The organism is Sinorhizobium sp. CB7, assembly GCF_041357635.1.
Classification (GTDB): domain Bacteria; phylum Pseudomonadota; class Alphaproteobacteria; order Rhizobiales; family Rhizobiaceae; genus Rhizobium.
Map to the genome: position 1 here is coordinate 54,415 of NZ_JAULLL010000006.1, position 112,606 is coordinate 167,020.

Consider the following 112,606-nt stretch of genomic DNA (forward strand, 5'->3'; position numbering starts at 1 on the left):
CTGGGCCAACACCTTTTTTATGAGCGGCGCGGCGGCACTGAGCGGCTGCAGGGACTTGTCACCCGGCACCGCATCGCCCTCGTCCTTGATCTTTCCCGGCAACAGGTTCTCGGTATAGACAAATCGTCGACACGCCTGCCGGAAGCTCTCTGGAGTCTTCTGCTCTCCGAAGCCGAAGACATCGATGCCCTGCTCACGTATACGAGCCGCAAGCCGCGTGAAATCGCTATCCGACGAAACCAGGCAGAATCCGTCGAAACGCCCGCTGTGCAGCAAATCCATCGCGTCGATGACCAGGGTAATGTCGGAAGCGTTTTTACCTGTCGTATAAGCGAATTGCTGCTGGGGAATGATCGCATGCTTGGCCAGGATGTCTGCCCATCCCTTGGAGCGCGTCCCGGAAAAGTCGCCATAGATGCGGCGCACGCTCGCTTCGCCGATCTTGGCGACTTCCTCGAAAAGCCCGTCGGCGATTTTGGCCGAGGTATTGTCCGCGTCGATCAAGACGGCCAGACGCGGTGACCGTGGTTCAGATGGCATGATGCTGATGCTCGCAGTTCAAGAATTGTCGCAGTTCGCCATGGCGTTTCGCCCGCGCCGAATCCTGAGGATCTGTCGCAACCCGTATGATGCAGCGTCGAGCATATCTTGGCAAAATTTGGTCCGGGCGGCTATCTGTAGGCATGGCGCTCCAAGAACCACGTCGGCGACCGCAGCTCCGATTCCCGGGCGAGAAGGGTGCCAAGCGCGTCGGTTTCCATTGCAGACGCTTCCTCCGACCTCTTCAGTCCAACAAAAATCATCTTGGTCAGGTCGTGTATCCGCCCTTCTTCGGGGAGGTTGAAGCGGCCTTGCGAGCTTGCGTGAAGCAAGTCGGCGAAAACATAGAAGAATTCGGGTTGGAAACTCGGCGCGGTCTTGCTGCAGATATCCTCGGCGACCTTGGCAACCGGCTTTTCCGGGCCGTCATAGGCGCCGATGACGGCATTTTGTGCGAAGCCTGAGGTAAGCAGATTGAGCATGCTGGGAGAGAGTTGCCGGATATTCCCGCTTTTGCGATCGACCGTTCTCGCCGTGAAATTCCTGTATATTCCGTCAAGAGCACCACGGAAAAAATAGCTGGAGCATCCCCTTGTTATATAAACGGCGCGCCATTGGAATATCGAATATTCCTCGCATGGAAGTTTGCCAAGCCGTTTCATACATGCCGCAAATTCATCTCGATAATCGACAAGGCTCACCTTGACTCCAAGATCTTGCACAAGGCACCCGGAACCAGGAGTCATGTTCGGTGGCAGACAATCGCTGTTCGCGTTCCTTCCTGCTATTTCGGCCGAAAACCACAAAGATCAATAGCAGCCTTGCCCTGATTGCGTTTCAAGCCTATGCTGCCTGCATCGATCTTGCTTGACGATCTTTGTTCCGCGCGGAAGCGCTCCACGAATTTCCCTTTCAACTTCGGTCAGAATGCTGCTGCGCACGCTGCGTGGCAGAATGCAAACTTATGTTCGATTGAAGGAAAATCGTCATGAATACAGGTACGGTAAAGTGGTTCAACGCGTCCAAGGGCTTCGGTTTCATCGAGTCCGATAACGGCTCGGCGGATGTGTTCGTTCACATCTCTGCTGTCGAGCGCGCAGGCATAAGCAGCCTCTCCGACGGTCAGAAGATCAGCTTCGACATCGTTCAGGACAAGCGGTCCGGAAAGTCCTCTGCGGACAACCTGCGCGTCGCCTAATGAATTTCATCGCCCTTGACCACGGATGTACTGGCAAGGTGACGATGGACTGAAGGCCGGCTCTGACCGGCCTTTTATTTTCCGATCAGAGAGACGGCATCCTTTTGATCCGCCTGTTCGCGCGAGCAAGCGGAATGATTCCTATTTCACGAAGGAGTTCCTTTGCAGGTTTTAGTGAGAGACAACAATATCGACCAAGCCCTTCGGGTTCTGAAAAAGAGAATGCAGCGTGAAGGCGTATTTCGCGAGATGAAGATGCGCTCGGCTTATGAGAAGCCCTCGGAAAAACGTGCCAGAGAAAAGTCCGAGGCCATCCGCCGTCACCGTAAGCTCGCTCGAAAGAAACTGCAGCGCGAAGGTCTGTTGCCCGGTCCGAAAAAGAAGGAGGTGCGTTTCGGCGCACGTCCAAGTGCCTGAACATTCACCATTTCCTGGCTCCGCTGTGGCGGAGGTCGACCGGTTCCAGTGCGAGGATGTGGAGAGCAAGCTCTTCATGGTCGTGGAATTCCGGGCCGCCGCCACCGGTGGTACAGGTGCGCCCGCAGTGACGAACTATAGGACCTCCGATGGCTGGCCGGTGAGAGCGCTGAAGGATGGCACCTTTCAGATCGCTAAAACAGGAGAAATCCTGCATCGCCTCTAATGCATGTCGCGCAAAAGTGTGCAGCAGTTTTTCGGCGACGACATGCATGAAAGACAACGAGCTAAAGCCCGTCGCGTGAATCTCTTTTCACGAGACTGGCTTTGGCTCACGATGATTTGCGTCGAATCGACTCAGATCGGCAAAGTTGTCCGCGGTGTCCTCAGTCCCCAGGAAGGCAGTAATGGCGTTGGCAGCGCACATTTGTCCGATCCCTTTGAGCATTTCGCATGAAGGATCAGGCAATGCCAAACCTGATAATTCACCTTGCCATATCAGGGTTAAGAGAGAGGGAAGAAATGCAGGGCGGCAAATCAAAGAAACACGATCCGCGTCTCGTCGCAGGCGGAGCGGAATATGATATCGGCTACTTCATGAAGAAGCACGGCCTTTCGATCGCGGATGCCGCGCGTATCATCAAACAGCATGGCGCAGATCTCGATGCCGCCGACAAAGCCGCAAGAAGGCTTACGGCGTGAAGCCTCCCGCTGCCTGAGAACCACGCGAGAGCCGTCCACCGGAAGGGGACAGGAGGTTGCGACAGCCTGACTCCTGTTTGCCGGTCGGCACTCTTTGCGAAAATCAGTCCCCGATGCTCGGACCTTTCCGCTACGCCATGGATGCGCGTATGGCCTCGGGGTCATCCCCGGACCGGAACAGCACCTGGATAAACTCGGGGCGCAGACCGTCGGCACGCCGTGCAGCTATTGCATGCAGTCCGGCAAGAAGAGGTACGGTCTCGCCGGACCGCGATTCCGGACGCGCCGGGCGCACATGCGAGAGATAGCCGTCCGGGCGCACGAGGAGCGCGTCGAAGCCGGCAAATGGCCCGTCATGGGCGGGTGCCAGATCGACGACGGTGACCTCGCCGGCAACGCTGACCGCCGCCCCGTCCCGTGCATATTGCAGTTGCACCCAGCGACCACCTTCCAGAAGCCGGTAGAGCGTCGTGTCAAGGCCGTTTCTGAGGATAAGGTCGGCGTCGCAAAGATGACGCCCGCTCACCCCCTGCCGATGCTCCCACAATCGGGCTGCCGCGAAAAGTGGCTCCGGATAGGCATTGCCGAAACCGGACACCGCGTCAGCAAATTGGCGGTTGACATTGGGAGCCTGCGGAGGCTCCTCCATGCCGCTCCTGAGCGCAAGTCCCTCGGGATCGAACGCGGCGAAGCGGCCAATCTGGGCGAGCGCATTGTTGCGGAATGTCTCGCCAACTGGCCAGCGCTCGCGTTCGTAGGTGTCGAGCAGCGCTTCGGCCGCATGCCCCTTGATGACGCTTGCGAGTTTCCAGCCGAGGTTCATCGCGTCCTGAATGCCGACATTCAGGCCCTGCCCGCCCATCGGTGCATGGATGTCGGCGGCATCGCCGGCAATGAAAATCCGGCCCTTGCGATAATGGGTGGCAAGCCGTGTCTCACCGGTGAAGCGCGAGAGCCATATCGGGTCGCGTGGGCGGAAATCCGTGCCCGCAATACGGCTTGCAGCAGCCGCAAGCTCATTGAGCGACAGCGGGATCGAAGGCACGGCATCGGCTGTCTGTCGATCGACCATGGCGAGGCGGTGATGAACGCCGTCTCCGAGTGGCGCGACAAGCAGAGCCCCGGCCTTATTGACGATGGTGACGATCGGCTGTTCTGGCGGCTGTTCTGGCGGCTGTTCCGGCGGCGCGTCCAGAATGACATCTCCCAGTACCACCGTATGCTGGGCCGGGTCGCCCGGGAACGCGATGCCGGCGGCTTCCCGCACGACGCTGCGGGCGCCGTCGGCGCCGACGACGTAGCGCGCGGCAAGGCGGAAGGACGCCTCGCCGTTATGGCCGTCGATGATGACGCCGTCGGTATGCTGGGTCACCTTCTGGACGCGGTGGCCGCGCCTGATGTCGGCGCCAAGCTCCAGCGCACGGTCCTCGAGCAGTTCCTCGGTAACCGCCTGCTGCAGGAGGAACATCTCCGGAAAACGCGGCTCCGACTCCGAGAAGTTCAGGCGCGTATCGAGCGCGCCGAATTGCCCCGCCGATGTCGGCTGGCCGCGGGAAAGGAACCGTTCGGCGAGGCCGCGAAGCGCGAAAACCTCCATTGTGCGGCTATGGATGGAGAGCTCGTGTGATTGGGTAGCGCGCTCCACGCGCCGCTCCAGCACAGCCACCTTCACCTTTGCCAAGGCCAGTTCCGAGGCGAGCCACAATCCAACCGGCCCGCCGCCGATGATGACAACGTCGAATTCGTTACGCATGATTCAGAATCTCACCTGCTGTATCTGGTTCTCGAGAGGGAGCGCTCCGATTTTCCGGAAGCCGCAAAATCGGGTTCTGCGCGCAGGAGCGCGATGTCATCAGGGCTCAACCCGAATTCCAGAAGCCGCTCATCCTCGATGGCTCTCATCCAGTCGCGCACGCGCTGCTTTCCGGGATCGTCCTTGGCGTGCACGATACGGCGTACCAAGCTGGATCCGCCTTTGACGCGCTCAACCAGACGGACCGCAAGACCTTGCTTGTTCATCGTCCTTCTCCTCAATCGGACATCGACTGCCTGGAACGGACAGCCTGGTCCGTTCCTCGCGAACGGAGCCTCTGCCGGCATGGTTGCGTTACGGTTTCGAAGCGGAGGATTTGCAGTTTCATCTGAAATCGGGGGAGCCCGGCAGCGCGAAGTTCCCGGAAGCGGCATTACCGAATTGGCGAAGTTTGCTCCTTTGCTGTCCGGGTAGCGCGATGCCATACGAGACGTCCGCGTGCTTCAAAAGGTTTCCGCCGTAACCGTCCGAAGCGGAAATGAAATGAAGCTGCAATCCCCACCCCCAACGCTCCATGCCGCAATCAACCGCAGATCAGGAGTGTCTTGCCATGCATACAGCGTCAGCCGAAGGAAGAGAGAGGATGGCCGCAAAGACGGACTCGGTCTCCGACAAACCCGACGTCCTGAAGCGCATTGAGGCCTATAAGCGGCGCGAGATCGACGAGGCGATCGAGAGAATATCCCGGCTGGAGATGCGCAGGCTCGCCTTCGAAGCGCCTCCCCCACGGGATTTTGTGGCCGCGATCGATGCGCATCTGGCAGAGGGCCGGCCGGCCCTGATCGCCGAGATCAAGAAGGCAAGCCCATCCAAGGGGCTGATCTGCTCGGATTTCGATCCACCTGCCCTTGCCCGCGCCTATCGCCAGGGTGGCGCCACCTGCCTCTCGGTGCTGACGGACGCGCCCTCATTCCAGGGGCATCCGGATTACTTGTCGCAGGCGCGCGAGGCGAGCGGCCTGCCGGTTCTGCGCAAGGATTTCATCTTCGATATCTATCAGGTCTATCAGGCGCGAGCCTGGGGTGCCGACTGCATCCTCGTGATCATGGCAAGCGTCAGCGACATGGTCGCACGGGACCTCGTCGATTGCGCCTATGATTTCGGCATGGACGTGCTGGTCGAGGTACATGACGAAGACGAGCTAGGGCGCGCCCTGCCGCTGAAGACCCGGCTTGTCGGCATCAACAATCGAAATCTCAGGACCTTCGACGTATCGCTCGCCACTACCGAAACGCTAGCCCCCCTCGTGCCAGCCAACCGGGTCATCGTCGCCGAGAGCGGCATTTCCGGTCACGCCGACATTGAGCGGCTCGCCAAGGCAGGAGTCAGTACCTTCCTAGTCGGGGAAAGCCTGATGCGGCAGAAAGATGTGACCGAGGCTACCCGCACCCTGCTCTTCGGCTGACTGACCCGGCGCAGCAACGACCTCGTTGACAAGGAGCCATGTTCAAAACCAGCAGTGTTGCCCCACGTCAACTATCTCAGTGTCGACGAGGACGATCTATCGATGGCGACGATCCTATCCTTGAGCTGTTAGAGTTCCGTCTGGCTTTTGAACTTATCGACGCCGTTATCCTTGGCTGCACTGTGCAGCCTCGGACTTAACAGAGCTTTCCTGACGCTCTCCGTCACAGTTCGAAAGGATCGGTCGCATTTCTTACATCTGGGGTTGCCTGGAACGGACCCTTTGGGACCTCCGGCGGCTTCTGGGCAGAAAGAGCCTTATCGACTGCTTTCTGACAGTTGATCATTTCATCAATAGCGCGAGCCGAGCCCTTCAGTCTGAGAGCTGCCACTTGTTTGCCATTGAAAGTGGCCCGCATCGCGAGCTTTCTACTGAATTCGTCAGCAAAGTTAGGATCACTGGTAACGACAGACAGGAAATTCGTGCCGCTGAAAGTGAGGGCTCTTGCTGTGGCGTCCCAAAGTGGATTTCCGTCGAATTGGATTTTAAGCGGGTAGTCTTTCCCTGGCTCGAGCGATTTCCAATTTGGATTTCCCAGGGCCAGGTAAATGCTTCGTTGAGCATTGGAAAAGTCGAAGCCCAGGCGCAGGGTTGTGCCTCCTTCATATACCGTCGACACGAAGCAGGCGTTCCCAAGGGACGGATCCAATAGCACGCTCCATCCGCCAACGTCTTTCCAGGGAATGGTCTCTACTGCATGGGCCGGTGCCGCGCAAAGAATACTCATAATTACGAACGCTGATACTCGCTTCATTCACGCCCCCGAGCTTACAGAGACAACGATACTTAAACGGGCAGAAAATACAATCTATGGAAGATAATAATGTACCTCGTCGAACTAACTTGCCCTTTGATGCCACGAGCAACTTGCCCGCTTCGACCGGACCCTACTCCCAAGCGTTCAGTTTTTAATGGAATCGCCGGTCCGCTCTAGTCATTTGTTTTGGCGCAATTCCGAACGGAAAACCGTTTTTCGCTTTTCCTGGAATTTGCTTAGCGAACGAGGAGCGCAGTCGCGTAAAGACCGAAACCGAAGACCGTGTGGGCAAGCAGGTTGAGCATGCGAACCTTGGTCGGATTGGGTGTTTTTGAGGCGGCCCAGCCGAGGCCGAGACCGGGTTGCAGGAGGAACCAGCCGGCGGCGACCGTTACGATGGCAAAAATCCAGGCCGGCAGGAAGGTGGGCGCGGCAAGCCAGTCCGCTCCGACAAGAAGCACGAGCAGGATGCCGTAGAGAATGCCGACTGCATAATGCCCGATCCAGCCAAGCGCCAGTTCATGGGAATAGGGCTCGGCGGCGTTGATGTCCTCATGGAACACCTGCCCTTTTCCCAGATGCCAGAACCAACGGCCGGCGGGCGCCCAGTTCGGCCAGCCCGTCACTGATGCCTTGGCAAGCACGATCGCCCAGATATCCATCAGGATGGTTGCGCCGATGCCGATAGCGATGGAGCGCCAGAAAATATCGAACATGTCATATCTCGTAAAATAGGGGACCAAGAGCATCCCGCTGCAATTTTGATGGAGTGCCGCATTCGAATGAACTCTTTCATTTCAGAGCATTTTTTCGCGTCCAAGTGAACCCGCTGGAAAGCGCTGCGCCCCGGAAATTATTCAGGCCCCGGCGCAGCTGCATGGACGGCAGCCCGAATGCTGACCATTGCGTAAACGACGCCGTCGGCCTGTTTCATCGGTAACTGCTTTCACGAAATCGGAAATATCGCAAAAGCGCGTATCCACCATCCTTGGCAGCCTCGATCGTATGAACTGGAGCAATTCCGTGACACCGATAGAAGATCTGCGCTCGAAGGCCGCGCTGCATCCGAACAGAATCGCGTTCATCGCCGGCGAGTCCATCTGGACCTATCGCCGCCTGCTGTCCGACGTCGAGCACATTGCCCTTGCCTTCTCAACGAAAGGCATTCGCAGCCGCGACCGCATCGTCCTGCACATGACCAATACGCCGCAGTTCGCGATCGCTCTCCTGGCATGCTTACGCATGGGCGCGATCGCCGTACCGCTCAACAACCGCTTCAAGGCGAAGGAGCTCACCTCGGTGTTGCAGCGCCTGGCGCCGACGCTCTACATCGGCAGCGCCCGTTTCAAGAGCGAAATGGCGATGGTGAGCCGGGACATCCTTCCCTACTCGGCCCGCTGGATCCTTTCCGACACCGAGGACGACGAGGGCTGCGAATGGCCCTGGCATGCGGACGGAGACGCCGAAATGCCCGACGTCCCGATCGACATCAACGCCCCATCCCTTCTCTTGACGACCTCAGGGACCACGGGAGAGCCGAAAATCGTCGTCCATACGCTTTCGACGCTGACGGCAATCTCAAAGACTTACCACAATTATGGACTTGAGGATTCCGACATCATGTTGAATGCCAGCCCGATGGTCCATGCCGGCGGCCTATTTGCCTTCCTGGCAAGCCTTTATCGCGCCTGCCCCATGGTGATTATCGAACGCTTCGACGCGGATGCGGTACTCGATGCGATCGAGGAGCATCGCTGCAGCTGGGTAAAGGGTCTGCCCTTCATGTTTGCCGCGATGATGGAGTGCCAACGCCTGCGGCCGCGCGACGTTCGCTCGCTGCGCTTCTGCGTCAGCGGAGGCGATGTCTGTCCGGCCGAGCTGCAGACGGCGTTCCCCTTCGTCTTCGGGCGTCCGCTGCACTCGATCTGGGCATCGACGGAGGCCTCCGGCTCGCTCGCTTTCGGCCGGCATGCCGGTGCGGTAAGCACGATCCCGTCAGATGGTGAAGTTCGGCTGGTGGACGATGCAGGCCGACCCGTAGCGATGGGCGAAACGGGCGAGCTGCTGGTTCGCGGGCCGAATGTCTCGCCGGGCTATTGGACGGGCGGCACCGGTCCCGACACGAGGACCGACGGATGGCTCGCCACCGGCGACATGATGCGTTTCGGCGAAGATGGCGACATCTGGTTTTCCGGGCGGAAGAAGAACCTCATCATCCGCGGCGGCTCGAACATCTCGCCGGTCGAGGTCGAACAAGCGCTTTTGACCCACCCAGACATTCGCGAAGCCGCTGTCTTCGGCATTCCCGATCACAACCTTGGTGAACGGGTGGCGGCATTCCTTGAAATAGAGCGTCCGGCGGGCAAGGAAACGCTCAACGCCATCATCGCCCATGCGCGACTGCAGCTCGCAGATTACAAAGTTCCCGAGCATATCGAAGTCACCGAGACCATTCCGAGGACCGCGACGGGAAAGATCGACCGCGGCGCGCTGCTCGCGCTGTTCGAGGAAATCCATCCGCTTCCCGCCGTACCCGGTCATTCCCGTATTGCAGATCAGCCGATCCCCGATCGCCGCTGACAAGAGCGGGATGCCCAAAAAGTGTGTGCGGTTTTCGGATCAACGCGATTCAAAAAGGAATAAATCGATGATTACTACAGCGTTCCGCATTGCCGCCATCATCCTCGGCGGCGGTCTGGCGGCTTGCGTGCTTTCCACCCCTGTCTTTGCCATCGGCAATGACAGCGAGATGACCCCGATCTGCAAGAAGGGGCAGATCTACGACAGGAAGACGAAGAAATGCGTCCGGCAGCAGGGTGCCAATATCTCCGACGACAACAAGGCGGACTATGCCTATTCGCTGACAAAGGCACACCGCTATGACGAAGCGCTCGCCGTACTGGATACGTTGCAGAACCCGAATACCGCCGAAGCGCTCAACTATCGCGGCTACGCCACCCGCAAGCTCGGGCGGACGGACGAAGGCATCACCTACTATCTCAAATCCATCGAGCTCGACCCGCACTATGCCAGGGTCCGTGAATATCTCGGCGAAGCCTACGTCATCAAGGGCCGCCTGGATCTCGCACGGGAGCAGCTGAAGGCGATCGGCGGGATCTGTGGCACCGGTTGCGAGGAATATCACGTCCTCAACGCGGCAATCCTGGATCCCTCCAGGATCTAGGACCAATATCTGGGATCGGGCGAGCCGGCAGGTCTTGTGCCGCCCGGCATCGAATGACAGATTTGCATCCGGCGACTCGGCCGCCTGGGCCTGGCTCCAGGTCTTCCCACCCTCGTTCGATCGTCAATCAGGGTCCATGCATGCTGGATAATTTCAATGGCTCCCTGGCCGCAAGAGCGACGCCCGCCACATGGGCAGGCTTCGTTGCCATGTGCGTCGGCATGTTCATGGCGATCCTGGATATCCAGGTCGTGGCGACCTCGCTGCCGACGATCCAATCGGCTCTCGATATCAATCCCGATGACATGAGCTGGATCCAGACCGCCTATCTCATCGCGGAAGTCATCGCCATTCCGCTCACCGGCGTGCTTACGCGCCTGCTCACCATGCGATGGCTGTATGTAAGCGCGATCAGCGTCTTCGTCCTTTCTTCGATCGGCTGTGCGCTGAGCGCGAGTTTCGGCGAGCTGGTCCTGTGGCGCGTCTTTCAGGGTTTCTCCGGCGGCACCCTCATTCCGGCCGTCTTCTCAGCGGTCTTCATTCTTTTTCCCGTGGACCGTCAAGTCACCGCCACAACGATTGGCGGCGTGCTGGCCGTGCTTGCGCCGACGATAGGCCCGACGGTCGGCGGCTGGATCACCGCGACCTATTCATGGCACTGGCTGTTTCTGATCAATGCCGTCCCGGGCATTGTTTCCGCGCTTTTCGCCGCCCGACTCCTGCCAAGGGAGGCCCCTCGTCTGGGAGAAATCGGCAACATCGATTTCCTTTCATTGCTCATGATGGCGGGCGCGCTGACCTGCCTCGAACTGTCGCTGACGGAGGCTCCTACCCTCGGCTGGCTCTCCGGCATCGTAACGGCGCTTCTGACGCTTTTTCTGATCCTGGGCATCGCCTTCGTCACGCGAACCCTGCGGGCTCGCAACAGGATCGTGCAGCTCGAAAATTTCTCCGACCGGAATTTCCTGATCGGCTCCGTCCTGAGCTTCGTACTCGGCATCGGCCTTTTCGGCTCCGTCTATCTCATGCCCGTCTTTCTGGCCTTCGTGCGCGGCCATGACTCCCTTGACATCGGTCGCACCATGCTGGTGACCGGCGTGGCACAGCTGATCACAGCACCAATCGCGGTCCAGCTCGAAAAACGCATCGATCCGCGCCTGCTCTCTTTCATCGGCTTTGCGGTTTTCATGGTCGGGCTCGCCATGAGCTCCTTCCAGGATCCGCGCACGGATTTCGACGCAATGTTCTGGCCGCAGGTCGTGCGTGGCGCAGCCATCATGTTCTGCCTGTTGCCGCCGACGCGCCTTGCGCTTGGCGCCTTGTCGAAAGATCGCGTACCGGACGCGAGCGGCCTCTTCAATCTCATGCGCAATCTTGGCGGCGCCATCGGCATTGCGCTCATCGACACGGTGATCTATACGCGCTCGCCGGTGCTCGGCGACACCATGATGGCCGAGCTCGCGCAAGGGAACGCCGAGACAGCCCGGTTCGTCGGTGTTTCCCTGGATACCCTGTCAAAGCAGGCCTCCGGCACCTTTACCGACGACACGATGGCTTTGCTCGACCCGATCGTCCAGAACGCTGCCGCAGCCCAGGCGATCAACGAAGCCTGGGGAATGATCGCGCTCCTGACGCTCTGTGCCCTGCTGCTCGTTCCGTTCGCCCGCAAGCCGGCGGCCGCGGCGGATATTAGGACTCATTGATGAGCGATCCGATCTAAGCTATTGGATTTGCTGAAAATTCTGCCCCTGCCGAGCGCGATGGATCCGGATAAGCAGCAACAGCAAAAGCCGTGTTACCGGCCAGACTTTCCGGATGCCGAGCAGCTCGCGTATTTTCGGATCCATGGAATAGCGCATCATTGCTCCGAAAAGCCGCCGCGTGCCGAAGGGGAGCGCGAGAGCGGTCACCTCCTCCAGGCAGCGCTGCGCCAGACGTTGACCGAAGGGTGTGGCCCGCAATTTGCGATCCTCGTAGCGCGCATGGAACTGCTCCCAATCCTCACGGGACGGCGAAAACTGGTTGCTGCCGTCGAGGGGATAGCCCAGTAGCGCACCGACGTTCTGCCAGAATGCGGAAAGGCAGTCGAATTCCTCATCGCTGATCGAGACGCCGCCGAAACGAGCGGCCCATTGCACAGGCTCCAGGACGAGAACGCTCAACACATAGCGATAATCGTCCGGCTCGGCTTGCGGGAGATAACGATGTGCTCTGATGAACCGGTCGACCGCGGCCGCACCCTGCGGCGAGGTAAAGCCGTATAGGATCATGTCCCGGATCGTCTCGCGCGTGCGGGCTAGCCGCCGATGGGTCTCGGCCGCCAGCTCGCTGCGGCCGTAGAATTGTCCGACAAGGTCTCCAATTGCCATGATGCGCACGAGGGCAAGATAGGATCCGACGCGAAAGGCCATCCGGTGCCTGCCGTAATAGACCTCACGTATGGACTGCGTTTTCAAACTCTTGCCTTTCAGCGCACGTGCACTGAGGAAAGCTCTGCGGCGGAAATGGCTCCGCACCGCCGCCTCCCTGCTGCCAAGTCTGGCCTCGGAAAACCTGGAGCGGGATGCCGAAAAGCTGGGCGGTTTTCGGCATCCCGCTGTGACTCTTTGATTAGAGCCGGGTACAGATTTCAGGTCGCTTCGATCTGAAATCATCCGGCTCTAGCACTCGTATGCGAAGCTCTTGTTGCCATGAAGCTTCGGCCCCGCCGGCAGCCGATGCGGCCGGGACAGGTGATCGAGCGTTTCGTTGAGAAGATAGGTGGCTTCCTCTTCGGTCGTCGCCCGTCCAAGGGCGGCATTGCGATGCGGAAACCGCCCGAAACGTGCAATCACATCACGCATAGCCTCGACATGACGGATCGAACAATCGTAGATCGGCCGGATCCGCAGCGGAACGTCAGCGACCATCGACTGAAGGATCCTGAGAGCGCGATCGATCCGTTCGATATGATCGGGGCCTTCCGTCTCAGCAAGCGGCAGAAGGAAAAACAGCTTTTCCCATGGCTTGTGCAGTTCGGCGAACTGTCCCCTGTCGAGCCCGGAGAGCGTTAGCCGCAGCGCTGCCGGATCGGAAGCGTAGGCTTCCGCGCTGTCGGCAAAGAGATTGCGTGGAAACTGGGCCAGCGCGAGGATGAGCGCCAACCTGCCAGCGGCCTCTCGCGCCCAGTGGTCGCACTGGCCGGCTCGTGCCGCAGCGACGGTGGCACTGAAACGCTGCACGGACCTGCCCGCGCCGTCCGGCATGACCCACCAGGCGAGCATCCGCCGGTGTCCCTCAAGGTCGGCTTTGTCGAGACTGGACGGAAACCAGAAATGGTAGGCCGCCTCCCAGGAACCATTGTCAACTTCGAACATCTTCATAACTCAGTACCTGCTTTCTTTTCACTCTGCCCGGCGCATCCTGAAGAAAATCGTTCCGGTTCCGGAGGTTGCGCGCTGACCTTATTCTTCCAATGAAAACGGATCATGCCGTCGGAGACCGTCTAATTCCCCGTGATGACGTTGTTCGTTCCCGCCTCCACCTGATCGATGACGAGCAGTTTCACGGGATCGCGGCCGATATTCACGCCACTATGCCGTTGCCCGACCGATTCAACGATGAAATCCCCCGGGCGGTACGCGGTCGTCACGCCCGATACCTGGTTTCTGGCCGCGAAGGTTCCTGAAAGCACATAACCATAACGCTGGTAGGGATGCTGATGGACAGGCAGCACCGCACCGGGGGCTATCTCGCAAATGGTGACGATAAGCTGCACGTCCCTTCGCGGCAGTACGATCGGCTGTCCCGAAATCGTCGACATGGTTTTCAGTATGGGGGTTATGACAACTGGGTCTTTCCGTTCTTCGGCATAGGCCGGACAGGCGACGGTGAGCAGGGCCAGGAGCACGGGCATCTTCGTCATCGAAATGTTCCTTTTCTCTTACAAGATGTCGCGCAAAATCGCATGCGCGCCGGGATGCATTTTCGGCCGGACAACATTGCAGATCGATGTTGCTGCAGGGCGGTTTCGTTATGATTGAAACGGCCTTCGCCTCCCGCGATGAACCCGCGTCGCGCTATCCGCTGAACCCTCCGCGCTTCAGGAATAACTCCTCTTCATCAGTCATCGTACGCTGCAATATGTGATTGCGATGAGGGAAGCGCCCGAACCGCTCGACGATGTCATGGTGTCCCTTGGCGCGACCGGCGTGCGGCTCGCCAAGACGCCTGCACAAGGCGACTGATCTTTCCTGATCCGCCATATCTTCGGAATGGGCAAAGGGAAGATAATAAAAGAGCCGCAGGGGCGGATCGAATACCTGGTCGTGGCCAGCCGTGATCCCAATGTCCGCGACCTTGCGCGCCATCGGGTCGGTCGCATACATGCGCGGCGATCCTCGGAAGGCGTTGCGAGGAAATTGATCCAGCAGAATGAGCAACGCCAGGGAGCCAACCGGCGAGGCGAGCCACCCGGAAAACCCGTCGCACGCTGCCGCCTCATGCAGGTCGATGAACTGTTCCCGAAACCGGCGGTCGAAGGCTTCGTCCTTGGCAAACCAGAGTTCGAATCCGGCGGCACGCCAGAACTCGACCACTGCCACCGCATCGGGAGGCGAGTCAGCGCTATTAGAAGGTATGGAAACCGGATCGTGCCCGTGAGCGCCTGCAGATGCTGGCGGATTCATTCCGAGGGCAGAAAGTTTGTCGCCCATCAGTGAGGCCAATCGCAAGACTTCGTCCAGACTGTTCACCCGGTTCAGCCGGGAATCCCATTCGTCCATCCAAGACATGTGAAGCTCCAATAGCTGCGTCTATCGAATGCTTCCATTTCGATGGGTGAACGTTTCAAGTCGATGTTGCGGCACGACAGTATCGTTAGGATTGAAACCGTCCTCGCCGTTCCTCGGCCGCGCATGATCGACGCGGGCACAGTCGGTTGCGAGCTCTATCCACCCTTATTTGGGTCGATGTTGTCTCTCTACGGTTCGGGCTCTTGGGCGCAAGGCGGAAATTGTGGCCGCCATGCACCCAGACCCTCCTCGAAATTTCGCTGCTTGCGTGATCTTACGCGCCTCAGCCGACAAGCGTCCTGGCTCGGGATGCAATGCGCTCGTAGGCGTCGCGGACAGGATCGCGCACCGGTATGAAGCGCGGTGCGGCAAGCCGCAGAAGTGCGCCCAGGTGCTCACGGCCGCCTTCATAGCCGGCGACCGGCGCAAACGGCGCCATCGCGGGAGCCGCTTCGACTGGGCGGAGGCGCTCGAATTCGGCGAAGTTGGTGAAGTTCTCGTGGTTGTTCGCCCTCAGAAGGAAGGTTTCGGCCGGCGCACCCTCGGCCAGAATCACCTCATGACTCTCAAGCGCTATGTTGAAATACTCGATCGTCTCCCCCTCGGCCGGGAGCGCAGGTGCGATCGAGGTGCCGTTGACAAGCTCCTTCACGCGGATCAGGACGCCGTCGATATAGAGCGCGTGGCTGGGCGAAAGATAGAGATCCCTCTGCGGCATGCACGCGTCGAGCGCGTGGCGCGCGATACGGATCGGCATCACGCCGTTCTGCCAGCACGGGCCGCTCTTCCGGTAGAGCCGACGACCGATCCATTTGATCGCCATGGCCTTGCCGCTCACGGTCTCGACCCGATCGCCGATGCGAAGGTCCTCGATGCGGACCTCGCCCGCTGGCGTCATGATTGCCGTGCCTCGGAGGAAACAGTTGGGATCGCGATCCTTGGGACCACGGGGCTTATCCTTGGGGCCTTTGTCTTTCGGCTTGTCCTTGGCCTGCGCCGACAGGGAAGAAATCGTCACGGCCGCAGAGCTTGCTGCCGCAACTCTGGCGCCGACAGCAACCATCACGCCCAGAAAATGGCGTCTCGCACGGTTGCCCGGCGAGTGTTGCTCTGCACCTGATGACATGGTCCCCTCCTCGTCTTCTTTCAGCTCTCAGGATTGCCATCGATCATCCTAAGACGACTTTGGCCGTCGGGCTCTTTGGCTTTGTGCATGATCGACGCCGAAATAGGCGTAGTCATACCTGCAAAAGGTGTAGGAACGCCGAGGACTTACGCTTTTGGAGTAGGGTCCGGTGTCGCAAGATGCGCTCACGCCGCCTAACGACATGCTCCGAATATTTCATGTTGCTTAAATGCGCAAAAGGTAGAAACTGCATCGATGGGGCTTTGGTGAGCATATCCTCAAGACGGCGGAAGCGTTACGTCTGCAATTGCTGTCGTGACTTTTGCAACCATTCCCCCAAAAATCTCTGTTGCCCGAACAGGTAAAAGGTGCAGATTCAAAATCCCGGATGCCCGTCCAGAGCATCCTCTGAAGATCGTGGGGGTGGATAATGACACTTGCAATCAACGATATCGCTCCGGATTTCACGGCACAGACAACCGAAGGCGAAATTCGGTTTCATGATTGGATCGGTGATTCCTGGGCCGTGCTTTTCTCGCATCCGAAGGATTTCACGCCGGTGTGCACCACCGAACTCGGCTATATGGCCAGGATCAAGCCCGAATTCGACAAGCGCGGCGTCAAGATCATCGGACTGTCGGTGGATCCGCTCGACCGCCATGCCGGCTGGGCGAGCGACATCGAGGAGACACAGGGCTTCGCACCGAACTACCCAATGATCGCCGACGTCGATTACACCGTGTCGAAGCTCTACGGCATGCTGCCGGCGGCCGTGTCGGGCGATCCGACCCAGCGCACGCCGGCCGACAATCAGACGGTGCGTAATGTCTTCGTCGTCGGCCCGGACAAGAAGATCAAGCTGGTCCTGGTCTATCCGATGACCACTGGCCGCAACTTCGACGAAGTGCTGCGGGTGATCGACTCGCTGCAGCTCACCGCCAAGCATAAGGTCGCGACACCCGTGAACTGGAAGAATGGCGAGGACGTGATCATCGCCGGCTCCGTCAGCGACGACGATGCGAAGAAGCAATATCCGGACGGTTGGAAGGCCCCCAAGCCTTACATCCGGATCGTCCCGCAGCCGAAGGGATGAAGGCAAGGCTCTGCTCTCGCCCATCATGCCTGTAAGGCAAAGGTGCAGCCAATGATCTTCCGTCAGCTCTTCGACAGCGTTTCCGGCACCTACACCTATCTCATCGCCAGCAGAAGGGGCGGTGAGGCGCTGATCATCGATCCGGTTCTGGAAAAAGTCGAACGCTACCTGCAGCTGGTGCGGGAGCTCGATCTCAAGCTGGTCAAGGCCGTCGATACGCATCTGCATGCCGATCACATTACCGGGCTCGGCGCGCTGCGCGACCACACGCACTGCATCACGGTGATGGGCGAGCAGACGGCTGCCGACGTCGTCTCGATGCGCGTTGCCGAAGGTGACCGCGTGACCATCGAGGGGCTGAAGCTCGATGTGCTTTATACGCCCGGCCACACGGACGATTCCTACTCCTTCCTGATGGACGGGCGCGTCTTCACCGGCGATACGCTGCTCATCCGTGGCACGGGACGTACGGATTTCCAGAATGGCGACCCGCGCCAGCAATATGATTCCATCTTCAACAAACTGCTCAAATTGCCCGACGAGACGCTGGTCTATCCGGCGCATGACTACAAGGGCGACACCGTTTCGACCATCGGCGAGGAACGTTTGTTCAATCCGCGGCTGCGCGTTAAGTCGGTCGACGAATATGTCGACCTCATGAACAATCTGAACCTGCCCAATCCAAAGATGATGGACGTAGCCGTGCCCGCCAACATGCATGTCGGCTTCCATCAGGACGAGATCGCGCGCAAGGGCTGGGTCATGTCGGCGGTCGAGGCAATGGCGCTTCGCGGCCGACCCGATATCGCGATCGTCGATCTGCGCGAGAGGAGCGAACGCGAAAAGCACGGCATCATTCCGGGCTCGCTTCATGCACCCTATCCCGACCTCCAGGAAAACATAGGCGCCGGCGGCATGCTGCACGAACTGGCGACCTCGACCGGCAAGCGCATCCTGTTCTACTGCGCCTTTGGCGAGCGTTCGGCAATGGCTGTCCAGGCCGCCCAGGACGCCGGCCTGACAGGCGCCTGCCACATCGCTGGCGGCATTGACGCCTGGAAGAAGGCGGACGGGCCGCTGGTTCGATAGCGGGTGTGCCGACGGATTCGAGGCATTGACCCTCACGCTAACCCTCTTCCCCGCAAGCGGGGCCGATCGTGCAAGAAACACCTCTTATCCGACTGATCAAAAAAGAAAAATTGGCACTTCATGACAGTTTCATGACGCGCTGCTCTTGCAAAATTGACAACGCGGCTAAAACATAAGCGACAAAAGTCGAGACATCTTTCGCTACCTACGACACCTGAATGTCGCCTCGCGATGTCATCTGCCGTTCAGGAGGTACTCCATGGATCTTGTCTTTGGTCTTATCGCTCTCGCCGGCCACATCGCGCTTTTGCTGTGGGGGACACGGATGGTCCAGACCGGCATTCAGCGCGCGTTCGGGCCACATCTGAGGGCGTTTCTCGGTCAAGCCCTCAGCAACCGTTTCAAGGCCTTCCTCGCGGGCATGGGCGTGACTGCGATCCTGCAAAGCAGCACGGCGACGGGTCTGATGGCCTCGGGATTTGCGGCCGGCGGTTTCGTCGACCTCGTTCCCGCGCTCGCGGTCATGTTGGGCGCCAATGTTGGCTCGACGCTGATCGTCCAAGTACTCTCCTTCAATATCGCAGCCGTCTCTCCGGCCTTGATCCTGATCGGCGTGCTGATGTTCAGGCGCGTCTCCAACCCGCAGATCCACGACCTCGGCCGCGTCTTCATCGGCCTCGGTTTCATGCTGCTCGCGCTCCGTCAGTTGCTGGAGCTGATGACGGAATATGAGGGCACTAGGGCACTGTCGCTTATCCTCCACGGCATTTCGGCGGCACCGATCCTGAGCCTGCTGTTGGCGGCGCTCCTGACCTGGGCCGCCCATTCGAGTGTGGCAGTGGTGCTTCTGATCATGTCGTTTGCGGCCAAGGGACTGGTCGATCCCTACCAGGCCTTCGCGCTGGTTCTCGGTGCGAACCTTGGGACTGCGATCAACCCGGTAATCGAAGGACATCATGGATCGGATCTCGCAGCCAAGCGCCTACCGATCGGCAATCTCACCACTCGGGTCGTCGGCGTTGTCGCTGCACTCGCGCTGCTCGATCCGATCACCCATTTGGCAGGATTGGTCGGCAATGCTGACGCGCGCGCGATCGCCAATTTTCATACCGCGTTCAACCTCCTCGTTGCGGCGATCTTTCTGCCGTTCCTGAGGCCCTATTCCCATCTTTTGACGAAGCTGCTGCCGGAACGGATCGATGAAGCCGATCCGGCTAGACCCCGGTATCTCAATCCCGCCGCAAGAGAAATGCCTGCCGTCGCATTGGGGGCGGCAGCTCGCGAAGCGCTGCGGCTGGTGGATGTCCTCGGCGAAATGCTGTCGGGCGCCAAGGAATCGATTACAAACACCGATCGCAAGGCGCTTGCGGTGCTGAGGCAAAAGGACAATGTCCTCGACAGTCTCAACAGTGCCGTCAAGACGTACCTGACCTCCATCGATGCGGAGGAATTGGGCGATGCGGACCGGCGTCGTCTTAACGAGATCCTCCTCTTCGCAATGAACATGGAGCAGGCTGGTGACGTCGTCGATCAAAATCTCCTTCCTCATCTTGCCAAGCGGTTGCGGCGAGGACTGACCTTCTCCGAGGAAGGCCAGAGGGAGCTTCACGAGCTGTTCGAGCGATTGACGAACAATCTGCAGACGGCGGCAGCACTGTTCATGACGCAGGATGAGCCAACGGCTCGCATGCTTGCGGATGAGAAAGTGGTGTTCCGCAAGGCCGAGCGGGAATGCACGGACGCCCACTTCGAACGGCTGCGACAGGGCAACATTCAGTCGATAGAAACGAGTTCTCTCCATCTCGACCTGCTCAGGGATCTGAAGCAGATCAATTCTCATCTTGTGGCCGCCGCGGCCTATCCTGTCCTGGAGCAGCGCGGAGAGTTGCTCCAGAGTCGCATTACCGGTCCGGAACAGAGCTCGAGCGTCGAAGCGAATGCCTGAAAGGCGCAAGTCCTGTCTTCGTCGCGGTTCCTCTTTCATGTCCCGAACCCGGACGGCCGCGTGCGGGGCTGGTCAGAACTGCGAGAGGCCTCCGTCAGCCACGAGTTCCGCTCCAGTCATGAAGGAGGAGTCGCTGCTGGCCAGGAATAGGGCTGCAGCCGCAATCTCATCGGCTTCCCCAAAGCGGCGAAGGGGAACCTGAGCCTCGATGGCTGCGGCCGTCTCCTTCAACTGCACCTCGCTCAAGCCGAGTTTTTCGTGGAAGGGTGTGCTGATCGGCCCCGGACTGACCGCATTCACGCGAATGTTGCGCGGTGCCAGCTCTGCCCCGAACGAACGCGCAAGCGAGCGAACGGCGGCCTTCGTCGCGGACAGGATGGAAAGGCCGGGCGTCCCCTTCGCATTGAGGAAGGACGTCGTCAGGACGATGCTTCCGCCGTCGGAAAGAAGTGAGGCCGCACTTTGGACGGCGAAGAAGACGCCTTTGACGTTGACGGAAAATTGCTCGTCGATCTGCTCTTCCGTTACCGCCTCCAGTGGAGCAGCAAGGCCGATGCCGGCATTCGCAACGAGAATATCGAGGCGCCCGTAGCGCTCCTTTATGGTCTCGATGAGCCCGATGGCTTCCTCCCGGTGCCTCAGATCCGCGGACAGGACGAGGACCCCCGGTCCCAGTTCGCGCGTTGCATCGGCAAGGCGTTGCGGATTGATGCCGGTTGCGATCACACGGGCGCCCTCGTCGCGGAAAAGTTTTGCGGTCGCAAGACCGATACCTGTTGTGCCGCCGGTAACAAGCGCAATCCTGTTTGCGAGTTTCATGACACATCTCCTGATGTTCGAAGTTGGGAGCAATCGGATCGCGCGTTCCGTGAGAGGAGTTATGCCCGTTGACGCTGCCGCGGCCAACTGAGATGATCTGAAGCGGCGAGATAGAAAAAGTTTATCGGGCAATGAAGGCACCCCAGCATCTGAATGCCCTGCGTGCATTCGAAGCGGCCGCGCGTCATCTGAGCTTTGTTGCAGCGGCGGACGAACTCAACGTGACGCCCGCAGCCGTCGGTCAGCTGGTGCGCGGTCTCGAGGAGGTTTTGGGCGTCGAGCTTTTCCACAGGTCGCGATCTGGACCCGCCCGGCTGGTGCTCACCGACATCGCGCGCAATGCCTTGCCGGAGCTCGAGGCCGGTTTCTGCCAGCTTGCCAGTGCGATGGAGCTTTTGCGAGCGGGGCGACCGACGGTGATTGCGCTGACGGTTCCCCCTGCCTTTGCCGACAAATGGCTGCTTGGCAGGGTCGACCGGTTTCAGGCACTCCATCCCGAGTTCGACCTCCGGATCGACACGAATGGGCGGGTGATCGATCTGGCGGCCGAAGGCATCGATGTCGGCATCCGCTATGGAGCCGGCCGCTGGCCCGGCGTGCAGGCAACTTTCCTGCTGAGCGACGACTTCTTTCCGGTCTGCAGTCCCATATTGCTGTCAGGCCGGTATCCGCTGCGTTCGCCCGAGGATTTAGCCTATCACGCGCTGATCCACGACCGGTCGATGGCATTCGAAAAGAGCTTTCCTACCTGGGGCGCCTGGCTCGAGAAGGCCGGCGTTCCCGAAATCAGCGCGGACAAGGGCCTGCAGATCAACGATTCCGCCGCCGTCATCCAGGCGGCCATTGCCGGCAACGGCGTGGCGCTCGGACGCAGTTCGCTGGTGGCCCGAGATCTGGCGGAAGGGCGCTTGGTGCGCCCATTCGGCGACAGTCTGCCCTATGAGTTCGCTTATTACATCGTTCGCAAGCCCGGGCCCGCGAATGAGGGCGTTCGAGCCTTCGAGAAATGGCTTCTGTCCGAAGCGCGGGCATTTGATCCACAAATGCAGTCATAGCCGTCAAAGGTGCGGTCATAGTCTCGAAGCATCAGCATCACCGACTCTTCGAAACAGTCCTCCCTGCTCTACCGTCTGATCAGCATCTCCGCGATCTGCACAGCGTTCAGCGCGGCGCCTTTCAGCAGCTGGTCGCCCGCGACAAACAGCGCCAGCGTCCGGCCGGAAGGATCGCCGAGATCGGTGCGGATGCGGCCGACCAGAACGTCGTCCTGGCCGGAAGCCTCCGACGGCATCGGGAAGTGGTTTGCAGCACGGTCATCGACCAGCCGCAACCCGGGCGCCGCGGCGAAGATGCTGCGCGCCTCCTCGGGCGTCACCGCCGCATCCAACTCGGCGCTGATGGCCATGGCGTGGGCGCGCAGCACCGGCACGCGTATGCAGGTAACCCCGATCGGCAGCTCAGCCGCATCGAGAATACGGCGGGTTTCGGCAATGACCTTCAGTTCCTCGCCATTATAACCGCTTTCCTGGTCCATTTCGGCATTGTGGCTGAAGAGGTTGAAAGCATAGGAGTGCGGCAGCACCTTTGGTTCATAGGTCTCGCCGCTGAGATAAGCGGCCGTGGAGAGGCGTAGCTCCTCCATGGCCGCCGCACCGGCGCCGGAGGCCGCCTGATAGGTTGCAATGTGAGGCGGCGGATCGGATGCGCGCGGTGGAGCGGCGCCAGCGCAACAGTCGCGATCGCGGCCACGCAATTGGGATTGGCGATGACGCCGCGATGCTTCGCCAGCGTACCCGCATTGACCTCCGGCACCACGAGCGGTACCGCCGGATCCATGCGGAAGGCGGAAGAATTGTCCACCACGACGGCGCCGGCCGCGAGCGCCGCTGCGGCGTAACGCTTAGAAATGCCGCTGCCAGCCGAAAACAGCGCGATGTCGACACCCGCAAAGCTTGCTTCGGTCAGCTCTTCGACGAGGATGCTTCGCTCTTTGAAAGAAAGGCTCTCGCCGGCGGAGCGCGCCGAAGCAAGGAGCCGCAGCCCACCGAGCGGAAAGCTACGCGCCTCCAGGCAACGCAGAAGTTCGATGCCGACGGCGCCGGTGGCGCCGACAATGGCAACGACGGGGGCCGAATTGTCGACCCGGTATTGAAGAGATGCGGCGGGATCTTCGATTGTGGTCGTCATGATGTCTCTCATCCATTGGTGTGAGAGAGACGGGACCAATCCTGGATGCGCCCCGTTCGTCTCGGGCGGGGCTTCGGGTTTATGCTGCGGCGATCACCACAAACGCACCGAAGAAGGCCCCGCCGAAGCGGTCGTTTTCGTCGTGCATTTGCTGGTCATCGTTGCGAACATGGCTTCATCCTTACCAGCAGCACCGGCCGGCGGCAATGACGATTGCCGCCGGATTGCTCACATCTTCATGACTGCGGGCCATAACCGGTTGCGCCGAGTTCAAAGTACAAGCCTTTGATTAAATTTACCTTTTTCATTTCGAAAACCTTGCTTGCAGATACCGCTGACTCGATCCTGCCTTTCTACCCCCTTGCCTCAGCACCGGGATTGTGCCGGTATTGGCCGGGTTGGCAGCGTAACGATCGGGCGATTTCGAACGGGCTCAGCGGGAGATGATACGCGGCAGAGAGCGATCCGGCGTCCATAAAGCCATGGTGAGGGCCGCAATCCTCCTCGGCCTCTTCCTTTCGCTCGTTTTCCCGGCAAGATCCCAGCCCGAAACAAACGCCGCCTCACCGGTCTGTCTTTCCTCCGGGCCGACGGCGACCGGATCGGGTGAGACACTCTGCATCCGCAAGGAGAGTTACAACCGCGATCTTTGCGTCGCGATCGACCATTTTGCCCATGCCCATGATCTGCCGCCGGACTATTTCGCTCGGCTGATCTGGCGCGAAAGCACCTTCCGTCTCGATGCGCTGAGCCCCAAGGGCGCGGAGGGTATAGCGCAGTTCATGCCGGCGACGGCGAAACTGCGTGGGCTTGCAAACAGTTACGACGCGCTGCAGGCCCTGCAGAAATCGGCCGAGTATCTCGATGAGCTGCGCGACCGTTTCGGCAACCTGGGATTGGCCGCGGCCGCCTATAATGCCGGCGAAAATGGGCTGGCGATCTTTCTGGACTCCGGCCGCCTGCCCTACGAGACGCGCAGCTATGTGGTCGCCATCACGGGCCATACGGTCGAGGACTGGAAAGACAATCCTCCGGACGTCGCAGCGGCCAAGCTCGACGAGAAAAAGTCCTTTCTGGATGGCTGCATCGCTCTTGCTGAAAGCCGTCGGCTGCGTGAGCCCATCTGGCAGCCGGAGGGTGTCTGGGCGCCCTGGGGAGCCCAGATCGCGGCACATTTCCAGGTCGCCGTGGCGCGCCGCCTCTTCATCGAGGCCATGCGCAAGCTACCCTCGCCGCTCAATACCGAGCAGCCGCTGATCCAGCGCCAGCGCGACCGTAGCTTCGGTTTCCGCCCGCGCTACACGGCCCGCATTTCGAGGCAAACGCGCGCGGAGGCGGATGATGTCTGCGACGAGGTCCGCAAATATGGCGGCGCGTGCACCGTGTTCAAGAATTGAGCAGCCCGTTACGATGCCGCCAGATGGAAGAGGCCCGTTCAAGTGAGAAGATCAACCGGCTGACAGGTATCTTTTCGAATCACGACTGGAACGGGATCGTCCGGCCCGGCTGGCGCGCCTGGTCCTTGGTGTAGGAGACGCCGTGCACCTTGAGGCCCTGCGCGTTCAGAAGCGTGATGATGCCGCCCTTGTTGGAGAGCGCGACAGGGCTCTTCATCTCGAAGACCGCGGCCGCACCCGCGGCGATTGAACCGGAAAGCGCCATCGCGTTCTTCTGCTTGTCCTTGATCTGCCAGCCGGTAAGCTCAACGGGCACGTCAGCGGTGTTGAGCAGCGTGACCGTCTCGCGCTCCGGCGTTTTGACGTCGTTGACATAGGCCGCGATGATGCGGACGAGCCCGTCCGGCACATCGAATGTCGGGATGCGATCGCGATCGACGGGCGTATGCGGCCGGCTTGGATGCTCGCGGTCCAGCGGCAAGATGAGCGAGCCGTCGCCGTCGTCGGAATGCCAGGCCTGCGTCTGGAATTTCAGGAAGATCCCGACCCACTGCCTCTCGCGCGGGAATTCCAGGATCAGCCCGCCATCCTGCCACGGCCCGTTCTCGGATGCGAACCTGCCAGGCGGATTGCCCTGATTGAAATGGATGTCGTGGATGCCGCGGCCGGGCTTGAAGCCGAAATATTTGTCGGCCTTGTCGTTCTCCGGTCCCCAGGTCTCGCCAAAGGCGTAGATCATCGCTTCCTCGTCCGACATGGCGCGCTGGGCATAGGCGTCGATCTTTTCGTTCAGATCGTTATCAGGCCCCGCCGCCGACAGCGGCAGTGGCTGCAGCTCCCAAGGCTGCATGAGATTGCCGCGAATGAAATCGAGCGCCACGCCGCCGGGCTTGCTCGGGGTTCTGTGAAGCCCCTCCGGGAGTTCCGCGAGAAGATCGGTCACCGGATGCTCGAAGTGCGCGCGCACCAGATATTCGACCTCGCTGCCCTCCTGGGAGCGCACATTGATGGCAATGCGATGCAGCGTTCCATTTTCCGAAACGAGCACCTGATAATGCGGGCTCGCGCCAGTGGCCAGTCGGTTGTTGATCGGTCTTCCCTTGAGAACGGCGTAGTTGTTGAGCGGCATGACATCCTCCATGTCGATCGTGTTGGCTCGTGTCTTTGGCGGGACCGTCGGCAGAATTCAATGCGATTTCGGGGCGTCGCGTTCGAGAACGCGCAAGGGACGCCTATTGCTAAAATGAACGATCATCCTATGCGAACGAGGCACAGATCTTCGACAGCACTATCGCCATCGATCGTGTCGCATTTGAATGACACTTCTGCGACAGCTGGCGGCCTCTCAAACGTCTTGATATGCCAGAAGGTCCACAAAAGCGTCCGGCGACATTTTCGCCGAATCCGATAGCTGCGGGGCGAAATTCGGGTGCGGCGCGGCTCCTCATCCGACCTGTTGCCCATCCACGCAAGCAATCGGTCGTACTTCAACCGTCCATGATAAGCCTATGATCAGTCATGCGAAAAAGGACGCTAGCGTGTTGTCGATCATCATTCGCACGGAGCAGAAAGCCGATTTTACGGCAGTCGATAGGCTGATCGGCGCGGCCTTCGCCGGCAAGCCGTACAGCAGTGGCACCGAGGGCCTGATTGCGCAGGCTCTCCGCGCAAGCGGTGACCTTACCCTCTCGCTTATCGCAGAACGCCAGGGCGAGATCGTGGGGCAGATCATGTTCTCGCCCGTCATCATCAACGAGGCGCCGTCCTCCTGGCACTGCCTGGGCCCGGTCGCCGTTTCTCCGCAATGTCAGAAGGAAGGCATCGGCTCTCGCCTGATCGAGGAAGGTCTTGCCCGATTGCGGGCGACCGGTTCGCACGGATGCGTCCTGGTCGGCGACCCCGGCTATTATTCGCGTTTCGGGTTCCGACCGGTGCTGGCGCTTTCCGCCCGCGACGTTCCGGCCGAATATTTCCAGGTCCTGCCGTTCGAGACCGATGTGCCGGTCGGCACCCTCGATTTTCACCCGGCCTTCGAGACGTCGTCGGCTGACTGATCCAGCGATGCTTTCCATGGGCCGTCGTCGCTCTGAAGCCCACCTTGTGGACGCTTCTGCCGCAGTGACATCATGGCGGGATTGTGTCATGAGCGGCTCATGAAGATCATGCGGCTCCTGTTACGGGATAGGGTATCAGCCGGCGCCATCGCGGTGCTGGTCGCTTATCTGTTGCTGCTGCAGGGTGCCCTCTCCGGCATGGCCCAAGCGACCGTGGCGGCATCCGCGGTCGATTCCCTGCATGTCCTCTGCTCTTCTTCGGGAATCGCCGCCGATCCGGCGAATAATGACGGTGCGCCTGCCAAAAAGGCGCTCGATTGTCCTTGCGGCACGCTCTGCCGGTTGGCCTCGACCGCCATGCCGGCAATTCTCGACGGGCAGACCGGTGTCATTCCCATCGCGACGCCTGTCGCGCTCGACGTTCACTTTCCAGCCAACAATGTTTTCCTACCTGCCTTGCGGGGCCTGATCGGAGAGCCTCGAGCTCCCCCCGTCTCCATCTGACGCCACTTTCCGATCGCCGACGCGCGGCGCGCGCCTCGGCCAGGTTTTCATATTTTGGAGATATTCATGTCCGATCTTTCGATGGGACGGGAAGGCAGCGGCACTGCCGTGCGATCCCCGTTCGACCTTTATCGCGTCGTTTGGCGCTGGCATTTTTATGCGGGGCTACTGGTCCTGCCCTTCATGATCAGTCTCGCCGTCACCGGGGCACTCTATCTTTTCAAGGATGAGATCGACGCAATCGTTCATTCCGACCTGAAGCGCGTCGCCGTCCAGGAGAACGTCGTGATGGCCACCCCATCGGCCATGGTTGCCGCAGCCCTTGCGGAGCATCCGGGGACAGCCATCAAATTTACCGATCCGGACTCCCCCTCGGCATCGGCCGAGGTCACGGTCAATACGGAAAGTCAGGGCAAGCTTGCGGTCTATGTGGACCCCTACTCCGGCCGGGTGCTCGGGACCCTGCCCGACCGCGGCACGGTCATGTGGACAATCCGCTATCTGCACAGCCTGAAATATTTCGGCCCATTCACCCGCGCCTTGATCGAGACTGCCGCCGGCTGGTCCATTCTCCTCGTCGGCACGGGCATCTATCTCTGGTGGCCGCGCCGGCAGACCGGTGGTGTCCTCAGCATTCGTGGAACGCCGAAGCGTCGTGTCTTCTGGCGGGATACGCATGCGGTCACGGGCATCTTCGTCGGGTTCTTCATCGTCTTCCTGGCGATATCAGGCATGCCATGGTCGGGCGTGTGGGGCGCCAAGATCAACGAATGGGCCAACGGCAGCAATTTCGGCTATCCGGCGGGGGTGCGGGTCGCCGTGCCGATGTCCGACGAGCATCTCGACCACGTTGCCAAGACGTCATGGTCGCTCGAACAGGCGCAGGTTCCGCACTCGCCCGCCCACGGTCATGGCGCAGCACCGATCGGGCTCGATGAGGCGGTCGCCACCTTCGACCACCTCGGATTGCATCGCGGATACGCCGTCAATATCCCGACGACCCCGACCGGCGTCTATACTGGCTCCGTCTATCCCGATGATCTCGCGCGGCAGCGGGTTGTGCATCTCGACCAGTATTCCGGAAAGCCGCTCCTCGATATGAGCTTTGCCGATTACGGCCCGCTCGGCAAATGGCTGGAATGGGGGATCAACGTCCACATGGGACAGGAATTCGGGCTCGCCAACCAACTCGTTCTGCTGGCCGCCTGCATCGCGATCGTCGTCCTCGCCGTTTCGGCGGGCGTGATGTGGTGGAAGCGCCGCCCCGCAGGATCACTCGGCGTGCCGCCCATGCCGTCCGACAAGCGCGTGTTCAGGGGCTTGCTGGCAATCCTCATCGCCGGAGGCATCGTCTTTCCCCTCGTCGGCATGTCCCTCGTGATCGTGTTGGCTTTCGATTGGCTCTATTCCAGAGCGTCAAAACCGCGAAGCGCCTGAAACCATGGGCGTCGCTCCATCCGGCGGCGCCCTGGGAATTCCCGTCCGGAATGCACCGCCTTTCGGCCAACGATCGCAAAAATTGCGCTGTTGTTACTGTTACGTACTTACCTTCCGGCGTTTTTCACGGGTAGCTCAGAACCGCCTGCGGCCATACGGGACGAATCTCTTGGGGTTCGTCGGCGCGGCCGCAGCTCGATTCGACCGGATTGCGATCACGCACGAAGCGGGAGGGCGCGCTTTGAAAACAGGATTGAGTGCCATGACGGCGGTCTTCATAACTGCCGTAGTCTCCGTCGGTGCCGCCGATGCGGCCGACATGGTCATCGCGATGCCCAACTGGCCGTCGGGCCAGGCGACCGCGAATATCCTGAAGGTCGGCATCGAGAAGAAATTCGGGTTGCAGGCGGAGGTACGGGAACTCGGAACGCTCAACGCCTTCGTCGGCCTCGAAACCGGCGAAGTAGATGTCCATCCCGAAGTCTGGCGGCCGAACCTCGACAGCTTGATCAAAAAATACGCGGACGAGAAGAAGGTGGTCGAGATTGCCAAACGCGGCGTCCCTGCCTGGGAAGGCCTCTGCGCCACTCAGGATGCGGTTGCCGACGGGATCAAGGACGTCGCGGATCTGGAGGATCCCGCCAAGACCGCATTGCTCGATACCGATGGCGACGGACGCGGCGAGGTATGGATCGGCGCCTCCACCTGGTCGTCCACCGGCGTGGAGCGGGTGCGCGCCAACAGCTACGGTTATTCGACCAATGTGAGCCTGGTCGAAGCGGAGGAGGATGTCGGAATGGCGGCGGTCGACGCCGCGGTCGCAACCGGCCGTCCGATGGTCTTTGCCTGCTATGCGCCCCATCATGTCTTCGAGTTGCACAAGATCGCCCGCCTTACCGAGCCGGCCTATGACGAAGCGAAATGGAAGATCGTGCCGGCGAGCGATCCGGACTGGATCAAGAAGTCGAGCGCGCCCGTTGCCTGGCCGGTCACTACCTTCCACATCGCCTATGCGACGGCCTTCGCCAAGAAGCATCCGGATGTCGCAGCCTTCCTCGAGCACGTCGATCTCACCCCGGAGGAAGTCACCGAGATGACCTACGCGCTGCAGGTGGAGCGGCAGAAGCCGCTCGACTACGCGAAAAAATGGGTCGACAGCCATCAATCTCGCATCGACGGGTGGGCAAAGCCATGAACAGACATCACGATGGTCGCGCAAAAACCAACGCCCGCAGGCGCGGCGTCCTTGCCGCCCTCATCGCCGCCACCCTCGGCCTCGGCACCCTTGTTGCGCTGGCGGCGCAGACGCAGATCTACGATGCCAAGACCCGCAAATGGATCGACTACGATCAGAAGAAAGCGCGGCAATATTACGCCCGCAACAAGCAGGTGCCCGAAGCCTTCCGCCGGCAGGTCGTCACCTTCCGCACCGCCGAGGAGCCGGGGACGATCATCATCGACGGCAACCAGCATTTTCTCTATCTCATCCAGCCCGGCGGCCAGGCGATCCGTTACGGCATCGGTGTCGGCCGCGAAGGCTTCGGCTGGGCCGGCATCGTCCGCGTCGGGCGCACCGCGGAATGGCCGACCTGGACGCCTCCTGCCGAGATGGTGGCGCGCGATCCCAATGCGGTGAAATGGGCGGCCGGGATGCCAGGCGGGCCCGATAATCCGCTGGGCGCGCGGGCGCTCTATCTTTACGAAGGCGACAACGACACCATCTACCGCATTCACGGCACGCCGGAGTCCTGGTCGATCGGGCTCGACGTGTCCTCGGGATGCATTCGCATGAACAACGACGACATCATCGATCTGCATTCGCGCGTGAAGATCGGCGCGAAGGTGATCGTGCTGATGCAGGGCGCCGCACTCTACAAGGGCGTGTGAACCGCCGAAAACTGGGGGACATCAATGACGAATTCGAATGGCAGCCCGGCGACGCGAGGATTTCTCATCGCGGCATGCGCCGGCATGCTTGCGGCATGCACCACTACATCCGCGCCTACGCCCGACCGGATGGCCCGGACGACGCTGCAGACCGCACCCGCCGATCTCCAGCTCCTTTGCGCCGATGCCGTCGCCAACTCCGCCCGCGTCGATCGCGCCAGGGTGCTGCCGATGAGCTCCCGCCAGATCGATGGCGCAAACTACAACGTCGAGGTCGACGCCGGCGGCGGCCGGAAATTCAATTGCGTCGTGGATAATACCGGCAAGGTGAACAGCGTGCAGCCGGTGTGAGGCGGCCGGCTTTGCCCCTCACCCTAGCCCTCTCCCTGCAAGCGGGGCGAGGGGGACGATCGAGCAAGCGGCGGTAGATCAATGCCTCAGTGAGGCACGACGGAGGGTGCGACTCCCCCTTCGCCCCGCCTGCAGGGAGAAGCTGCCCGGAGGGCGGATGAGAGGCTATCACGGTACTCGAATTTTGATCCGCAACTATCGGATTCGACGAGAGTTTTGCCTCTCACCCTGCCCTCTCCCCGAGAGTAGAGGGAGCGATCGTGCCAGCCCCGACCTCCGGCTTCAGCAATCCCGAAACCAGCACGTTGAAGGCCGCGACCGCCTTTCGCGTCACTTCTTCCTGATCCGTGGTGTTGGCGATCCAGAGTGCGGCGGTCAGCGTCGCTCCGCTGATCAGCCAGGCCATTGCCTCGGGGTCGACCGGCTGGATCGTCCCTTCCTCAATCAGCCTCTCCAAGCTCCGGCTCATCGTGCGAATGCAGGCGCTCTGGTTCGGCCATTTCGAGGGGTCGCCCAGCACGGCGGGGCCGTCGAGCAGCATGATGCGCTGGATTTCCGGCTCCAGCGCCATTTCGATATAGGCGGTGCATTCGTCGACGAAGCCCTGCCAGGTATTGTCCGCCTTGCCCGAAATCGCGCAGAGCCGCTCCGACATTTCCGCGTCGATCTGCATGATGACGGCCATCAGCAGGCCCTTCTTGTCGCCGAAGTGGTGATAGAGTGCGCCGCGCGTCAGCCCTGCCTCGGCGGTGAAATCATCCATCGAGGCCGCCGCGTAGCCTTGCGTGGCGAAGGCGTGGCGGGCGGCGCTCAAAAGCTTGGCCCGGGTTTCGGCGATCATCTCCTTGCGCGGCTTGTGCGCCATTCACGATTCCTTTTTTCACATACGCCGCGTATGCCAATTGACATACGTGGCGTATGTCATTACCTAAACACATACGTCACGTATGTAGGTGACGGTTTAGACTAAACCAAGGAGTTTGTCATGCCCAATCCCTATCGCGAGATATTCAGAGCGCCGGGTACGAAAGGTTTTGCCGCCGCCGGTTTCGTGGCGCGCCTGCCGCTGCCGATGACGACGATCGGCACTGTCGCCATGCTGTCGCAAACGCATGGTGAATATTGGCTGGCCGGCGCGGTTGCCGCCACCTTCGCTCTCGCCAATGCGCTGCTTGCTCCGCAGGTCTCGCGGCTGGTCGACCGGTTTGGGCAATCCAAGGTGCTGACGCCTGCGACCGCCATCACCGTCGCGGCACTCTCCGGGCTGATCCTAGCGACCCACCTGCGCGCCCCGATCTGGACCTTCTTCGTCTTCGCCGTCATCGCCGGAGTCATGCCGAGCATGATGGCGATCGTTCGCGCCCGCTGGACGGAGATCTACCGAGACAGGCCCGAGCTGCACACCGCGTTCGCCTTCGAGTCGGTCATGGACGAGGTCGTCTATATCAGCGGACCAATCGTGGCGATCGGCCTCAGCGTCACCTTCTTCCCCGAAGCGGGCCTGCTCGCCTCCACGCTGCTGCTCGCGCTCGGCACAGCTCTCTTCGTCGCCCAGAAATCCACCGAGCCGAAGGTCGATCCCGAGCGCTCCGTGGCCGGAGCTTCGGTGATGCGCTCGCTCTCCATGTGGCTGGTCGTCACCGTGTTTGCCGGCATGGGCACGATCTTCGGCACGGCCGAGGTCGCCGTCGTCGCCTTCGCGCAAGCCGAGGGGCATAAGGGTGCCGCGAGCTATATCCTGTCGGCCTATGCCGCCGGCTCCTTCGTGGTCGGCCTCGTCTTCGGCGCGATGAAACTAAAGGCCCCACTCGCAAGGCAGCTGGCCTTCGCCAGCCTGATCGCGGCGGTGACGACCATCCCCATGCCCTTCGTCGGCACGCTCTGGGGGCTGACCGTCGTGGTCTTCCTCGCCGGAGCCGCCATCTCGCCGACCTTCATCACCGGCATGAGCCTGATCGAGCGCCTCGTGCCCGCCTCGCAGCTCACCGAAGGCATCACCTGGGCCATGACCGGCGTCGGCATCGGCTTTGCCGCCGGCTCCTCGCTCTCCGGCGCCGTGATCGATGAATTCGGCGCCTCCAGCGGCTTCTGGGTCGCGGTCGCCGGCGGCAGCCTCGCATTTGCGACCATGCTCGTCAGCTACACCCGCCTGAGCCGGCCCGACCGCCAGGTTTTTAGGTCGCCCGCGCTGCGGGCTGCCGAATAGAGGGCTTGGGAAGGATCGCCCCTGCCGGAAAAGCGGGGCGATTCTGAATGATGACCAAAGCGAGTTGCAAGCCTTCCGCGGGTGTCCCCGGGACGGGGATTTCCGGGAAGGACAGCGTGAGCCTGGAAAGCATGGTCCTATGCTTCGGTTGAAGCTCAGGACCTGTGTGATGATGGCTCCGCGCTGGCGATTTGATCTAGATTTGCAATCAGCCGAGTGAGTAGGGCGACGAGTTGTGCCGCTTCCTCTTCTGTGAACCCAACCATTGCGTCACGATTTCCTTTGAACAGGGTTTCAATTGCGTCGGGCATACGGGCCTGCGCAGCCTTTGTCAGAACTATACGGCTGCTTCGCCCATCTTCCGGGTGGGGTGTTCGCTGGATCAAACCGTCCCGCTCCATGCGAGCGAGCATTTGTGCCATCGGCGGCTGTTCGACCTTGGCGAAGCGGGCTAGGTCGCGCTGCGTGCTTGCCTTCCCATTCTGCAGCGCGATCAGCACCGGCAACTGACCGACTCCAAATCCGAGTGGCTTCAGGCGTGCTTCGCTTAAACGAGCAAACCCTCGCGCTGCAAGACTGATGAGATGCCCCGGCGTAGAGAGCACGTCGTTTTCCATCTTCCCCTTATCCTCTGCCTGTGGTTGACTGCAAAATACATATGTACGTATATATATCCACGAGCGAGATGGCAAGTTCCGCTCCATACCTCCAATGAGCCTTTTAACCTACCTTGAGGAAACGATATGTCTGAAACTCATATTCAAGTTGTCAAACGCATCTACGACCGTTTTAACGCGAGAGACATCAGCGCTGTACTCACCGAGCTTGCCGATGATGTCGTTTGGGCGAACGGTATGGATGGAGGCCATGTCCATGGGCGTGAAGCTGTGCGCGATTATTGGACACGGCAATGGGCGGTTGTCAGTCCATACGTTGAGCCAGTGGCATTTGAGACAACAGATAGTGGTGTCGTCGCTGTCGAGGTGATCCAATCCGTGTTCGATCTCGATGGCCAGCCGCTAAAGGGGCAGACCCATGGGCTGGGGGACAAGACGGTGATGCACATCTTTCGCATAGAGAGCGGTAAGATCGCACGCTTTGATATTAAGGACACCCCGTAGGCGTCTCATGCGGCTATGTCATGGAGCAGTCGTCGCCCGTCGGGGACCAGAGCTTCGGCGGTTGCTATAACGCAAGTTTTTTTACTCTGGTGCGCAGAGTTCTGTATTCGATGTCGCCTTGTGTTCAACCAGCAGCGGCGGCGGCTGACGGTCGCCAACGGCGCCTTTCCATTGCCGACCGACTTTAGCCAATGGTAGAGTCTGCCTAGGCTTCTCCCGGCAGCGACAGGGCATCATGCAGATTAAAAACCTCTCATGACCGATCCCCGCTCCCATAAAAACCGGCTGACCAACTGGCTCAACGCCTACGAACCCCTGACGCTGGCCATGTTCGCCGCCCTCTCCGGCGGCCTCTTCCTCTTCCGCTGGCTGGCGGACGAGGTACTGGAAGGCGATACGCGCCGTTTCGACGAGACCATCCTGCTGTCGCTGCGTGAGCCCGGCAACCTGTCCCAGCCGATCGGGCCGGCTTGGCTGACCCATGCCGTCAACGACACCACCAGCCTTGGCGGCGTCACCGTGCTGACCCTGATGACGGTGCTGGTGACCCTCTATCTGCTGCTCGACCGCAGGCGGGCGATCGCCATTTTCATGCTGCTTTCGGTGCTCGGCGGCTGGCTCGTGAGTACCTTACTGAAGCTCGGCGTCGCCCGGCCGAGGCCGGAGATTGTGCCGCATCTGATCGAGGTCCACGATCTGAGCTTTCCGAGCGGTCACGCCATGCTTTCGGCCGTGACCTACCTCACCCTCGGCGCGCTTCTGGCGCGCGCGCAGATCTATCGCTCGACCCGTATCTTCGTAATGGCGGTCGCGGTTTTCCTGACGCTGATCATCGGGCTCAGCCGCATCTATCTCGGCGTCCACTTTCCGACGGATGTGCTCGGCGGCTGGTGTGCGGGTGCCACCTGGGCGCTTGCCTGCTGGATGGTCGCGCGGCGGTTTATTCCGGTCACGCCGGGGACGGAAGTGTCCGATGAGACGCCGGATCGCTAATGCCCGGATCACCACTGCGTCGCACGAACTGTGCTGCAGCTTTTGTAGTCGCAGTGCTCAGTAAGAACGCGGAGGAACGAAGAGGCAGATGGTGCGGCCTGTCGGTTCGCCGCCCACCGTGCATTGGTGAAACAGCCCGTCCGGGCTGTCCTTGATGCGACTGTCCCGTGAGGTGATGAGCTCCCCGGTAAGCTTGATGACATAGCCACGAGGGCCTTCGAGAACCGCTTGATCGCGGACCTGGTGGCAATCCATTCCGCTGCAGCAGGAAAGCGGATATGTCCATCCGTTCGGCTGCGCCGCCGTTGGCAACGCATCATGCGCTGCTGCCGGAGCAGCGGTCAGGATTGCAAGGAGAATAGCGGCTGGCTTATTCATGATCCGTACCTCGATGGGGCCGATTGGGGCGACGGCCCCGGGAGCACGCATGTGCACGATAACGGCACGCTTCCCGGCCTGACTACTGGCCAGGAGGAAAGGAGCGGATAGACTCAGGAAGGGTATGACCTATACGAAGGTCTATGTGCTTCCATGCAGCAGTGGCTAACAAAACCACTACTGCATGGTTCCTTAAGTCAGAACCGATTTGAGGATAAAGCCATGCAGCAGGTGTCGCGCGTAAGGTGCCTCATCTCTCTCGGCCGTCATCAAGTCAGTTCAGCCGACGACACCTGCGTCGTGGAGCGTCGGAAAGAAACCGTCGCTTGCAGTGAGTCTCGGGGATTGGTGTCTGGCGCAGACGCCTCCCCACACGCCCTCTTCCCTGTGCTTGTCACAGGGATCCAGGCCGCGCCGTGTCCACGGCGCGAGGGACTCTTTTTCAGAGTTCTCTCTTGCCGTTCCATGCATCGACAAGGGGGTGAGTTTGCCCCTTTGCCTCCCCACACTCCGTCATCCTCCGGCCATGTGCCAAACGAAGCTCCTGGCGACACCAACAAGAGTCTTTTCGCCGTGCGGACGCACGGCGGCTGGATTCCTGTGACAGGCACAGGAATGAGGGAGACTGGGAGGCGTCCACGCCAGACAATGGCCTTGACAGGCCTGCGGCGGTGATCTTTGAACGCGCCCCGCCGAGACATCCGCCCGTAGCGGACGCTTGGCGATAAGTCTTACTCTGCGAGTCCGAGCGACGCCAGATAGGCGGCGGAGGCCGGGATCTTCGACTTGTCCTTGATCTCAATGATCAGGCGCGGATTGCTGTCGAGCTTTGCAAGCGCGGTGAAGACCGAATGCCAGAGGATGGTGCCTTCGCCGAGGCTCCAGTGGCGGTCGGCGTAGCCGTCGGCGTCCTGCAGGTGCACGTGCTGCAGGCGGTTGCCGGCTGCCGTGACGTAGTAATCAACAGGCGGAGCACCTGTCGAGCCGTGGGCATAATGGGCATGGCCGGTGTCGATCGAGACGGCGACGGCCGGCGAGTTGAAGCTGTCGGCGAGTGCGACGCGCAGGTTGGGGTCGATGTCCTCGATGTTTTCGATGACCATGGTGCAGCCGATGTCTTCCGCCTTCTTCACGGCCTCGCGCATCGTCAGGTGGCAATGTTCGGTGATCCGTTCGCGCTCGCCGGGATTGGCGTCGAGATTGTTGTAGGACCAGGTCGTATAGGGGCTGTGGATGACCATCTGCGTGGCGCCGATCGCAGCGCAGACGTCGATGCCCTGTACGAGGCGCTTGCTGACCACGGTGCGGATGTCCGGATCCTGCGAGGCGATGATGAAGCCCCAGAACGGGCCATGGATGCCGAGGCGACCCTGGTGGCCGCGAAGCAGCGTGCGGGCGCGCTCGGCAAGCGGCGTCCAGTCGCCGTTCAGAACGGATGCATCGACGAAGCTCTGCAGTTCCAGGTCACGCGGCTTTTCCATAAGCCAGTCACGGTGGATTTCGACTTCGTCGAGGGTCATGGCGGCGCCAAGAATGGGCAAGGAGGGCATGGAAGCTCCAATCGATAAAAGGAAGGAATTCTGCGCGACAAAGACGAACCGGAGATCGCTTGGAGCGCTATATGGCCCTCGTTTATGTCGGGCGTGTTACATCGACTGAAAAATTTCCGTCAGAAAACTTTCATGGAACTGTGAGCTTTCAGTCATGTCCCTGAAACAGTCGAGCGGCAAACAGCGTCGCGAAAGGCGGGGACCATGAGCAGAAAAGCGTTCTCATTATTGCGATCGAACACGTGCTCATTTTTTGGCTCGCACCCGTTTCGCGTGCATGAGGGGAATGAATTTTCAATGCGCGGCTGCTTGGGGAGCAGCGCACATCGAAAGTTCTGCAGTCCTACTGCTCAAAGCTGACTCGTTATCGCACCGGCGGCACGCCTGTCGGCAGCGACCAATTGAAACCTCAAGGAGATTTGGTGCCATGGTCAATATCACACGCCGGGGGGCGCTCGGACTTGCAACGGGCGTTGCAGGGTCGCTGATCCTTCCGCGCTTTTCCATCGCTCAGGCGGACAACCGTCCATCCGTCACGATCGCCGTTCAGAAGATTTCCAATTCCAACACGCTGGACGTCCTGCGCGAGCAGTCGAATGTCGGCGAGCGGATCTTCGCCTCGCTCTGGGAAGGCCTGATCGGCCGCAACTTGCGCGGCAGCCTCGAATCCATCCCGCTGCTCGCCACCGAATGGCGCCGCATCGACGACAAGACGGTCGAGCTGAAGCTGCGCCAGGGCGTCAAGTTCCACAATGGCGACGAGTTGACGGCCGAGGACGTGGCCTTCAGCTTCGGCAAGTCGCGCATGTTCGGCAATACGCAGCCGGCGACCGGCAAGACGATCTTCATCGACGACACCTCCAACCCGACCAACCGCCAGACCAAGGAACTGCCGCCGGAAGTGCCGGCCGTCGCCCGCCGTTCCTGGCCGGCGCTCGAAGGCGTCCAGGTCGTGGATCGCTACACGGTGCGCTTCATCAACGCCACGCCTGATGTCACGCTGGAAGGCCGCATCATGCGCTACGGCAGCGAGATCCTAAGCCGCCGCGGCTGGGATGAGGCTCCTTCCTATCTCGACTGGGCGCGCAAGCCGATCACGACCGGCCCCTACATTGTCTCCGAGTTCAAGCCGGACAATTCGCTTGTTTATGTCGCCCATGACGAATATTGGGGCGGACGTCCGCCGCTGAAGCAGATCCGCTTCGTCGAAGTTCCGGAAGTCGCCTCGCGCATCAACGGCCTGCTTTCGGGCGAATACGACTTCGCCTGCGATATTCCGCCGGACCAGATCGAAGGCATCGAGAAGAACGCCGCCTTCGAAGTGCAGGGTGGCACGATCCAGAACTATCGCCTCACTGTCTTCGACGCCCATCATGCGCAGCTTCAGAACCCGCTCATCCGCCGCGCGATCACGCATTCGATCGACCGCCAGGCGATCGTCGACTCCCTGTGGCTCGGCCGCACCGTGGTGCCGAAGGGCCTGCAGTTCGAGACCTATCGCTCCGCCAACATGTTCGTCGACAACTGGGACGTTGCGAAATTCGACCTGGAGCTCGCAAAGAGCCTCGTCAAGCAGGCGAACTACAAGGGCGACCCGATCCCTTACCGCCTGCTGAACAACTACTACACCAACCAGGTGCCGACGGCGCAGATCCTGGTCGAGATGTGGAACCAGGCCGGCCTCAACGTCCAAATCCAGATGACCGAGAACTGGCAGCAGATCCAGGAAAAGGGTCCGGGCCGCGCGGTGCGCGACTGGTCGAACTCCGCCCCCTTTAACGATCCGGTCTCCTCGCTCGTCGCCCAGCACGGCCCGAACGGCCAGCAGCAGCAGACCGGCGAATGGACCAACGCCGAGTTCAACACGCTGTCGAACGAACTGGAAACTTCGACCGATCGCGCCCGTCGCAAGGTCGTCTTCCAGCGCATGCTCGAGATCGCCGAGCGTGAAGACCCCGCCTACACGGTACTGCATCAGAACGCGGTCTTCACGGCGAAGCCGAAGTCCATCAAGTGGAAGGCCTCTCCGGCCTTCGCCATGGACTTCCGCCCGGGCAACTGGGCGTAAAGAGAGAGCGGGCCGGATAGGGGATGTCCGGCCCGCTCCCGTTCTGGACGCCGGCCGTGAGCCGTAACGCGTCCGAGAAAGGAGACGCGTGATGGCACTGGTCGAAATCGCAAATCTGAAAGTCGCCTTTGATGGTGTCCCGGTCCTTCACGGGATCGATCTGACGATCGAAAAAGGCGAAGCCGTCGGCCTCGTCGGTGAATCCGGCTGCGGCAAGTCCGTGACGTGGCTCGCCGCCCTTGGCCTGCTGCCGGGCAAGGCCGCTATTTCGGGCGATGTCCGCCTTGCCGGCGATCAGCTCGTCGGCGCCCCACGGGCAAAGCTCGAAAGCATTCGCGGCGGGCGCATTGCGATGATCTTCCAGGATCCATCGAGCGCACTCAATCCGGTGATCCGCGTCGGACGGCAGATTGCGCAGGCGGTGGAGCTGCATCGCGGATTGACCGGCAAGGGCGCCCGCAACGAGAGCATCCGTCTGATGGAGATGGTCGGCATTCCCGATGCGCCACGCCGCTTTGACAATTTTCCGCATGAATTCTCCGGCGGACAGAACCAGCGCCTGATGATCGCCATGGCGCTCGCGGGCAATCCCGACCTGCTCGTCGCCGACGAGCCGACGACCGCGCTCGATGCGACGATCCAGGCGCAGATTCTCGACCTCCTGATTTCCCTGCGCGAGGAAACCGGCATGGCCGTCGTCTTCATCAGCCACGATCTCGGCGCCGTTTCGCAGATCTGCGAGCGCGTCTGCGTCATGTATGCCGGGCGCATCATCGAGAAATGTTCGATGCAAACTCTGTTCCGCGATCCGAGGCATCCCTATACGCGCGGCCTTTTCGACGCCATTCCCCGGCTCGATGGTAGCCGCGAACGTCTGGTGCCGATCCCGGGAACTGTTCCGCAGCCCGGCCGCATGCCGGGCGGCTGCTCCTTCGCGCCGCGTTGCACGCGCGCCTCCGACCTCTGTCACAATACCGTACCGCCGCTGGAGACAGTCGGCGGCACGCATGCCGCCGCCTGTTTCCACCCGGTCGGCGCGGGAGCTGCGCCCTCCATGCACCCTGCCATGCACACCGGTCAGGGAGTGGAACTGGCATGAATGCTGCTCCGCTGATCGAAGCCAACAATCTGGTCAAGACCTATTCGACGCGCCGTGGCCTCTTCGGTCGGCAGATGGCGGTGCGCGCGCTTGACGGCGTCTCCCTTTCGGTCGCGCCTGCCACTACGCTCGGCATCGTCGGCGAGTCCGGTTCCGGCAAGTCGACGACGGGCCGTCTTCTTCTCGGCCTCGAGGAGCCGACCGAGGGCAGTGTCCGCTTCGAGGGGGAAGGCCTGCCGCATCTGAAGACAGCCGCCTGGCGCAAGCTCAGGGCGCGCATGCAGTTCGTCTATCAGGACCCGCTTGCCGCCCTCGACAGGCGGCTGCCGATCGGCGCGCAGATCGGCGAGCCGCTCTTTCTTCACAGGATCGGAACCGAACAGGAGCGGCGGGACCGGGTCCACTCGCTCATGGCCGCCGTCGGCCTCCGGCGTGATCAGGCCGAACGCTATCCGCACGAGCTTTCCGGCGGCCAGCGCCAACGCGTCGTCATCGCCCGGGCGATCGCGACCAGCCCGCAACTGCTCGTCTGCGACGAACCCGTCTCCGCGCTCGACGTTTCCATCCAGGCGCAGGTCGTCAACCTGCTGCGCGACCTGCAGGAGAAGCAGGGCATCGCCATGGCCTTCATCAGCCATGACCTCAAGGTCGTGCGCAACATCGCCGACCGCGTGGCGGTGATGTATCTCGGCCGCATCGTCGAGGAGGCCTCCTCGGACGAGATCTTCCGGCGGCCGCTGCACCCCTACACAAAGGCACTGGTTTCGAGCGTTCCCGTCCCCGGCACGGCGCTGCGCGACCGCATCATCCTTTCCGGCGAACCGCCGAACCCGGCTGCCCGCCCGTCCGGCTGCGCCTTCCATCCGCGCTGCGGCCTGGCGACGGCGCGCTGCCGCACCGAAGTGCCGACGCTTCTTTCGGTCGAAGCTGGGCGCAAGGCCGCCTGCCACCTCATAGCGCCGAGCGCTGCCTCGGAGGACCGCTGATCATGCTGCGTTTCTTTCTCGTGCGTGCTTTTCGCGCCCTGATGACCATTGTCCTGGTCATCACCTTCGCTTTTGTCGTGCTGCGCATGTCCGGCGATCCGGCACTGATCATCCTCGGACCGGAGGCCCCGCCCGAGGCAATCGCTGCCTTCCGCACTGCCTGGGGTCTCGACCAGCCGATATGGGTGCAGTATCTGCGCTATTTCGCGGCGATCGCGCGTGGCGATCTCGGCATCTCGATGCGCGACGGCCAATCGGCGATCGAGATGGTGCTCGAACGTATCCCGGCGACGCTGGAACTCACCGTCCCGGCGCTGATCCTGAAGCTTCTGATCGGCATTCCCGCCGGCGTCTATGCCGCCCTCCATCGCGACAGTACGTTGGACCGCAGCGTCATGGCGGGCGCCATCGTCGGCTTCACAATGCCGAGCTTCGTTCTCGGCCTTATCCTCGTCCTGATCTTCTCGGTCACCCTCGGCCTTCTGCCTTCGGGCGGACAGGACAGCTGGGTCCATGCCATCTTGCCGATCGTCACCATGAGCGTCGGCGGCGCGGGGATCCTGGCGCGCTTCTCGCGCAGCGCCATGATCGAGGTGATGGGACAGCCCTATATCCGCACCGCAAGCGCCAAGGGTTCGAGCTGGCGCGATGTGGTCTGGCAGCATGCGCTGCCGAACGCCGCCATCCCGATCGTCACGGTTGCGGGCTTCATGGTCGGGACACTGATCGCCGGCGCCGTCGTCGTGGAATCGCTCTTCTCCTGGCCCGGCGTCGGCCGTCTGTTGGTCGTGGCGGTCGCCAATCGCGACCTTGCCATCGTGCAATGCATCCTGCTTTTCGTCGCAACGACCATGGTGCTTTCGAATTTCGTCGTCGACATTCTCTACGGCTATCTCGACCCGCGCCTGCGCAACAACCAGGCAAGACACTGAGGGGCATCCCATGGCCAATCTATCCGTCCAGTCCGAAGCCGCCGCCTCGCAAAGCCGTTCGAAACGAAAGCGGAAGGTGCCGCTTCTGGTCGCGATCTCGCTCGTCTGGATCGTCGTCATGGTGCTGATCGCGCTCACGGCGGACTGGATCAAACCCTATAACATCACCGCCTTCGATCTGAGGAACCGCCTGTCTCTCCCCGGCAATCCGGCGCATCTGCTCGGCACGGACGAACTCGGCCGCGACGTGCTCTCGCGCCTGATAGAATCCATCCGCGTCTCGCTGCTCATCGCCTTCGGCGCAACGCTGATCTCGGCCTTTTTCGGTACATTGCTCGGGTTCCTCGCGGCCTATTTCCGCGGCATTGTCGAGCAGTTTGTCCTGATGCTCGCCGATTTCCAGGCGGCCCTGCCCTTCCTCATCATGTCGCTCGCGGTTCTTGCCTTCTTCGGCTCGTCGCTGCTGCTCCTCATCTGCCTCATGGGCTTCTACGGCTGGGAACGCTATGCCCGCATCGCCCGCGGCCTTGCGATCGCCGCAAGCAGTCAGGGCTATGCCGCAGCCGTCACCCAGCTCGGCGCCGGTCCCTCGCATGTCTATGCAAGACACATCCTGCCGAACATTGCCTCGACCCTGATCGTCTCCATGACGTTGACCTTCCCGGAGATCATCCTCATGGAAAGCAGCCTTTCCTTCCTGGGTCTCGGCGTCCAGCCGCCAATGACGAGCCTCGGCAACATGGTCGGCTATGGCCGCGAATATCTCACCCGTGCCCCCTGGATCATGCTCGCCCCATCCTTCGTCATCATGCTGACGACCCTCTCCATCAGCATGGCCGGCGACTGGCTGCGCGACAAGCTCGACCCGACCATTTCCTAGGGCGGATTTTGGGGCCGAAGACAGGCGACAGCGCGTCGCGGAACCCTGTTGACAATCAGGCGTTCCAACGGTGACGCGGCCACACTGGACAAATGCAGGCCGCGCGCAAGAGGAAGACCGATGCTCACCCGGCGGGCCCTCGTGGCCCTGATTGCAGCTTTTCCGGTGCTCAAGTCTGAAGTCGTCCTTGCGCGCAAAACGGGGCGGGAAGTCATTCTCCAACTTCAATATCCACCGCCGAAGCCCGCATCACGCAAACCATCTGCGAAACGGCTCAAGCCGATCAAGGCTGAGATCAAACATGCGCGCGAGGCCATCGACTTAACGCCGGTCGGACCGCGCCCGATCGACATCGCCCAGAGTTTCGTGGATCGTTATTTCGATGCCAGGCCCGCGATTATCTCGCAGTTGCCCCCGCCCGCGCCATTGAACCCTTTGATCGCCGAGTTTCTCAAGGAAAGCTTGCTCTACCCGCAAGACGATCCCATTCCATGGTGCGCAGCGTTCGTCAACTTTTGCATTCGCCGCAATGGAGGTGCCGGGAGTGCGAGCGCATGGTCTCAATCATTTCTGCCGCCCGCATTCGTTGCTGTCGATCCCCCTAAAGAGGGCGATCTCGCTGTCTTTACGTGTTTTAGCGCCTCAACGGGCAAGAACATTGGACTGGGCCACGTCGCCTTCTTCAAACGCTTTGATGACAAGCACAATATGGTGGTCGTCGGCGGAAACCAGGCAATAGATGGCCATTCCAGCATCATCTCGGAGAAAACCATGACCATGGGTGACCAGCCCGTCCGAAGGCGCCTGGACACGGGCGCCGTCGTCTCCGCGATGATGCGCTTGAATGTATTCGTGCGGCCCCACTGACGGGTGGATAAAGCTCCTCGCGCACTCTTTCGCGTGCGCGCCAGTCCGCCTTTTCGCATCGTTCCTGCATGTCGATGCAGCCCAACCGGTCTTCGCATGGCATGCGCTTTGCTCCTCGACATATCGGAACAAAATCAATGCCCGAAGGATTGATTGCCAGGACCGTTCAAACGAGGAGAACTTTCATGGCACGCTGCGACCTGTGCGGTAATGAATATGACAAATCCTTCAATGTTTCGATGGCGGGGAAAACCTATACTTTTGACAGCTTCGAATGCGCCATTCAAAAATTGGCGCCATCCTGCCCTCATTGCGGTTGCCGTGTCATCGGCCATGGCGTCGAGCAAGACGAGGTAATCTATTGCTGCGCTCATTGCGCATCTCAGGAAGGCGCCACAAGGCTGACCGATCGCGCGCCCTGACGCGCGGTTCCCGGTAGAAGACATGCGGCCACCACCTTTCCGGCATGGTGCCAGCGGCCGGCATTTCGAATGCGAGTTCAAGCACTATCCCGAGCGAAAGGAAGGAGCGTTCTCGAAAATGGGTACCAGCGATCTGAACGACACGCCGCTGGAAGCGAAAGCGATCTCGGCGGTTATCGAGGAACTGGAGAGACAGGCGGCAGAGCGGCCTCAGAACCTCAAGGTCCGCCGAACGGCTGATGGGATCGAGGTGAATGGTGAAATCGACGTGGATGCATTGGTGATGGTCGTAGTCGGATCGATGGCGGGCGGGCCATAGAGACGCCGCTGATGATCGCCCTCGACAGCATCAATGCCGATCCATACTTCCGCTTTGGCCAGCGAATTCATCATCGAGGAGCTCCGGAGCCACTGATCGTGGCGAGATACGCGCAAAACATGTCGGCCATGGCTCCGGCATAAGTTTCGATCTCGTCCCTGGTGCGGGGCTTCTCCGAAAACCGTTTTCCGACGTCGCTCAACGTCGTCATGATCAGCTCGCGGGCTAGATCTCGGGCCGAATCCGATGCATTCGGGAGCGCCTCATACATGAACGCGCGAACAGCGTCATCCCCGGAGGCTCTAACATCCTCTGCCTCCGGCGCGGCGCGATAGAGTGGAGCCGCGTCATTAAGCGCAACACGCATCGATGCCTCGTCACATTCCGACTGAACGAAGGCGTGGACGAGCGTGCGAAGCCGCTCCAGTGGCGCTGTGCCAGAATCGGCGAGAATGGTGATCAGCAGATCGTTGGTCTGCCGCCACTCGTCGCTCTGAAGACGGAAGAGGATGGCGGCCTTGTTCGGAAAGTACTGGTATATCGATCCGACGCTGACGCCGGCTCTTTCGGCCACCCGTGCGGTGGTGAATCGTTGCGCTCCCTCCCGTTCCAAAACCTGAATAGCGGCTTCCAAAATTGTCGCGACAAGCCCGGTTGAGCGGGCCTGTTTCGGCTCCTTTCGCGAGGAAATCCGGGCCTTCTGGCGATCGGTCATGGTCACTCCTCAGAACGCGATTAGCGAACGCGACGAATTATTCGTATTTTCACTTCGAGCACAAGAACAACCTTGCTTCGACTGGAGATCCGAGATGACGACCCTTTCAAATGCCCGGCTTGCCGCCCTGCTGGACCGCCTTTTCGAGGAGGCAGAGGAAGCCTGGCCTCCCCGAGATCCTGCAATCGCGCAGATGTCGGAAGAGGAGCGGGAACGCCTGATGCGAAGCAAAACCGATTACCTCGACTTCTATGGACGGTTGAAGGACCTTCCGCTCGCTGTGTCTCGGGAGACCGGGACACTGCTCTACATGCTGGCCAGGAGCAGCAACGCCAGGACGATCGTCGAGTTCGGAACCTCGTTGGGCTTGTCGACGCTATTCCTGGCCGCCGCGCTGCGCGATAACGGCGGCGGGCGCCTGATCACGACGGAGTTCGAAACCGAGAAGGTCGAGCGGGCGCAGCGTCATTTCTTCGAAGCGGGCCTCATCGACCTGGTGGAGATCAGACCGGGCGATGCATTGGAAACGCTAAGCATCGACCTTCCAGATACGATCGACCTTATTCTGCTGGACGGTGCCAAAGCCCTGTACTGCGAGGTCCTGGGGCTGCTCGAAAGCCGCCTGCGACCAGGATCGTTGATCGTCGCCGACGACGTCGACTACTGCCCCGACTACCTGGCGCGAGTCAGATCGCCTGCGAACGGTTACATGTCGACGCAGCTTCCGAGCGGTGTCGAACTAACCATGCGGCTCGGGTGAGTCGCCCACGCTGACGCACCCCCGCAATACCGAGCCGTCGCCCATAGAACCGCCACGGACCCTTCCAGGTGCTCAGAACTTCTCGACCCAAGGCCGGATTTCGAGTTCCCAGGACCAGGCGCTTCGGTGCTGGCGTAGGAGGTCGATATAGGACTGTGCGATTGCGTCGGGATCGAGCGTGCTGTCGGGCCGGTCCGGCGGATCGGGCCGATGCTCGGCGCGCACGCCGCCGTCGACCACGACATGGGCGACATGGATCCCCTTTGGCGCCAGCTCACGCGCGGCGCTCTGCGCCAGGCCACGCAATGCGAACTTTCCCATGGCGAAGGGTGCCGACAGCGCGAATCCCTTCACGCCTGCGGTGGCGCCGGTGAGAAGGATCGCACCCTTACCGGCCGGCAGCATGCGTTTCGCGGCCTGCTGCACCGTATAGAACGCGCCCAAGGCCGAGACGGCGACGGCCTTCTCCACGTCCACCGGGTCGAGTTCGGCGATAGGGCCGCGAAGCCGCCCGCTGGCATTATAGACCACGATTTCCGGCGCGCCGATCCGCGCTTCGGTCTCGGCGAACAGCCGTTCGATCTGGGAGGCATCGCTGGCATCGACCGGCAGCGCGATGGCGCCCGTTTCATCGACCAACGGCGCGAGCTTATCGATATTGCGAGCGGCGAGCACGACGGGGATGCCGACCGAGCGCAGGAGCCTCGCAAGCGATCCGCTGATACCGAACCCTGCGCCAATGATGAGCGCATTGCGATATGGAATTTCGATCATGACGTCACCTTTCTGCTGCGTGTGGAACGAGGGGACGAAAGCCCACAACAAAGCCGACGACCTTCTCATAGGACATCTCGCAAGGCTTCAAGGTGAAGCCCCGCTGAGCCAGCATATACAGATTGAAGCTGACAATGTCGGTTCCGGCCAGATCCTCGGCGTAGAGCCAGATCCTCTTGCCGTCCGGAGACCGCTTCACCGTCGTCCCCCAACGGCGGCAGTCGAACTCGCCCTCGGTGTAGCCGTCCGGGATGCCGGCAAGGGCGCGCTCGAACTCTTCGTCACTCTTTGCTGGTTCACCCATCAAAAGCCAGCTCGCTTGATCCCATAAAAATATGCGGCGGACTAGCCGCAAGAGCGCCCGTCGCGATCGGGATTATGTAGTGATTGAACGCTTTACCTACCAGCAGGTGAAGCCGGCATCGACGTTGACGATAGCGCCTGTCATCAGGCTCGCGGCGCTCGATGCCAGAAAGAGGACCGCACTGGCAACCTCCTCTGGAGTGCCCATCCTTCCCATCGGAGTATCGGCAAGCCAGATCGGAATCCGATCGCGATTGGCCTCGACTGCCGCAACCATCGGCGTCTCGATATATGTCGGCGCCACCGCATTCACCCTGACGCCGTACTGCGCCCACTCTGCGGCCATGGAACGCGTGAGGTGATGAACCGCCGCCTTGGAAACGTTGTAAGGGGTCTGCGGCTGCGGCCGGTTGCAGATGATTCCGGACATCGAACCGAGGTTGACGATAGCGCCCCGCTTCATGGCGATCATGTGCCGGCCAAACGAACGTGAGCACCAGAACACGCCGTTGACATTTACGCTCATTATCTGGAGCCAATCGGAGTCCGTGACATCTTCCGATGGAGTGCCGCTCTTGCCGATCCCTGCATTGTTCACCAGGATCGTGGCCGGACGTCCGCCCTCCGCAAGCTCCGTGGCGATCGCCTCAATGCGCCTGGCGTCTGTCACATCGCCGATTCGCAGCTCAATGTCATAGCCCCTTCCCCGCAAGGCCAATACCTCCTGAGCGTCGGCCTCGCTGCGTTCTATGACGACGACCGCCGCGCCAGCCTCCGCCAGAGCGTGCGCGCAACAAAGTCCGATCGCACGGCCGCCGCCGGTGACGACCGCGCATTCTCCGTCGAGACGAAATTTTTCCTGGTAACCCATGACTCGATCCTTCAGATGTCGAATGCGCTTGGCAGGACGACGATGTCGCGGATGGTCACATTGCGCGGACGCGTCAGCATGAACATGATCGCATCCGCCACTTCCTTGGGTTCAATCAGGGCGCCCGCCTCCTTCGCCTTGCGCAGGTTTTCTTCCGGCCAATCGGCGAGCAGCGCGCTGATAACGGGTCCTGGAGAAACCGAACCGACGCGTATTCCGCTTTTTAGAAGCTGGCGACGCATCGTTTGCACAAAGCACGTCATCGCCCACTTCGATGGAGAGTAAACCGGTTCCCATGGAATCGCCGAATGGCCGGCGACCGAGCTTGTGACGACGATGTCGCCCGTTCCACGTTCGATCATATGTGGGATGACCGTCCGAACGTTTTTGATGACGACATTGACGTTCAGGTGCAGCATCCGATCGATGGCATCAAGATTGGCTTCCGTCAGGTCGCCTCCGATATACGTTCCGGCGTTGGCATGCAGAATGTCAAGCTGCCCGACCTTCGAGAGCACGCCATCCAGCAACAAGGCGCATTTGTCAGGGTCCAGCAAATCAATCGCCAATGGGATCGCGTGATTGCCAAGGCGCTCGCAAACCGACCCCAGCGCCTTCTCATCGCGGTCGACCAGAACAACTGTCGCGCCTGCGGCAATCATGGCCTCGGTCGATGCCAGTCCGATCCCTGAAGCCGCGCCTGTAACCGCAGCCACCTTTCCTTTGAGCTCGTCCATTTTCTTCTCCTCCATTTAAATTCCCTTTTCGTGCGCTCGGAGCGTCGCTCTCGCGCTATTCTTCGCCGACGCGTCAAGCCGCGTGATAGTCAGCCACGCTTCTCACGGCCGGCCCGTGATGCCCCTCGGGCCGCGGCGATCTTGAACGCCGCAAATTCGTTGAGATGGATCTGCATCAGGAACGTCTCTCGGTCGCGGAGATGAACCCGTCGAGTTCTTCGCGGGTGCCGGCTCCTTCCATCGGCCCACGCATGGTCACGTTTCGCGCGCCTGCCGCGGCGGCGTATGTCAGGGCATCGTGCGGCGGCATGCCGAGCCTGCGGCACGCGAGATACGCGCCTCCGAAGCAATCACCGGCGCCCGTGGGATCCACTTCCTCGACGACAAAAGCGGGCGCGTCGATGCGCTCGCGATCTCTGCCGAAGTATGTCGCGCCGTTGGGTCCGCGTTTGAGCACCACTTCTTTCACGCCCATCTTCAACAGGCGTCGTATTGCGTTTTCCTCGCCGTCCACGCCAGCCGCTCGCTCGACCTCCTCGCCGGAAGGCAGAAGCAGGTCCGCAGCCGCCACGAGCTTCGCGAAGCGGCGTTCAGTATCTTCGTCGAGCTTCAATTCCTTCCGGATGTTCGGGTCTACGGAAAGCGTGCCGCCACGGGACTTGATGATGTCGACCGATTTGTCGATGACCTCCCGGGCGCTCGGCATTGACAGCGCGGTACCCATTACGTGCAGATGTCCGCTGCGATTGATGAGATCGCTGACCTGCTGCGTCCAGCCGAAGCGTGCGGCGGCAGATTTGGCCACATTGAATACGAAGTCTCGCGATCCATCCTTGCGGTAGCGGACGAAAGCGCTGCCGGTAGGATATTCGGGATCGATCGAAATGGCGGAGACATCGACGCCGTCATGCTTGAGACGATCGATATTCAAGCGGCCGAAATCGTCGTCGCCCACGGCGCCAACCATGGCTGCGCGACCCCCGAGACGTCCGCACTGCGATATGAAGATTGCGGGCGCCCCGCTGGCAAACGGGCCGACCAGGGGCTGCGCGTCGATGAATCCATCGCCGACTGTGGTGGCGACGATCTCCACGAGGATCTCTCCCACGCACACCGTTGGGCCCATTTCGTCGGGAGCCAGTGCGGAAGTCATAGCAATCCTTCTTTCGATAACTGTTGTCGTTACGAAGTGGCCGTTACTCGTTGCTGCGTTCCGTCTTCGCCGCCGAACTCTTCGTTCTCCAGAGAAAGGAAACGCTGGTGAAGAATGCATGCCGCCCCAAAAGCCGAGCCGAATTCCGCGTCTCCGTCGACAACGATCTCCGGAGTTGGAAATGGAATATTCTGGCCCTCCGACATGTGGGCCGCCACGCGCGCAGCCACCATCGGATAGAGGGAGGCCACGGATCCGCCGAGCACAATCCTGTCCGGATCGATCAAGCGGCAGGCCTGCAAGAGGGCGTATGCGAGGTGGCGCGACCAAGTCTCGGCGATGTTGACCGCGTCGGGAACCCGGTCGCGGACATCGCTTAGAAACTCCTGCAAATCGGCGTCGCTTCGTCCGGTCGCCTGGCGGTATTGAGTAATAAGTATCTCGCGCCCGATCAGTTGCTCGAATTTCTGGCCGCCGCTTCCCGGCACGAGCGTATGGCCGATTTCACCTGCGAGACCGTGGCCGCCACGAAACAGCTTCCCATCGATCACGATGCCGCCGCCGACGCCGGTCTCCATGAGAAGGAAGAGCGTGACGCCGGCACTGCCGTTTCGGTAGCTGTCTCCGATGGCAAACGCATTGGCGTCGTTCTCAACCGCTATCGGGACGCTCGCCGGAAACGCAGCGCGTGCAATCTCCTTCAATGGGACGTTGCGCCATCCAATGATCGGGGCAAGGCTCACGAAACCATCCGGACCGATGTGGGCGGGAGTCGATATCCCCAATCCCCTGCATCGCTCGATCATCCGCTCCTCCATTGCTCCGAGGATCAGTTCGACACCGTGATCGACCGCCGCCTCGACGGTTGAGGAAGGCGCATCGAAAGGCAGCTTGCGACAGACTTGAATGTCAGCGCAGAGATCGACAACTGCCGCCGAGATATGCTCCACACCGATCTCGATGCCGACAAAGAAAGCCGCGTCCGGAACCAGTTCCAGCATGATCCCGGGACGCCCTGCGCGCGAGTGCTCGGTGCGCTGCTGGCTGGTTCCGTCCATTTCCTTGACGAAGCCGCCTTCCGTCAGTTCGGCGACGATCTCGCCCGACGACGATCGGTTCATTCCGAGCTTTCGCGCCAGATCGGCACGGCTCATGCAGCGGTTGCTGTAAATCGTCTGCAGGGCGGCGACGATGTTGTTCTGTCGAATCCTGCGCGGCGAACTGCCTATGGAGACGGTGTCGTTCATGTTCCAATCCCTTCAAATCGACTTCAACCAACCCTACACGGTCGGAGGAGGCCGCCAGAAGGATTATCAGGGCCGAGCGTTGGTGGCACGGCGACGCTTGGCTTCCTCGTATTTCAGCTCGATAAATCGCTTGGCATGCGCAGCCAGTGGATCGTTGTCGGTCCAGGTATCACGCCAGATCGCGCAGGCGAGCGAGAGGCCTTCGTCGACGACTGCCGTTGAGAAGCTTTCGAACACGACGTCGCGCTTGTAGTCGATGTCGAGCAGCGCATCGAAGATGAGATCGAAGTTGATGACGCCGTCACCGAGGTAGCCGCGGTTGCTCTCGCCGACATGGAAATAGCCGATCTTGTCGCCGGCAAGACGGATTGCGGCGGCGGGATTCGCTTCCTCAATGTTCATGTGGAACGTGTCGAGGTGAAGACGAACCTGGTCCGAGCCCGTCTCGGAGATGAACTTCAGCCCCTGAGCTGTCGTGTTCAGAAGGTTCGTCTCGAACCGGTTCACGATCTCCAGCACGAGGTCGACCTTTGCATCCTTCGCCACCTGCGCCGTCTCCGCGATCGCGGCAACGCTGTTGTTCCAGCCCCGCTTCGTGGGCTGGCGATTGTATTTGGTATGTGCGGAATAAAGGATTCCGCCGAGCTTGTTGCCGCCGATGTCGCGAACTGCGCGGACGGCGTCGGCCAGCATCTGCTTGCCGCCCGCAACCACCGAGGCGTCTTCACTTGAAACGTCGCGGTCGGGCGGCAACCCCATGGTGACGCCGATCTCTACATCGAGCGACTGCGCGAGCTTTGCCAGACGGTCCAGATTAAACTTCTCCGGCCGCAGATAGGCGAATTCGATCGTTCGATATCCATGCTCGGCAGTTTTGTTCAGGGCCATCTCAAGTCCCTCCTGAGTTTGGCCGCCTGTCCATACAAATGAATGGATCCCCAATCGACGCATGCCTGTTTCCTCCACAAGATGCCTACGGTTCCTGATATTGCTAATCTATTTAGTATGGTTAGGCAACAAATAAATTTAATCGTCGAAGCTTGACCACCTCTGACGAAGTAACCTGTTTCTCCGCGATTTCCATAACCTCCCTTTACAAAGCCCAATCGGCGGCCCGCTCGCGGGCATGGAAATCGAAATACATATCTTCATATTTGCATGCCTAGACAACAAATGTTGCAATATGGCTGTTTTTGGTTTAAAGAATGGCTCGGCGAATGATCTCGCTGTAATCTGGGAGGATTGGAAATGAACCATCTCTTGAAAGCCAGCGCGCTTGCGCTGACACTCAGCTTTGCTACCGCTGTCTCGCCCGCCTGGGCCGACTTCTGGTCCGACGCCGGTGCGAAGTTCAAGGGCGTAACACTGCATGGAGTGACCGAATCCACTCCGCCATCCAACTACATCAAGGACGTGCTTGCGCCTGAGTTCGAGAAGAAGACGGGCATCAAGGTCGAAATCGAAACGACATCCTGGGACCAGATGTACGACAAGGCGATCAAGGACATGGAGGCCAAGACCGGCATCTATGACATGATCTATATCGAGCAGGATATCGTCTACGCCTACCTCGCCCGCAACTTCCTGGTCGACGTCACGGACGCGCTTTCAAAATCGCCCGACCTCAAGTCCCCGACTTTCGATGAAGCGGCTTTCACGACTTTTGCCGATTACTTCCGCGGCAAGGACGGACATCTGTTCGGTGTTCCGATGGAGGCATTCATCAAGCCGTACCTCTATCGGAAGGACCTTTTCGACGATCCGGAAATCAAGGCCGCCTTCAAGCAGAAGACCGGACACGACCTCGTTCCCGCGACCACCCACGATCAATATACGGAGATCGCCGAATTCTTTACGGAGTACGGCAAGGAGAAAGGTCTCCAACTGTGGGGCACGACCGCTCAGGCTCATACCGGCCATCCGGCTTCCTGGTACGAGTACGTCGAAACCGTCGCCCCGACCTTCGGCGTCTACAACTGGGGCATCGACGCCTCGAACAATTACGCTGCGACCGTTGCCAACGGCGGCACGATGAACAGCGACAAAGCCAAGAACGCGCTGAAGTGGTGGCTTCACATGCGCGACATCGCACCTCCGGAATCCACGGCTTCGACATGGACCGAAACGGCCACTACCTTTGCGGCCGGCCGCGTCGCTCAAGGCCTCATCTATGGTGAGAACGCCGCCTGGATCGCTTCGGACGAGTCAAAATCAAAAGTGGTCGGGAAGGTCGGCACCGCACTGCCTCCCCTCGAGGAGGGCGTAATGAAGGATGCCGAGGCCGGAAAGGGTTACATCGGCTACTACGACGGCGGCGCGTTCGGCTTGCCGGTGACCTCCAAGAACCAGGACGCATCCCTGCTGTTCCTGCAGTTCATCGCACAGAATGACGTTCAGCCGGCCTGGGCGGTCGCGGCGCCACGCATCACGCACAAGGCGACATACGACGCGCCCGAAGTAAAGGCCTTAGACGCAGAGCTGGGGGGCTACTTCACCCTGATGCGCGAGCAGGGCAAGCTCTTTGCAGGCGCCCCGCCCTACCCGTTCCACGCACAGCTTCGCGAGGCGATCACTCCGATCTTCTACGAGATTCTCACCGGAACGATCGGTCCTGACGAAGGTCTCGACCAAATGGCCGCCAAAACCGAAGAAGAGCTGACGTCCCTGGGCTACCGCAAATAAAAGTCTCCTCCCTGACTGGCGGGTCGTCGATGGCGACCCGTCTTTTCCTTGCTTCGTTAATGAGGCGGGCGTCCACGTAACTGTCAAAAGGGGATAGGGCGATGCATTCACAGAAGATCGGCTGGCTCTTGCTGTCACCAACCATAGTGATCCTTGGGCTCTTCGGTATTTTTCCTTTCATCTATGTCGTCTGGGTTTCGTTCCACGCTTGGAATCCTTTTGCGGCAAATCCGGAAATGGTCTTCACCTGGGCGGGCAACTACCGAAAAGTGGTTTTCGACCAGCAGTTTCTTGCCTCGCTGGGCATTACGATTGCATTCGTCTTCTTTGCCGTGGCATCGGAGCTGGTACTCGGCTACGTGCTCGCCCAGGCACTGCTGAAGGATTTCCCCGGAAAGGCGATTTTCCGTACGATTCACTCGCTTCCTTTGATCATGGCCCCCATCATCGTCGGATCGGTTTGGAAGCTCATGACGACGCCGTCCATCGGCATCATTCCTTATCTGCTGCGGAGTTGGTTCGGTTTCGATCTCAATATCGGTCAGAGCGCGGTCGCGGCTTTCGTGGTGACAGTCATCATGGATATCTGGCACTGGACGCCCCTCGTCACGCTGTCATTGATTGCCGCCCTTGTGTCGCTTCCGCCGGATCCGTTCGAGCAGGCACAGATCGACGGAGCCAGCAAAAGTCAGATCTTCTGGCATATAACGCTTCCGATGATACGCCCGGCTCTGATCGCAACCGTGTTCATCAGACTGATGGACGCGCTGCGCACCGTGGACGAAGTGCTGATGCTCACCGGCGGCGGCCCTGGCTCTTCGACGCGATATGTTGGCGTCCATATCTTCAGGGAAGTCTTTCCGAAGACGAACTACGGCTACGGCTCGGCCATCTCAGTCGTCGTTCTGTATCTGACCATCGTCGTCTGCTGGCTGCTCTATGTCGGCCTGATCGCACCGCGAGCCAAAAAAGGTTGAAGCGATGAAGACCAACAATCCCTGGCTTTCAGTCATCATGTGGACCGCCATCAGCTTTGCAACGCTGTTTCCGATCTACTGGCTTTTCGTCATCTCGGTGAAGCCGGCCGTCGACCTGTTTGCGACGCCCGAAGTCATCCTGAGAAGCTTGTTCTGGAAAAACTATGTCGATGTTCTCAACGATGCGACGGTGCGCGGCTACATGGTGAACTCCCTCGTCATCTCATCGGGCAATGCGCTCCTGGTAACGACGTTGGGCTTTCTGGCATGCTACGCCCTTTCGCGTTTTGACCTCGGCGGGAAGGAAAGCATTTTCTTCTGGACGATCACGAACAGAATGGCGCCGCCGGCGGTATTTCTGCTCCCGCTCTTCCTGCTGCTCACGCAGGTCTATACGATCGGCGGCTTCTCGCTCGCGGATACGCGGATAGGAATGATCCTCGTCTACTGCTCTTTCAACCTTCCGTTCGCGATCTGGACCCTTCGTCCGACCGTGGAGGGGATCCCGAAGGAGCTCGACGAGGCAGCCTACGTCGACGGCGCAAGCACATGGACTGTCATCTCGGATGTTATCTTTCCGCTCGCACGTCCAGGGCTTGCGGTGACGCTGATCCTGACCTGGGTTTTCGCATGGAACGAATACCTGCTCGCAGCGACGCTCACCAACTTCAATGCGCGCACCCTGACCACCGGCCTTTCGGAATATGTCACGACCACCGGGACCGAATGGGGAACGATGGCGGCCATATCGGTCTTCACCCTCATTCCCGCTCTTATCGTCTTCACCGTGGTGCAACGTCACATCGTTGCAGGCCTGACGTTCGGCGCCGTGAAAGGATGACGCTATGACTTCGAAACCCGGACATAAACAACGCAAGGCAGGTTTCCTGCCGATCGAGACGAACTGGTTCGACCGCCTTTTCATCTCGGTCGTGATCTGGGTGGCACTGTCGCTGCTTTGGATGCGGTTTCTCGAGCCGCTGGGGCTTTCGGTCTGGATCGCAGTGGCACTGTCCGTGGTGATCGGCGCCTACATCATTTGGAGGGGTTGAGGCGATGAAACCCGAGACGAAGTGAAAATGCGAACTGCTCAGGCAATAGGGAGGAATGGCATTGGCTAACGTTCAGGTTAGTGACGTCACCAAGAAGTATGGTGCTCTGCAGGTCATGCATGGCGTGAGCGTGGACATTGAGGATGGAGAATTCGTCGTCCTGGTCGGTCCTTCAGGTTGCGGCAAATCCACTCTGCTTCGCATGATCGCGGGTCTCGAGACGGTCAGCGAGGGCGACATAAAAATTGGCGGCCGCGTCGTTACAAACGCTCCTCCGAAGGAGCGCGACATAGCGATGGTTTTCCAGTCGTATGCGCTTTATCCCCACAAGACGGTCGCCGAGAACATGGGCTTTCCGCTGAAGATGGCGAAACGCCCCAAGGCCGAAATCGACCAGAAGGTGCGCAAGGCAGCGGAAATCCTTGACCTGACCTCATACCTTGACCGTTATCCAAAACAGCTTTCCGGCGGGCAGCGTCAGCGCGTCGCCATGGGACGCGCCATTGTCAGGGATCCCCAGGTCTTCCTTTTTGACGAACCCCTGTCGAACCTGGATGCCAAGCTTCGTGTGACGATGCGCGTGGAGATCAAGGAGCTTCATCAGCGGCTGAAGACCACCACGGTCTACGTTACGCATGACCAGATCGAAGCCATGACGATGGCCAGCAAGATTGTCGTCATGCGCGACGGGAGAGTCGAGCAGGTTGGCAAGCCGCTCGAGCTTTACGATTATCCAGCAAACCTCTTTGTCGCCGGGTTCATTGGCAGTCCCGCGATGAACTTCCTGCAGGGCCGGATCGCCAGCCGAGATGGCAGGCAGGTCGTCATCACCGACCAAGGTGTGGCGCTTCCGGTGGACCGCGTCAATGCCGAGGAGGGCAAAGCGGTCATTTACGGCATTCGACCGGAGCACATTACGATTGGCGAGGATGGCGTTCCGGTAGAGGTGTCGGTGTTCGAACCCACCGGTTCCGAGACATTGATCTTCGGCCGCCTTGCCGGCGCGCCGATCGATGCTCTCATACGCGAGCGGATTGAAGAGGCACCCGGGCGGACAATGCACTTCCGCATCGATCCCAGACGAGTCCACATCTTCGATCAAGCTACGGGCCGAAGATTATAGCGGCTTGTCGTATGATCGCGCACAAGAGCTACGACGACGGGAGTCGAAATTGAACTACTTGCGCGGGCGGTAGGGCTGATTTAAGCAACAGAGGACATCGTGGAAACAGTACCTGACCTGTCACGCTGCATTGATCGTATTTCTGGATTTTGAGGCTTCGTCTCTTAGCAAGAAAAGCGTTCCGATTGAAGTAGCCTGGGTTTTCCAGGACGGTCGCTCTCGTTCTGCCCTGATCCGGCCTGCTGCAGATTGGAACGACTGGTCGAGCGATGCTGAAGCGATCCATGGCATATCCAGAGAACTGCTCTTCGCCGAAGGCATCCCGGTGGAGCAGATAGCGGCTGATATGGTCGCGGATTTGACCGGACATGATCTCTATGCAAGCGCACCGTCTTGGGATGGAAAGTGGCTTAGCTTGCTTCTGCGTACAGCCGGTTTCCCGCGGCACACTCTCAGGCTCGGTAAGTCGAATGACGCGTTCCTGGCCGCGGCGCGAGAATACCTGGGAACAAAGGCCTCCGAAATGGAAATATTGAGCTTGGTTGGAAGAACCGTCGAAGAAAGCAGATCATTAGTGTCGGCTCATCGCGCCCTGCCCGACGCTATGCTCGAACTCGCTCGCTGGAACATGGTCCGTAAAGCCGCTGCCGACCGAATGACACTAGGTGAGTAGGTTCTAAGGTCACTCGAGGACAGGAAGCAGTTCGACCGCTGCTAAGTAACGGGCTGTTGCGTAAGGCGACGAACACCACCTCAGTGAACTGGTCACCGACGCGCTGTCTTGCGATTTATCGAACAAGGCATGCCGAAGCCGGCGACATTGCATTTCTTGAATGGAACTCACACGCGATCTCGCCGGGGCTCCGAAAAAAGCCATCGATGTTACTCAGCGTGGTGCTCACATCTACATCGCCGTGCGTCTTATAAGACGCACAGAGGTCGCTGTAGCACTTTGAAATGCTGCATGTTTTTATCCTTGAATCGGCTCCGATTTAGGGAAGCATGCAGTAGATGGAACCTTGAACGCCCGGCCGCGTTTGTACGTGGCGGAGCTTAGGGACTCTCGCAGCGTGGGGACAATTTATGAGAATCGGCAATATAGCAGCATCGGACCTGCGTTCTGTCTTCCAAGAGGCGCTGGAGCTTCAGGCTGCGCCGGATCTTGTCGAAAAGCTGCCGGTGGCGATTTATGCCTGCGATGCGCAGGGGCGCATTCTTTGGTTTAACGAAAGAGCGGCTGCGCTTTGGGGGCGCATGCCGGCGATCGGCTCGAACAGCGAACGTTATTGCGGGTCCTACAAGTTCTATTTCAACGGTCGACAAATCACGCGCGAGGAAACCCCCGTGGCCACCGTGCTGCGGTCAGGAATTCCGATCCGTGGGATAGAGGCAAAGATTGAGCGGCCGGATGGATCGTCGATATGGGCGATGGTCTACGTCGAGCCTGTTGTAGACCAAGACGGACATGTCATTGGAGCTATCATTTGCTTTCATGACATTACTGAGCGCATTCACGCTGGAGAGGTCATCAGACAGCAAGACCAGCGGCTCGCCGCTACCTACGATCATGCTGGCATCGGCATCGCCGAGGTCAGCGCCGATGGCAAACTCCAGCGCGTCAACGCCCACATCGCCGATTTACTCGGCTATCCGCCCCACGAACTCGTTGGTCGGTCGATCTTTGACCCAATCTTAGCCGACGGCGCAGAGATCGACGAAAGAGAATTCCAGCGTCAGGTGCGCGGAGAGATCGACCGCTACAACGTTGAGAAACGCTTCATCCGCAAGGATGGTACCAAGATATGGATCGCCGTCACGTCCTCCAGCGTGAAGGACGCGCAAGGCCGGTTCCTATATGCTGTTCGCGTTCAGCACGACGTGACCGCTCGCAAGCAAGCGGAGGCAGCCCTCGTCCGTCACGTCGAGGAGCAGGCGGCGCTCTATGAATTCACCGACGGTCTTCAGCGCGCGGGGACGCTTGACCAAGTCCATCAGCTCGCGTTGAACTCGATCAAACGAGCGCTCCGCTGCGACCGCGCCGCCATTTTGCTTTTTGACGAGGCCGGCACCCTGAAATTCGTCGCGTCACATGGCCTGTCGCAGTCATACCAGCTGGCGGTCGAGGGACATTCGCCCTGGTCTCAAGATAGTGCCGATCCTGAGCCGATCTGCATCAACGATATAGAGCAGGCCGATCTTCCGCAGACACTCAAGGTCGCAATAGGCGGTGAAGGCATCAGCGGTATCGGCTTCATACCCATCGTCTCGCGGGGTCGCCTGCTAGGCAAGTTCATGACCTACTATGACCGCCCGCATGCCTTCACTGCTTCGGAAGTGCGATTGGCGCTGACTGTTGCCCGACAGCTGGGATTTGCCGTCGAGCGTGTCCGCATCGAAACCGCGCGTCAATGGGCTGAGCGCGCGGCGAACCAGCTTGTCGCGATCGTGGAATCCTCCCATGACGCGATCATCAGCAAGAATCTCGATGGCGTCATCACGTCGTGGAACAAGAGCGCCGAGCGCCTGTTCGGCTATCGAGCAGACGAAGCTATTGGCAAGCCGATTACAATGATTATTCCAGTCGATCGTTTGGACGAGGAACCCGTCATTCTAAGCCGTATCCGCAGCGGCGAGCGCGTTGACCATTTTGAGACGGTGCGTCGGCGCAAGAACGGAACTCTGGTCGACATCTCCCTGACGATTTCGCCGATCCGCGACAATCGCGGCCGGATCATCGGTGCCTCGAAGATCGCGCGTGACATCACCGAGCGTAAGGCGGCGGAGGCTAAACTTAGAGCCAGCGAACGGCAAATGAGGGACCTGCTTGCCGCAATCCCAGCAGCAATCTACACCACCGACGCTGAGGGCAGGATCACCTACTTCAACCAGGCAGCAGTTGAGCTCGCCGGGCGCACGCCCGAAATCGGCTCCGACAAATGGTGCGTCACCTGGAAATTGCATTGGCCCGACGGTACGCCATTGCCACATGATCAGTGCCCGATGGCGATCGCGCTCAAGGAAGGCCGCATCGTGCGCGGCGTAGAGGCGGTCGCCGAAAGACCCGATGGCGTGCGGATACCTTTCATCCCCTATCCCACGCCATTGCGTGACGAGTCGGGCACCATCGTCGGTGGAATTAACATGCTGGTCGACGTTAGTGAGCGTAAACAGGCCGAGACACAGCTGCGTTTGTTATTCAATGAGCTAAATCATCGCGTCAAAAACAACATGCAGATGTTGCAATCGCTGTTGAACTTAGCGGGTCATAAGACTGACAACGCTGAAGCGCGCCGAATTCTGCGCGATGCCAGCGAGCGGGTCGCCGCTATGGCTGCTGCGCAGCAGGTCCTTTACGGCACGACAAACGCGACGCAGTTTTCCGCCAAAGAACTTGTACGGGCAGTCTCCGAGACCGCCCGTCAGTCGTTCCCGGAGGGCGTGACGATCCGCTGTAAAACGGATGATGTGGTATTGGCCAACGATACGGCCATGCCGTTGGCGCTCATTCTCAACGAACTGCTGACCAATGCCGTGAAATATGGCGGAGGCGATCGCGAGAGAATCGTCGACGTGGGCCTCCTGCAGACCGATGGCAAGATCTGCCTCTATGTTGAAGACGATGGACCTGGCTTCGACTTGGCTTCTGTGCGCGACCGCTCCTCCGGTTTGAAATTGGTACAGGGTCTCGCCCGGCAGGTGGGCGGACAATTCTCGGTCACAATGGAACCAAGAACCCGATGCAGCATCCAGTTCTTTTAGTACGTGGGACGTCGCCGTTCCGCTTGAGCGTCATCGCGCCATTCGTGAACCGCGTTTTGGCGCCTCCCCGCATCCGGCCGCAGACGACAGCGCCCGCCGACGAGGCAGGTCCCAACGACAGCGCTGAGCCGTCGACGTGCATCATGATTGTCGAGGACGATTTTTTGATTGCAATGGAGATGGAGGATGCTCTCACGCAGGCAGGGTTCGAAGTCATTTTAGCGTGTTCGGGTGAAGAAGCCTTGGCAATCGCGGGCGAACGAAATCCGGCACTGACGATTATGGATATTCGCCTCCCAGGCGCCCTGGACGGCGTTGATGCTGCGTTGGCTTTATTTCAAAATCACCGGCTGCGCTCGATTTTCTCCACGGCCCATTCGGATCCGGATACACGTGCTCGAGCCGCTCCGGCCCAGCCGGCAGGTTGGCTTGTGAAGCCTTATACCATGCCATCGCTGGTGTCGGCCGTTCGCGCTGCTCTTGACGCCCACAATCTGCCAAGATCCTGAATGGTGACAGGCGCATCTCCGGGTGGCCGCAGCACCTTTGCGTCGTTATCGCCTGCAGCCAGTCAGACAAAACGCATCCCATTGGAGCGCGCCCTTATCGCTGCCATCGTCAAGATGGCTCGTCGCTTGCTGCAGAAGCACCCGCTGATAGCAGCCGAGCTTCTGATCACTGGCCTGAGGCCGCTTAAGACTCCTGCGATCGCAGACCTGAACGATCCATTAAGAACCTGAAATAGGACACCGGTAACGAATGACGCATGTCAAATATTGTATGCTAATCGCAGCCGGGATGCTGGCCGCAATGATAACGTCCCCGCAGACGGCTCTGGCCCAACATTGTGAGCAAGACACGTTCGAGGAGGCGAGCTACGTCGTTTGCACCTTGGAACCTGGAAAAGCCGACTTGCGATTGTTCTGGAAGAACGCCCAAGGCGAGCCTTACCGCTATTTTTCGAGCGTAGCCGAAGCCGTGGGGAAAAAGGGGCGAGCGCTGACATTCGCAATGAACGCCGGAATGTACCGCGCCGACTTTTCTCCGATGGGACTTTATATCGAGAATGGCCGAGAACTGCGACCCGCCAATACGGCCGGAAGTGAAGACTCAACCGGTCCTCTACCAAACTTCTATAGGAAGCCGAATGGCGTGTTCTTTCTTGACGACGTTAGCGCTGGAATACTGCCAACGGATAAGTTCTTGAAACTTCGGCCCAGGGTGCGGTTCGCCACTCAGTCTGGTCCGATGCTTGTCATACGGAACAAGCTGCACCCGGCCTTTATTCCAGGGTCGACGGACCGAACCCGTCGAAGCGGTGTGGGCGTCTGCGCCGGTGGCGCGGTTCGTTTTGCCGTAAGCGAAGACAGGGTGAATTTCCATGATTTCGCGCGCCTGTTCCGCGACCATTTGAAATGCCCAAATGCATTGTTTCTCGATGGTGGACGGGGGGTGGGACTTTACAACCCGGCTATGGGCCGCAATGACAGATCCTGGCATGGCGGGTTTGGCCCGATCTTCGGACTTGTCGAATAGAGGCGAGGGCGGCGTTGCAGCTCGTATTGAACTCAACCCTGTTCACCACGCGTGCAACGAGCTTGCTTCCACGGATCGATTGATGCTTGAGAAAGACGATTGGCGGCCTATCCTCCATCTCGTCGGGTGAAGAAACGGAATATTGTCGCGAAAGCTTGAATGCGCGCCCGTGATTCCTCCCCCGAGCAGCTGGGATGTAGCGGTTGTCGCCATGGCTCGTCATGTGGCCGCCGCTGGGGCATCGAGCGGCTTCCGCCGCAAAGCTGGACACCTTAAAGGCGAAGAGGTTGAGACATGACACCGGATCGCTCTCGCTCGTTCGACACTCTTATCCAGACTTCAACGCCGGGAACCGTGCCGTCCGTGGCCGAGGATGCCTTGCGCCGCCGTCTGAGGCGCAATCGAACCTTGGCCACATCCCTCCTCATCACCATGGCAGCCATATTTGTGGGTACCCACTTCGTCACCGAGCCCGGCTTTCTCATAAGGCTGCTGCGCTCTGCCGCCGAGGCCGGCATCGTGGGTGGGCTTGCCGATTGGTTCGCCGTGACCGCGCTCTTTCGACACCCACTTGGTCTCCCAATCCCGCACACGGCGATCGTGCCCAACAGCCAGGAGCGCATCGGGCAATCGCTCGGCCGCTTCCTGGAGCGGCACTTTCTGACCGAGGAGATACTCCTGCGGAAGCTGCGGAACGCGCAAGCGGCCAAGCGCTTTTCGGCTTGGCTGGCGGCCCCCGAAACCGCACCAGTTCTCGCCGAGGCTGTCGCCGCGGCGCTGCCTTACGCCATCCGCACGCTGGATAACCACGACCTGCAGGAATTCGCTCGGCGCACGCTCGGCAAGCAGGTGCAACAGGCCGATATCGCGCCTGTCATCGGCCGCGCCATTCACATCATGACGAAGAGCGGCGAGACGGACGTCTTGTTCGAGCGCGCGCTCGGCGTTGCTGCCGAATGGCTGGAGGAAAACCGCGACGAAATCTTTCGCATGGTTCGGGAGCGCAGTCGCTGGTGGATTCCCCGGACCGTTGATCGGAAGGTCGCCAACGCCATCGTCACCGGCTCCATTGATCTCCTCAACGACCTGCGCGAGCCGGAAAGCGAGGTTCGGCTGAAATTCCGGGAGGCTCTTTTCCAACTGATCAATGAGCTCATCAACTCGCCGGAGCAGCGCGATCAGATCAATGCTTTCAAAAACCGCATCATCGAGCACCCTGAAGTTCAGGCGTGGATCGCCGCGGTGTGGAACGAGACCTCACGGGTGATGTTGGAAGACCGGTCACGGCGGGATTCGAAAGCGCGTAGGGCCGTGGAGAGGATCTGTCTGCTGATTGGTCGGGCGCTTGCGACCGACGAAGCAATGTTGAAGCATATCGACGAGTTACTGGAGAAGCTTGCCGTCTATCTGGTTTCGTGGCGTCACGAGATCAGTGCATTTGTCGCAGAAGTGGTCAGAAGCTGGGACAGTGCCACGCTTGTCGATCGCCTGGAACTCGTCGTTGGCAGCGATCTCCAATATATTCGGATGAACGGTACAATCGTCGGCGCTATCGCCGGTTGCTTCATCTTCCTGGTTTCGCAGCTGCTCGGTTGACCGCGGTCGTGTATGGGCCGTCGGCTGCGGTCATCAGATGCTTGCGTTTTGCGCCCGTTCACAGTCGGAATTAGATTGTGACGGAGAGGTGACAAATTTGCGACAAATTACTGTGTTCCATTGGAACTATCCCTACAGGAAATCGTTGGATCATTTTGGGAGAGCCTTGAGGAGGACGACATGGCGCTTCAATTCCTCGCTGGGTTGGCAATCGGATTCGGAGCGGGCTTACTGGCGCAGCGGGTTGCTCCCGCGGTGACCCCAGTGGCCAAATCGGTGATTAAGGCGGGGCTGATAGCCTACGATGAGGCAAAGATTAAACTGGCGGAACTCAACGAGAGCGCCGATGACGCCATTGCCGAGATCAGAGCAGAAATAGAAGAAGAGCGCAAAGCGGCAGGCGCACAACCCCAACTCCAGGGCTAATTCCTGATTAGTACAACGTCTGGAAAAGTCGGTCGCGCGCGACTGATGCGACTGACTATGGGAACAAGGAGGCAAAATCAATGGCTATACTCGAAGATGCACTGAAAGGCGGTAACGTTGTAACAGGACTGGCATTCGGAGTGGGCGCCATCGTTTTAGCGCCTCTGGCCGCTCCTTTGTTGCGTCCAATTACCAAGACGGTTTTGAAGGCGGGTCTGGTAGCTTATGATCAAACCCGGGTCGCCATGGCCGAGATGAACGAGAGGGCATCGGACCTAGTGGCCGAAGCCAGAGCCGAAATGGCTGAAACAGGAAATGGCGCCGCCGAAACGCGCCCTGCCGAGCGCAAGACTGCACGCGCTTCCAGCAGCAGTAGCGGCAGCTAATCGGCCACTTGGCTAAAAAAATTCGACCGCCGTGATCGCCTCCAGGCCAGCACGGCGATTTTTTGCCCCATAGAGATTCACGGAAAACGGTCGGCTGGTTCCCATAGAGCGGTGATCCGGTCGGGGAAAGACAGTGTGCGATGCATTCGTTCGGCGAATCAGGGAAGCCTAAAACATCCGGCGACCGCCTCGCAGGTCCGATCGTTCCGATCCGCGCCTCCATACCGGGACGTGCCCGGCTGAAGGTCGTTGGCTTGCAAGGATCGAGCGCGGCCAAAGACCTGCTGGAGCGAGGGGGCCGTTCAGCGCCGGGAGTGCTTAGCATCAGCGCTAGCGACCTGACCGGGAACATTCTTGTCGAGTTTGAGACAACATCAGATCTCAATGTGATCGTCGACTATCTGACAGGTCTCCTGCGAGGTGAGATCGTCGCGCCAAGCGAAACGCCACATGCCGAGTGGCACGCGCTGTCGCGCGGGCGACTGAGTTCCATGTTCGAGGTTTCGATTGACGCAGGACTGTCGCAGGACAATGCGCTCCAGCGCCTGGCAAGCAGCGGCCCAAATGTCCTTGAGGGCGTTAGGCCACGATCGGGTGCGATGATCCTTGCGGGCCAATTTCAAAGCCTGCCGGTTGCAATGCTCCTCGGCGCAGCTGCGATCTCGATTCTGACAGGCGGCGCACTTGAAGCCGCCGCAATTCTCGCGGTGGTAGGTTTGAATGCCGCCATAGGCTATCGAACCGAGAGCAGTGCTGAACGAACGATTCAAAGTCTGGAAGCGAATGGGCCGCAAACCGCACAGGTTCTTCGCGAAGGCGCTACAGCAACCGTCCCGGTACAACAGATCGTTCCCGGCGATATTATCTCCGTGCAACGGGGTAACGTCGTCTCGGCCGACGCGCGTCTTTTGAACGCACAGGCGCTGACTGTCAGTGAAGCGATGCTGACGGGTGAAAGCGCACCCATTTCGAAGCGGCCGGGATTAATCCGACGGCTGAGATTGCCTCTTGGCGCTCGTTCGAACATGATCTATCGCGGGACCATCGTGACGGGAGGCAGCGGGCGTGCCATCGTGGTGACGACCGGGTCGCTCACTCAGGCGGGGCGCATCCAGCGACTTGTCGGCGCAACAGTCGCCCCGGAGACGCCCATCCAAAGGGAACTGAAGGATCTTGGACAGCGTCTGGGCTGGCTGACATTGGGCGCGTGTGCCCTGCTCGTGTCCGTGGGATGGCTTCGTGGCTTCGGCTTTCTGCAGATGGCACGCTCGGCACTTTCCGTCGCTGTTGCCGCAGTGCCGGAAGGCTTGCCGATGGTGGCGACGACCACACTCGCTCTCGGCATTCAAAAGCTGCGACGCGAAGGGGTTCTCATTCGCAAATTGGATGCCATCGAAACGCTGGCAGCAACTCGCGTTGCCTGTTTCGACAAGACTGGAACACTCACCGTCGGGCGCATATCGGTCGAGACCGTCAGGATTGGCGATAAGGCCTATGCCGTGGAGGATATCAGACGGGACGGCGCGAAGCCGGAAGGAATGTTGCGCCGTCTGCTGGAAACTTGCTGCCTTTGCAATGACACAGAAATTGTTCGCAGCGACGGAGGCACGCAGTTAGAAGGCACGCCCACGGAGAGCTGCCTCATTGCGGCCGCTCTCGACAGTGGTGTGGACGTCAATGCCCTGCGAAATCGCTTCGCCCGAATCTCAGTTCAGCAACGAAGCGAAACATCTCGCCTGATGGCGACACAGCATATGACGGACGACGGAATCCTGATCGCGATGAAGGGAAGTCCCGACGACGTTCTGCAGTGTTGCCGTGCAGAAGCCCTGCCGGACGGCACTGAGCGGGAACTCACAGCGGATCGGCGCGCGACCATAGAGAAGGCAAATCTCGAAATGGCATCGCGGGCTCTGCGCGTCCTCGGCGTCGCGCGCAGGCAGACGGGAAGCTCCAGGCCGAATGAACGCGATATTCACGATCTCGTCTGGCTAGGATTGGTCGGCATGGCCGATCAGGTGCGTCCCGGCGTCAGCAGACTGATGGCTCTCCTCCACGACGCTGGCATTCACACAATCATGCTCACCGGCGATCAGAAGGCGACTGCCGCCGCCGTCGGCGAGCGCGTCGGGCTGAACGGCCGAGGCAAACTGTCGATTTTCGATGCCACGGAAATCGAGGGGATGGCATCGAATGAGCTCGTACAGACTGCTCGACGCGCGCAGGCATTCAGTCGCGTCAGCCCCGCCCAGAAGCTGGCGATCGTTCGCTCACTTCAGGAAGCGGGGGTGAGGGTTGCAATGGTCGGCGACGGAGTGAACGACGGACCGGCACTGAAGGCCGCGGACGTCGGCATAGCGATCGGGCAGGACAGCATGAGCGCAGCCAGGGAAATCGCGGACGTCATCATCGACGCCTCTGATCTTGATGGCCTTGCGCCAGCGATAGAGACCGGACGCACGACGCGGCGTAACATCCGCAAGACCCTCCGTTATCTAATCAGCACCAATTTGAGCGAGATCCTGCTGGTCGTGGCGGGCACGTCAATCGGCATGGGAGCGCCCCTCACGCCAATGCAGCTCCTGTGGATAAACCTGATCTCAGACGTATTGCCCGGCATCGGCCTGGCAATGGAAGCGCCTGATCCTGATATCCTTCACCGGCCTCCCCAAGAAGGGGATTCGGCGATATTGCCGCGAAGCGAGCTTGGTGGCTTGGCCGCGCAGGCTGCAATCATGGGCGGCGCAGCGATGGCAGCAGGTCTTTTCGGTGCGTCACGCTACGGGCTCAATTCCCCGCAAACAAGAACCATGACTTTCGGAAGCCTGGTAACGGCCCAGTTGCTTCACGCAATAACCTCGCGGTCCGCTTCCGAGAGCATCTTTGCCCCCGGCTCGCGGCCACCCAATCACGCGCTTTCTCTCATCCTTGGAGGATCGGTGGTGGTTCAGGTAGCAAGCCTGTTCATGCCGTTTGTGAGAAGGCTTCTCGGTATCGCGCCGATTACCGGAGCAGATGCCGTAGTGACGCTTGCCGGCGGAACCCTTCCGTTCCTCATGATGGAATGGATGAAGTCACCCCATGATCTCGACAAAAAGGAGTTGAGGTGGACTCGCGAAACAGCACAGCCGGGTCGCAGCGATGGGGCGAAACGGGGAGTTTAAGCCGCGATCGCGATAAGGTCTTCCCCATCCTTGGCCGCCTCAGGCAATCGGTAGGGCTGCGGCCGCGTCACGGCATCGACAACAGCTCGAAGTATCGGCTCGCCGAGGACTTCCGCCAGCTGGGCAACCGGGTGCTTGGCGAAAATGAGCGGCAGAAGCTTTGCCAGCAGGAATACGAATTCCGTGTCGCCGCCGCCGGCGTTGTCAGCCAGGACGATCCTTCTCTCACGGGGACGAACGGCAGACGATCTGACCGCCCACCCCGGAAGATCGCGGCAAACCGCCAGTGGATCGACGCTATCATCGTACATGATGACGACGCTCGCAGCGGCTGGATTGACCCTGACGTCCAAGACACCCTCGGCAGCGAGAAGCTTTCGCTCCAGATCAGCAAAAAAGGGGATCTGATCTCGTGCAGCAGGGATCTTGATCCGCAGACGGCCTGGTATGGAGTGAACGATCTGGGCGTTCAAATGCGAATACCTCTTATTTCATGCACTTCAGCCTGCTGCTCGCGCAAGCTGTTGGCGGGCTGAATAAAGGATTCACGTGAAAGTCTGATGACAGCGCTCAATTCGGCTGTCGGCCCTAGATCCTATTGCGCCGCGGCTCCCGGCAATCAGAAGTCAGGGATGGCGGAAAGATCTGTCGGACCGGGATTATCCTGGATATGGATTGCAATTGCGCTGGTGGCAGTTCCTTCAATATGCGAAGGTAAGGGGCCACGCCGATGGAACAGACTATTCTTTAGCTCCTTCGTTCGCGCATCATCGTACGCAAAGGCGGTTCACGATGCGCGAACAGACCGCAGTCTGTATTCTGTATAGAGCCTGGATAATGAGGCGATCATGCTTCCCACAGCAATCATCGAACACTTCATGTCGGGCCGTTTGCGGGTAAAAATTGCGGATCGCCGCGGAGACGTCTCCTATTTCCGCTCGGCAATCGAGAAGCTGTCCGAACACCCTGAGATTGCAGGTTTGCGGGCAAACCCGGTCACCGGAAGTATCCTTATCCAGCACGGGACTGATTTGCCTTCTATACGGGAAATCGCGGCCAAGCATGAAGTGTTCGATCTGCAGGAGGCGCCCACGCCGCCGTCTCGCCCTGCATCTCCCCCTCCGGACAGACGGGCTGCGGACGTTCACACGGCCGCCAGGGGCGGAACCAGGGCAACGGAATTTGGGCTGATGGGCATGGCCCTCTATCAGTTCTTACGGGGTCGGGCATTGGGTCCTGCCACCGAGAATTTCTGGAATGCATATGGTGGGATGCGAATTCTCAACAATCGGCTGATTGCTTTTGTCTTTCTTGGCCTTGGGGTTTTCCAGCTGACAAGAGGCCGTTGGGCAGGATCGGCATCCTCTCTCCTCTTCTATGCATTCGTCGTCAGGCAGCTGTCCAGCTCCCGCACTGGCAAATCACCGCCCGGCTGATCGGATGATTAGGAACCCTGAAAATGTCTAATCACGCGACCGGCATGGCAACTTGGGCGTTATGGTGACCGGCCTCAGATGTAACGGACGTGAGGGAGAATATTCGTCGTCATAGATGAGACCTCCAATAGGTGTCGCTCCGAGCCATTGGAGACGCTGGTCGGCGTCTAAAATGCGCCAGAAACGGTCATCACGGAGACCTTGCGCCGGACGGCGTCAGGCGTTGCGCAAGGCGCTATCCGCACTGGTGGCTGCATCTTGCGATTTTTGCCTGGCGCTACCAATTGCCGGGGTCTGCGGTGTGATCAACACTGGCAAACTCGTCTGCCTTTTTCCTGTCCAGTGTTAGAGTGGTTGCAATCTTTGTCTCATCCGTGATCGAATAATGCAGAGGTGCTGGCCCTTTGGTGAGCTCCTGATACATGAGCAAGGCCGCCTCCTCGGCAGTGTCGGCCTCGAACTCCTCCATGACGACAACTTTGAATTTGTGCATGGTCTTGACCTCGTCTGTGCTGACTTCGACGCCTTGTACTTGGAATGTGCATACCAGCAGTCGACCCTGAATGCAGGACTGCCCGTCCCGTCCTGCTTCCTTGACGACTTGCCTTCCCTTACAATCCCTTCGGACACAGAGGAGTTCCGCCATGAGCGAAGATGCCTTCAACATGTCGATCCGCAAATTCCTGAAGGAAGTCGGCGTAACCTCACAGCGCAAGATCGAGGAAACGGTGCGCGAGGCGACGATCGGCGGCAAAAAGCTGAAGGTCCGCATGACGCTAACGGCGGAAGGCACCGGCCTCAATCACGTGGTGGACGGGGAAATCGAACTTCCCTAATGCATGTCGCGCAAAAGTGTGCAGCGGTTTTGCGGCAACGACATGCATGAAAACAACAAGCTAAAGCCTGTCGCGTGAGCCTACCTTCACGCGACAGACTTTAGCGGCAAAGTTGATTAAGCGACACTCGCTTCCCAACCTCACCAACGAATGCCTTTCCAGCCCGATATGGTCTTGCCTTCCTCTGGCGCGATGATCGGCAAGTGCGCGCCATCAATAGTAAGGCGAGACGCACACCTGCCGTGGGCCGTAATAGGGCTGGAACGTATTGTCATAAGCCCTGTAGGACCGGTAACGCGCATAGCACCAGCGCGTATGCGCATTGCCGCCATAGTAGGTCGGCCGGTAATAGCGTGGTGCGTAGTAGCGCGGTCGGTAATAAGTCGGGCCGTAGTAGCGCGGACCGTAATAGGCTGGACCGTAGTAACGCGGGCGGTAATAGGTCGGGCCGTAGTAGCGTGGACCATAATCATAGTAGTCGGGACCATAATATCTCGGCTGCGCCAGCAGACCACCGATGAGCGCGCCGGCAGCGAGCCCGCCGAGCGCCCAAGCCCAATCATCGCCGCCATTGTGGTGGTGTCTTCGATAGCGGTACCCGCGATAGCCGCCATGATAGCGCCTGTATTGGACCAGCTGCGCCTGCGACGCCTCGATTTTCGGCGCGGCAACGGTGGGAAACGCCACGGCCGGCGGAACGCTCGTCAGAGCCGTCGCGAGCGACAACGCAACCATTGCTAGCCTCTTCATTTTCTTCACCTTTCCGTCTATATCGCCGCTCGCTAATTATAGCGCGGAAAGGACGCCGTGGCACTTATTTTCCAAGCTGGCGATCGGTGTTTCAGTAGGGGCGACCAAGTGCGCCGTTAACCTGGAGCGGGTCAGGCCTCATCGCCTGAAGATATAAATCGCGCCTCCGGCGTCGTCGGATACGAGGACGGAACCATCCGGTGCTTCCTTGACATCCACGGGCCGACCGACGTCTCTAAGAAAAGTCGTCGCCGAGACCGGCCGGTCGCCCTGAAAGCGCACCCGCACGACCTGACGTCCGACCGGAACCGACCTGTTCCAACTGCCGTGTTCGGCGACCAGAGCATCGCCGCCGAGGCTGCGGAAGAAATGGATCCCCAGGGTCGCGACATGCGCCTGAAAGTTAAAGACGGGCGCAATCTGCCCGGCTGGCGGCGTCGCGTCATGGAATCCCTTGAGCCGAATTTCGCCTCCGAAGTAAGGAAAGCCGTAAAAGCCGCCAGGCCGAAGCTCGTTCAGCTCGTCAGGCGGGATATCGTCGCCCATTCGGTCGGCGCCGTTGTCGGTAAAGAACATGGTGCCGCCGCGCCAGTCGAAGCCGACCGAATTGCGCACGCCCGAGGCTACTCGTCGAAGGTCGGATCCGTCCTGGTTCATGCTGACGATGGTGCCTTGCAGCCCGCGCGGCAAGCAAATGTTGCAAGGCGATCCCAATGAGATATAAAGCCGGGAATCGGGGCCGATGGCGATATAACGAAGACTATGGCCTCCCGAATTCGGCAAGTCCCGACGAATATCGCGCCTGCCGCTGAGAGCGCCTCCTTGCCCGATGTCGAACGCCGTGACGCGGTCCCTTGAGGCGACGAACAAACGATTGCGGGAGCATGCAACTCCGTTTGCAGCAGAGAATCCGGAAGCGACCCGTCGCGCGCGGCCGCCGGACAATGGCACGGCATAGACAGAGGAACCTTTGGTTCCGACGAACAATATGTCGCCACAGACCGCCATTTCGCGCGCGGCGGGAACGCGGGCGAGGAGCTCGGCTCGCGCCGACCCGAGCGTCGCGACGAAGGCGAGCGCAAGAAATCCGATTTTAGCGGAGAGAAATCCGGCTTTAGGCGAAAAAACGTCCATCGGCGCGCCCTCCGAATGCAAGCGGAATTTGCTGTAGGGAATTGGAGCGGCTCATTCTCGTTTCAAGCCGGAACCAGGGCCTCACGGCAAAGTGTTCTCATGGATCCACCAGCGGCTCGCCTGCGTTCAATCCTCTGGGGAAACCACCGGCACACCAAATCGCCGGAGTGATCGTAGCGCTCATCGAATGGAGCTCAGATCCACAGCGCGATTTTTGATGATCGCTTCCATGGAGAAGAAGCCCGTGACCGTGGCCAGATCGAAATTGGTGATGAGCTTTTGATAGAATGCGTCGTAGCCTGACATCCCTCTGGTGACGACCTTGATCAAATAATCCCAGTCGCCGCCGATCCTGTAGAAATCGATGACCTCCGGTAACTTTTCTACATGTTTGCGGAAGTTGTCGGCCCACTCCTTCGAGTGATGGCGAGTGCGGATCATCACGAACACGGTGAGATCAAGGCCAAGCGCTTCAAGATCAATATCGGTATGCGCACCGCGGATAAGCCCGATTGCATTGAGCCGTTGCAGGCGGCGCCAAGAGGCATTCTGCGAGAGTCCGACTTCCTCTGCCAGATCACGCTGCGAGAGGTTGGCGTTCTTTTGCAGCGAGGTCAGGATCTTCAGATCGATCACATCGATTTTCTCTGAATCATCGATCATATGACACAAAATCCGGTGAAAACTGCATAAAATAGGTGATGCTTTCGACCGTGGTGCAGAATAGATTCTCTGTCAATCCCTAACCTGGAGAGTGACCGTGCAAGCTGTTCGCCGTCAATCATGTGAAGCCGTCAGTCCTCTGCACAGATTTAGAGAAAGTCTGGCTTGCGACGATCTGGTCGCCGAGCTGCGAGATGGTCTGGTCGGCTCGACGGCCAAGATCGAAGGACCTTATGGCAGCAAGGATCTGATCTACGCGGATTATGTCGCCTCTGGCCGTGCGCTGAGACAAGTTGAGCGCTTCGTCCTGGAGGAGGTGCTGCCCTATTACGCCAACAGCCATACTGAGGCCTCCTACTGCGGTGGTTTCATGACCCGCATGCGGCGGGAGGCCCGTGCGTTGATCGCAGAATCTTGCAATGCAAGCGGGAAGCATGCAGTCATCTTCACGGGATCCGGCGCGACTGCGGGCCTCAACCGGCTCGTCAAGTTGCTCGGTGTCACCGAGGCCATCTCGGCGGGCAAGATTGTCCGCGTTATCATAGGACCATACGAGCATCACTCGAACATTCTGCCTTGGCGCGACAGCGGGGCGGAAATCATTGAGATTGCTGAGGCACCAGAGGGCGGGCCGGACACTGTTCTTCTGGAGGAGGCGCTCAGAAGCGCTTCGGCGGATCTGACGATCTGCGCCCTTTCCGCGGCGTCGAACGTGACAGGGATCACCACAGATGTTGCCGCCGTCACCCGGCAGGTGAAGGCTGCCGGGGCGAATATGGTCTGGGACTACGCCGGCGCCGGTCCTTACCTGCCAATTTCGATGTCGCCAGGCCCTCAGGCTGAAATCGATGCCATTGCCGTCTCGCCGCACAAGTTCATCGGCGGCCCCGGTGCTTCAGGGGTAATGATCGTGCGTCGTGATGCTGTTGCCACGTGTAAGCCGTGCTGGCCCGGCGGCGGCACGGTCAAGTTTGTTTCTCCAACCTCTCACGATTACAGCGACAGCCTTGAGGCCCGTGAAGAAGCAGGGACGCCGAACGTCGTCGGCGATATCCGCGCGGCACTCGCCTTCATCGTCAAGCACGCAATCGGTCTGGAGGAAATGGAGAGACGGAATCGTGAGCTAACCCGTCGGGCATTCGCCGCCTGGAATAACGTGCCGCAATTGGAGTTGCTTGGCCTGCCATTGTTGGACCGGCTCCCAATCTTTTCATTCCGAGTGAAGAACAGCAAGGGCGGCTATGTTCACCAGCAACTCGTGACCCGAATGCTCAGCGACCGCTTCGGAATTCAGGCCCGCGGCGGATGCGCGTGCGCCGGCCCCTACGTACACCGACTGCTGTCGATCGATGCAGTGCAATCCGAAGAGATGCGGCGAGCCATCCTGGCGGGCGATGAAATCAAGAAGCCCGGCTTCACCCGGCTCAATTTCAGCGTCCTGCTCTCCGACGAGAAGGTGAAGTTCATTCTTGACTCCGTCGCCCAGCTGGCGACCGACGCCCCGATATTCGAGCCGCATTATGATTTCGATCCGGCGCGCGCGATATTCTTTCCGATTGTCGAGGAGGCCTGATCCATGCGCAGGCCTGACGTTGCCGCTTTCTTCGATCCACGAACCTGGTCTGTTCAATATGTCGTCAGTGATCCGGAAACCAGGACCTGCGCAATCATCGATCCGGTACTGGACTTTGACGAAAAGTCCGGCGCGACCGCGACCCACAACGCCGACGGATTGCTCAATTTCATCACTTCGCAAAATCTCGACATCCAATGGATCCTCGACACCCATCCGCATGCCGATCACTTCTCGGCTGCGGCCTATCTGAAGGAGAAGACGGGTGCTCCGATCGCGATCGGTGAGAGGATCGTCGATGTTCAGAAACTTTGGGCCGGTATCTACAACTGGCCTGAACTTTCCACCGACGGTTCGCAATGGGACCGGCTGTTCAAAGAAGGCGATGTCTTCTCGATCGGCAACATCGACACGACAGTGATGTTTTCTCCGGGCCACACTCTCGCGTCCATAACATACGTGGTCGGCGACTGCGCCTTCGTACACGACACCATATTCATGCCGGACAGCGGGACTGCGCGCGCGGACTTTCCTGGGGGCAGTGCTCGCGCGCTGTGGGCGAGCATCCAGGACATTCTGGCCCTGCCCGACGCCACGCGCGTTTTTGTCGGGCACGACTATCAGCCCGGCGGTCGCGGACCGAGATGGGAAAGCACGGTCGGGCTTCAGAAGACCACGAATATGCATTTGACCCGGTGCCTTTGCGAGGATGATTTCGTCGAGCTTCGTGAGAAGCGGGATAAGACGCTTTCCATGCCGAAGCTTATCCTCCACGCCCTCCAAGTGAACATCAATGGCGGGCGGCTTCCGGAGCCGGAGGCGAACGGCAAGCGCTATCTAAAATTTCCAATCAACGCTTTGAACGGCGCGGCTTGGGGCTGATGCATGCCGCATAAGAAGGACGACCCTCGATATAGAGCGGACGCCGAAATTTATGCGGCTGCAAGATCGCGCAGACTGCGAGGCAGCATGTTCATGCATTCTGCGCCCGCCTCGGTAATTAGGAACTGGTCTTCGATCATCAGCGCGCCGAGCCCCCGGCCGTAAAACGGCGCCTCCAGCGCCACAACCATGTTCGGCTGGAGAATTTCCGGGCTGCCGGCGGAGAAGAACGGCCATTCCTCGATACCGGTGCCGCCGCCGACCGAGTGACCGAAATGGCCTCGATAGTACTCGGCAAAACCATCCCTGCGCATCGAGGCCAGCATGGCTGCGTGCACGTTGCCGAATGCGTTGCCAGGTCTGAGCTGCTCGAGGCCGGCCGCGAAGGCATTCTCCAGGGCCCTGAAAATGTCGCGCGCCAGGCGGGAAGCTGGGCCGTATGTAAAGGTGCGCGCGCCATCAGAGGAATAGCCGTCGACCAGCGTGCCGACATCCGCCTTGATAAGCGCCCCTGGTGTCACGACGGCCGACATGTCCGAAAGATCCGGTCCGACCGAGATGAAATCCCAATGACCGCTCAGCGCAAAGCCGCCTTCTGCGGCGGCCGCCTGCGCGCCCATTTTCCAAGCCGCTGAAAGCTCAGAAAGATGCACATCGGGTTTTATCGCCGCCGCCATACGTATCAGCCCGGCTTCGGCCGCCCTTGAGGCGCGGCGCAGACGCTCGATCTCGCGCGGGTCCTTCACTGCCCGCAAACGGCGGAGCGTTTCCGAACCATCGATCCAGGCGACCTGCGGCAGCGCCTGTCTCAGCGCCTCGAAGTCGGCAGCCGGCATGAACTCGAGGTCCGCGCCAATTCGTGCCCCATCGAGACCGCGCTCCTTCAACAGCTCGCCGAGCAGGCCGAAACTGGCGGACCGGTCAAAGGTCTCCGGCCTCGGACCGGCCACGCCCAGCCTGCGATAGGCTTCGTCGATCTGCGCTAGCGTTTCCACGCCTGTCAGATCGAGCAAGTCAATCCAGATGCGGTGCGTTCGCAGATCGACATCGGGAGCCGTCTTTCGAATCGTGCCCGCCGCGTGATCGCTGGCGACCGCCGCAAGCCTGGCCGACGCGTCAGCCGGCACAAGCGCGATCGCCGCACCTGCCCTGCCCCACATGGTCGCCACACCTGCGGGAACCCCGATGGCATACCGAAAGGCTTCCGGCTGGAATAGGACGAGCGCATCAAGTTTCGCTTCCTGCATCAGACGCTGGGCATGCTGCCGGTCGATATCGCTCATCGCTCACTCCAATCCGTCTCTTCTCAAGGCCTTAGCCGCCGCAGGATGAAATCGCCAGTACCACCTGGAACAAAATTGCGCGGTGCCGGTAAGGTGGCGAAGAGCATTTCTTCTGTATGCCGAAAATCGCTGCGCGGCACCCTTCCAGTTAAGGAAGCCTCAGATATTCTCCGCCCCGGTATGCAATGACTGAAAAGGCCGACTTGGCTGGGGAGTTTGAAAATGAGCGGTTTGATGGCCCGTGCGGGCGCAATCCTGAAGACCAATCGGCGCGACGCGCGGACCGTGACAGCTGTAGTGCTGTTCTTCGGCGCGCTTGCCGCCGGCTCGGTGCAGGCACAGGATTTCGATGCCGACGCCACGATCAATATTGGTTCGCTTTACGAGCCGCAGAACCTCGACAACACCGCGGGTGCCGGCCAAGGCATCAATGAAGCCTTCAACGGCAATGTCTACGAGGCTCTTTTCCGCCTCTCCGACAGCGGCGCGGTCGAGCCGGTTCTTGCCAAGGATTACAAGGTGAGCGAAGACGGCCTCACCTATACGTTCACTCTGCAGCCAGGTGTTACCTTCCATTCCGGCGACCCGCTGACGTCCAAGGACGTGAAGTTCTCAATCGAGCGCGTTACTGCACCGGAATCGAAGAGTTCCCGCAAGAACAGCCTGAAGCCGATTGCCGGCATCGAGACGCCGGACGACGCGACCGTCGTCATCAAGCTCTCCTCGCGCTCGATCTCGTTGCGCTACAATCTGAGCTACGTCTGGATCGTCAACGACAAGGCGACCAACCTTACCGCGACCGAGGACGGCACCGGACCTTATAAGCTCGAAGACTGGCGCCGCGGCTCGTCGCTGCAGTTGACCCGCTTCGACAAGTATTGGGGTCAGAAGCCAAGCAATGGTGACGTCGTCTTCCAGTATTTCACCGAGGCGACGGCGCTCAACAACGCCCTGCTGACCGGCTCGGTCGACATCATCACCTCGGTCCAAAGCCCGGATTCGCTTGCCCAGTTCAAGGACAATCCGGACTTCACGGTTGCCGAAGGGCAATCCACGACGAAGCTGCTGCTTGCCTATAACGACCGCGTCGCGCCCTTCGATAATGTCAAGGTCCGCAAGGCGCTTGCCCGCGCTGTCGACGACGCCAAACTGCTGAAGGCCGTCTGGGGCGACTACGGCACGTTGATCGGCTCCATGGTTCCGCCGACGGATCCCTGGTATGTCGATCTCACCAAGGTCGATGCATACGATCCGGAAAGCGCAAAGGCGTTGCTCACTGAAGCCGGTTATCCTGATGGCTTCACCTTCACCATCGATACGCCGAACTACGACCCGCATCCGATCGCCGCGCAGTTCCTGCAGACCGAGCTCGCAAAAATCGGCGTGAAGGTGAACATCAACATCATCACCGCAAACGAATGGTACTCGAAGATCTACAAGGCGCATGATTTTCAGGCGACCTTGCAGGAACACGTGAACCACCGCGACATCGTCTTCTACGGCAATCCGGACTTCTACTGGGGCTACAACAACCCGAAGGTTGTCGACCTCATCAAGCAGGCCGAGGCAAGTGCCACGACCGACGAGCAGACGGACAAGCTGAAGGAAGCGAACCGCATCATTGCGGAGGACGCCGCCAGCAACTGGATCTACCTCTATCCGCAGATCGTCGTCTCGGCGAAGTCGGTCACAGGCTATCCGGTCAATGGTCTGAACTCGCAGTTCTTCGTCTCCGGCATCAAGAAGGCCGATTAAGCGCCATCCTTCGGCAAGCTTTGACCTTGTATAGTTTGCCCGCCCGGTCTACAGCGCCGTCGTGTCTTTTCAGACGCTCGGCGCTGTAGCGCTTTGCGTTGCTGCATGTTTTTCTCAAATCAATCTCCGCTTAAGAAAACATGCGATGGCGCCGGGCGAATTATGAATGAAAGGTGCCGGCTATTCTTTCCTATCTCCTGCGCCGTCTGGCCATCCTCATTGTCTCGATCCTGATCGCTGCAGCGGTGCTGTTCATGCTCCTGCGGCTGCTGCCGGGCGATCCGGCGAATGCGTTGGTTTCCGTGGGCGCTGATCCGGAACAGATCGAAGCCGCCCGCCGGCAGGTGGGCTCCGACCTGCCGCTTTCCGAACAGTTCCTGCGTTTCGTCCTCAGCCTGGCCCGCTTTGACCTCGGCAACTCCTTCATCAGCGGCGCCCCGGTTCTGCCCGAGATAGGTGACCGGCTGGCGGTCACTGTGCCGTTGACGCTGATGTCCTTTCTGCTCGCCATCGTAATTGCCGTGCCGCTCGGTATCGTCGCCGCAGTCAAGTCCGACCGGTGGTACGGCTCGGCGATCTCCGTCGTCTCGCAGCTCGGCATCGCCGTCCCGGTCTTCTGGATCGGCATCCTTCTGGTGACGGTCTTCGCCGTGAACCTGCGGCTTTTCCCGTCCGGCGGTTTTCCGTCGCGCGGTTGGCAGAGGCCGGAAGCCTCCCTTGAGGCCCTCGTTCTGCCGGTCGTAGCGATTGCGATCGTCATGTCCGCTTCGCTGATCCGCTACGTGCGCTCGGCGGCGCAGGACGTGCTTGGCAGCGATTATCTGCGCACCGCTCGCGCGCTCGGCGCAAGCTTTTCTGAGGCCCTCATCCGCCACGGCATCCGTAATGGCTCTGTGCCCGTCATCTCCATCCTAGGCATCGAGCTAGCCTCGACCCTTCTTGGCGCCGTCGTCGTGGAGCGCGTCTTTTCGCTTCCCGGCCTGGGCTCGATGCTGCTCCTTGGCATCGAGCAGCGCGATTATCCGAACGTCCAGGGCGTGCTCTTCATCTCCACACTCCTCGTCCTGCTGGTCGGCTTCGCTGCCGATCTCGTCCAGCGGCTCATCGATCCGCGCCTGCGCGGCCGCGTGGCGGGGAACGCGCCATGACCGACACGAGCCTCATCACCGATTTGCCGGAAGGTCGCATCCGCCATTCATGGATTTTCACCATAGGCGCCATCATCGTCGGCCTGCATCTCATGATCGGCCTTCTGACGCTCGTCTGGACGCCCTATGATCCGACCGCAATGTCCGGCGGACGGTTGGAGCCTCCGTCATTTGCCCATTTCGCCGGCACCGACCGGCTCGGCCGCGACCTCTTCACGCTGATCATGATCGGCTCGCGCATCGCGCTGATCGTTGGTACCGGCGCCGTCATCATCGGTGCGATCATTGGTATCACGATCGGGCTGCTCGCCGCCTTTGCCTCGAAAACGCTGGACGATGTGCTGGCAGCCGCGCTCGACATCCTGATTGCCTTCCCGACCCTGCTGCTTGCCATGCTGATCGTCGCCTCCAGCGAAGGTGGAAGCCTCTGGACTGCCATCATCGCGATCGGCATCGCCAATTCCGCCATCGTCGCGCGGCTCACCCGCATCCTGGCAAAACGGGTGCTGCAGATGGACTACATCACCGCGTCGCGGATATCCGGCACGTCCTGGCTCGGCGTGGTGATGATCCACGTCCTGCCGAACATCTGGCCGACACTGCTTGTCAATCTGGCGCTGCAGTTCGGTCTCGCAGTCATTGCCGAAGCCTCGCTTTCCTATCTCGGGCTTGGCGCACCGCCGCCGAACGCCTCCTGGGGTCGCCTGCTGCAAGAGGCGCAGGGAACCGTCTATTCCGCGCCATTCGGCGCCATAGCGCCGGGTATCGCGCTCGTATTGCTCGTCATAGGCATCAACCTGCTCGCCGACGGTCTGCGTGACATCGCCGACCCTACCCGCAGGAGGCGCCGGTGAGCCCGCTTCTCGCCATCCAGAACCTTTCGGTCCATGCCGGCGGCAAACCGCTGGTTTCGGACGTCTCATTCTCCATAGCAATGGGCGAGCGGCTCGGGCTGATCGGCGAATCCGGCTCGGGAAAGTCGCTGACAGCACTCGCTGCGATCGGCCTTCTGGCCGACGGGCTTAACGCCTCTGGTTCCGTCCTGCTCGACGGCAAAGAGGTTATCGGCGCCCGGGACCGCGATCTGGTGCCGCTCAGGGGCACGACGGCGGCCGTCGTTTTCCAGGAGCCGCTCACCGCCCTCGATCCGCTGATGAAGATCGGCAAGCAGGTTGCCGAGGCCGTGCGCCGTCGGGCAAGACGCGATGGCCGGCCGACCAACGACATGGCGGTGATACGCGAAGTTCTCGACCTGCTCGATCAGGTGGCACTGCCGCAACCGGAGCGCATCGCGAAATCCTGGCCGCACGAGATTTCCGGCGGCCAGCGGCAGCGCGCCGCGATCGCAATGGCGCTCGCGTGCCGACCAAAACTGCTGATAGCCGACGAGCCGACAACGGCGCTGGATGTCACCACACAGGCCGAGATCCTGAAACTGTTGGGCGAGCTCGTCAGCGAGCGCAACATGTCACTGCTCTTCATCAGCCATGACCTTCCGGTGGTCGCCAACGCGGTCGATCGGGTCATCGTGCTGCAGCACGGCCACATCGTCGAACAGGGCCCGGTCGCAACCGTATTCCAGCGTCCATCTCACGAATATACGCAGTCTCTCGTTGCGACGGCGCGCACTTTCGACAAGGCATTGGAGATTGCGCCATGAGCTTGATCGATGTCCGCAATGTCTCCTTCGGCTACAGCCGCAACCAAAAGATCCTCGACAGCGTCAGTTTCGAGCTGAGACAGGGCGCCAATCTCGGCATCGTTGGTGAATCGGGCTCGGGCAAGACGACGGTCCTGCGCCTGCTCCTCGGCCTGAACCGGCCATCGGAAGGTGCAGTTACCGTCAAGGGCACGCCGCTGGATCCGGGGAACGGAACCTTCATGCGTGGTTTCCGCCGGACAGTCCAGGCGATCTTTCAGGATCCCTACTCCTCGCTCGATCCCCGCCAAAACGTCTTCGACATCATCGCCGAACCATTACGCTCTTTGAAGATCGCAGGAGATACGCGAGCGGCGGTCATCACGGCGCTGGCATCCGTCGGGCTGCCCGCGGATGCTGCGAAACGCTATCCGCATGAATTCTCGGGCGGGCAGCGACAACGCATCGCTATCGCGCGGGCAATCGTCTCGCGACCGGAAGTGGTGCTGGCCGATGAAGTGGTGAGCGCACTCGATCTATCGACCCGCATACGGATCGTCGCGTTACTCAAGGAACTGTCGAAGACGATCACACTGGTGCTCGTCTCTCATGACATCGGCCTCGTCGCCTCGCTCTGCGAGGAGATGATCATTCTTGAACGCGGCAAGATCGTCGAAAGCGGCAAGACCCGCGATATCCTCGCCTCGCCGAGCCACGCCTATACCCGAAAACTTCTCGCCAGCATTCCCCGCATGCCTGCTTAACCCTATCCGTCGCGGCATTCCCGAAGGATCTGCCCGAACTGCGCATCTCGCCGTTACTCATGGGTGATGGCAGGAGGACACCCAAGCGCGTTCAGTTCAGAGGCGAATTACCCGGCCTGGTCGGATTAGACGGGGCATGATGGGTCAAGGATTTTCCCATTGCCTCGCACATTGCGACAGGGACGGCAAATGCGACTTCGAATCCATCCGGCGTCTGCATCGTGAGAATCAGGAAATTCGGATCTTGCGCGGATTCCAGTTTCCATTCACCGATCGAGAACACATAACGCGCCTTAGCTTCGCCTGTTTGCAATTTTAGCGCCGAGGACAACAGATGCGGCAGGGTCATGACGAGCGACGCCGCCTGATCGAACGGCATTTCAAGGGAAACGGGGCCACCTGAATCCTTCATGAAACCGAGTATGATGGTCTTGCCGCCGTCGGCGCCGCCGCAAGTTGTCAGTTGCCTGCTGATGATCCTGGAGCAGTTGGTCTTCATCGGATCGCCGCTCACGCTGCCTACTCCTCACCTCGTGCCGAATGCCAGAACCGGCGTCGGACACACCATGTGCCGCCTTTGTTATCCTGATGGAGTATTTCGATTAATCTCTTCCACTACTTCAATAATCCAGCCGCTGTTAACGGTCGATGACGGCCAGCCGCAGGAATTGTTTCAGCTGAAACATTGCCGAGAAGGCTCAGGTCTTCTGTGATCACACCCATGATATATTTGCTATACGGAATTTTCCTGGGATGACGTGACGGGATTTGCTCGCTTTCAGGCATTTCCGGCCAAGATATACCTATAACGACCATGCCCCGTTTCCAGAACACGACACTGGAAATCGATAGCGACGACGATGCGGTTAGAGCCACTTCGCGCGGCGGAAGAAACCGAAAAGGGTTAGACAGAGGACGGCGATGACACCCAGCACCATGAAATAGCCGTACTGGAATCTCAGTTCCGGCATATCGCTGAAATTCATCCCGTAGATGCCGGCGATTGCCGTCGGAACAGCGAGGATCGCCGCCCAGGAGGCAAGCTTGCGGGCGATCGCCGTTTGCTCTGTCTGACCGATCATTACACTGGCCTCGAAGGCGAATGCGAGGACCTCGCGCAGCGCGTCGATATCTTCCTGGACCCGGCGCACGTGATCCGTGACATCGCGAAACAGCGGCTGGAGTGTCATATCCATGCCCGGAAGATCGATGTGCTCGTATCGTCGACAGACGTCTACAAGCGGTACCACGGCATTGCGCAGCCGCAGCAGCTTGCGCCGCAGCAGGTAAAGGCGCTCGATGTCGGACTTTGTCAGCTGTTCGCGCAGCACCAGATCCTCGAGCGTCTCGATCTCCTCCTGCACCACCTCGATGACCGGCATGTAGTTGTCGACGATGAAGTCCAGGATGGAATAGAGAATATAGTTCTCACCATGTGCGAGTGAGGTCGGCGTAGCCTCGCATCGCTGTCTCACCGCGAGGTAAGAGGACGAGGCTCCATGGCGAACGGAGACGACGTAGCCGCGGCCGACGAACAGGTGCGTTTCGCCGAAGACGATCTCGCCGTCCTTCATATGGGCGGTACGAGCGACGATGAACATGGCATCGCCATAGATCTCCAACTTCGGGCGTTGGTGGGCCTTCGCTGCGTCCTCGATCGCCAGCGGATGGAGACCGAATTCGGCCTGCACCTGGTGCAGCAGCACTTCATCCGGCTCGTGCAAGCCGATCCAGACGACGGCATTCTCTCGGCCTCGCCATTCGGCAGCTTCTTCTATTCGGATGTCGCGAATGCGTTGCCCGCGCTCGTAAACGGCGGCGGCAACAACGCCAGGTCGTTCATACGGAGGCGTCGTCGGAGTGGTCGAACCGTCCCCGGAGCTCTTGGGGGCACGCGTTGAATCCTTGACCCTTCCCAAAGTTCTGTCTTCCTCCCCATCCGCACTGATCCGCATCTGTATGGCCTGTCCGTCAAGTCAGACGTCGTGCCGATCACCATAGTCCCATTTCGCTAAACTTGCATCCGGCTCTAGATCGGCACGGTACCGTGCGACATCCGCGGAAGCCGTCGCAGAAACCCGCCCCTTTGGAACGATTTTTTATCATTCGTCAGATTCTTAAATGATATAGTCTATGTATTTTATGGAAAATATCTCACCCTACCACACATCGCTTCCTGCAATTTGCAACCTCCAAGGGGGAAAGATCGACGATGACATTGGCAAAGATATTAAAGGTTGGCCTGTTGGGGCTTCTTGGCCTCGGCGCGATTTCCGGCGTGACTCTAGCCCAGGCCGATGCCCCTCTCCTTCCCAAGGCGCCGCCGGGAACCGTTCTGACGATCGGCGATCCGACGACCCAGAAGGCCCTTGAAGTGTCCGGCCTTATCAAGGAGCTCACCTTTGAAGTCAAATGGGCCAATATCAGCGGCGGGCCACAGACATCGGAAGCGTTCCGCGCTCGCGCACTCGATGTGGGATCGGTGGCCGAGATCCCATCGATCTTCGCCAACTGGAATAATCTGCCCGTCCGCAACATTGCCTATCGCGAACGTCGCGACCCGATCGCCAACCCGATCTACCGTTTTGGTGTCGCGCCAGGAGTGGACGTCAAGACCCTTGCCGATTTCCGCGGGAAACGCATCGCATTCAGCCCGGGTCAGGCTCAGGGTACGCTCGTGCTTCGCGCACTTCATGCCGCGGGTTTGAAAAGCAGCGATGTGACACTGGTCGAATTGCCGAGCACCGGTGACGTCTACCCAAAGGCGCTGGCGAGCAAGCAGGTCGATATCGCGCCGCTTGGCGGAGTAAACATCCGCCGCTACATCACCCAATATGGCCCTGACGGTGCCACGCTTGTGGAACACGGCCTGCGGGACGACCCGACCCATCTCTACGCGCCGCAATGGGTTCTGGACGATCCCGCAAAGGCGGCAGCTCTGGCGGAATACGTCCGTCTATGGGCACGCGCCACCGAATGGATCGATCAGCACCCGGAGACCTGGATCAAGGAATATTACGTTGGTCAGCAGGGTCTCAGCCAGGAGGACGGCGAATTTCTCGTCAAGTTGGCCGGCACGCAGGTGATTCCCGACGACTGGAGCGAAGTCAAGAAGCGCCACCAGGAGACGATCAATCTGCTGGCGGACGAGCTCGGCTACAAGCCGTTCGATGTGGAACAAATCTTCGACAATCGCTTCGAAAAGCTCGGCGCGGCAGCTTTGGCCAAGAGCCAGTAAGCCTCTGCATCCTGTCCAAGAGGAGATTCAATCATGGCAACCACCTGGGATGTGGATGGCGGGAAGTCAGCCCGGACATCCGACCGCGGAACTGCATATGCCGGTTCAACCACGACGCAAGCGGGTTTTCGTGCCCGCCGCAGACTGGGACCCGGACCTGCGATACCCTTCGGCTTGCAGATCGGACCGGCACTGCTTGTGCTGATCTGGGTTGTCGGCTCGGCGCTCGGATGGATCGACCCGCGCATACTCTCCGCACCGTGGACGGTCATCGAGGCCTTCGGAAGGCTGATAGAACAGGGTCGCCTGCAGGACAACTTCATCACCTCGACGACGCGCGCCCTGCTCGGGCTCAGCATTGGACTGGTGACCGGTACAATCTTGGCCGTCATCGCCGGTCTCTCGCGGATCGGCGAAGCGCTAATCGACGGTCCGGTCCAGATCAAGCGGGCCATCCCGACGCTGGCGCTGATCCCTCTGCTGATATTGTGGTTCGGTATCGGCGAGAGCATGAAGGTCACGACCATCGTCCTTGCCGTCATCGTGCCGATTTACATCCACACCCACAACGCACTTCGCAGCATAGACAGCCGTTATGTCGAGCTGGCGGAGACCCTGCGCATGAGCCAGAAGGACTTCATCCTCCAGGTGGTCTTGCCCGGTGCCCTGCCTGGCTTCCTTTTGGGCCTGCGCTTCGCAGTGACGCTTTGCTGGGTCTCCCTCGTCGTGGTCGAGCAGATCAACGCCACCAGCGGGCTCGGCTACATGATCGATCTTGCCCGTACCTATGGGCAGACCGACGTCATTCTCGTCGGCCTGGTGGTTTACGTGCTGCTGGGCCTGGTCTCGGACGGTCTCGTCCGCCTCATCGAAAGGAGGGTCCTCACATGGCGCCGCACTCTGGCCAGTTGAAGTCCGCAACCAAAGCCGTCCATGTCGGAAACCTCGTGCGCCGGTTTACAACGAAGACGATCCTGGACGGCGTGGATCTCGATATCGAGCAGGGCGAGTTCGTTGCCTTGCTCGGCAAGAGCGGGTCCGGCAAAAGTACCTTTCTCAGGGCCCTTGCCGGCCTCGACCACGAAGTCGAGGGAACCGGCAGCCTCAATGTACCGGAGAACCTTTCGGTGGTGTTTCAGGACGCCCGCCTGCTGCCCTGGCGCACCGTCCTTCAGAACGTCACGCTCGGCTTGCCCGGCGCCTCCGGTCAGGAAGCCGGAAGAAAGGCCCTGGCGGAAGTCGGCCTTCAAGGGCGCGAAAACGCCTGGCCGAACCAGCTTTCGGGTGGTGAGCAGCAAAGGGTCGCTCTTGCTCGCTCCCTGGTGCGCGAGCCGGGCCTGCTTCTTGCAGACGAGCCTTTCGGCGCGCTCGATGCGCTTACGCGGCTGAAAATGCACGATCTGCTGCGAGAATTGTGCACAAGACACCGCCCCGCCGTCTTGCTTGTCACCCACGATGTCGACGAGGCGATTTCGCTCGCCGACCGGATACTGGTTCTCGACGAGGGCCGTTTCATCGAAGACCTCAGGATCGACCTGGAGAGGCCCCGCGACCATGGCAATCCACGGTTCGGGCAGATACGCGGACATCTCCTGAGCCGGCTCGGGGTCGACGTCCCGGGCCGCAAGGCAGCCTGAAATCGACTAGGAAAAAGATCAATGAGCAAGAACAAGAGACAGATGCGGCTCGGCGCATTCATCATGGCGACCGGCCATCATGTGGCCGCCTGGCGTCATCCGAACGCGCAAGCAGACGCCGGTCTGAACATCGACCACTACCGGGAGCTTGCGCAGACGGCCGAACGCGGCAAGTTCGATCTGGTTTTCGTGGCCGACAGTCCGGCGGGCTGGGAGCGCGGCAAAGATCCCGAAGCCCTGCGTCGCACGGCGCAAGGAGCTCATTTCGAGCCTCTGACCCTGTGGTCGGCGCTGTCGCAGGCCACGAGCCACATCGGCTTCGTCGCTACGGCGTCAACCACCTATGAGGACCCCTATCTTCTGGCCCGCAGGTTTGCCTCCCTCGACTATATCTCGAAGGGACGCGCGGCCTGGAATGTCGTCACTACCGGCGCGGATGTTTCCAAGAACTTCTCTATCCCAGGCCATCCCGCCCATGCCGACCGCTACGCGCGCGCCGAGGAATTCGTCGATCTGGTCAAGGGATTGTGGGACTCCTATGAGGACGATGCTTTTATCCGTGACAAGGAAAGCGGTGTCTACCTCGATCCCGACAAAGTGCATCTCGTCGATCACAAGGGCAAATTCTTCTCGGTGACCGGCCCGCTCAATGTCGGCCGTCCCGTCCAGGGCCATCCGGTGATCGTGCAGGCTGGCGCGTCTGAACCCGGCCGCGAACTGGCCGCGCGCACGGCGGAGATGATCTTTACCGCCAACCAGACACTGGAGGATGCACAGGAATTCTACTCCGACGTCAAGATAAGGCTCGCCCGCTATGGGCGCAGGCCGGAGGAACTGCTGATCAGCCCCGGTATCTTCCCCGTCCTCGGCGGGACCGAAGCGGAAGCTCAGGCTAACTACGACCATATCCAGTCGCTCGTTCATCCCTCCATCGCCTGGAACATCCTTGCCCGTCACTACAAGGGTGTCGATCTTTCCGGTTATTCGCTGGACGATCCAGCCCCTCCGCTGCCGCAGGACACCGAGCTCAACAAAAGCCGTCTCAAGCTGGTCACCGATCTGGTGACGCGCAACAACCTGACGCTCCGCCAGTTCTATCTCGCCGTTGCGACTGCCCGGGGACACCGCACGGTGGTCGGCACACCGGAACAGATCGCAGACGCGATGCAGGAATGGTTCGACAACGGAGCCGCCGACGCCTTCAACATCATGCCGCCGATCCTGCCGACCGGGTTGACGGATTTCGTGGATCAGGTCGTTCCGATCCTTCGCAAGCGGGGTCTGTTCCGGCATGAGTACGAAGGAATGACGCTGCGGGAGAACCTCGGCCTTGAGCGACCACCGAACCGCTTTGTGCTTCAAGCACGGCAGGAGCAGGAGGCACGGGCCGTATGACCGCTCCCCGGCCGATTCGGTCTTTTTCCATTGATTTCCCCTACCCACAGAACACCAGGCCCATCGTATGAGCAGCAATTCCGAATTTCTTTGGTATGTTCCCAACGACGTCAAACCCGGCCACCGCGGGGATTCAGCCGTCGAGAACCACAATAACCTGGAGACGCTGACGGACCACGCGAAAGCCTTGGAGGAGCACGGATGGAAGGGTGCGCTCATCGGCACCGGCTGGGGCCGGCCCGACACCTTCACCGTCGCGGCCTCGCTTGCCGCCCGGACCACCACCTTCGAACCGCTCATCGCGATCCGTCCGGGCTATTGGCGGCCGGCGAACTTCGCTTCCGCGGCGGCCACGCTTGATCACCTCACCGGCGGCCGCCTGCGGATCAACATCGTGTCCGGCCAGGACAACCTCGCCGCATATGGCGACAGCGAGGGCGATCAGGCGCACCGCTATGCCCGCACCAAGGAATTCATGCGGCTCACTCGCAGACTATGGACCGAAGAAAATGTCACCTACGCCGGCGAGCATTTTCGGGTCACCGAGTCCACCGTGGTGCCGCGCATCGCGGTCCGCGGCGATCGTCTCCATCCTAAACTCTACTTCGGCGGTGCCTCGCAAGCGGCCGAACGGGTGTCAGCCACGGAAGCCGATGTTCAGCTCTTCTGGGGCGAGCCACTCGACGGGGTCCGGGAACGGATCGAGCGGCTCAAGGTGCTGAGCAAGGAACTGGGTCGCGACCTCCCTCCGTTGGAGTTCGGGTTGCGGATCACCACGCTCGTCCGCGACACGACGGAGCAGGCCTGGGCCGACGCCGAGGCGAAGGTCGCCGAGATGGCCAAGAGCAAGGGCGCCGGCTGGAATGACCACCGGCGAGCCCTCGCGGTGGGCCAGCAGCGACTGCTCGATCTCAACGCGCGCGGCGAGGTTCTCGATGACAACCTCTATACCTCGCCGGGCAAGTTCGGCGGCGGTGGCGCCGGCACGACGTGGCTGGTCGGTTCGGCGGCGGACGTTGCCCGCTCGCTGCGCAAGTACCAGGATCTGGGCATCACACACTTCGTGCTCTCCGACACACCGTACCTGTCCGAGATCAAGCGGCAAGGCGACCAACTGCTTTCGCTGTTGCGCAGCTGAGGCGGAGGTGCTTGGGTTGCTACAGTAGTTCTCGCCTACACTCGTGGGAGAGGTATGCTTGACTTGCATTCACGCCTAGGCCTTGGCGGCCATCCTATCGAAGTCTAATATACGTGGAGACGAGGAGACTTCGATGCCCTCAAGCTTCAACGTCCACGATGCGGCCGGCTATGAACAACTCATGGGCCGGTGGAGCCAAAAACTCGCGCCATTGTTCATCGACTTCGCGGGGCTAGCCGATGGCGAAAAGATTCTCGAGGTCGGCTGCGGCACCGGCAGTCTGACCTTCGCGCTCGCCAGGGCAGCCGATCTTCAAGAACTTGTCGCCATCGACTATTCGCCCGTCTTCGTCGAGGAGGCGAGCCGGCGCAACACCGACCCGCGCATAAGGATCCGGCAGGCGGATGCCTGTGCCCTGCCATTTGAGGATGACACGTTCGACCGCGCCTTTGCGTTGCTCGTGCTCCACTTCGTGCCACAGGCCGCCAAGGCGATTGCCGAAATGCGCCGTGTCGTGCGGCCCGACGGCATCGTCGCGGCCGCCGTGTGGGATCACATCGGCGGCATGCCCGGCATGCGCATGATGATCGACACGGTTGCGGCGCTCAACGAAGGCGGGCGCCAGCTGCGCTCCCGCTATTGCTTCCAGCCGATGATGCAGCCGGGCGAAATGAAGCGGGCTTTTGTCGGTGAGGGGCTCGCAGACGTCACGGAAACCCAGCTGATGATCCGCATGGATTACCAAAACTTCGACGACTACTGGGCACCGATCGCGGCAGGAGAAGGTCCGCTCGGCCAATATATGGCGGCGCTCGACGCTGCGGAGCGCGCGCGCATCGACGCGGCCGTACGCGACGCTTATGAGGCCGGCCGGCCCGATGGCCCACGGTCCTTTGCAAATGTCGCCTGGGCCTGCCGGGGCACCGTTCCCTGACCGCACAGCCGGAGAAACCCATCGTTCTGGCGGCGGAACAACCCTCGGCCACCGACCGCTCCAAAGCGCAAATACTCTGCCCGGACGCTCACCATGTTAAAGCTATGGGCGCCGACATCCCATTATGCGTCAACAGTGGCCTTGCGCATTACTTGGCATGTTTCATCCTTGACCTAAAATCGAGCGCTTTTGAAATCTAGATAGCTTGGAACTCACGTGCTTCTGCAAAAACTCAGGAGGTGATTGTGCAGGCAAGGATAGAAGATTATGCCCTGATCGGTGATTGTGAGACAGCGGCGCTGGTATCTCGGGATGGGTCGATCGACTGGCTGTGCTTCCCGCGCTTCGATTCGCCAGCGTGTTTCGCCGCGCTGCTCGGTTCCGATGACAATGGCCGATGGCTGATTTCGCCTTCAGCGACAGATTATCGCGTCACGCGACGCTATCGCAAAGACACGCTTATTCTCGAAACGGAATTCGAAACAGAAAGCGGTGCCGCAATAGTCTATGATTTCATGCCGCTTCGGGACGGCGCCAGCGATCTGATGCGCATTGTCGAAGGAAAGCGCGGCCGCGTCGATTTCGACTTCGAACTGATAGCCAGGTTCGACTACGGCCGGACCGTCCCTTGGGTGACCAGGAATGATGACTGCACCCTCACGGCAATCGCCGGACCGGATATGCTCGTCCTGACATCCGCAATTCCGCTCGAAGGCGAAGATATGCGCACCACCGGCAAATTCAGCGTCTCAGCCGGAGAGCGCTTGCCATTCACGCTGACCCATTGCCACTCGCACCTGTCGCGCCCAACGGCCAAGGACGTTGAAACCGCTCTTCAGAGCACCGAATCCTTTTGGCTTGATTTCTCTCAGCGCTGCCCGGACGTCGGGGTCTGGACCGATCAGGTCAAACGATCGCTGATCACGCTGAAGGCTCTCACCTACATGCCGACCGGAGGCATCGTCGCGGCAGCCACGACGTCTCTGCCGGAACAACTGGGCGGGTCACGCAACTGGGATTACCGCTACTGCTGGCTTCGCGACGCGACATTGACGCTGCTCGCCCTCATGAAGCTCGGATATTACGACGAGGCAGGTTCGTGGCGTAACTGGCTGCTGCGCGCCGTCGCCGGTGCTCCGGCGCAGATGCAGATCATGTATGGCGTTGCCGGCGAGCGCAATCTGCTCGAATGGGAGCCCACCTGGCTTTCAGGCTACGAAGGCTCGCGGCCCGTCAGAATCGGGAATGCGGCTGCGGAACAGTTCCAGCTCGACGTCTACGGCGAGGTCGCCGATGCCATGGCGCAGGCGCTGAAAGGCGGCTTGCCGGGGCATCCGCGCACGCACGCCCTAAGCGAAGTCGTCATGACATTCCTGGAAGAAGCCTGGCGAAAACCAGACGAGGGCATCTGGGAGGTCCGTGGCGGACCGCAGCATTTTACCCATTCCAAGGTTATGGCCTGGGTTGCCTTCGATCGGGCGGCTCGACTTGCGCTGGCCGAAGGCTCCCGGAAAGAAGCCCGACATTGGCTAAGGATCGCCGATGATATTCATGAAGAGGTGTGCCTGAAGGGTTACGATCCCGAGCTTGGCAGCTTCGTTCAGGCTTATGGATCGAAGACGCTCGATGCCAGCCTCCTGCAGATCGGTCTTGTCGGCTTTCTTCCGCCCGAGGATCCGCGCTTCACCGGAACCGTCAAGGCAATCGAGGAACGATTGATCCGCGACGGTCTGGTGCTGCGATACGAAACAGAAGAGGTTAACGACGGTCTGCCGCCCGGCGAGGGTGCATTTCTCGCCTGCAGCTTCTGGCTCGCAGACGCCCTCACGCTGATCGGCCGCGACGAGGATGCACGTAAGCTGTTCGAGAGGCTCCTGTCCCTATGCAACGACGTAGGCTTGTTGTCGGAGGAGTACGATCCGATCGCACAGCGGATGCTGGGCAATTTCCCCCAAGCCTTCAGCCATGTCGGCGTGATCAATACGGCGTTGAACCTTGCAAGACGGAGAGGTCCGGCAGAGGAGCGAGGCCGCAGGCAGCTTTGACGTGCGATGCCGTTTAGGCAAACGCGCCTGCGCACGCCACAGCACATTGGCCGGCCTCATTGTCGTCTCACGAATGGAAAGGGTCCTCCGTACCGCCGCGCTTGCGGCTCAGATGTCGATCACCACGTCATCCTGCGGCCGGGAGCAGCAGATCAGGAGATTTCCTTCCGCAGGTGGGTCGAGCGGATCAGGCTGGTAGGTGACAGATCCAGAGATCAATCCACTCTCGCAGTTATGACAGACACCGGTGCGGCACGACCAGCGAACGGGCACGTCACATGCCTCGGCCAGCTCCAGAATGCTCTGATAGGCCGAGGGTTTCCAGTGCGCGGCGATGCCGCTGCGCGCGAACGATACGAGCGGACCGGCGTCGGTATCGTCCTCCGGCGGATGCGCAGCCCGCGTCGCTGCACCCACTACGCCAGGAGTTATCGGCTCACTGCCGTCAAAGATTTCCGCATGAATGCGCTGCGGCGGCACGCCCAGATTCGCGAGCGCTTCTTTCATCGCTGCCATGAAACGCGGCGGTCCGCAGAGGTAGACATCAGCATCTCGCGGGATACCGACCTCATTTAAGACCGATTGGGACAAGTGACCCGTCGCGTCGAAGTCCTCACCCATCTTATCGCCCGCCCCTGGCCCGCTGTAGCAAACAAAGCTGCGGCCATGCGCGAGCGTGGGCATGAGCCGGCGGACTTCGCCGGCAAATGGATGATGCTGCCGATCGCGAGCCCCATGAAGCCACAAGACCGGCCGTGTAGATTGGGCAGCCGCCAGCGCGTTCAGCATCGCCAGAACAGGTGTCGCCCCAATTCCTGCGCTGATCAGTACCACCGGGCGCTCTCCGGATTGCAGTACGAAGCTTCCACGCGGCAAGCTGACGTCGAGAACGTCGTCCACCCGGACATTCTCCTTCAGGTAGGCCCCACCCGCTCCGTTGGGCTCGACCTTCACACTGATTCGATAGCACTCCGTCGAGAGAGGCCCGGAAAGCGAATAGCTGCGAAAAAGCGGCCGGCCTTCGGCGGTCGGTTGAAGACGCAAGACCACGTATTGGCCGGGCAGAGGTTCTTGCAGCGGCTGACCGTCCGGGCTCTTCATCGTGAGTGACAGGACGTCTGCGGACTCCTGCTCGATCCTCGTCACCGCAAGCGGCCGAAATCCTGGTGCAACCGGATGCGCAGCTGCCGCCGGCGCAAGCCCCGCGTTACCACTCCGCACAGCAGTGGTTTGGCTCTGCACCAGCGCCTCAAACGAGAAGCGCCATCCGGGCGAAAGTGCTTCGATCCCCAATGCGCGCTCCAGTCGGCCGCGCGGATGATTGGACGAATAGAGGAGCGCGTTGATCTCTGCGACGGTCATCCGCTCCTTTGCTTCTCCCACCTTCACGATGGCATCGCCGACGCCCACCTCCCCTTCCTGCAGGACGCGGAAATAAAATCCGGGTCGTCCGCTGCCTGTCAGCAAAGCGGGCATCCGGGGCTCGTTCATGCGAATGCCGACGCGATAGCAGGTAACACGCGGTTGAGTGACTTCGAACAGCGCACTGCCAATCTGATAGCGGTCGCCAATGCACACGACATCGTCGGGCAATCCTTCGATCGTGAAGTTCTCGCCGAACTGCCCGTGGACGAGATCGGTCCTCTTCAACTGCTCCTGCCAATAGCGATAGGACTCGATCTGGTAGACGAAGACGGCGCGCTGCTCGCCACCATGCCCGGCGAGGTCGCCTTGTCCGTCTCCTTCAACATTTAGATGGCCGACCCGACAGCGACCAGGTACCGGTTCCTTCCATATCCCGGTATGCACAGTGCGCCCTTTCCACTCTATGTCACGCGGAAGTCCGACGTTCACCGATAGTAGTCGAGCCATGACGTTTTGCTCTCCTGGTGATGGAAGTCCTACCGCCTTAAGTCATCGGCTCATGTGGTAGTGGCTCGCGGCCAATATGCCCTCTCATGGCCGTTTATGGGGAGGGAGCGCCTCGGTGACGGTAAGATCGCGATCGGGGCCATGCGGAACCACGGCCTGCCCCGGCTCAAGGCGGAGCTGAATGCCGTCGAGCTCCACCGAAAGCATGTCCGGTTCGAACGACACCAGGTCGGAGATGCGGCTCACCTCGCGATAGGCCTCTCGATACGACCACGCCGCCCGCTTGGCGTCGCCGATGTCATAATAGCTGCACAGCCCTTTGTACGGGCAGAATGTCTGAAATTCCACGGCGGTCAATGCGGCTTCATCGATGTCAGCGCGCACAACGTACCAGCGCGGCGCGAAACCAGACTCGTAGAGCACGACCGGCCGCCTTGTGTCGGCAATGATGCGATCTCGATGGCGGACGACGAGGTTGCGGGAGGCTTGGCGGATGTCGATGCGATGGTAGCTGTCGGCGGCATGGCCGACGATGCGCTCGTCTTCCTCATAGAAAGCGTCCATGGCCGGCCATGCAAACGCGACGCGCGCCTGCAGCTCCCTCGCGTAATCGGGCAAGTCGATGTGCTGCCATGCCCCTCTTTGGGCGTTCCCGTCACCCGATCGCACCGTGTACCAGGCCGTAAGCCCCAGGTCGCGATGCCGGGTGGTGTGCTCAGTGCGTTGCAGGGCGTCTGAGGAAATGTCGCTCTCTGGAAAGTAAGCCACCGGATAGCGTCCCGGTTCAAACAGCAAGACAACATTCTCGCTGTCGGCGATCCATGCCCCTCCAAAACGCACTCGCATGCGCCGGTGGAGCCGTTCGGCGTACAACAATCTCTCGGGCAGCGGTTCCGGCAGGAGAAACTGGCCAATTGCCCCCGGGGAGAGTGGACCTTGTTGCCAGGACAGTCCCATTGCTTGTCCTTCGACAGGTTAACCCGTCACGATCACACTGTGATTTATCGGAGCTTCGTCCGGTCGCGGATTAGTCATCACAGTTCGATGTAGGACGGACAAAGCTGCCGTCAAGGCGATCTTCCCGGAACTGCGGTCGACACGCCGCTTGGCGAAATTAACGGATTGGCCGAATTAATTCTTCATAAGTCCGCCTGACGAGGCCGTCTTCCCGCCGGGCTGCATTTCTTTAAGATGGTTCCGATCCGGCAATTCAACGCGATAGGGAGGTTTCGATGCCGCTTGGAGGCTGCCTGTGTGGCGGCGTTCGTTACGAGATCGTCGGCGAGCTTAGCCAGCCAATCGCCTGTCATTGCTCCCAATGCGCCCGCGCAAGCGGGAACTTCGCAGCCATGGCATCTTGCCAATCGGCTGACCTCAACGTCCTAAACTCCGAGACACTGCGATGGTACCAATCGTCCGCCCAGGTGCAGCGTGGCTTCTGCTCGCTCTGTGGCGGCAACCTGTTCTGGAGATCCTCATCGGGTACCGAGACGTACGTCACCGCTGGAAGCCTCGATCGCCCGACCGGTCTTCGTTTAAGCGAGCACATTTATGTAGGTTCCAAGTCGGATTTCTATGACCTTAACGATGATCTTCCGAAGAAAGAGGAATGGTAGGCGGAAAATCGATAGCTCTTTGGAAAATTGAAAGAAGTTCGACTTTATCTTTTTTAGCGAAAATCAATTTTCCGGTGAGGAATATAGTGACTGGCAGAGAGAATTTGTGCTTGACCGATCGCATTATCAATGTCAGCGCCGAGGCTATCATGGTCACAGACGACCGGAACCTCATCGTTCGCATAAATCCGGCCTTCACGCGCATCACCAGTTACACTGCCGAGGAGGCCATCGGAAGACCGCCCAGCCTGCTGAGCTCAGGAAAACAGTCAGCGAGGTTCTATGAGGACATGTGGTTTGCCCTCAAGCACCGGGGCTACTGGCAGGGCGAAATATGGAACAAAAGAAAATCCGGCGAAATATACGCCGAATGAGTTTCGATCAATATTCTAACAGATGAGAGCAACAGGATAACAAATCACGTAGCGTTCTTCTCTGACATAACCCTGCAGAAAGAAAGCCACGCACAGATGCACCGTCTCGCGCATTTTGATTCGCTGACGGGCCTCGGCAATCGCCTGTTGATGCGAGACCGCCTGTCGCAGGCAATGTCGGCGGCACAAAAATCCAATCGGCGCGTAGCGGTGCTATTTATTGATCTCGATCGATTCAAGCAGGTGAATGACCAGTATGGTCATCATCTCGGAGACTCTCTTCTGATTGCTGTCGCCGACCCAATGAAACTTGTCCTAAGGGCAGACGACACGATCTTTCGCCAGGGCGGCGACGAGTTTGTCGCCATCCTTGCCAATATTGCAAATCCACGTGGCATCGCCTTTGCCGCCAGACGGCTGGTACGCGAACTGTCTCGGCCCTACGCCCTGTCAAACCAGGTCGTCGAGATTGGGGCGTCTGTCGGCATATCAATCTACCCGGACGACGGCGTTAGCATCGAGAGTCTCCTGGAGACGGCGGATGCGGCGATGTATCAGGCTAAAGCCGGCGGACGCGGACGAATTTTCACAAGTCAGTCATCTCAGCTCATGATGAGCGCAGGCTAGACGATCAAAGTGTCGCGAAAATCCGCTCTCGCTGGTTGTCTCATCTTGGCCGAACCTGAGGATTCTTGATCCAGGACAACCTGTGTGCGAATTTTCCTGTATTCTCGGGATACTTCCGCACTTGCTCGCTTGACTCCTGGGCCGGCGCTGACCACTTGTTGTCCATCCGCGAACAAGAAGAGTGGCCGCAAATGACCCCTGCCGATTTCACGCAATGCCTGTTGATCCTGCGGTGGACGCCGATCAACCTCGCGAGCGCATTACAATGCGACCTCGCTTTGGTCGAAGCCTGGGAAAGCGGAGAAGAGGAAGTGCCGGAGAAGCTTGCCGCATGGCTGGAGGCGCTGACCAAGGCTCACCAAGCGCTCGGGGTTCCGGACACCTATCGTGGCTGGCGGCATACCCCGAAGCGATGATGCCCCAGGTGAAACGCGCTCTGTATGTTGCAACGCTTTCCTGCGTCACGCGAACTGCGTGAGCACGTCCCGCAGCGTTTGCAGGAAAATATCCGCATGCTCGACGCCAAAGGGAAGCGGCGGCCGTAATTTCAGAACATTGCCGTGGATGCCTGCGGCGCTGATGAGCACCTGACGATCACGCATCCCGTTGACGACCTTCAAGGACAGCGCGCCATCCGGCTCACGGCTCTCCCGATCCCTGACGAATTCGAGGCCAAGGAAAAGGCCTGCCCCTCTGACGTCGCCGATCGATGCAAAAGACTGCTGCAGCTTTCGCATGCCGGCCAGCATGTAATTTCCAGTGTCGTGCGCTTTTCCCATCAGCATTTCGTCTCTGATGACATCGAGAACTGCCGAGGCGGCCGCGATGGAAACATGGTTTGCGCCGAACGTGTTGAAATAGCGGATGTCCTGTCCGAAGCGTTCCTGAATTTCCGCCTTCATGACGGCGGCAGCAATCGGCATGCCGTTGCCCATCGGCTTTCCCATGACGGCAATGTCCGGCACGATGCCATGACGCATGAAACCCCACATATGCGTACCGAGGCGGCCGAATCCCGGCTGAACCTCATCGGCGATGTAAAGCGCGCCTGCATCATGAACGACGTCGAGTGTTTTTTTCAGGAAGCCGGCGGGATCCGAGAATATCCCATCGGTCGAGAAGATCCCGTCGGCGATGAACGCCGCGGGCTTGATGCCGCGCCGGCGCATGAACGCGATGGCTTTGGAGACATCCTCCGCCAGGGCGTCTCCCACATCCCGGCCTCCCGAACGGTAGCTGTCGGGTGCCGGAACCGTCAGAACATGGGCACCGAGCGGCATGTTGGGGCCGAGCGATGGTGAGATCTCGGCAGCCGATGCCGTCACGCCGTGATAGGCGTTCTCAGTGATGATGATGCCGGTTCCCCCCGTGTAATAACGGGCGATGCGCAATGCCAGGTCAACTGCTTCGCTTCCTGTGCAGGTATACATGACGCGGTCAATCTCATCGGAAAATGTCGCCAGCAGCCGCTCGGAATAGTCGAGGATCTGTTCTCCCAAATACCGCGTGTGCGTGTTTAGGATCGCGGCCTGTCGGGCGATCGCCTCAACGACCTTCGGATGGCAATGCCCGACGGAAGGCACATTGTTATAGGCGTCGAGATAGGCGGTGCCATCCGCATCATAGAGCCAGACACCCTCGGCGCGGACGACATGAAGAGGATTTTCGTAGAAAAGCCTGTAGGACGGGCCGAGCAACGCCTGCCGCCGTTCGATGAGTTTGCGCTCCCTGTCCGGCAGGCTCCCCAATCTTTCGGCATCGAACCCATTGACCATGGTTGCGGCTGGCGTGCTGGAAACCGGTTTGTTCATGATCGTCATTCCCCATCGCAAGGCCTTATCGATTGGCAGCGCGAAACCGCTCGATCGCGTTTTCCTTCGAAATCCCGTCGAGGCGCGCAAGCTGCTGCCACACAGTCGGACTGTTCAACGTAAATCGTTCAGCATGTTCCGGAAAGAGTTGCGCTCGCCACTGCGGGATGGCAAGCCGCATCACCAGGCGCATGACCGCTGCAGGATAGAGAAGCCCGATTTCCCCATCCGACAGGCGCTTTTCGGTTCGGTAACCCCTCAGGAAATCGCATATGGCTTCGACCGGGTCATCGGCATTTCCCATCTGGTAGGCCGCGGCGACCGCGACATCGAAAAGTATGGGCGCATGCACCATGTCGCCAAAATCGATAATGCCGGTGATTTCATCGGGCATGTCAGGATCGACGAGGATGTTCTCCATGTTGAAGTCGTTGTGGATGATCTGTGAGGGCAAGGAAGCCATGGCCGGCACGATTTCAGCCCCGAATTCGTTAATGGCCCGTTCCAGCCGCGCCCGTTTTGCGGCATCGGGAAAAGCAGGCATGAGGTCGCGCATGCCCATTGCATGTTTCATGTCCCAGGTAATCCGGTGAAATGCAGCCTCATGCGAGAAGCTCTCCAGCGCCTTCTGCATGCGTCCGAGAAGAATGCCGATGCGGCGGCGCTGAATTGCGGAATGCGGTGAGGTGCGTTGCGCCGTTCCCCGAAGGAAAGTCACCATTCGGACGCCACGCTCGCTGCCATCGTCGGCCACCACGCGGAAATCTGCCTCACCATCTTTCGTGCGGACGATGCGTTGCACGGGAATGCTCGGCTCGAGCGCCTCGACATGAAGAAGCGCCTGGCTATGCATGTTTGTCACACGCGGATCTTCGGCGGGGTTCAGAATTTTCAGGAGATAGGCTGTACCGCCCGCGAGCGTTATACGGTAGTTACTGTCCTTCTCTCCCCAAAGCCATTCGGCACGCCCGCCCAACCCATATTTCTCCAGGGCAATACGCTCCGCCTGGTCGGCCGGCACTGCGGCGGCACCGGTTTTCAACTCCGCGCCCAAGCCGTTTTCGTCTGCCTCTGTCTTTATGGCGGGCATCGTCTTTCCTATTATGTCCTGAAGCGCCTCTGGCAAACGCTGCCGGGCGCGCCGTTTCCCATTGCCTGCCCAATCAGGCGCGTGAAGCTGCCATTTCGTCGAGCGCCCGCGCCCCTCGCCTCCCGTCCTGTCTATGATTTCAGACGTGTTGTCCGCCGTTGATATGGATCTCCGCGCCATTGATGTAGGACGAAGCATCGGTGCAAAGAAAATAAATGGTTCTTGCCACCTCGGTCGGTGTTCCCAGGCGGTTCATGGGAACCTGCGCGTGAACCAGTTCTGCGGTACCGGGCGAGAGAATGGCGGTGTCGATCTCGCCGGGAGCGATAGCGTTTGCCCGTATCCCATATGGACCGAATTCATGCGCGAGCTCCCGTGTCAGTGCTGCAAGCCCGGCTTTCGAAGCCGCATAGGCAACGCCTGCGAAGGGATGGACGCGCGAGCCGACAATCGACGTCACGTTGACGATGGAACCCTGCGCCGCCTTGAGCTCGGGCAGCAGTGCCCTCGCCAGCAGGGCGGTCGAAACAAGATTGACGTTCAAGACCCGGGTCCAGGTCTGAGCGTCGGTATCGGCGACGCCGAGGCGGGAACCGTCCGGCCCTTTGGGCGAAATGCCGGCATTATTGACGAGGGCCGCAAGCTTTCCGTCCGGCAACCGCGCGCGGACGGTTTCGGCAAGCTTATCGATGCCCGAAAGATCTTCGAGGTCCGCCTGAATATGACTTTCGCGGGCGGAAGGCCAGCGGCACTCTTCCGAAAAAGGCTGACGCGAAACCGTCAGGATACGCCATCCATTCTCTTGAAAGAACTTGACGGTGGCGTGACCAATTCCACGGCTGGCACCGGTTAGAAGCATGTAGTTCGCGGTCATCGATTACTCCCGCAGTACGGATCAAAGCGATATGTCGGCATGCTATCGTGCGCGCTCACCATCACAAGCGCTTTCTTCGGAGGCCGCGCGCTGGTTTCGATAAAAGGTTGTATGATTGAGGAAATAACACACTTAAATTGCGAAATTCTCATCCGCGTCAAAAATTGCATAGCGCCTATAGCGTCGAACGTCACCGCCAACTCTTGGGCATTTTGCGATAATGCACTTGCCGTCCATCGATGAAACAAGGAACAGGAGCACATCTGCTGATCTCTGCGAGGACGTCAGCGCTAGGTCCATGTAACGTGAAGACTTCCTATCTTCCGAATGCCGGCATGACCTGTTACGCGAACGGGCGCATCGGCCAGGCGGCTGGCCCCGCTCCGAGAGACAGTTCCCGATGTCAGCCGCGATGGCTTCCCGTTCTGAAAGCAACTGGACTATCTTGAGAGGTATTCCTCGGTAAAGTCGGCAGCAAGGATCGAGGCTCGCTCTCGACGTGCCGACGAAGCTGTTCAGCAATAACATCGGCAAGCGCCTTTGAACTTAGTGGCTTTTGCAACAAAGTGGTGTTCGGTAGACTTCCGAGTTGCAGCGATCCCCTGTGCTCCCGATCGGGTATCACGATAAAAACCGTGCCACGGGCAATGTTTTCGATATCACGCGCAGAATAGTGCGGCGGAACGGACAAGGCATCGATAACGATCAAGTCGGCGGTCTTTTCAGCCAGCCAATCTTTCATCTGGTCAATGTCGGAGAACCCAACCGGCTCATAACCGAGCGCCGCAACTTTCTCTTCGCTCATCGCCAAACTGCCAACGTCATGTTCAAGTAAAACGATGCGCTGACCATTCCCGAGGGGAACCTTGGTCACTTCAAAAAACTGGCTGAGAGGAATCGGTGTGAGATCCGAGTATGGGAAGTAGAGGTCGAAACATGCACCTTTCCCAATATCGCTGGTGACATTGATGCGTCCGCTCAGCCCTGTCACCAACCCATGGACCGCCGTCAGCCCAAGTCCTGAGCCACCGGATTGCTCTCTTGTGGTGAAAAACGGATCAAAGATGTGCGGCAGGACCTCGGAAGCGATACCCTTCCCATTGTCGGCAATGCGAAGGCACAGATATTTGCCGGGCTGAAGCAACCCAAGAGTAAGCGACATGACGCTGGCGACCTCGACAGTCTTGACCTCAATTTCGACTTCGACGCGCGCGTTGCCGTTGGATGCTTCCCAGGCGTTCTTGCAGAGGTTCATCATGATTTGTTGCAGTTCGACAGGATGGCCAAGCATGACGGCCCCTTCGGCCGACAGGGCGGTCCGCACCTGAAGGTTCGGAAGCGACGCTGCAATCAACGGAAGGGCATCCGCAACAGCGTCGGCCAGATTGAACGGCTCCCTCTCCTGCTCGCGATTTCGGCTAAGCGTCAGAATTTGGTTGACGATGCGCTCGGCTCGTTTTGCCGTGTCGACCATCTGTTTGACGTACGGCGTCACGGGGCCGGCCCGGCCCGCGCGTTGCATGGCCATCTCGCCATAACCAAGGATCGCGCCCAGAATGTTGTTGAACTCATGCGCGATTCCGCCCGCCAACGTACCCACTGCCTTCAGCCGCTCGGCATGCTTGAGTCGCTTTTCAAGATCCTCACGCTCCTGGCGCCTGGCATGTTGCAGTGTGGCTTGGAAGAGTGCAAAAAGACCGTTGCATAGAAGCGAGACCTCATCCTCGTTCAATTTAAGGCGAGGACGATCAAAGGCCAGCTGTAGAATGCCAACGCGTCCGAGCGGCGTTCGCACGCCTCCCACGACAGCAACTGTCATCCATTTAGGCGTGGAAATGCTTTCGCGTCTATTAGTGAGATCGACGAAATGCGACCTGCCGGCAGCAGCCTCGTCGCTGCTTGAGCCAACCTTGTTAATGAAATCCGCCTTGACTTCCGGGAGGAGCGGAAGCGGTGGTTGCTTGCTCTCGAAATACTCCACGGTCGCCCCTGTACGCGGTTCGATGAGCTCCAGGGAAAACCTGTCTGCGGCGAAAAACTTTGTGAATACGGACAGCGCCCTTACAGCTGTGGTACACACATCCTCCCTTGAGACGGCATCGTCGAATTCGTGTTGTGTTGTCCTTAGGAAGCTTTCGAAGTCCAGCCGCCGCCTCAAAAGTCGGGTTTTGTTACTTAGACGATAGGACAGGACGGCAACGTAACCCCAGAGCAGAATGGAAATGAAGCCAACTGCCATGCGACGAAAATTAGCGCTGGCGTTGGCGCGACCGTAGGCGTCGAGGAATTGCTGTTGCAATTTTCGAGCATTCCGCTCGATATCTCCAGCCTGGATCGTGCTTATCAGTTGATCGACGAAACTCAGATCCGCCAAAGCGGATCGTGTGTGTGCGCCTAGGTTGTCTAGAACTACCCTCTCGTCCGGGTTCTGAGTGGCCGTCTTGCTGAGTTCGGCCATCAAGTTCTGGCCGATTTGCCAATCCGGCTTCATCGAGAAACGCATCATTAAGTTGCTGAATTTACTCCATGATGCCACTCGGCCGTCGCTGCCCGGGTCTTGCGCAAGAAGCTCGTCGAAAACGGTCAGCGAGTTTTGTAACGATGCATTTCGACTCTTGAACTGCTCAACGAGAGCTTCATTGGTATCGATCGATGCCGCAAGCTCATTCAGGCTGCGGTTCAAACGGTCAGTATCGGTCCCAATGCGGGGCAAAAGCATCCTCAAACGGGCCACAGCCTCATGGAGCCCTTCGAACGAGGACACTATTGGGTCGTAATTGAGCAGCTGGCCAGAGCGCGCCTTGAGCACATCCTGTTGAAGATTAGCGTTCTCAAGGTCAATGATCCTCAACGTTGTGACGATCGAGTCATGCGTAGCCCTATTGGGCACCTGCTCAAGAGCAATCAGTGCGAAGATTGTCGCGCCAAAAATGGCGAGGACAAAAGCCCGGGCTTCATGAAACAGAATGGATTTTTTATATGCTGCGTGTAGCTGCATCGGAGATCACTGGTGTCGCAATGGCGACTTGCGTTACGAGCCATATTGCATCTCCAGACCGGCCAAGTCCTGATCAGGCTCTCGCAGGAATTCATAAAGGCACTGGTCTTCGTCAACAACGATAATCGTGTTACGTCCGTAACCAGCGCTCATTGGAGTGCCGCGCGAGCCAAGCGATTGCCTTTATATACATAACACGTTATATAAACTGTAATTCAACTGAGGAACCGGCGATGGTCGAGGACGTTGTCCGAACTCTTGGCTTTCTGTGCATGGGTAGCCGCTTGCGGCGTATCGGAGAGAGGTTACAGGCCGATACGCAGCAAATCATGGATCAGGCAGGCATAGGCATACAGGCGGGCCAATATCCGTTTCTTGCCGCGATCGATCGGTCTGGACCTCTGACGATCGGAGAACTTGCGCAGGCGGTCGGCATCACCCAGCCAGGCGCGACGCGCACCGTCGGCCAACTTCTCGAACTCGGCTTTATCGACATGCAACCAGCCCCGGAAGATCAGCGACGCAGGCTCGTCTCATTGACGGACAAGGGAGAGGATCTTGTCGAATTTTCAAAGAAGTCCGTCTGGCCTCGCATTGCGGCCGCCGTCGCGGATCTTTGCGGCGATCTTGATGGACCGATCCTTGAGCAACTCGCAGTGATCGAGGACGGGCTTGCGGAAACGCCGCTCGCGCGCCGCGGAATACCAAAGGAGGAGGGAAGATGACGCATATTCTCGACCGCCCGGTCTGGAGCGCCCTGGAAACCGCCCATGCCCATCTCGCGGAGGGTGACAAGGCCGCGCGACGCTACCCGCCATCCATTGTTCCCTTCGCGGCGTCCGCAGACCATGCGCCCGAAAGTCTCGAAGCTCTGGCAAACCTCCCGTCAGCCGACGAGAGCATGGCGCTTGTCGAGGCAGGCCCCATTGTCATTCCGCCCAGTCTGATGGTCGTTTTGGAGGGCCCGCTCGTCCAGATGATCGCCGAACGGCCACATGAACGGATCACAGATCCGCGTATCCAGCCGCTGACCGAGACCGATGCTGCCGAGATGCTGGCGCTTGCAACATTGACAAAGCCTGGACCCTTTACCCTGCGCGCCCAGGCCCTCGGGACCTTCTGGGGTATCAAGATCGAAGGACGCCTTGTGGCGATGGCAGGGCAGCGGCTGCGGCAGACGGGGTTTACGGAGCTTAGCGGTCTTTGCACGCATCCCGATTTCCAAGGAGGCGGCCTTGGCACCCTGCTCTTCCGCTTCGTTGCCGGCGAAATTGCTTCCAGGGGCGAGACGGCTTATCTGCATGCCTATGCAACGAACACGCCTGCGATCTCACTCTATAAGACACTTGGCTTCACGTTGCGATCCGAGATGAACCTCCGTGTAGTCAGAACACGAGCAGTGCGGTCGCGATCATGCGTGTCATCGATTTGATGGCCACATGAGGGAGACGACGCGTGCGGCGACTGCTCTCTCGAGTTGTCAGCTCGAGGTGATCATCCGCACCCAGCGGCCGAGCATGCGCATTTGATTCACGGCTTTGCGACGCGCTTCCATTGCGACGCGACGCCGACATGGCGGATGATGTCATCGGTACAGCCATCTCTTCGCCTCGGAACGACTGTATCAAAGATTATGATATATTCCGAATTTTTCGTTGACATCCAAGGGGACGTGGCCAATTATCACCTGCGTTGCAGCCGATGGGGAGATCGGCTGAACACTGGGAGGATACGGCATGTTATCGAGGAGAACATTCATTCTGCTCGCCGGTACGTTTCTTGCGAGCAGGCCGTCTTTTGCACAAACCTCAACTCCAACATCAGATGTGCCCCGCGAGCAGCTTCTCATCCTTGAGAATCCTGAAGGCACGATCAAGAATGCCGGATGGTTCAACATCTGGGCGATCAATGCCGGTGGCCAATCGACCGGTCTCCATCAGAATGCGATGGACACATTCTGGTATATCGATGCCGACCACGGGATTGATGGCGTCTGGGATAATTCGCTCGCGTCGGAAAAGCCGATCTACAACACCGATTTCACCGAGATGACGGTGAAGCTTCGCCCGGGGATCTTCTGGAGCGACGGCGTGGAGTTTACTGCCGATGATGTCGTCTTCACGGTGGAGACCCATCTCAAGACAAATGGGCTGCGATGGAGCGCGCCGATACAGGTCAACGTCGCCTCCATAGAGAAGAAGAGCCCCACGGAAGTTCTTTTCAAGTTAAAAAAACCGAATTCACGCTTCCACGCGCTGTTTACCGTGCGATGGAACGCGATGTGGATGATGCCGAAGCACGTGTTCGAGAAGGTCGACGACGTCTTGAAATACGACTTCAACCCGCCGGTGTCGCTTGGCGCCTACACGCTGAAGAATTACGACCAGGGCGGCAAATGGTTCATCTGGCAGAAGCGTGACGACTGGCAACGAACGACGGTGGCTCGTTTCGGCGAACCAGGCCCGAAATATCTCGCCTATACCGATCCAGGTCCTCCGGAAAAGCGCGTGATCGAGCAGCGCAACCACCGGCTCGATGTCATTCACGACACGTCGCCGGAAGGTATGTTCACGCTCGCCAAGGAATCGCCCTCTTCGACAAGCTGGTTCAAGGGCTTTCCCTACGCGCATCCCGATCCGACGCTGCCGGCAGTCATTTTCAACCACCGCCTCGAGAAATTCCAAAACAAGGACGTTCGCTGGGCCTTGGCGCTCCTCATCGACATCAAGGCGGTCAGCATGGCGTCCTATCGCGGCGCTGCGACGATTTCCGCCTTGGGCGTACCTCCGACTGGATTGTATCCGAAATATTATTTCGATCCGATGGAGAGCTGGCTCGCGAGCTTCGAAGTCGATACCGGCAAGCGCAAGATCAAGCCTTACGATCCGACCATCGGCAAGCAGATTGCAGACATGCTTCGACCATCGATGAAGGATCAGATCCCCTCAAGCCCGGAAGAGATTGCGACCGCGATCGGCCGCGGGTGGTGGAAACCCGACCGGGAGGCTGCGACGGAATTGCTTGAGAAGGCCGGCTTCACCAAGCAGGGCGGCAAATGGCATCAGCCGGACGGCAAGCCGTTCTCCGTCAAAGTCATGGTTGAAGGCGACCTGAGGCCGGTGATGACGCGTGCCGGTTCCATCATCGTTCAGCAGTGGCGCCAGTTCGGTATCGATGCCAATATCGATGTTGCCCAAGGAACGCTGATAGACCGCCGCGGCGTGGGAGATTTCGATACCTTCATCGGCTGGAGCGTCGAGACCTGGGGCGGTCATCCCGACCTGTCGTTCTTCTTGGACAGCTGGCATTCACAATTCGTGGCCGAAATCGGAAAGGTGCAGCCGCCACGCAACTGGCAACGCTGGTCAGAACCACGTCTCGACAAAATCATCGAAGAAATCAGGACGATCGACTTCGATGATCCACGCGGCATCGAACTTGGCCTGGACTATCTGAAGCTCGCCGCGGAAGAGATGCCGACCATTCCGTTGATGTCCTACAACGTGTTCACCGTGATGGATACGACGTACTGGACCGGGTATCCCAACGCCGCCGATGCGCCTTACACGGATCCGGTGCCGAATTGGGCCAACACCAAATATATGATGGTGAAGCTGAAGCCTGCGAAATCGACCCAATAGCCCAAGGCTGTGTCCGCCGCGCTGGGGAGGAAGAATCCATCCTCCCCAGCGCGATATCGTCAAGTCGAAGTTGGGTGACATATGCGATCATACGCTCTCCACGTCGGCAAGCGCTTCTTGCAGTTCGCGCTGGTGGTCTTCATCGGCATCAGCCTGACATTCTTCATCACGCATCTGACGCCGGTTGATCCGGTCGAACATGCGGTGGCGCAGGTGAGTTCCTTCGGATTTTCGAGCCCGGAATCGATTGAGCTTCTTCGTCAGTCTCTGCGTGAGCTTTACGGAACGGGCGACGGGTTATGGACGCAATATCTCATATTCTGGAAACGGCTGGCCCTTCTCGATTTTGGCCCATCACTGTCGGCTTTTCCGACCCCGGTCACAGTTCTGATCGGAAATGCCCTGCCCTGGACGATCGGCCTTCTGACGGTTTCGACGCTTCTGAGCTGGCTGCTCGGCAATCTTCTCGGCGGCCTTGCCGGCTACTACCACCGCAACCGGCTACTGAGGATCATTGGCGTCATTACGATGGGCGTACATCCGGTCCCCTATTACATCGTCGCCTTCGTGTTGCTGATCGCGTTCACGTTCGTGTTGCCGTTGCTGCCAAGCTCCGGTGGTTACGAGATGAACCTCCAGCCGGGATGGACGCCGACATTCATTGGAAGCGTTCTGCTGCATTCGATTCTCCCGTCGCTATCGCTCATGCTGGTCGGCATCGGCGGCTGGTTCATGGGCATGCGGGCGCTGGTATCCAATATCATCACCGATGATTACGTGGTCTACGCGGAACTGGCGGGGGTTCCCCGCAGACGCGTCCTCCGGTCCTATATCATGCGCAACGCGTTCATGCCGCAGATCACCGGTCTTGCCATGTCCATCGGCGCAATCTTCAACGGCGCCGTCATTACCGAGCAGGTGTTCGGCTATCCGGGAATTGGCCGGTTGCTCGTCGATGCGGTGCACGCCGCCGACTATTCACTCGTGCTCGGCATAGCCTCGATTTCGATTATCTCAGTCTCCGCGGCGGTGTTCCTGATCGACATTTTCTACCCGCTGATCGATCCGCGCGTGCAGGTGCAGCAATGATCAGCATCGTTCGAGATCTCTTCCGCTATAACGGCGAATTCGCAGTCGGCGCCATCATCATGGCGGTCATCGTTGCGATCTCGCTTGCGTCCTTCTTCTCGCCTTATCAACCGATTGATTCCTATGTCGTCGCCATGGACATGCCGCCCTCGCTGGAGTTTACATTCGGCACGAATTCGCGTGGACAGGACGTCTTCTGGCAGCTGACGTTCGCGCTCAGAAATACGCTGACCTTCGGCTTCGTCGTTGCCTTGATCAGCCGCATCCTGTCGCTCATCATCGGCCTGGTCTCGGGTTATGTCGGCGGGATAGTCGACCGCGTCCTGATGTCGATAAACGACACCTTCATCGTCATCCCGCTCTTTCCCTTGCTGGTGCTCCTCTACTTCGTCCTGCGGGATGACATGACGTGGTTCACTCTTGCCCTGGTCATGTCCGGCTTGGGTTGGTCATACGATGCCAGGCTCATCCGCTCGATGATGATCAGCCTGAGGACCCGGGAGTTTACCAACACGAGTATCTTCTCCGGGATGTCGATGCGCCGGATCGTGACGGAAGAGCATCTGCCTTACGTCCTGCCGATCGTTTTCTCGACGTTCATGAACAACATGAACTGGTCGATCGGCCTCGAGATCACGCTCGCCGTTCTTGGTTTCACCGATGTCGAGACACCGACGATCGGCGGCATGATCTTCTGGGCGAACCAGCACAGTGCGATGGTCTCGGGTGTCTGGTGGTGGTACTTCTTTCCGACCGCTTTCGTGACGCTGACCTTTATCGGTCTGTTTCTCCTGTCGATCTCGATGAACGAATACATCGATCCCCGCAGCCGACTGAGCCGGATGGGGAAATCCTGATGGCCGCCGGACAGCCAGCCAACCAACCGGAGAATGCGGTCCTGTGGACACAGGATCTGCGCGCCTATTACCGGATGAGCTATTTCGGTATCGACCGGGAGGTGCGTGCCGTCGACTCCGTGACGATGCATGTGCGGCGCAACGAGATCTACGGGCTCGCAGGCGAATCGAGCTGCGGCAAGACCAGCTTGATCAGGACGATTGCCGGTGCAATCAGACCTCCCCTCGATATCGTCGGCGGCTCGGTCAGATATGCATTCCTCGACCGGGATTTGTACGAGCTCAAGCCGCAGGAACGGGACTCCATTCGGTGGCGACATCTGTCTTACATCATGCAAGGCTCGATGAACGTGTTGAATCCGGTCAGACGGATTGAGCGCTCCTTTGAGGACTTCGCATTTCGCCATATGGGCCTGACAAAGCCGGCATTCATCGAGGCTGTAAGAGCGCATCTGGAACGATTGCGCCTGCCCGCCGATATTCTGCGCGCCTACCCGCATGAGCTGTCAGGCGGCATGCGCCAGCGCGTCTGCATCGCGCTCGCGACAGTCTGTCGGCCCGAATTCATCATCGCGGACGAACCGACGACGGCGCTCGATGTGGTCGTGCAGAAGGACGTGCTCGCGATGATCAGGGAGACACAGCGCGAATTCGGATCATCGATGGTTTTCGTGACGCATGACCTGACGGTGCACGCAAACATCGCCGACCGTCTTGGCATCATGTATGCAGGGCGCCTCGTTGAAGAGGGTCGGACAGCAGACGTTTTTGCAAATCCGATGCATCCCTATACCGCTCATCTGATCGCCAGCCTGCCGCGCATCGGCGAGGTCAACACGCGCGAAGCACTACCCGGCTCGCCGCCGAATCTGGCCGCGCCGCCGACAGGATGCCGCTTCCACCCTCGATGCCCTCTGGCGATGGATATATGCCGTCGCGAGAACCCACCGCTGGCAACGCTGGCGCCTGATCACCGCGTTGCCTGTTTTGCCGCCAGCCCGAGCTTCGACGCGCAGTCATCGGTCAGCGAGCAAACAAACCTGCCCGTAACGTCGGAGGCGACGCCATGAGCCAGATGCTTCTGAATGTCAGCCACGTCAGCAAGACCTATGCGCGCGGCGGTATTTTCGGGCGCAAGGTATTTCGAGCCGTGAACGACGTCAGCTTCAGTCTCGCGGGTGAACGGCCCGAAGTCCTCACGATCATCGGCGAATCCGGCAGCGGCAAGACGACGCTCGCACGCATGGTGCTGAGGATGACCGCGCCGACCGTGGGCGAAATCCGCTTCAAGGGGCAGGACATTTCGGCTATCCGCAATCGTACAGCGCGGCTGGCCTTCATGAAGGAAGTGCAGCCGATCTTTCAAAACCCATTCGAAGCCTTCAATCCGCTCAGACAGGTCGAGCGTTATCTCCTGATGACAGCACGGAGCTTTACGGGCGCGAAAACGCAATCCGATATGGAACAAGCCGCAGACACCGCTTTGCAGAAGGTCGGCCTGTCCATGGCGGAAGTACGGGGCCGTTTCCCGCATGAACTGTCCGGCGGCCAGCTTCAGCGCGTGGCCATCGCGCGAGCATTGATCTCCGGACCTTCGCTCATCATAGCCGACGAGCCGGTATCGATGGTGGACGCCTCGCTTCGCATGTCCATCGTCAACCTGTTCAAAACCCTGCGCGATGAACTCAAGGTATCGATCATCTACATCACGCACGATCTCGCGACCGCCTACTCCATCAGCGACAGCATCGCGATCATGCAGAAGGGTCAGATGGTCGAAAGCGGTCCGGCCCGCAAGGTGCTCGACAACCCCACGCATGCCTATTCGCAATTGCTGAAAAATTCAGTGCTCTCGCCCGACCCTTTGGGCAAGGGCGTGCTCACCGGCTCCAGTGTTGCAACACGGCAAGCGCGAGAAGCCCCACCGCAGGGTCACGCCCCACTAGATCCCGTCCGCCTCGAATGAGCGGGCGACATCGTAATCAACTCCCAATCGTCCAACCCAAGATCGGTATCGTCTCATGCTTACAGCTAAAGTGCGTTTCGACAGAGACTTCATCATCGGAGAGACCGACAGGCGCCTGTTCGGCGCCTTCGTGGAGCATCTCGGCCGCTGTGTCTATGGCGGCATCTTCGAGCCCGGGCATCCCAACGCTGACGAAAAAGGTTTCCGCAGAGATGTCCTCGACCTCGTGCGCGAACTTGCGCCGACGATCATGCGCTATCCGGGTGGCAATTTCGTTTCCGGATACAATTGGGAAGACGGCGTAGGTCCGGTCGAAAAACGGCCCCGCCGCCTGGACCTTGCCTGGAAATCCGTCGAGACGAACCAGTTCGGCACGAATGAATTTCTGGACTGGTGCCGTCTGGCGGATATCGAGCCGATGCTGGCGGTCAATCTCGGCACTCGTGGACCTGACGAGGCGCGTCACTATCTGGAATACTGCAACCATCCCTCGGGAACGCTACTCTCCGACCTGCGGCGCAAGCATGGTTGGGAAAAGCCCCATAGCGTGAAATTCTGGTGCCTGGGCAATGAGATGGACGGCGCCTGGCAGATGGGAGCAAAGACCGCGGAGGAATATGGCCGCATCGCCGTCGAAGCGGCCAAACTGATGAAACTCACTGACCCGACCATCGAACTGGCCGCCTGCGGCTCGTCCGGGCGCAAAATGGCAACCTTCGGCGAATGGGAGCGGGTCGTCCTCGAGCACACCTTCGACCACGTCGAGTTCATTTCGCTGCACACCTATTTCAACAACTATGCCGACGACACGCCTTCCTTCCTCGCCAGCCCGGACCTGATGGACAGCTTCATCGAGGAGGTCGTCGCAATCGCGGACGCGGTCGCGGCGCGCCGCAGATCGCAGAAGCGGATCATGCTGAGTTTCGACGAATGGAACGTCTGGTATCGCACGCGTCGCGGCGAAAAGAGCCGCGTGCAAGGCGGCTGGCCGGTCGCGCCCGCCATTCTCGAGGAACAGTATAATATGCAGGACGCCCTCGTCTTCGGCGGCGCCTGCATCTCGCTACTCAACCACGCCGATCGGGTGAAAGCGGGCTGCCTCGCACAATTGGTCAACGCCATCGCACCAATCATGACCGAAACCGGCGGCCCCGCCTGGCGGCAGACGATCTTCTGGCCGTTTGCCGATTTCAGCAATCTCGGCAGAGGCCGCGTCCTGAACGCCCACGTGGAATCGCCCACATACGGAACCCGATACTACGACCCAACTCATACCGAAGAGCTCTATGACACGATCGACGACGTTCCATATTTGAAATTCTCCGCCGTTCATTCCGAGAGCGATGGAACAGTGACCCTGTTCATCCTGAACCGCCATTTATCGGAAAAGATCACGATCGACCTCGAAGCGACGGGTTTCGGAACGCTGACAAGGCAAGCCGCACACGAACTGCGTCATGCAGATCTGCTTGCGGTCAATACAAGGGATAATCCGAACGAGGTCAAACCGGTCAATTTTGACGCCATTGAGGTTGCCGACGGAGATCTGCGGGTCACGGTATCGCCGGCTTCATGGACCGTCGTCCGCCTCAAATCTTCTACCTCAGGCACGCACTAAAACATTCTGCGTTCAAGTGAATTCACTTGAACGCAGAAGGGCTTCTCAGAGGAGCTAGTGCTCGAGGTAGAGGCGCATCACGATATCCTGGTCGTAGTTTCCAA

At 59.8% G+C, this 112,606-nt stretch carries 112 protein-coding genes and 2 pseudogenes (2 of these 114 running past the window's edge); 71 read left to right on the plus strand and 43 right to left on the minus strand.

Annotation, left to right across the window (positions count from 1 at the left end; all coding sequences use genetic code 11):
• Together AAE029_RS12805 and AAE029_RS12810 are read right to left on the minus strand one after the other, a co-directional pair.
• Positions 1–540: the 5' portion of an NYN domain-containing protein gene (locus tag AAE029_RS12805; protein WP_371073231.1), read on the minus strand. Its footprint begins 249 nt before the window's first position; only the first 540 of its 789 coding nucleotides appear in the window; it begins with the start codon at positions 538–540; its stop codon lies beyond the left edge, outside the window.
• A gap of 131 nt (positions 541–671) precedes the next feature.
• Entirely contained in the window at positions 672–1,346 is a 675-nt protein-coding gene (locus AAE029_RS12810; protein ID WP_371073232.1) for a hypothetical protein, read from the minus strand.
• A gap of 182 nt (positions 1,347–1,528) precedes the next feature.
• Between AAE029_RS12810 and AAE029_RS12815 the strand changes: the two genes are divergently transcribed.
• The 4 genes from AAE029_RS12815 to AAE029_RS12830 all read left to right on the plus strand — a co-directional run bounded on the left by AAE029_RS12815 (position 1,529) and on the right by AAE029_RS12830 (position 2,857).
• On the plus strand, positions 1,529–1,738 hold the full coding sequence (locus AAE029_RS12815) for a cold-shock protein (protein WP_371073233.1): 210 nt from the start codon (positions 1,529–1,531) through the stop codon (positions 1,736–1,738).
• 162 nt (positions 1,739–1,900) lie between these two features.
• Positions 1,901–2,155 (plus strand): 30S ribosomal protein S21, encoded by a 255-nt coding sequence (gene rpsU, locus AAE029_RS12820; protein WP_371073234.1) that lies wholly within the window; start codon positions 1,901–1,903, stop codon positions 2,153–2,155.
• Positions 2,148–2,381 carry a hypothetical protein gene (locus AAE029_RS12825; RefSeq protein WP_371073235.1) on the plus strand — a complete coding sequence of 78 codons (234 nt, stop codon included), beginning with the start codon at positions 2,148–2,150 and terminating at the stop codon, positions 2,379–2,381. Before rpsU ends, AAE029_RS12825 begins: the two co-directional genes overlap by 8 nt.
• A gap of 242 nt (positions 2,382–2,623) precedes the next feature.
• Positions 2,624–2,857 carry a DUF3606 domain-containing protein gene (locus tag AAE029_RS12830; RefSeq protein ID WP_371073236.1) on the plus strand — a complete coding sequence of 78 codons (234 nt, stop codon included), beginning with the start codon at positions 2,624–2,626 and terminating at the stop codon, positions 2,855–2,857.
• 130 nt (positions 2,858–2,987) lie between these two features.
• Here AAE029_RS12830 and AAE029_RS12835 read toward each other — a convergent pair whose 3' ends face one another.
• Both AAE029_RS12835 and AAE029_RS12840 read right to left on the minus strand, forming a co-directional pair.
• Positions 2,988–4,610 (minus strand): FAD-dependent monooxygenase, encoded by a 1,623-nt coding sequence (locus AAE029_RS12835; RefSeq protein WP_371073237.1) that lies wholly within the window; start codon positions 4,608–4,610, stop codon positions 2,988–2,990.
• 11 nt (positions 4,611–4,621) lie between these two features.
• Positions 4,622–4,876 (minus strand): hypothetical protein, encoded by a 255-nt coding sequence (locus AAE029_RS12840; protein ID WP_371073238.1) that lies wholly within the window; start codon positions 4,874–4,876, stop codon positions 4,622–4,624.
• 377 nt (positions 4,877–5,253) lie between these two features.
• Between AAE029_RS12840 and trpC the strand changes: the two genes are divergently transcribed.
• A complete protein-coding gene (trpC, locus tag AAE029_RS12845; RefSeq protein ID WP_371073239.1) occupies positions 5,254–6,075 on the plus strand; it encodes an indole-3-glycerol phosphate synthase TrpC in 822 nt (273 codons plus the stop codon).
• A 223-nt stretch (positions 6,076–6,298) separates the two neighbouring features.
• On the opposite strand, the gene AAE029_RS12850 is transcribed toward trpC, so the two are convergent.
• Both AAE029_RS12850 and AAE029_RS12855 read right to left on the minus strand, forming a co-directional pair.
• The gene (locus AAE029_RS12850) at positions 6,299–6,889 is read right to left on the minus strand and encodes a hypothetical protein (protein WP_371073240.1); all 591 of its coding nucleotides are present in this window, start codon (positions 6,887–6,889) and stop codon (positions 6,299–6,301) included.
• A gap of 239 nt (positions 6,890–7,128) precedes the next feature.
• Positions 7,129–7,608, minus strand: a complete 480-nt coding sequence (locus tag AAE029_RS12855) for a DUF2938 domain-containing protein (RefSeq protein ID WP_371073241.1) — start codon at positions 7,606–7,608, stop codon at positions 7,129–7,131.
• 307 nt (positions 7,609–7,915) lie between these two features.
• On the opposite strand from AAE029_RS12855, the gene AAE029_RS12860 reads away from it, so the two are divergent.
• From AAE029_RS12860 to AAE029_RS12870, 3 genes are all read left to right on the plus strand, one after another.
• Positions 7,916–9,472: a class I adenylate-forming enzyme family protein gene (locus AAE029_RS12860; protein WP_371073242.1), complete on the plus strand. Its 1,557-nt coding sequence runs from the start codon at positions 7,916–7,918 to the stop codon at positions 9,470–9,472.
• Positions 9,473–9,539: 67 nt separating this feature from the next.
• A complete protein-coding gene (locus tag AAE029_RS12865; RefSeq protein WP_371073243.1) occupies positions 9,540–10,076 on the plus strand; it encodes a tetratricopeptide repeat protein in 537 nt (178 codons plus the stop codon).
• 140 nt (positions 10,077–10,216) lie between these two features.
• Positions 10,217–11,779 (plus strand): DHA2 family efflux MFS transporter permease subunit, encoded by a 1,563-nt coding sequence (locus tag AAE029_RS12870; protein WP_371073244.1) that lies wholly within the window; start codon positions 10,217–10,219, stop codon positions 11,777–11,779.
• A gap of 18 nt (positions 11,780–11,797) precedes the next feature.
• Here the strand turns inward: AAE029_RS12870 and AAE029_RS12875 are convergent, their stop codons facing one another.
• From AAE029_RS12875 to AAE029_RS12895, 5 genes are all read right to left on the minus strand, one after another.
• Positions 11,798–12,592, minus strand: coding sequence for an oxygenase MpaB family protein (locus tag AAE029_RS12875; protein WP_371073245.1), 795 nt, complete (start codon positions 12,590–12,592; stop codon positions 11,798–11,800).
• A 144-nt stretch (positions 12,593–12,736) separates the two neighbouring features.
• Positions 12,737–13,438 carry a DUF924 family protein gene (locus AAE029_RS12880; protein WP_371073246.1) on the minus strand — a complete coding sequence of 234 codons (702 nt, stop codon included), beginning with the start codon at positions 13,436–13,438 and terminating at the stop codon, positions 12,737–12,739.
• 122 nt (positions 13,439–13,560) lie between these two features.
• On the minus strand, positions 13,561–13,980 hold the full coding sequence (locus AAE029_RS12885) for a cupin domain-containing protein (RefSeq protein ID WP_371073247.1): 420 nt from the start codon (positions 13,978–13,980) through the stop codon (positions 13,561–13,563).
• A 154-nt stretch (positions 13,981–14,134) separates the two neighbouring features.
• On the minus strand, positions 14,135–14,848 hold the full coding sequence (locus tag AAE029_RS12890) for a DUF924 family protein (protein ID WP_371073248.1): 714 nt from the start codon (positions 14,846–14,848) through the stop codon (positions 14,135–14,137).
• Positions 14,849–15,131: 283 nt separating this feature from the next.
• The gene (locus AAE029_RS12895; RefSeq protein ID WP_371073249.1) at positions 15,132–15,974 is read right to left on the minus strand and encodes a Hint domain-containing protein; all 843 of its coding nucleotides are present in this window, start codon (positions 15,972–15,974) and stop codon (positions 15,132–15,134) included.
• 430 nt (positions 15,975–16,404) lie between these two features.
• Here AAE029_RS12895 and AAE029_RS12900 point away from each other — a divergent pair, with 430 nt between their 5' ends.
• The 3 genes from AAE029_RS12900 (at position 16,405) to AAE029_RS12910 (ending at position 20,101) form a co-directional block, all read left to right on the plus strand.
• Positions 16,405–17,067, plus strand: a complete 663-nt coding sequence (locus AAE029_RS12900) for a peroxiredoxin (RefSeq protein ID WP_371073250.1) — start codon at positions 16,405–16,407, stop codon at positions 17,065–17,067.
• Between the two features lie 51 nt (positions 17,068–17,118).
• On the plus strand, positions 17,119–18,156 hold the full coding sequence (locus tag AAE029_RS12905) for an MBL fold metallo-hydrolase (protein WP_371073251.1): 1,038 nt from the start codon (positions 17,119–17,121) through the stop codon (positions 18,154–18,156).
• Between the two features lie 259 nt (positions 18,157–18,415).
• Entirely contained in the window at positions 18,416–20,101 is a 1,686-nt protein-coding gene (locus AAE029_RS12910; RefSeq protein WP_371073252.1) for a Na/Pi cotransporter family protein, read from the plus strand.
• Between the two features lie 72 nt (positions 20,102–20,173).
• Here the strand turns inward: AAE029_RS12910 and AAE029_RS12915 are convergent, their stop codons facing one another.
• Positions 20,174–20,920 carry an SDR family oxidoreductase gene (locus AAE029_RS12915; RefSeq protein ID WP_371073253.1) on the minus strand — a complete coding sequence of 249 codons (747 nt, stop codon included), beginning with the start codon at positions 20,918–20,920 and terminating at the stop codon, positions 20,174–20,176.
• Between the two features lie 131 nt (positions 20,921–21,051).
• Here AAE029_RS12915 and gcvA point away from each other — a divergent pair, with 131 nt between their 5' ends.
• Positions 21,052–21,975, plus strand: a complete 924-nt coding sequence (gene gcvA / locus AAE029_RS12920; RefSeq protein WP_371073254.1) for a transcriptional regulator GcvA — start codon at positions 21,052–21,054, stop codon at positions 21,973–21,975.
• A gap of 68 nt (positions 21,976–22,043) precedes the next feature.
• Here the strand turns inward: gcvA and AAE029_RS12925 are convergent.
• Positions 22,044–23,107 (minus strand): annotated as a pseudogene (locus tag AAE029_RS12925) (aspartate-semialdehyde dehydrogenase).
• 482 nt (positions 23,108–23,589) lie between these two features.
• On the opposite strand from AAE029_RS12925, the gene AAE029_RS12930 reads away from it, so the two are divergent.
• On the plus strand, positions 23,590–24,504 hold the full coding sequence (locus tag AAE029_RS12930; RefSeq protein WP_371073514.1) for a lytic transglycosylase domain-containing protein: 915 nt from the start codon (positions 23,590–23,592) through the stop codon (positions 24,502–24,504).
• A 79-nt stretch (positions 24,505–24,583) separates the two neighbouring features.
• Here the strand turns inward: AAE029_RS12930 and AAE029_RS12935 are convergent, their stop codons facing one another.
• Complete coding sequence (locus AAE029_RS12935; protein WP_371073255.1) at positions 24,584–25,633, minus strand: DUF2278 family protein; 1,050 nt, start codon at positions 25,631–25,633, stop codon at positions 24,584–24,586.
• 412 nt (positions 25,634–26,045) lie between these two features.
• On the opposite strand from AAE029_RS12935, the gene AAE029_RS12940 reads away from it, so the two are divergent.
• The 6 genes from AAE029_RS12940 to AAE029_RS12965 all read left to right on the plus strand — a co-directional run bounded on the left by AAE029_RS12940 (position 26,046) and on the right by AAE029_RS12965 (position 30,737).
• The gene (locus AAE029_RS12940; RefSeq protein WP_371073256.1) at positions 26,046–26,558 is read left to right on the plus strand and encodes a GNAT family N-acetyltransferase; all 513 of its coding nucleotides are present in this window, start codon (positions 26,046–26,048) and stop codon (positions 26,556–26,558) included.
• A gap of 99 nt (positions 26,559–26,657) precedes the next feature.
• Positions 26,658–27,062, plus strand: coding sequence for a DUF2946 family protein (locus AAE029_RS12945; RefSeq protein WP_371073257.1), 405 nt, complete (start codon positions 26,658–26,660; stop codon positions 27,060–27,062).
• A gap of 66 nt (positions 27,063–27,128) precedes the next feature.
• Positions 27,129–28,499 carry a PepSY-associated TM helix domain-containing protein gene (locus tag AAE029_RS12950; RefSeq protein ID WP_371073258.1) on the plus strand — a complete coding sequence of 457 codons (1,371 nt, stop codon included), beginning with the start codon at positions 27,129–27,131 and terminating at the stop codon, positions 28,497–28,499.
• 262 nt (positions 28,500–28,761) lie between these two features.
• Positions 28,762–29,694: a glycine betaine ABC transporter substrate-binding protein gene (locus AAE029_RS12955; RefSeq protein WP_371073259.1), complete on the plus strand. Its 933-nt coding sequence runs from the start codon at positions 28,762–28,764 to the stop codon at positions 29,692–29,694.
• Positions 29,691–30,386, plus strand: a complete 696-nt coding sequence (locus tag AAE029_RS12960) for a L,D-transpeptidase (protein ID WP_371073260.1) — start codon at positions 29,691–29,693, stop codon at positions 30,384–30,386. The genes AAE029_RS12955 and AAE029_RS12960 overlap by 4 nt, the downstream gene beginning before the upstream one ends.
• 24 nt (positions 30,387–30,410) lie before the next feature.
• Positions 30,411–30,737: a hypothetical protein gene (locus AAE029_RS12965; RefSeq protein WP_371073261.1), complete on the plus strand. Its 327-nt coding sequence runs from the start codon at positions 30,411–30,413 to the stop codon at positions 30,735–30,737.
• Positions 30,738–30,960: 223 nt separating this feature from the next.
• On the opposite strand, the gene AAE029_RS12970 is transcribed toward AAE029_RS12965, so the two are convergent.
• The gene (locus tag AAE029_RS12970) at positions 30,961–31,602 is read right to left on the minus strand and encodes a TetR/AcrR family transcriptional regulator (RefSeq protein ID WP_371073262.1); all 642 of its coding nucleotides are present in this window, start codon (positions 31,600–31,602) and stop codon (positions 30,961–30,963) included.
• Between the two features lie 120 nt (positions 31,603–31,722).
• Between AAE029_RS12970 and AAE029_RS12975 the strand changes: the two genes are divergently transcribed.
• On the plus strand, positions 31,723–32,943 hold the full coding sequence (locus tag AAE029_RS12975) for an MFS transporter (RefSeq protein WP_371073263.1): 1,221 nt from the start codon (positions 31,723–31,725) through the stop codon (positions 32,941–32,943).
• A 155-nt stretch (positions 32,944–33,098) separates the two neighbouring features.
• Here AAE029_RS12975 and AAE029_RS12980 read toward each other — a convergent pair whose 3' ends face one another.
• Positions 33,099–33,560, minus strand: a complete 462-nt coding sequence (locus AAE029_RS12980) for a MarR family winged helix-turn-helix transcriptional regulator (protein ID WP_371073264.1) — start codon at positions 33,558–33,560, stop codon at positions 33,099–33,101.
• A 126-nt stretch (positions 33,561–33,686) separates the two neighbouring features.
• Here AAE029_RS12980 and AAE029_RS12985 point away from each other — a divergent pair, with 126 nt between their 5' ends.
• Positions 33,687–34,064 carry a nuclear transport factor 2 family protein gene (locus tag AAE029_RS12985; protein WP_371073265.1) on the plus strand — a complete coding sequence of 126 codons (378 nt, stop codon included), beginning with the start codon at positions 33,687–33,689 and terminating at the stop codon, positions 34,062–34,064.
• 255 nt (positions 34,065–34,319) lie between these two features.
• Entirely contained in the window at positions 34,320–35,057 is a 738-nt protein-coding gene (locus AAE029_RS12990) for a phosphatase PAP2 family protein (RefSeq protein ID WP_371073266.1), read from the plus strand.
• Between the two features lie 57 nt (positions 35,058–35,114).
• Here the strand turns inward: AAE029_RS12990 and AAE029_RS12995 are convergent, their stop codons facing one another.
• Together AAE029_RS12995 and AAE029_RS13000 are read right to left on the minus strand one after the other, a co-directional pair.
• Positions 35,115–35,435 (minus strand): hypothetical protein, encoded by a 321-nt coding sequence (locus tag AAE029_RS12995; RefSeq protein WP_371073267.1) that lies wholly within the window; start codon positions 35,433–35,435, stop codon positions 35,115–35,117.
• Between the two features lie 731 nt (positions 35,436–36,166).
• Entirely contained in the window at positions 36,167–36,985 is an 819-nt protein-coding gene (locus AAE029_RS13000; RefSeq protein ID WP_371073268.1) for a sugar phosphate isomerase/epimerase family protein, read from the minus strand.
• Positions 36,986–37,412: 427 nt separating this feature from the next.
• On the opposite strand from AAE029_RS13000, the gene AAE029_RS13005 reads away from it, so the two are divergent.
• The 6 genes from AAE029_RS13005 (at position 37,413) to AAE029_RS13030 (ending at position 43,817) form a co-directional block, all read left to right on the plus strand.
• Complete coding sequence (locus AAE029_RS13005) at positions 37,413–39,053, plus strand: ABC transporter substrate-binding protein (RefSeq protein WP_371073269.1); 1,641 nt, start codon at positions 37,413–37,415, stop codon at positions 39,051–39,053.
• A 91-nt stretch (positions 39,054–39,144) separates the two neighbouring features.
• On the plus strand, positions 39,145–40,152 hold the full coding sequence (locus tag AAE029_RS13010) for an ABC transporter ATP-binding protein (RefSeq protein ID WP_371073270.1): 1,008 nt from the start codon (positions 39,145–39,147) through the stop codon (positions 40,150–40,152).
• Positions 40,149–41,138: an ABC transporter ATP-binding protein gene (locus AAE029_RS13015; protein WP_371073271.1), complete on the plus strand. Its 990-nt coding sequence runs from the start codon at positions 40,149–40,151 to the stop codon at positions 41,136–41,138. Before AAE029_RS13010 ends, AAE029_RS13015 begins: the two co-directional genes overlap by 4 nt.
• A 2-nt stretch (positions 41,139–41,140) precedes the next feature.
• Complete coding sequence (locus AAE029_RS13020) at positions 41,141–42,070, plus strand: ABC transporter permease (protein WP_371073272.1); 930 nt, start codon at positions 41,141–41,143, stop codon at positions 42,068–42,070.
• A 10-nt stretch (positions 42,071–42,080) separates the two neighbouring features.
• The gene (locus AAE029_RS13025) at positions 42,081–42,950 is read left to right on the plus strand and encodes an ABC transporter permease (RefSeq protein WP_371073273.1); all 870 of its coding nucleotides are present in this window, start codon (positions 42,081–42,083) and stop codon (positions 42,948–42,950) included.
• Positions 42,951–43,070: 120 nt separating this feature from the next.
• Complete coding sequence (locus AAE029_RS13030; RefSeq protein WP_371073274.1) at positions 43,071–43,817, plus strand: CHAP domain-containing protein; 747 nt, start codon at positions 43,071–43,073, stop codon at positions 43,815–43,817.
• A gap of 134 nt (positions 43,818–43,951) precedes the next feature.
• Here the strand turns inward: AAE029_RS13030 and AAE029_RS13035 are convergent, their stop codons facing one another.
• On the minus strand, positions 43,952–44,191 hold the full coding sequence (locus AAE029_RS13035; protein ID WP_371073275.1) for a hypothetical protein: 240 nt from the start codon (positions 44,189–44,191) through the stop codon (positions 43,952–43,954).
• A 166-nt stretch (positions 44,192–44,357) separates the two neighbouring features.
• Here AAE029_RS13035 and AAE029_RS13040 point away from each other — a divergent pair, with 166 nt between their 5' ends.
• Positions 44,358–44,558 (plus strand): hypothetical protein, encoded by a 201-nt coding sequence (locus AAE029_RS13040; protein WP_371073276.1) that lies wholly within the window; start codon positions 44,358–44,360, stop codon positions 44,556–44,558.
• 70 nt (positions 44,559–44,628) lie between these two features.
• On the opposite strand, the gene AAE029_RS13045 is transcribed toward AAE029_RS13040, so the two are convergent.
• A complete protein-coding gene (locus tag AAE029_RS13045) occupies positions 44,629–45,273 on the minus strand; it encodes a TetR family transcriptional regulator (protein WP_371073277.1) in 645 nt (214 codons plus the stop codon).
• Positions 45,274–45,367: 94 nt separating this feature from the next.
• On the opposite strand from AAE029_RS13045, the gene AAE029_RS13050 reads away from it, so the two are divergent.
• Entirely contained in the window at positions 45,368–46,033 is a 666-nt protein-coding gene (locus AAE029_RS13050) for an O-methyltransferase (protein ID WP_371073278.1), read from the plus strand.
• A 72-nt stretch (positions 46,034–46,105) separates the two neighbouring features.
• On the opposite strand, the gene AAE029_RS13055 is transcribed toward AAE029_RS13050, so the two are convergent.
• The 7 genes from AAE029_RS13055 to AAE029_RS13085 all read right to left on the minus strand — a co-directional run bounded on the left by AAE029_RS13055 (position 46,106) and on the right by AAE029_RS13085 (position 52,069).
• Positions 46,106–46,807: an SDR family NAD(P)-dependent oxidoreductase gene (locus AAE029_RS13055; protein ID WP_371073279.1), complete on the minus strand. Its 702-nt coding sequence runs from the start codon at positions 46,805–46,807 to the stop codon at positions 46,106–46,108.
• Positions 46,808–46,811: 4 nt separating this feature from the next.
• Positions 46,812–47,111 (minus strand): hypothetical protein, encoded by a 300-nt coding sequence (locus AAE029_RS13060; protein WP_371073280.1) that lies wholly within the window; start codon positions 47,109–47,111, stop codon positions 46,812–46,814.
• 96 nt (positions 47,112–47,207) lie between these two features.
• The gene (locus tag AAE029_RS13065; RefSeq protein WP_371073281.1) at positions 47,208–47,981 is read right to left on the minus strand and encodes an SDR family NAD(P)-dependent oxidoreductase; all 774 of its coding nucleotides are present in this window, start codon (positions 47,979–47,981) and stop codon (positions 47,208–47,210) included.
• Between the two features lie 11 nt (positions 47,982–47,992).
• Positions 47,993–48,718 carry an SDR family oxidoreductase gene (locus tag AAE029_RS13070; protein WP_371073282.1) on the minus strand — a complete coding sequence of 242 codons (726 nt, stop codon included), beginning with the start codon at positions 48,716–48,718 and terminating at the stop codon, positions 47,993–47,995.
• Between the two features lie 175 nt (positions 48,719–48,893).
• Positions 48,894–49,871: a sugar kinase gene (locus AAE029_RS13075; RefSeq protein ID WP_371073283.1), complete on the minus strand. Its 978-nt coding sequence runs from the start codon at positions 49,869–49,871 to the stop codon at positions 48,894–48,896.
• A 29-nt stretch (positions 49,872–49,900) separates the two neighbouring features.
• The gene (locus AAE029_RS13080) at positions 49,901–51,118 is read right to left on the minus strand and encodes an ROK family protein (protein WP_371073284.1); all 1,218 of its coding nucleotides are present in this window, start codon (positions 51,116–51,118) and stop codon (positions 49,901–49,903) included.
• Positions 51,119–51,184: 66 nt separating this feature from the next.
• Positions 51,185–52,069 (minus strand): sugar phosphate isomerase/epimerase family protein, encoded by an 885-nt coding sequence (locus tag AAE029_RS13085; protein ID WP_371073285.1) that lies wholly within the window; start codon positions 52,067–52,069, stop codon positions 51,185–51,187.
• 297 nt (positions 52,070–52,366) lie between these two features.
• Between AAE029_RS13085 and AAE029_RS13090 the strand changes: the two genes are divergently transcribed.
• The 13 genes from AAE029_RS13090 (at position 52,367) to AAE029_RS13150 (ending at position 67,819) form a co-directional block, all read left to right on the plus strand.
• On the plus strand, positions 52,367–53,800 hold the full coding sequence (locus tag AAE029_RS13090; protein ID WP_371073286.1) for an extracellular solute-binding protein: 1,434 nt from the start codon (positions 52,367–52,369) through the stop codon (positions 53,798–53,800).
• Positions 53,801–53,901: 101 nt separating this feature from the next.
• Positions 53,902–54,777: a carbohydrate ABC transporter permease gene (locus AAE029_RS13095; RefSeq protein WP_371073287.1), complete on the plus strand. Its 876-nt coding sequence runs from the start codon at positions 53,902–53,904 to the stop codon at positions 54,775–54,777.
• 4 nt (positions 54,778–54,781) lie between these two features.
• A complete protein-coding gene (locus tag AAE029_RS13100) occupies positions 54,782–55,618 on the plus strand; it encodes a carbohydrate ABC transporter permease (protein WP_371073288.1) in 837 nt (278 codons plus the stop codon).
• A gap of 4 nt (positions 55,619–55,622) precedes the next feature.
• Positions 55,623–55,829 carry a DUF2160 family membrane protein gene (locus AAE029_RS13105; RefSeq protein WP_371073289.1) on the plus strand — a complete coding sequence of 69 codons (207 nt, stop codon included), beginning with the start codon at positions 55,623–55,625 and terminating at the stop codon, positions 55,827–55,829.
• A gap of 61 nt (positions 55,830–55,890) precedes the next feature.
• A complete protein-coding gene (locus AAE029_RS13110) occupies positions 55,891–56,952 on the plus strand; it encodes an ABC transporter ATP-binding protein (RefSeq protein WP_371073290.1) in 1,062 nt (353 codons plus the stop codon).
• 130 nt (positions 56,953–57,082) lie between these two features.
• Positions 57,083–57,625: a transcriptional regulator gene (locus AAE029_RS13115; RefSeq protein ID WP_371073291.1), complete on the plus strand. Its 543-nt coding sequence runs from the start codon at positions 57,083–57,085 to the stop codon at positions 57,623–57,625.
• A gap of 410 nt (positions 57,626–58,035) precedes the next feature.
• Complete coding sequence (locus tag AAE029_RS13120; protein ID WP_371073292.1) at positions 58,036–60,711, plus strand: PAS domain S-box protein; 2,676 nt, start codon at positions 58,036–58,038, stop codon at positions 60,709–60,711.
• A gap of 143 nt (positions 60,712–60,854) precedes the next feature.
• Positions 60,855–61,220 (plus strand): response regulator, encoded by a 366-nt coding sequence (locus AAE029_RS13125; protein ID WP_371073293.1) that lies wholly within the window; start codon positions 60,855–60,857, stop codon positions 61,218–61,220.
• 250 nt (positions 61,221–61,470) lie between these two features.
• On the plus strand, positions 61,471–62,247 hold the full coding sequence (locus AAE029_RS13130) for a phosphodiester glycosidase family protein (RefSeq protein ID WP_371073294.1): 777 nt from the start codon (positions 61,471–61,473) through the stop codon (positions 62,245–62,247).
• 294 nt (positions 62,248–62,541) lie between these two features.
• Entirely contained in the window at positions 62,542–63,843 is a 1,302-nt protein-coding gene (locus tag AAE029_RS13135; protein WP_371073295.1) for a DUF445 domain-containing protein, read from the plus strand.
• A 180-nt stretch (positions 63,844–64,023) separates the two neighbouring features.
• Positions 64,024–64,269, plus strand: coding sequence for a DUF5132 domain-containing protein (locus tag AAE029_RS13140; protein WP_371073296.1), 246 nt, complete (start codon positions 64,024–64,026; stop codon positions 64,267–64,269).
• A gap of 80 nt (positions 64,270–64,349) precedes the next feature.
• Positions 64,350–64,655 carry a DUF5132 domain-containing protein gene (locus AAE029_RS13145; protein WP_371073297.1) on the plus strand — a complete coding sequence of 102 codons (306 nt, stop codon included), beginning with the start codon at positions 64,350–64,352 and terminating at the stop codon, positions 64,653–64,655.
• A gap of 140 nt (positions 64,656–64,795) precedes the next feature.
• Positions 64,796–67,819, plus strand: coding sequence for an HAD-IC family P-type ATPase (locus AAE029_RS13150; RefSeq protein ID WP_371073298.1), 3,024 nt, complete (start codon positions 64,796–64,798; stop codon positions 67,817–67,819).
• On the opposite strand, the gene AAE029_RS13155 is transcribed toward AAE029_RS13150, so the two are convergent.
• The gene (locus tag AAE029_RS13155) at positions 67,816–68,292 is read right to left on the minus strand and encodes an HMA2 domain-containing protein (RefSeq protein ID WP_371073299.1); all 477 of its coding nucleotides are present in this window, start codon (positions 68,290–68,292) and stop codon (positions 67,816–67,818) included. The genes AAE029_RS13150 and AAE029_RS13155 overlap by 4 nt on opposite strands.
• Before the next feature lie 375 nt (positions 68,293–68,667).
• On the opposite strand from AAE029_RS13155, the gene AAE029_RS13160 reads away from it, so the two are divergent.
• Entirely contained in the window at positions 68,668–69,255 is a 588-nt protein-coding gene (locus tag AAE029_RS13160) for a hypothetical protein (RefSeq protein ID WP_371073300.1), read from the plus strand.
• A 277-nt stretch (positions 69,256–69,532) separates the two neighbouring features.
• Here AAE029_RS13160 and AAE029_RS13165 read toward each other — a convergent pair whose 3' ends face one another.
• Positions 69,533–69,748 carry a hypothetical protein gene (locus tag AAE029_RS13165; RefSeq protein WP_371073301.1) on the minus strand — a complete coding sequence of 72 codons (216 nt, stop codon included), beginning with the start codon at positions 69,746–69,748 and terminating at the stop codon, positions 69,533–69,535.
• Between the two features lie 151 nt (positions 69,749–69,899).
• Here AAE029_RS13165 and AAE029_RS13170 point away from each other — a divergent pair, with 151 nt between their 5' ends.
• A complete protein-coding gene (locus AAE029_RS13170; protein WP_371073302.1) occupies positions 69,900–70,091 on the plus strand; it encodes a DUF6494 family protein in 192 nt (63 codons plus the stop codon).
• Between the two features lie 213 nt (positions 70,092–70,304).
• Here AAE029_RS13170 and AAE029_RS13175 read toward each other — a convergent pair whose 3' ends face one another.
• From AAE029_RS13175 to AAE029_RS13185, 3 genes are all read right to left on the minus strand, one after another.
• Positions 70,305–70,841 (minus strand): BA14K family protein, encoded by a 537-nt coding sequence (locus tag AAE029_RS13175; RefSeq protein ID WP_371073303.1) that lies wholly within the window; start codon positions 70,839–70,841, stop codon positions 70,305–70,307.
• A 138-nt stretch (positions 70,842–70,979) separates the two neighbouring features.
• Positions 70,980–71,975, minus strand: a complete 996-nt coding sequence (locus AAE029_RS13180) for a sorbosone dehydrogenase family protein (protein ID WP_371073304.1) — start codon at positions 71,973–71,975, stop codon at positions 70,980–70,982.
• 180 nt (positions 71,976–72,155) lie between these two features.
• Positions 72,156–72,638, minus strand: a complete 483-nt coding sequence (locus AAE029_RS13185; protein ID WP_371073305.1) for an Lrp/AsnC family transcriptional regulator — start codon at positions 72,636–72,638, stop codon at positions 72,156–72,158.
• Positions 72,639–72,735: 97 nt separating this feature from the next.
• On the opposite strand from AAE029_RS13185, the gene AAE029_RS13190 reads away from it, so the two are divergent.
• Together AAE029_RS13190 and AAE029_RS13195 are read left to right on the plus strand one after the other, a co-directional pair.
• Positions 72,736–74,211, plus strand: a complete 1,476-nt coding sequence (locus tag AAE029_RS13190) for an aminotransferase class V-fold PLP-dependent enzyme (RefSeq protein WP_371073306.1) — start codon at positions 72,736–72,738, stop codon at positions 74,209–74,211.
• 6 nt (positions 74,212–74,217) lie between these two features.
• Positions 74,218–75,093: pseudogene (locus tag AAE029_RS13195) on the plus strand (MBL fold metallo-hydrolase); the annotation flags it as partial.
• Between the two features lie 50 nt (positions 75,094–75,143).
• Here the strand turns inward: AAE029_RS13195 and AAE029_RS13200 are convergent.
• Positions 75,144–76,376 (minus strand): M24 family metallopeptidase, encoded by a 1,233-nt coding sequence (locus AAE029_RS13200; RefSeq protein WP_371073307.1) that lies wholly within the window; start codon positions 76,374–76,376, stop codon positions 75,144–75,146.
• Positions 76,377–76,598: 222 nt separating this feature from the next.
• On the opposite strand from AAE029_RS13200, the gene AAE029_RS13205 reads away from it, so the two are divergent.
• The 5 genes from AAE029_RS13205 to AAE029_RS13225 all read left to right on the plus strand — a co-directional run bounded on the left by AAE029_RS13205 (position 76,599) and on the right by AAE029_RS13225 (position 81,682).
• Positions 76,599–78,131, plus strand: a complete 1,533-nt coding sequence (locus tag AAE029_RS13205) for an ABC transporter substrate-binding protein (RefSeq protein WP_371073308.1) — start codon at positions 76,599–76,601, stop codon at positions 78,129–78,131.
• A gap of 173 nt (positions 78,132–78,304) precedes the next feature.
• Positions 78,305–79,279, plus strand: coding sequence for an ABC transporter permease (locus AAE029_RS13210; RefSeq protein WP_371073309.1), 975 nt, complete (start codon positions 78,305–78,307; stop codon positions 79,277–79,279).
• On the plus strand, positions 79,276–80,133 hold the full coding sequence (locus AAE029_RS13215; RefSeq protein WP_371073310.1) for an ABC transporter permease: 858 nt from the start codon (positions 79,276–79,278) through the stop codon (positions 80,131–80,133). The genes AAE029_RS13210 and AAE029_RS13215 overlap by 4 nt, the downstream gene beginning before the upstream one ends.
• A complete protein-coding gene (locus AAE029_RS13220) occupies positions 80,130–80,939 on the plus strand; it encodes an ATP-binding cassette domain-containing protein (RefSeq protein ID WP_371073311.1) in 810 nt (269 codons plus the stop codon). The genes AAE029_RS13215 and AAE029_RS13220 overlap by 4 nt, the downstream gene beginning before the upstream one ends.
• On the plus strand, positions 80,936–81,682 hold the full coding sequence (locus AAE029_RS13225) for an ABC transporter ATP-binding protein (RefSeq protein WP_371073312.1): 747 nt from the start codon (positions 80,936–80,938) through the stop codon (positions 81,680–81,682). The genes AAE029_RS13220 and AAE029_RS13225 overlap by 4 nt, the downstream gene beginning before the upstream one ends.
• 91 nt (positions 81,683–81,773) lie before the next feature.
• On the opposite strand, the gene AAE029_RS13230 is transcribed toward AAE029_RS13225, so the two are convergent.
• The 3 genes from AAE029_RS13230 to AAE029_RS13240 form a co-directional block, all read right to left on the minus strand.
• Complete coding sequence (locus AAE029_RS13230) at positions 81,774–82,196, minus strand: hypothetical protein (protein WP_371073313.1); 423 nt, start codon at positions 82,194–82,196, stop codon at positions 81,774–81,776.
• 101 nt (positions 82,197–82,297) lie between these two features.
• A complete protein-coding gene (locus AAE029_RS13235; protein WP_371073314.1) occupies positions 82,298–82,498 on the minus strand; it encodes a hypothetical protein in 201 nt (66 codons plus the stop codon).
• A 50-nt stretch (positions 82,499–82,548) separates the two neighbouring features.
• Positions 82,549–83,601, minus strand: coding sequence for a magnesium and cobalt transport protein CorA (locus tag AAE029_RS13240; RefSeq protein WP_371073315.1), 1,053 nt, complete (start codon positions 83,599–83,601; stop codon positions 82,549–82,551).
• A gap of 293 nt (positions 83,602–83,894) precedes the next feature.
• Here AAE029_RS13240 and AAE029_RS13245 point away from each other — a divergent pair, with 293 nt between their 5' ends.
• The 7 genes from AAE029_RS13245 (at position 83,895) to AAE029_RS13275 (ending at position 92,069) form a co-directional block, all read left to right on the plus strand.
• Positions 83,895–84,920 carry an ABC transporter substrate-binding protein gene (locus AAE029_RS13245; RefSeq protein WP_371073316.1) on the plus strand — a complete coding sequence of 342 codons (1,026 nt, stop codon included), beginning with the start codon at positions 83,895–83,897 and terminating at the stop codon, positions 84,918–84,920.
• A gap of 33 nt (positions 84,921–84,953) precedes the next feature.
• Positions 84,954–85,832 (plus strand): ABC transporter permease, encoded by an 879-nt coding sequence (locus tag AAE029_RS13250; RefSeq protein WP_371073317.1) that lies wholly within the window; start codon positions 84,954–84,956, stop codon positions 85,830–85,832.
• The gene (locus tag AAE029_RS13255; RefSeq protein WP_371073318.1) at positions 85,808–86,557 is read left to right on the plus strand and encodes an ABC transporter ATP-binding protein; all 750 of its coding nucleotides are present in this window, start codon (positions 85,808–85,810) and stop codon (positions 86,555–86,557) included. The genes AAE029_RS13250 and AAE029_RS13255 overlap by 25 nt, the downstream gene beginning before the upstream one ends.
• A gap of 21 nt (positions 86,558–86,578) precedes the next feature.
• Positions 86,579–87,952, plus strand: a complete 1,374-nt coding sequence (locus tag AAE029_RS13260) for an LLM class flavin-dependent oxidoreductase (RefSeq protein WP_371073319.1) — start codon at positions 86,579–86,581, stop codon at positions 87,950–87,952.
• Positions 87,953–88,019: 67 nt separating this feature from the next.
• Positions 88,020–89,090: an LLM class flavin-dependent oxidoreductase gene (locus AAE029_RS13265; RefSeq protein ID WP_371073320.1), complete on the plus strand. Its 1,071-nt coding sequence runs from the start codon at positions 88,020–88,022 to the stop codon at positions 89,088–89,090.
• A gap of 133 nt (positions 89,091–89,223) precedes the next feature.
• Positions 89,224–90,024, plus strand: coding sequence for a class I SAM-dependent methyltransferase (locus AAE029_RS13270; protein ID WP_371073321.1), 801 nt, complete (start codon positions 89,224–89,226; stop codon positions 90,022–90,024).
• 245 nt (positions 90,025–90,269) lie between these two features.
• Positions 90,270–92,069 carry a glycoside hydrolase family 15 protein gene (locus AAE029_RS13275; protein ID WP_371073322.1) on the plus strand — a complete coding sequence of 600 codons (1,800 nt, stop codon included), beginning with the start codon at positions 90,270–90,272 and terminating at the stop codon, positions 92,067–92,069.
• A gap of 108 nt (positions 92,070–92,177) precedes the next feature.
• Here the strand turns inward: AAE029_RS13275 and AAE029_RS13280 are convergent, their stop codons facing one another.
• Complete coding sequence (locus tag AAE029_RS13280; RefSeq protein ID WP_371073323.1) at positions 92,178–93,941, minus strand: MOSC domain-containing protein; 1,764 nt, start codon at positions 93,939–93,941, stop codon at positions 92,178–92,180.
• Between the two features lie 84 nt (positions 93,942–94,025).
• Positions 94,026–94,898 carry a DUF427 domain-containing protein gene (locus AAE029_RS13285; protein ID WP_371073324.1) on the minus strand — a complete coding sequence of 291 codons (873 nt, stop codon included), beginning with the start codon at positions 94,896–94,898 and terminating at the stop codon, positions 94,026–94,028.
• Between the two features lie 275 nt (positions 94,899–95,173).
• Between AAE029_RS13285 and AAE029_RS13290 the strand changes: the two genes are divergently transcribed.
• The 4 genes from AAE029_RS13290 to AAE029_RS13305 all read left to right on the plus strand — a co-directional run bounded on the left by AAE029_RS13290 (position 95,174) and on the right by AAE029_RS13305 (position 96,974).
• Positions 95,174–95,557, plus strand: a complete 384-nt coding sequence (locus AAE029_RS13290) for a GFA family protein (protein WP_371073325.1) — start codon at positions 95,174–95,176, stop codon at positions 95,555–95,557.
• Complete coding sequence (locus AAE029_RS13295) at positions 95,551–95,931, plus strand: PAS domain-containing protein (RefSeq protein WP_371073326.1); 381 nt, start codon at positions 95,551–95,553, stop codon at positions 95,929–95,931. The genes AAE029_RS13290 and AAE029_RS13295 overlap by 7 nt, the downstream gene beginning before the upstream one ends.
• A gap of 96 nt (positions 95,932–96,027) precedes the next feature.
• Entirely contained in the window at positions 96,028–96,558 is a 531-nt protein-coding gene (locus tag AAE029_RS13300; RefSeq protein WP_371073327.1) for a diguanylate cyclase domain-containing protein, read from the plus strand.
• Between the two features lie 191 nt (positions 96,559–96,749).
• Positions 96,750–96,974: a hypothetical protein gene (locus AAE029_RS13305; protein ID WP_371073515.1), complete on the plus strand. Its 225-nt coding sequence runs from the start codon at positions 96,750–96,752 to the stop codon at positions 96,972–96,974.
• Positions 96,975–97,019: 45 nt separating this feature from the next.
• Here the strand turns inward: AAE029_RS13305 and AAE029_RS13310 are convergent, their stop codons facing one another.
• From AAE029_RS13310 to AAE029_RS13325, 4 genes are all read right to left on the minus strand, one after another.
• Positions 97,020–98,369 carry an aspartate aminotransferase family protein gene (locus AAE029_RS13310; protein ID WP_371073328.1) on the minus strand — a complete coding sequence of 450 codons (1,350 nt, stop codon included), beginning with the start codon at positions 98,367–98,369 and terminating at the stop codon, positions 97,020–97,022.
• Between the two features lie 25 nt (positions 98,370–98,394).
• Positions 98,395–99,459: a phosphotransferase gene (locus tag AAE029_RS13315; protein ID WP_371073329.1), complete on the minus strand. Its 1,065-nt coding sequence runs from the start codon at positions 99,457–99,459 to the stop codon at positions 98,395–98,397.
• Between the two features lie 139 nt (positions 99,460–99,598).
• Complete coding sequence (locus AAE029_RS13320) at positions 99,599–100,333, minus strand: SDR family NAD(P)-dependent oxidoreductase (protein ID WP_371073330.1); 735 nt, start codon at positions 100,331–100,333, stop codon at positions 99,599–99,601.
• A 403-nt stretch (positions 100,334–100,736) separates the two neighbouring features.
• Entirely contained in the window at positions 100,737–103,331 is a 2,595-nt protein-coding gene (locus AAE029_RS13325) for a two-component system VirA-like sensor kinase (RefSeq protein WP_371073331.1), read from the minus strand.
• Between the two features lie 233 nt (positions 103,332–103,564).
• Between AAE029_RS13325 and AAE029_RS13330 the strand changes: the two genes are divergently transcribed.
• The 8 genes from AAE029_RS13330 to AAE029_RS13365 all read left to right on the plus strand — a co-directional run bounded on the left by AAE029_RS13330 (position 103,565) and on the right by AAE029_RS13365 (position 112,502).
• Positions 103,565–104,056: a MarR family winged helix-turn-helix transcriptional regulator gene (locus AAE029_RS13330; RefSeq protein ID WP_371073332.1), complete on the plus strand. Its 492-nt coding sequence runs from the start codon at positions 103,565–103,567 to the stop codon at positions 104,054–104,056.
• Positions 104,053–104,763 (plus strand): GNAT family N-acetyltransferase, encoded by a 711-nt coding sequence (locus AAE029_RS13335; protein ID WP_371073333.1) that lies wholly within the window; start codon positions 104,053–104,055, stop codon positions 104,761–104,763. The genes AAE029_RS13330 and AAE029_RS13335 overlap by 4 nt, the downstream gene beginning before the upstream one ends.
• Positions 104,764–105,067: 304 nt before the next feature.
• The gene (locus AAE029_RS13340) at positions 105,068–106,972 is read left to right on the plus strand and encodes an ABC transporter substrate-binding protein (RefSeq protein ID WP_371073334.1); all 1,905 of its coding nucleotides are present in this window, start codon (positions 105,068–105,070) and stop codon (positions 106,970–106,972) included.
• Positions 106,973–107,053: 81 nt separating this feature from the next.
• Complete coding sequence (locus AAE029_RS13345; protein ID WP_371073335.1) at positions 107,054–108,061, plus strand: ABC transporter permease; 1,008 nt, start codon at positions 107,054–107,056, stop codon at positions 108,059–108,061.
• Entirely contained in the window at positions 108,058–108,918 is an 861-nt protein-coding gene (locus AAE029_RS13350; RefSeq protein ID WP_371073336.1) for an ABC transporter permease, read from the plus strand. Before AAE029_RS13345 ends, AAE029_RS13350 begins: the two co-directional genes overlap by 4 nt.
• A complete protein-coding gene (locus AAE029_RS13355; protein ID WP_371073337.1) occupies positions 108,918–109,988 on the plus strand; it encodes an ABC transporter ATP-binding protein in 1,071 nt (356 codons plus the stop codon). The genes AAE029_RS13350 and AAE029_RS13355 overlap by 1 nt, the downstream gene beginning before the upstream one ends.
• Complete coding sequence (locus tag AAE029_RS13360; RefSeq protein ID WP_371073338.1) at positions 109,985–110,884, plus strand: ABC transporter ATP-binding protein; 900 nt, start codon at positions 109,985–109,987, stop codon at positions 110,882–110,884. Before AAE029_RS13355 ends, AAE029_RS13360 begins: the two co-directional genes overlap by 4 nt.
• A 55-nt stretch (positions 110,885–110,939) precedes the next feature.
• Positions 110,940–112,502, plus strand: a complete 1,563-nt coding sequence (locus tag AAE029_RS13365; RefSeq protein ID WP_371073339.1) for an alpha-N-arabinofuranosidase — start codon at positions 110,940–110,942, stop codon at positions 112,500–112,502.
• Positions 112,503–112,556: 54 nt separating this feature from the next.
• On the opposite strand, the gene AAE029_RS13370 is transcribed toward AAE029_RS13365, so the two are convergent.
• Positions 112,557–112,606, minus strand: the final stretch of a protein-coding gene (locus tag AAE029_RS13370) for an ArsR/SmtB family transcription factor (protein ID WP_371073340.1). 880 nt of this gene lie beyond the right edge of the window; the window shows 50 of its 930 coding nt (coding positions 881–930); its start codon lies beyond the right edge, outside the window — the gene reads right to left on this strand; its stop codon occupies positions 112,557–112,559.

What these genes read in the sequence shown, in the direction of transcription:
- AAE029_RS12815 (WP_371073233.1), top strand. Translation starts at nt 1,529, where the DNA reads ATGAATACAGGTACGGTAAAGTGGTTCAACGCGTCCAAGGGCTTCGGT.
- AAE029_RS12830 (WP_371073236.1), top strand. Translation starts at nt 2,624, where the DNA reads ATGCCAAACCTGATAATTCACCTTGCCATATCAGGGTTAAGAGAGAGG.
- AAE029_RS12835 (WP_371073237.1), bottom strand. Translation starts at nt 4,610, where the DNA reads ATGCGTAACGAATTCGACGTTGTCATCATCGGCGGCGGGCCGGTTGGA.
- AAE029_RS12840 (WP_371073238.1), bottom strand. Translation starts at nt 4,876, where the DNA reads ATGAACAAGCAAGGTCTTGCGGTCCGTCTGGTTGAGCGCGTCAAAGGC.
- trpC (WP_371073239.1), top strand. Translation starts at nt 5,254, where the DNA reads ATGGCCGCAAAGACGGACTCGGTCTCCGACAAACCCGACGTCCTGAAG.
- AAE029_RS12850 (WP_371073240.1), bottom strand. Translation starts at nt 6,889, where the DNA reads ATGAAGCGAGTATCAGCGTTCGTAATTATGAGTATTCTTTGCGCGGCA.
- AAE029_RS12855 (WP_371073241.1), bottom strand. Translation starts at nt 7,608, where the DNA reads ATGTTCGATATTTTCTGGCGCTCCATCGCTATCGGCATCGGCGCAACC.
- AAE029_RS12865 (WP_371073243.1), top strand. Translation starts at nt 9,540, where the DNA reads ATGATTACTACAGCGTTCCGCATTGCCGCCATCATCCTCGGCGGCGGT.
- AAE029_RS12870 (WP_371073244.1), top strand. Translation starts at nt 10,217, where the DNA reads ATGCTGGATAATTTCAATGGCTCCCTGGCCGCAAGAGCGACGCCCGCC.
- AAE029_RS12880 (WP_371073246.1), bottom strand. Translation starts at nt 13,438, where the DNA reads ATGAAGATGTTCGAAGTTGACAATGGTTCCTGGGAGGCGGCCTACCAT.
- AAE029_RS12885 (WP_371073247.1), bottom strand. Translation starts at nt 13,980, where the DNA reads ATGACGAAGATGCCCGTGCTCCTGGCCCTGCTCACCGTCGCCTGTCCG.
- AAE029_RS12890 (WP_371073248.1), bottom strand. Translation starts at nt 14,848, where the DNA reads ATGTCTTGGATGGACGAATGGGATTCCCGGCTGAACCGGGTGAACAGT.
- AAE029_RS12895 (WP_371073249.1), bottom strand. Translation starts at nt 15,974, where the DNA reads ATGTCATCAGGTGCAGAGCAACACTCGCCGGGCAACCGTGCGAGACGC.
- AAE029_RS12900 (WP_371073250.1), top strand. Translation starts at nt 16,405, where the DNA reads ATGACACTTGCAATCAACGATATCGCTCCGGATTTCACGGCACAGACA.
- AAE029_RS12905 (WP_371073251.1), top strand. Translation starts at nt 17,119, where the DNA reads ATGATCTTCCGTCAGCTCTTCGACAGCGTTTCCGGCACCTACACCTAT.
- AAE029_RS12910 (WP_371073252.1), top strand. Translation starts at nt 18,416, where the DNA reads ATGGATCTTGTCTTTGGTCTTATCGCTCTCGCCGGCCACATCGCGCTT.
- AAE029_RS12915 (WP_371073253.1), bottom strand. Translation starts at nt 20,920, where the DNA reads ATGAAACTCGCAAACAGGATTGCGCTTGTTACCGGCGGCACAACAGGT.
- gcvA (WP_371073254.1), top strand. Translation starts at nt 21,052, where the DNA reads ATGAAGGCACCCCAGCATCTGAATGCCCTGCGTGCATTCGAAGCGGCC.
- AAE029_RS12930 (WP_371073514.1), top strand. Translation starts at nt 23,590, where the DNA reads ATGGTGAGGGCCGCAATCCTCCTCGGCCTCTTCCTTTCGCTCGTTTTC.
- AAE029_RS12935 (WP_371073255.1), bottom strand. Translation starts at nt 25,633, where the DNA reads ATGCCGCTCAACAACTACGCCGTTCTCAAGGGAAGACCGATCAACAAC.
- AAE029_RS12945 (WP_371073257.1), top strand. Translation starts at nt 26,658, where the DNA reads ATGAAGATCATGCGGCTCCTGTTACGGGATAGGGTATCAGCCGGCGCC.
- AAE029_RS12950 (WP_371073258.1), top strand. Translation starts at nt 27,129, where the DNA reads ATGTCCGATCTTTCGATGGGACGGGAAGGCAGCGGCACTGCCGTGCGA.
- AAE029_RS12955 (WP_371073259.1), top strand. Translation starts at nt 28,762, where the DNA reads ATGACGGCGGTCTTCATAACTGCCGTAGTCTCCGTCGGTGCCGCCGAT.
- AAE029_RS12960 (WP_371073260.1), top strand. Translation starts at nt 29,691, where the DNA reads ATGAACAGACATCACGATGGTCGCGCAAAAACCAACGCCCGCAGGCGC.
- AAE029_RS12965 (WP_371073261.1), top strand. Translation starts at nt 30,411, where the DNA reads ATGACGAATTCGAATGGCAGCCCGGCGACGCGAGGATTTCTCATCGCG.
- AAE029_RS12970 (WP_371073262.1), bottom strand. Translation starts at nt 31,602, where the DNA reads ATGGCGCACAAGCCGCGCAAGGAGATGATCGCCGAAACCCGGGCCAAG.
- AAE029_RS12975 (WP_371073263.1), top strand. Translation starts at nt 31,723, where the DNA reads ATGCCCAATCCCTATCGCGAGATATTCAGAGCGCCGGGTACGAAAGGT.
- AAE029_RS12980 (WP_371073264.1), bottom strand. Translation starts at nt 33,560, where the DNA reads ATGGAAAACGACGTGCTCTCTACGCCGGGGCATCTCATCAGTCTTGCA.
- AAE029_RS12985 (WP_371073265.1), top strand. Translation starts at nt 33,687, where the DNA reads ATGTCTGAAACTCATATTCAAGTTGTCAAACGCATCTACGACCGTTTT.
- AAE029_RS12990 (WP_371073266.1), top strand. Translation starts at nt 34,320, where the DNA reads ATGACCGATCCCCGCTCCCATAAAAACCGGCTGACCAACTGGCTCAAC.
- AAE029_RS12995 (WP_371073267.1), bottom strand. Translation starts at nt 35,435, where the DNA reads ATGAATAAGCCAGCCGCTATTCTCCTTGCAATCCTGACCGCTGCTCCG.
- AAE029_RS13000 (WP_371073268.1), bottom strand. Translation starts at nt 36,985, where the DNA reads ATGCCCTCCTTGCCCATTCTTGGCGCCGCCATGACCCTCGACGAAGTC.
- AAE029_RS13005 (WP_371073269.1), top strand. Translation starts at nt 37,413, where the DNA reads ATGGTCAATATCACACGCCGGGGGGCGCTCGGACTTGCAACGGGCGTT.
- AAE029_RS13010 (WP_371073270.1), top strand. Translation starts at nt 39,145, where the DNA reads ATGGCACTGGTCGAAATCGCAAATCTGAAAGTCGCCTTTGATGGTGTC.
- AAE029_RS13015 (WP_371073271.1), top strand. Translation starts at nt 40,149, where the DNA reads ATGAATGCTGCTCCGCTGATCGAAGCCAACAATCTGGTCAAGACCTAT.
- AAE029_RS13020 (WP_371073272.1), top strand. Translation starts at nt 41,141, where the DNA reads ATGCTGCGTTTCTTTCTCGTGCGTGCTTTTCGCGCCCTGATGACCATT.
- AAE029_RS13025 (WP_371073273.1), top strand. Translation starts at nt 42,081, where the DNA reads ATGGCCAATCTATCCGTCCAGTCCGAAGCCGCCGCCTCGCAAAGCCGT.
- AAE029_RS13030 (WP_371073274.1), top strand. Translation starts at nt 43,071, where the DNA reads ATGCTCACCCGGCGGGCCCTCGTGGCCCTGATTGCAGCTTTTCCGGTG.
- AAE029_RS13035 (WP_371073275.1), bottom strand. Translation starts at nt 44,191, where the DNA reads ATGAGCGCAGCAATAGATTACCTCGTCTTGCTCGACGCCATGGCCGAT.
- AAE029_RS13040 (WP_371073276.1), top strand. Translation starts at nt 44,358, where the DNA reads ATGGGTACCAGCGATCTGAACGACACGCCGCTGGAAGCGAAAGCGATC.
- AAE029_RS13045 (WP_371073277.1), bottom strand. Translation starts at nt 45,273, where the DNA reads ATGACCGATCGCCAGAAGGCCCGGATTTCCTCGCGAAAGGAGCCGAAA.
- AAE029_RS13050 (WP_371073278.1), top strand. Translation starts at nt 45,368, where the DNA reads ATGACGACCCTTTCAAATGCCCGGCTTGCCGCCCTGCTGGACCGCCTT.
- AAE029_RS13055 (WP_371073279.1), bottom strand. Translation starts at nt 46,807, where the DNA reads ATGATCGAAATTCCATATCGCAATGCGCTCATCATTGGCGCAGGGTTC.
- AAE029_RS13060 (WP_371073280.1), bottom strand. Translation starts at nt 47,111, where the DNA reads ATGGGTGAACCAGCAAAGAGTGACGAAGAGTTCGAGCGCGCCCTTGCC.
- AAE029_RS13065 (WP_371073281.1), bottom strand. Translation starts at nt 47,981, where the DNA reads ATGGGTTACCAGGAAAAATTTCGTCTCGACGGAGAATGCGCGGTCGTC.
- AAE029_RS13070 (WP_371073282.1), bottom strand. Translation starts at nt 48,718, where the DNA reads ATGGACGAGCTCAAAGGAAAGGTGGCTGCGGTTACAGGCGCGGCTTCA.
- AAE029_RS13075 (WP_371073283.1), bottom strand. Translation starts at nt 49,871, where the DNA reads ATGACTTCCGCACTGGCTCCCGACGAAATGGGCCCAACGGTGTGCGTG.
- AAE029_RS13080 (WP_371073284.1), bottom strand. Translation starts at nt 51,118, where the DNA reads ATGAACGACACCGTCTCCATAGGCAGTTCGCCGCGCAGGATTCGACAG.
- AAE029_RS13085 (WP_371073285.1), bottom strand. Translation starts at nt 52,069, where the DNA reads ATGCGTCGATTGGGGATCCATTCATTTGTATGGACAGGCGGCCAAACT.
- AAE029_RS13090 (WP_371073286.1), top strand. Translation starts at nt 52,367, where the DNA reads ATGAACCATCTCTTGAAAGCCAGCGCGCTTGCGCTGACACTCAGCTTT.
- AAE029_RS13095 (WP_371073287.1), top strand. Translation starts at nt 53,902, where the DNA reads ATGCATTCACAGAAGATCGGCTGGCTCTTGCTGTCACCAACCATAGTG.
- AAE029_RS13100 (WP_371073288.1), top strand. Translation starts at nt 54,782, where the DNA reads ATGAAGACCAACAATCCCTGGCTTTCAGTCATCATGTGGACCGCCATC.
- AAE029_RS13105 (WP_371073289.1), top strand. Translation starts at nt 55,623, where the DNA reads ATGACTTCGAAACCCGGACATAAACAACGCAAGGCAGGTTTCCTGCCG.
- AAE029_RS13120 (WP_371073292.1), top strand. Translation starts at nt 58,036, where the DNA reads ATGAGAATCGGCAATATAGCAGCATCGGACCTGCGTTCTGTCTTCCAA.
- AAE029_RS13125 (WP_371073293.1), top strand. Translation starts at nt 60,855, where the DNA reads ATGATTGTCGAGGACGATTTTTTGATTGCAATGGAGATGGAGGATGCT.
- AAE029_RS13130 (WP_371073294.1), top strand. Translation starts at nt 61,471, where the DNA reads ATGACGCATGTCAAATATTGTATGCTAATCGCAGCCGGGATGCTGGCC.
- AAE029_RS13135 (WP_371073295.1), top strand. Translation starts at nt 62,542, where the DNA reads ATGACACCGGATCGCTCTCGCTCGTTCGACACTCTTATCCAGACTTCA.
- AAE029_RS13140 (WP_371073296.1), top strand. Translation starts at nt 64,024, where the DNA reads ATGGCGCTTCAATTCCTCGCTGGGTTGGCAATCGGATTCGGAGCGGGC.
- AAE029_RS13145 (WP_371073297.1), top strand. Translation starts at nt 64,350, where the DNA reads ATGGCTATACTCGAAGATGCACTGAAAGGCGGTAACGTTGTAACAGGA.
- AAE029_RS13150 (WP_371073298.1), top strand. Translation starts at nt 64,796, where the DNA reads ATGCATTCGTTCGGCGAATCAGGGAAGCCTAAAACATCCGGCGACCGC.
- AAE029_RS13160 (WP_371073300.1), top strand. Translation starts at nt 68,668, where the DNA reads ATGCTTCCCACAGCAATCATCGAACACTTCATGTCGGGCCGTTTGCGG.
- AAE029_RS13165 (WP_371073301.1), bottom strand. Translation starts at nt 69,748, where the DNA reads ATGCACAAATTCAAAGTTGTCGTCATGGAGGAGTTCGAGGCCGACACT.
- AAE029_RS13170 (WP_371073302.1), top strand. Translation starts at nt 69,900, where the DNA reads ATGAGCGAAGATGCCTTCAACATGTCGATCCGCAAATTCCTGAAGGAA.
- AAE029_RS13175 (WP_371073303.1), bottom strand. Translation starts at nt 70,841, where the DNA reads ATGAAGAGGCTAGCAATGGTTGCGTTGTCGCTCGCGACGGCTCTGACG.
- AAE029_RS13180 (WP_371073304.1), bottom strand. Translation starts at nt 71,975, where the DNA reads ATGGACGTTTTTTCGCCTAAAGCCGGATTTCTCTCCGCTAAAATCGGA.
- AAE029_RS13185 (WP_371073305.1), bottom strand. Translation starts at nt 72,638, where the DNA reads ATGATCGATGATTCAGAGAAAATCGATGTGATCGATCTGAAGATCCTG.
- AAE029_RS13200 (WP_371073307.1), bottom strand. Translation starts at nt 76,376, where the DNA reads ATGAGCGATATCGACCGGCAGCATGCCCAGCGTCTGATGCAGGAAGCG.
- AAE029_RS13205 (WP_371073308.1), top strand. Translation starts at nt 76,599, where the DNA reads ATGAGCGGTTTGATGGCCCGTGCGGGCGCAATCCTGAAGACCAATCGG.
- AAE029_RS13215 (WP_371073310.1), top strand. Translation starts at nt 79,276, where the DNA reads ATGACCGACACGAGCCTCATCACCGATTTGCCGGAAGGTCGCATCCGC.
- AAE029_RS13225 (WP_371073312.1), top strand. Translation starts at nt 80,936, where the DNA reads ATGAGCTTGATCGATGTCCGCAATGTCTCCTTCGGCTACAGCCGCAAC.
- AAE029_RS13235 (WP_371073314.1), bottom strand. Translation starts at nt 82,498, where the DNA reads ATGGTCGTTATAGGTATATCTTGGCCGGAAATGCCTGAAAGCGAGCAA.
- AAE029_RS13245 (WP_371073316.1), top strand. Translation starts at nt 83,895, where the DNA reads ATGACATTGGCAAAGATATTAAAGGTTGGCCTGTTGGGGCTTCTTGGC.
- AAE029_RS13250 (WP_371073317.1), top strand. Translation starts at nt 84,954, where the DNA reads ATGGCAACCACCTGGGATGTGGATGGCGGGAAGTCAGCCCGGACATCC.
- AAE029_RS13255 (WP_371073318.1), top strand. Translation starts at nt 85,808, where the DNA reads ATGGCGCCGCACTCTGGCCAGTTGAAGTCCGCAACCAAAGCCGTCCAT.
- AAE029_RS13260 (WP_371073319.1), top strand. Translation starts at nt 86,579, where the DNA reads ATGAGCAAGAACAAGAGACAGATGCGGCTCGGCGCATTCATCATGGCG.
- AAE029_RS13265 (WP_371073320.1), top strand. Translation starts at nt 88,020, where the DNA reads ATGAGCAGCAATTCCGAATTTCTTTGGTATGTTCCCAACGACGTCAAA.
- AAE029_RS13270 (WP_371073321.1), top strand. Translation starts at nt 89,224, where the DNA reads ATGCCCTCAAGCTTCAACGTCCACGATGCGGCCGGCTATGAACAACTC.
- AAE029_RS13280 (WP_371073323.1), bottom strand. Translation starts at nt 93,941, where the DNA reads ATGGCTCGACTACTATCGGTGAACGTCGGACTTCCGCGTGACATAGAG.
- AAE029_RS13285 (WP_371073324.1), bottom strand. Translation starts at nt 94,898, where the DNA reads ATGGGACTGTCCTGGCAACAAGGTCCACTCTCCCCGGGGGCAATTGGC.
- AAE029_RS13290 (WP_371073325.1), top strand. Translation starts at nt 95,174, where the DNA reads ATGCCGCTTGGAGGCTGCCTGTGTGGCGGCGTTCGTTACGAGATCGTC.
- AAE029_RS13295 (WP_371073326.1), top strand. Translation starts at nt 95,551, where the DNA reads ATGGTAGGCGGAAAATCGATAGCTCTTTGGAAAATTGAAAGAAGTTCG.
- AAE029_RS13300 (WP_371073327.1), top strand. Translation starts at nt 96,028, where the DNA reads ATGCACCGTCTCGCGCATTTTGATTCGCTGACGGGCCTCGGCAATCGC.
- AAE029_RS13305 (WP_371073515.1), top strand. Translation starts at nt 96,750, where the DNA reads ATGACCCCTGCCGATTTCACGCAATGCCTGTTGATCCTGCGGTGGACG.
- AAE029_RS13310 (WP_371073328.1), bottom strand. Translation starts at nt 98,369, where the DNA reads ATGAACAAACCGGTTTCCAGCACGCCAGCCGCAACCATGGTCAATGGG.
- AAE029_RS13315 (WP_371073329.1), bottom strand. Translation starts at nt 99,459, where the DNA reads ATGCCCGCCATAAAGACAGAGGCAGACGAAAACGGCTTGGGCGCGGAG.
- AAE029_RS13320 (WP_371073330.1), bottom strand. Translation starts at nt 100,333, where the DNA reads ATGACCGCGAACTACATGCTTCTAACCGGTGCCAGCCGTGGAATTGGT.
- AAE029_RS13325 (WP_371073331.1), bottom strand. Translation starts at nt 103,331, where the DNA reads ATGCAGCTACACGCAGCATATAAAAAATCCATTCTGTTTCATGAAGCC.
- AAE029_RS13330 (WP_371073332.1), top strand. Translation starts at nt 103,565, where the DNA reads ATGGTCGAGGACGTTGTCCGAACTCTTGGCTTTCTGTGCATGGGTAGC.
- AAE029_RS13335 (WP_371073333.1), top strand. Translation starts at nt 104,053, where the DNA reads ATGACGCATATTCTCGACCGCCCGGTCTGGAGCGCCCTGGAAACCGCC.
- AAE029_RS13340 (WP_371073334.1), top strand. Translation starts at nt 105,068, where the DNA reads ATGTTATCGAGGAGAACATTCATTCTGCTCGCCGGTACGTTTCTTGCG.
- AAE029_RS13345 (WP_371073335.1), top strand. Translation starts at nt 107,054, where the DNA reads ATGCGATCATACGCTCTCCACGTCGGCAAGCGCTTCTTGCAGTTCGCG.
- AAE029_RS13350 (WP_371073336.1), top strand. Translation starts at nt 108,058, where the DNA reads ATGATCAGCATCGTTCGAGATCTCTTCCGCTATAACGGCGAATTCGCA.
- AAE029_RS13355 (WP_371073337.1), top strand. Translation starts at nt 108,918, where the DNA reads ATGGCCGCCGGACAGCCAGCCAACCAACCGGAGAATGCGGTCCTGTGG.
- AAE029_RS13360 (WP_371073338.1), top strand. Translation starts at nt 109,985, where the DNA reads ATGAGCCAGATGCTTCTGAATGTCAGCCACGTCAGCAAGACCTATGCG.
- AAE029_RS13365 (WP_371073339.1), top strand. Translation starts at nt 110,940, where the DNA reads ATGCTTACAGCTAAAGTGCGTTTCGACAGAGACTTCATCATCGGAGAG.